The organism is Massilia sp. (assembly GCF_046293535.1).
Classification (GTDB): domain Bacteria; phylum Pseudomonadota; class Gammaproteobacteria; order Burkholderiales; family Burkholderiaceae_D; genus Telluria.
Genome location: NZ_JBKBOV010000019.1, coordinates 1 through 81,477, shown reverse-complemented (window position 1 = coordinate 81,477; position 81,477 = coordinate 1). Strand labels below are relative to the sequence as shown.

Annotated in this window: 61 protein-coding genes, 1 tRNA gene and 1 pseudogene; 35 read left to right on the top strand and 28 right to left on the bottom strand. The window is 66.0% G+C overall.

From position 1 onward, the window contains the following. Positions 1–433, bottom strand: a pseudogene (locus ACK4S9_RS12270) (hypothetical protein); the annotation flags it as partial. Between the two features lie 444 nt (positions 434–877). On the opposite strand from ACK4S9_RS12270, the gene ACK4S9_RS12265 reads away from it, so the two are divergent. Continuing rightward, on the top strand, positions 878–2,044 hold the full coding sequence (locus ACK4S9_RS12265) for a DUF2325 domain-containing protein (protein WP_409725937.1): 1,167 nt from the start codon (positions 878–880) through the stop codon (positions 2,042–2,044). Positions 2,045–2,165: 121 nt separating this feature from the next. Here ACK4S9_RS12265 and ACK4S9_RS12260 read toward each other — a convergent pair. From ACK4S9_RS12260 to pepN, 3 genes are all read right to left on the bottom strand, one after another. Further along, positions 2,166–2,241, bottom strand: a tRNA-Thr gene (locus tag ACK4S9_RS12260). Between the two features lie 95 nt (positions 2,242–2,336). Further along, positions 2,337–3,338 (bottom strand): class 1 fructose-bisphosphatase, encoded by a 1,002-nt coding sequence (locus ACK4S9_RS12255; RefSeq protein ID WP_409725935.1) that lies wholly within the window; start codon positions 3,336–3,338, stop codon positions 2,337–2,339. Positions 3,339–3,367: 29 nt separating this feature from the next. After that, complete coding sequence (gene pepN / locus ACK4S9_RS12250; protein WP_409725933.1) at positions 3,368–6,013, bottom strand: aminopeptidase N; 2,646 nt, start codon at positions 6,011–6,013, stop codon at positions 3,368–3,370. 195 nt (positions 6,014–6,208) lie between these two features. Between pepN and ACK4S9_RS12245 the strand changes: the two genes are divergently transcribed. Continuing rightward, the gene (locus ACK4S9_RS12245) at positions 6,209–6,871 is read left to right on the top strand and encodes a DUF4136 domain-containing protein (RefSeq protein WP_409725931.1); all 663 of its coding nucleotides are present in this window, start codon (positions 6,209–6,211) and stop codon (positions 6,869–6,871) included. Positions 6,872–7,040: 169 nt separating this feature from the next. Here ACK4S9_RS12245 and ACK4S9_RS12240 read toward each other — a convergent pair whose 3' ends face one another. The 4 genes from ACK4S9_RS12240 to ACK4S9_RS12225 are packed head-to-tail and all read right to left on the bottom strand — an operon-like array spanning position 7,041 to position 9,481. After that, positions 7,041–7,163 (bottom strand): hypothetical protein, encoded by a 123-nt coding sequence (locus ACK4S9_RS12240; protein ID WP_409725929.1) that lies wholly within the window; start codon positions 7,161–7,163, stop codon positions 7,041–7,043. Continuing rightward, a complete protein-coding gene (locus ACK4S9_RS12235; protein ID WP_409725939.1) occupies positions 7,160–8,134 on the bottom strand; it encodes a quinone oxidoreductase family protein in 975 nt (324 codons plus the stop codon). Before ACK4S9_RS12235 ends, ACK4S9_RS12240 begins: the two co-directional genes overlap by 4 nt. Before the next feature lie 25 nt (positions 8,135–8,159). Beyond that, positions 8,160–8,552 carry a methylglyoxal synthase gene (locus tag ACK4S9_RS12230; RefSeq protein ID WP_409725927.1) on the bottom strand — a complete coding sequence of 131 codons (393 nt, stop codon included), beginning with the start codon at positions 8,550–8,552 and terminating at the stop codon, positions 8,160–8,162. After that, the gene (locus tag ACK4S9_RS12225; RefSeq protein WP_409725925.1) at positions 8,549–9,481 is read right to left on the bottom strand and encodes a DMT family transporter; all 933 of its coding nucleotides are present in this window, start codon (positions 9,479–9,481) and stop codon (positions 8,549–8,551) included. The genes ACK4S9_RS12230 and ACK4S9_RS12225 overlap by 4 nt, the downstream gene beginning before the upstream one ends. Before the next feature lie 213 nt (positions 9,482–9,694). On the opposite strand from ACK4S9_RS12225, the gene ACK4S9_RS12220 reads away from it, so the two are divergent. The 13 genes from ACK4S9_RS12220 (at position 9,695) to ACK4S9_RS12160 (ending at position 24,096) form a co-directional block, all read left to right on the top strand. After that, positions 9,695–10,465: a DUF2182 domain-containing protein gene (locus ACK4S9_RS12220; protein ID WP_409725923.1), complete on the top strand. Its 771-nt coding sequence runs from the start codon at positions 9,695–9,697 to the stop codon at positions 10,463–10,465. Between the two features lie 144 nt (positions 10,466–10,609). Next, positions 10,610–11,335: a YebC/PmpR family DNA-binding transcriptional regulator gene (locus tag ACK4S9_RS12215; protein ID WP_409725921.1), complete on the top strand. Its 726-nt coding sequence runs from the start codon at positions 10,610–10,612 to the stop codon at positions 11,333–11,335. 79 nt (positions 11,336–11,414) lie between these two features. Beyond that, positions 11,415–12,680 (top strand): phosphoribosylamine--glycine ligase, encoded by a 1,266-nt coding sequence (gene purD, locus ACK4S9_RS12210; RefSeq protein ID WP_409725919.1) that lies wholly within the window; start codon positions 11,415–11,417, stop codon positions 12,678–12,680. 208 nt (positions 12,681–12,888) lie between these two features. Further along, on the top strand, positions 12,889–13,812 hold the full coding sequence (gene hemF / locus ACK4S9_RS12205; RefSeq protein ID WP_409725917.1) for an oxygen-dependent coproporphyrinogen oxidase: 924 nt from the start codon (positions 12,889–12,891) through the stop codon (positions 13,810–13,812). Then, positions 13,809–14,468: a nicotinate (nicotinamide) nucleotide adenylyltransferase gene (gene nadD, locus ACK4S9_RS12200; protein ID WP_409725915.1), complete on the top strand. Its 660-nt coding sequence runs from the start codon at positions 13,809–13,811 to the stop codon at positions 14,466–14,468. Before hemF ends, nadD begins: the two co-directional genes overlap by 4 nt. Further along, positions 14,468–15,151 (top strand): ribosome silencing factor, encoded by a 684-nt coding sequence (gene rsfS / locus ACK4S9_RS12195; protein ID WP_409725913.1) that lies wholly within the window; start codon positions 14,468–14,470, stop codon positions 15,149–15,151. The genes nadD and rsfS overlap by 1 nt, the downstream gene beginning before the upstream one ends. A gap of 18 nt (positions 15,152–15,169) precedes the next feature. Next, positions 15,170–15,640: a 23S rRNA (pseudouridine(1915)-N(3))-methyltransferase RlmH gene (gene rlmH, locus ACK4S9_RS12190; RefSeq protein WP_409725911.1), complete on the top strand. Its 471-nt coding sequence runs from the start codon at positions 15,170–15,172 to the stop codon at positions 15,638–15,640. Between the two features lie 123 nt (positions 15,641–15,763). Beyond that, positions 15,764–16,381: a Maf family protein gene (locus ACK4S9_RS12185; RefSeq protein ID WP_409725909.1), complete on the top strand. Its 618-nt coding sequence runs from the start codon at positions 15,764–15,766 to the stop codon at positions 16,379–16,381. A gap of 182 nt (positions 16,382–16,563) precedes the next feature. Beyond that, positions 16,564–18,036, top strand: a complete 1,473-nt coding sequence (gene rng, locus ACK4S9_RS12180) for a ribonuclease G (RefSeq protein ID WP_409725907.1) — start codon at positions 16,564–16,566, stop codon at positions 18,034–18,036. Between the two features lie 135 nt (positions 18,037–18,171). Further along, positions 18,172–19,335 carry an acyl-CoA dehydrogenase family protein gene (locus ACK4S9_RS12175; protein ID WP_409725905.1) on the top strand — a complete coding sequence of 388 codons (1,164 nt, stop codon included), beginning with the start codon at positions 18,172–18,174 and terminating at the stop codon, positions 19,333–19,335. Positions 19,336–19,342: 7 nt separating this feature from the next. After that, the gene (locus tag ACK4S9_RS12170) at positions 19,343–21,814 is read left to right on the top strand and encodes a response regulator (RefSeq protein WP_409725903.1); all 2,472 of its coding nucleotides are present in this window, start codon (positions 19,343–19,345) and stop codon (positions 21,812–21,814) included. A gap of 89 nt (positions 21,815–21,903) precedes the next feature. Then, positions 21,904–23,412, top strand: coding sequence for a CHAD domain-containing protein (locus tag ACK4S9_RS12165; protein WP_409725901.1), 1,509 nt, complete (start codon positions 21,904–21,906; stop codon positions 23,410–23,412). A 45-nt stretch (positions 23,413–23,457) separates the two neighbouring features. Then, positions 23,458–24,096, top strand: a complete 639-nt coding sequence (locus tag ACK4S9_RS12160; protein WP_409725899.1) for a DsbA family protein — start codon at positions 23,458–23,460, stop codon at positions 24,094–24,096. Here ACK4S9_RS12160 and ACK4S9_RS12155 read toward each other — a convergent pair. The 7 genes from ACK4S9_RS12155 to ACK4S9_RS12125 all read right to left on the bottom strand — a co-directional run bounded on the left by ACK4S9_RS12155 (position 24,085) and on the right by ACK4S9_RS12125 (position 33,383). Continuing rightward, positions 24,085–24,894 (bottom strand): extracellular solute-binding protein, encoded by an 810-nt coding sequence (locus ACK4S9_RS12155; protein WP_409725897.1) that lies wholly within the window; start codon positions 24,892–24,894, stop codon positions 24,085–24,087. The genes ACK4S9_RS12160 and ACK4S9_RS12155 overlap by 12 nt on opposite strands. 22 nt (positions 24,895–24,916) lie before the next feature. Continuing rightward, positions 24,917–25,570: an energy-coupling factor ABC transporter ATP-binding protein gene (locus ACK4S9_RS12150; protein WP_409725895.1), complete on the bottom strand. Its 654-nt coding sequence runs from the start codon at positions 25,568–25,570 to the stop codon at positions 24,917–24,919. Further along, positions 25,567–26,274 (bottom strand): ABC transporter permease, encoded by a 708-nt coding sequence (locus tag ACK4S9_RS12145; RefSeq protein ID WP_409725893.1) that lies wholly within the window; start codon positions 26,272–26,274, stop codon positions 25,567–25,569. The genes ACK4S9_RS12150 and ACK4S9_RS12145 overlap by 4 nt, the downstream gene beginning before the upstream one ends. Next, positions 26,274–27,164 carry a formate dehydrogenase accessory sulfurtransferase FdhD gene (locus ACK4S9_RS12140; RefSeq protein WP_409725891.1) on the bottom strand — a complete coding sequence of 297 codons (891 nt, stop codon included), beginning with the start codon at positions 27,162–27,164 and terminating at the stop codon, positions 26,274–26,276. The genes ACK4S9_RS12145 and ACK4S9_RS12140 overlap by 1 nt, the downstream gene beginning before the upstream one ends. Then, positions 27,161–29,962 carry a formate dehydrogenase subunit alpha gene (fdhF, locus tag ACK4S9_RS12135; RefSeq protein ID WP_409725889.1) on the bottom strand — a complete coding sequence of 934 codons (2,802 nt, stop codon included), beginning with the start codon at positions 29,960–29,962 and terminating at the stop codon, positions 27,161–27,163. The genes ACK4S9_RS12140 and fdhF overlap by 4 nt, the downstream gene beginning before the upstream one ends. Further along, on the bottom strand, positions 29,959–31,662 hold the full coding sequence (locus ACK4S9_RS12130; RefSeq protein WP_409725887.1) for an NAD(P)H-dependent oxidoreductase subunit E: 1,704 nt from the start codon (positions 31,660–31,662) through the stop codon (positions 29,959–29,961). Before ACK4S9_RS12130 ends, fdhF begins: the two co-directional genes overlap by 4 nt. 83 nt (positions 31,663–31,745) lie before the next feature. Next, positions 31,746–33,383 carry an OFA family MFS transporter gene (locus tag ACK4S9_RS12125; RefSeq protein ID WP_409725885.1) on the bottom strand — a complete coding sequence of 546 codons (1,638 nt, stop codon included), beginning with the start codon at positions 33,381–33,383 and terminating at the stop codon, positions 31,746–31,748. Positions 33,384–33,505: 122 nt separating this feature from the next. On the opposite strand from ACK4S9_RS12125, the gene ACK4S9_RS12120 reads away from it, so the two are divergent. Further along, entirely contained in the window at positions 33,506–34,582 is a 1,077-nt protein-coding gene (locus tag ACK4S9_RS12120; RefSeq protein WP_409725883.1) for a substrate-binding domain-containing protein, read from the top strand. Positions 34,583–34,637: 55 nt separating this feature from the next. Beyond that, positions 34,638–36,044 (top strand): class I adenylate-forming enzyme family protein, encoded by a 1,407-nt coding sequence (locus tag ACK4S9_RS12115; protein WP_409725881.1) that lies wholly within the window; start codon positions 34,638–34,640, stop codon positions 36,042–36,044. Positions 36,045–36,050: 6 nt separating this feature from the next. Here ACK4S9_RS12115 and ACK4S9_RS12110 read toward each other — a convergent pair whose 3' ends face one another. After that, entirely contained in the window at positions 36,051–36,281 is a 231-nt protein-coding gene (locus ACK4S9_RS12110) for a hypothetical protein (protein WP_409725879.1), read from the bottom strand. A 244-nt stretch (positions 36,282–36,525) separates the two neighbouring features. On the opposite strand from ACK4S9_RS12110, the gene ACK4S9_RS12105 reads away from it, so the two are divergent. After that, on the top strand, positions 36,526–38,790 hold the full coding sequence (locus ACK4S9_RS12105; protein ID WP_409725877.1) for a family 1 glycosylhydrolase: 2,265 nt from the start codon (positions 36,526–36,528) through the stop codon (positions 38,788–38,790). Positions 38,791–38,914: 124 nt separating this feature from the next. On the opposite strand, the gene msbA is transcribed toward ACK4S9_RS12105, so the two are convergent. Together msbA and ACK4S9_RS12095 are read right to left on the bottom strand one after the other, a co-directional pair. Further along, complete coding sequence (gene msbA / locus ACK4S9_RS12100) at positions 38,915–40,666, bottom strand: lipid A export permease/ATP-binding protein MsbA (RefSeq protein ID WP_409725875.1); 1,752 nt, start codon at positions 40,664–40,666, stop codon at positions 38,915–38,917. 1 nt (position 40,667) lies between these two features. Continuing rightward, the gene (locus ACK4S9_RS12095) at positions 40,668–41,960 is read right to left on the bottom strand and encodes an O-antigen ligase family protein (RefSeq protein ID WP_409725873.1); all 1,293 of its coding nucleotides are present in this window, start codon (positions 41,958–41,960) and stop codon (positions 40,668–40,670) included. Between the two features lie 57 nt (positions 41,961–42,017). On the opposite strand from ACK4S9_RS12095, the gene ACK4S9_RS12090 reads away from it, so the two are divergent. After that, positions 42,018–42,869, top strand: a complete 852-nt coding sequence (locus ACK4S9_RS12090; RefSeq protein WP_409725871.1) for a glycosyltransferase family 2 protein — start codon at positions 42,018–42,020, stop codon at positions 42,867–42,869. Between the two features lie 208 nt (positions 42,870–43,077). Here ACK4S9_RS12090 and dnaE read toward each other — a convergent pair whose 3' ends face one another. Beyond that, a complete protein-coding gene (dnaE, locus tag ACK4S9_RS12085) occupies positions 43,078–46,575 on the bottom strand; it encodes a DNA polymerase III subunit alpha (RefSeq protein WP_409725869.1) in 3,498 nt (1,165 codons plus the stop codon). Positions 46,576–46,728: 153 nt separating this feature from the next. Further along, on the bottom strand, positions 46,729–47,847 hold the full coding sequence (locus tag ACK4S9_RS12080) for an acyltransferase family protein (protein ID WP_409725867.1): 1,119 nt from the start codon (positions 47,845–47,847) through the stop codon (positions 46,729–46,731). Positions 47,848–47,995: 148 nt separating this feature from the next. Between ACK4S9_RS12080 and ACK4S9_RS12075 the strand changes: the two genes are divergently transcribed. Beyond that, positions 47,996–48,871, top strand: a complete 876-nt coding sequence (locus ACK4S9_RS12075) for a sulfurtransferase (protein ID WP_409725865.1) — start codon at positions 47,996–47,998, stop codon at positions 48,869–48,871. 73 nt (positions 48,872–48,944) lie between these two features. Here ACK4S9_RS12075 and ACK4S9_RS12070 read toward each other — a convergent pair whose 3' ends face one another. From ACK4S9_RS12070 to ACK4S9_RS12045, 6 genes are all read right to left on the bottom strand, one after another. Continuing rightward, positions 48,945–49,523 carry a DUF4214 domain-containing protein gene (locus tag ACK4S9_RS12070; RefSeq protein WP_409725863.1) on the bottom strand — a complete coding sequence of 193 codons (579 nt, stop codon included), beginning with the start codon at positions 49,521–49,523 and terminating at the stop codon, positions 48,945–48,947. A gap of 173 nt (positions 49,524–49,696) precedes the next feature. Further along, the gene (locus ACK4S9_RS12065) at positions 49,697–51,055 is read right to left on the bottom strand and encodes a TolC family outer membrane protein (protein ID WP_409725861.1); all 1,359 of its coding nucleotides are present in this window, start codon (positions 51,053–51,055) and stop codon (positions 49,697–49,699) included. A gap of 1 nt (position 51,056) precedes the next feature. Beyond that, on the bottom strand, positions 51,057–52,409 hold the full coding sequence (locus ACK4S9_RS12060) for an HlyD family type I secretion periplasmic adaptor subunit (protein WP_409725859.1): 1,353 nt from the start codon (positions 52,407–52,409) through the stop codon (positions 51,057–51,059). After that, positions 52,409–54,211 carry a type I secretion system permease/ATPase gene (locus ACK4S9_RS12055; RefSeq protein ID WP_409725857.1) on the bottom strand — a complete coding sequence of 601 codons (1,803 nt, stop codon included), beginning with the start codon at positions 54,209–54,211 and terminating at the stop codon, positions 52,409–52,411. The genes ACK4S9_RS12060 and ACK4S9_RS12055 overlap by 1 nt, the downstream gene beginning before the upstream one ends. A 227-nt stretch (positions 54,212–54,438) precedes the next feature. Beyond that, positions 54,439–56,439, bottom strand: coding sequence for a DUF4214 domain-containing protein (locus ACK4S9_RS12050; RefSeq protein ID WP_409725855.1), 2,001 nt, complete (start codon positions 56,437–56,439; stop codon positions 54,439–54,441). 353 nt (positions 56,440–56,792) lie between these two features. After that, on the bottom strand, positions 56,793–58,142 hold the full coding sequence (locus tag ACK4S9_RS12045) for a FecR domain-containing protein (protein WP_409725853.1): 1,350 nt from the start codon (positions 58,140–58,142) through the stop codon (positions 56,793–56,795). Between the two features lie 197 nt (positions 58,143–58,339). Here ACK4S9_RS12045 and ACK4S9_RS12040 point away from each other — a divergent pair, with 197 nt between their 5' ends. The 15 genes from ACK4S9_RS12040 (at position 58,340) to ACK4S9_RS11970 (ending at position 78,898) form a co-directional block, all read left to right on the top strand. Continuing rightward, positions 58,340–60,271 (top strand): CHASE2 domain-containing protein, encoded by a 1,932-nt coding sequence (locus tag ACK4S9_RS12040; protein WP_409725851.1) that lies wholly within the window; start codon positions 58,340–58,342, stop codon positions 60,269–60,271. Next, a complete protein-coding gene (locus ACK4S9_RS12035) occupies positions 60,268–61,524 on the top strand; it encodes a tetratricopeptide repeat protein (RefSeq protein ID WP_409725849.1) in 1,257 nt (418 codons plus the stop codon). The genes ACK4S9_RS12040 and ACK4S9_RS12035 overlap by 4 nt, the downstream gene beginning before the upstream one ends. 44 nt (positions 61,525–61,568) lie before the next feature. Then, positions 61,569–61,913, top strand: coding sequence for a VanZ family protein (locus ACK4S9_RS12030; RefSeq protein ID WP_409725847.1), 345 nt, complete (start codon positions 61,569–61,571; stop codon positions 61,911–61,913). Further along, positions 61,910–62,662 carry a Crp/Fnr family transcriptional regulator gene (locus tag ACK4S9_RS12025; RefSeq protein ID WP_409725845.1) on the top strand — a complete coding sequence of 251 codons (753 nt, stop codon included), beginning with the start codon at positions 61,910–61,912 and terminating at the stop codon, positions 62,660–62,662. Before ACK4S9_RS12030 ends, ACK4S9_RS12025 begins: the two co-directional genes overlap by 4 nt. A 114-nt stretch (positions 62,663–62,776) precedes the next feature. Then, positions 62,777–63,091, top strand: a complete 315-nt coding sequence (locus ACK4S9_RS12020) for a hypothetical protein (RefSeq protein ID WP_409725844.1) — start codon at positions 62,777–62,779, stop codon at positions 63,089–63,091. A 169-nt stretch (positions 63,092–63,260) separates the two neighbouring features. Then, complete coding sequence (locus ACK4S9_RS12015) at positions 63,261–64,061, top strand: ABC transporter permease (RefSeq protein ID WP_409725842.1); 801 nt, start codon at positions 63,261–63,263, stop codon at positions 64,059–64,061. Continuing rightward, a complete protein-coding gene (locus tag ACK4S9_RS12010; RefSeq protein WP_409725840.1) occupies positions 64,061–65,296 on the top strand; it encodes an ABC transporter ATP-binding protein in 1,236 nt (411 codons plus the stop codon). The genes ACK4S9_RS12015 and ACK4S9_RS12010 overlap by 1 nt, the downstream gene beginning before the upstream one ends. Continuing rightward, the gene (locus ACK4S9_RS12005; protein WP_409725838.1) at positions 65,293–66,591 is read left to right on the top strand and encodes an FkbM family methyltransferase; all 1,299 of its coding nucleotides are present in this window, start codon (positions 65,293–65,295) and stop codon (positions 66,589–66,591) included. Before ACK4S9_RS12010 ends, ACK4S9_RS12005 begins: the two co-directional genes overlap by 4 nt. 5 nt (positions 66,592–66,596) lie before the next feature. Further along, a complete protein-coding gene (locus ACK4S9_RS12000; RefSeq protein ID WP_409725836.1) occupies positions 66,597–69,506 on the top strand; it encodes a glycosyltransferase in 2,910 nt (969 codons plus the stop codon). Then, positions 69,499–71,415 (top strand): hypothetical protein, encoded by a 1,917-nt coding sequence (locus ACK4S9_RS11995; RefSeq protein ID WP_409725834.1) that lies wholly within the window; start codon positions 69,499–69,501, stop codon positions 71,413–71,415. The genes ACK4S9_RS12000 and ACK4S9_RS11995 overlap by 8 nt, the downstream gene beginning before the upstream one ends. Further along, positions 71,412–72,452 (top strand): glycosyltransferase family 2 protein, encoded by a 1,041-nt coding sequence (locus tag ACK4S9_RS11990; protein WP_409725832.1) that lies wholly within the window; start codon positions 71,412–71,414, stop codon positions 72,450–72,452. Before ACK4S9_RS11995 ends, ACK4S9_RS11990 begins: the two co-directional genes overlap by 4 nt. Then, positions 72,449–72,838: a GtrA family protein gene (locus ACK4S9_RS11985; RefSeq protein ID WP_409725830.1), complete on the top strand. Its 390-nt coding sequence runs from the start codon at positions 72,449–72,451 to the stop codon at positions 72,836–72,838. Before ACK4S9_RS11990 ends, ACK4S9_RS11985 begins: the two co-directional genes overlap by 4 nt. Beyond that, positions 72,835–74,928: a DUF7024 domain-containing protein gene (locus tag ACK4S9_RS11980; protein ID WP_409725828.1), complete on the top strand. Its 2,094-nt coding sequence runs from the start codon at positions 72,835–72,837 to the stop codon at positions 74,926–74,928. Before ACK4S9_RS11985 ends, ACK4S9_RS11980 begins: the two co-directional genes overlap by 4 nt. A 23-nt stretch (positions 74,929–74,951) precedes the next feature. Then, positions 74,952–77,063, top strand: coding sequence for a DUF7024 domain-containing protein (locus tag ACK4S9_RS11975; RefSeq protein ID WP_409725826.1), 2,112 nt, complete (start codon positions 74,952–74,954; stop codon positions 77,061–77,063). A gap of 143 nt (positions 77,064–77,206) precedes the next feature. Then, on the top strand, positions 77,207–78,898 hold the full coding sequence (locus ACK4S9_RS11970; protein ID WP_409725824.1) for a histidine kinase famiy protein: 1,692 nt from the start codon (positions 77,207–77,209) through the stop codon (positions 78,896–78,898). Between the two features lie 147 nt (positions 78,899–79,045). Here ACK4S9_RS11970 and ACK4S9_RS11965 read toward each other — a convergent pair whose 3' ends face one another. Continuing rightward, positions 79,046–80,545: a DEAD/DEAH box helicase gene (locus ACK4S9_RS11965; protein WP_409725822.1), complete on the bottom strand. Its 1,500-nt coding sequence runs from the start codon at positions 80,543–80,545 to the stop codon at positions 79,046–79,048. 390 nt (positions 80,546–80,935) lie between these two features. Next, positions 80,936–81,477 (bottom strand): hypothetical protein (locus ACK4S9_RS11960; protein ID WP_409725820.1); only part of this gene is annotated, 542 nt, incomplete at its 5' end.

The window sequence follows — 81,477 nt, the reverse complement described above, 5'->3', positions numbered from 1 at the left end:
CGGCGCTGCTGCCGGTGGTGCTGCCCGAGGTGCTGCCCGAGGTGCTGCCATTCGAGCCCAGCGCGCTGTTGCCGCCGGTCGAGCTGCCCAAGCTGCCGCTGCTGCCAGCTGCGCTCGAACCCTGCGAACCGCTCTGCTGGCTGCTGGAGCTGAGGCTGGAGCTGCCCAGGTTGCCCGAGCTCTGCGAGCCGCTTTGCATGCTGCCCGCGTTGCTGGTGCCGCCCACGGCGCCGCTGCTGCTGCCGGTAGCCGGCTTGGCGCTGCTTGGCGAGGCGTTGGTGCTGCCGAGGCTGCCCGACGAGCCGCTCTGGCTGCTGCCCGAAGCGCTGCTACCCTGGTTCAGGCCGGAAGTCTGGCTTTTACCAATGCTCGAACCTGCACCCTCGCGGCTTGCGTCGCTGCCTTTTCCCTCGGTAGATTTCTGATTATCCATGATGTATCCCTCGTAAAAATGTAGACCAACGCGATTAGACCGATACCGACTATCACCACATTCTTCCTCGATTCCGCCTCCAACGGCGCGAGGGACGACGATTGACTGCGCTATCTCAAGACAGAACTTTGTTTCTTGCTCCAGGCCCATTCTCATGAAGCGAGACCTGAAGCCGACGCAAAAGTTCCGCCGTTAGAGCAGACGTCCTCGTCGCTGCGTGAGCGGTCGCCTGTGGCGGTCCGAAAACGCGCGCAGTATCGGACACTGCGTCGCGATACAAAAAATACAACGGCCGCGCTTCCGGGACCGTGCGCTGACTAACAGAGCCGTGCCATCCATCACGACGATGCCCCGGCGGCTGTCCTGCCCAAGCGAATCCGCTTGCCTTCCATGGCATCAGTATCATACTATGAATGATAATCATTCTCATTTAAAGGAGAGCGCATGTGCGACAAACACGCTTCGCCGGCCACCGCGGGACCGCAGGGAGGATCGCGCCGCCGGCGCCTCTGGGAACTCAGCCAGGCCAGCCACTGCCCGCTGGTCGGCGTCGCCCTGCCGCTGCCCGCCCTGCGCAAACTGGTGGAACGGGTCACGGGCGGCCGCCTGCTGCACGACGACTACGACGTCCACGTCGGCGCGGTCGGCGAATGCGCCCTGCGTAATCCCCTGTCGGAGGCGCTGCAGAAGGAATTGGAGCGGCGCTACGCCGCCGACGTCGCGCGCTTCCGCGCGGCCCGGACCACCGAGGAAGTGGGCGCGCTATGGGCCCGGGCGGTCGATGCCGGCGACGTCCCGGGCGCGTTCTGGGCCGCCCTGACCCATGCGCGCTGCACGCCCGGACTGGAGCAGCAGATGTGCCGCGACATCCACATGGTCCAGCACCAGGCCGGCGCCTGCGTGCGGGCCGACATCGACAAGCACAAGGCCCTGCTCGCCGAGCACGCCCGCCTGCTGCGCGAGCTGGCCAGGGCGCAGGGCCGTTGCCAGGCGCTGGTGCAGGAAAAGACCGTCCAGGCCGAACGCTGCGAGCGGCAGCTGATGGCGGCCCGCGCCGCGCTGATCGCTAAGGATACCGACATCCACCAGCTGCGCGCCGAACTGGCGCAGCTGCAGGCCGAAGTGCCGGAGCTGGCGACGCGCAAGCGGCTCGCAAACCGCCTGGCGCAGATGGAAGAGCGCGAAGCGGCGCTGCGCGCCCAGGTGGCGGCATTGAAGGCGGCGCGCAGCACGGCCCCGGATGCGCCGGCAGCGGCGCGTGAAACGCCTGCGGACATGCCGGCCGTGCCGGTGGAAATTCCGGTGCGGCTGGTGAACCGCAGCGTGCTGTGCGTGGGCGGGCGCAGCGGCAGCGTGCCGGTCTACCGCAACGTCGTCGAGCGCGTCGGCGCGCAGTTCGCGCACCATGACGGCGGCCTGGAAGACAGCGCCGGCCAGCTCGACGCCAGCCTGGCGGCGGCCGACCTGGTGATCTGCCAGACCGGCTGCATCAGCCACCATGCCTACTGGCGCGTGAAGGATCACTGCAAGCGCACCGGCAAGCGCTGCATCTTCGTGGACAATCCCAGCGTGTCGAGCCTGGTGCGCGGGCTGCAGGAAGCGAGCCTCTGAGAGAGCGTCTCTGGAGGCGGCGATTCAATCGCGCCTGCACGCATGTCGCCCCGATCCGCCGGGAACACGGAAGACGCCAATGCAAAAAGGGCCACCCTGTTGGGTGGCCCTTTTCATGTCCTGGTGCCGCTGACCGGAATCGAACTGGTGACCTTCGCATTACGAATGCGCTGCTCTACCGACTGAGCTACAGCGGCTCTACGCGGGCAATCCCGACGAAGAGCCGTATTCTAGCAAACAACTCCTGAAACTTGCTAGTCCGGCTCGGCACTCAGGCAAAAATTAATAAAAATCACTCCGCATGATAGCGGGTGACCAGTTCCACCTCGCTCTTCGAGCCCAGGAAGACCGGCACGCGCTGGTGCAGCTTGGTCGGCTGGATCTCCATGATGCGTCCCTTGCCGTCGGTGGCCATGCCGCCGGCCTGTTCGACGATCATGGCCATCGGGTTGGCTTCGTACATCAGGCGCAGCTTGCCCGGCGAGGTCGGATCGCGCATGTCGGCCGGGTACATGAAGATGCCGCCGCGGTTCAGGATGCGGTGCACGTCGGCCACCATCGAGGCGATCCAGCGCATGTTGAAGTCCTTGCCGCGCGGGCCGGTGGCGCCTGCCAGCATCTCGTCCACGTAGCGCTGCACCGGCGGGTGCCAATGGCGCTTGTTGGACATGTTGATCGCGAATTCCTTGGTGGTTTCCGGGATCTGCATGTCGCTCTGGGTGAGCACCCAGGAGCCCATCTCGCGGTCCAGGGTGAAGCACTGCACGCCGTTGCCGGTGGTGAGCACCAGCATGGTTTGCGGGCCGTAGACGGCGTAGCCGGCGGCGACCTGCTGGGTGCCCGGCTGCAGGAAGTCCTGCTCGGTCGGGTCCTTCATGCCTTCCGGGGCTTTCAGCACCGAGAAGATGGTGCCGATCGAGACGTTGACGTCGATGTTGGAGGAGCCGTCGAGCGGATCGTACATCAGCAGGAATTCGCCCTTCGGGTAGCGGCTGGGAATCTGGCGGATGGTCTCCATTTCTTCGGATGCCATCGCCGCCAGGTGGCCGCCCCACTCGTTCGCCTCGAGCAGGATCTCGTTCGAGATCACGTCGAGCTTCTTCTGCACTTCGCCCTGGATGTTCTCGGTTTCGGCGCTGCCCAGCACTTCGCCGAGCGCACCCTTGCTGACCGAATAGCTGATGCGCTTGCAGGCGCGCGCCACGACCTCGATCAGGAGGCGCAGTTCGGCATTGATGTTCTGGTGGAGGCGCTGTTCCTCGACCAGGTACTGCGTGAGACTTACGCGTTTCATGGACTTCCTTTGGTTTGGTTTGGATTCTTTTAATTAGCGAGCGCCTTGGTCACGATCTCGCGCACGTCGTTCGACAGGCGCTGCTGCCCCGCCACCTGCTGCAGCGCCGTCTTCATGTGCTGCTGCAGTTCCGGCGTGTAGCGGCGCCAGCGGTCCATGGCGCGGGCCAGGCGCGCGGCGACCTGCGGGTTGAGCGCGTCGAGCAGGGTCACGTGCTCGGCCCAGAACAGGTAGCCGCTGCCGTTCGGCGCGTGGAACTCGACCGGGTTGTTCATGCAATAGGTCGCGACCAGGCTGCGCGCGCGGTTCGGGTTGCGCAGGTTGAAGGCCGGGTGGCGCATCAGCTCGCGCACCTTGGCGATGTCGGTGGTGGGCGCCGCGGCCTGCATCGCGAACCACTTGTCGACCACCAGCGCCTCGTCCTTGAATTCCTCGTAGAAGCGCGCCAGCTCGGCCTCGGCCTGCGGCGCTCGGGCATGGATCAGGGCGCCGAGTGCGGCGGCGCGGTCGGTCATGTTGTCGGCCTGCTGGCACTGGCGCAGCGCCAGCGCGATGCTGTCCTCGTCCGGCGCCGCGTTCAGGTAGGACAGCGCCAGGTTCTTGAGGGCGCGCTTGCCGGCCGATTGGGCATCCGGGCTGTAGGGGCCCGGGGTCTGGTTGGCCTCGTACTGGGCCAGCAGTTCGGCGCGCAGGCGGGCGCCGATATTGGCGCGCATGAACTGGCGCGCCATGTGCACGGCCAGCGGATCGACGGTATCGAGCTGCTCGGCGATCATGGTTTCGGTCGGCAGCAGCAGCGCCTGCTCGCGGAAGGCCGGGTCGAGCGACTCGTCGATCAGCATCCTTCGCATCGCGTCGATGAAGGTATCGTCCAGGCTCAGGCGGCTGGACACCGGCGCCTCGCCGGTGAGCTTGAGCAGGCGGCCCATCGCCAGGCGCTGTCCCGCCTCCCAGCGGTTGACCGGGTCGGAGTCGAAGCTGAACAGGTGCAGCAGGTCGCTGTCGCTGTAGCCGTGCTGCAGGATCACCGGCGCCGAGAAGCCGCGCAGGACCGAGGGCGTCGGTTGCTCCTTCACGCCCGTGAACACGAAGGTCTGCTGCGCTTGCGTCAGTTCGAGCACGGTGGTGGTGCCCAGCTCCTTGCCGTCCAGGACCAGGGGCATGTCCTTGCCCTCCGGGTCGAGCAGGCCGATGGCCACCGGGATGTGGAAGGGACGCTTCTCCGGCTGCCCCGGGGTCGGCGGACAGGACTGGAACAGCGTGATGCCGTAGGTCTGCGCGGCTTCGTCGTAGCGCGCCTCGAAACGCAGCACCGGGGTGCCGGCCTGGTCGTACCAGCGCTCGAACTGGCTCAGGTCGCGGCCGTTGGCGTCGGCCATGGCGCGGCGGAAGTCGTCGCAGGTGACGGCCTGCTCGTCGTGGCGTTCGAAATACAGGTCCATGCCCTTGCGGAAGCCTTCGACGCCCAGCAGGGTCTGGTACATGCGCACCACCTCCGCGCCTTTCTCGTACACGGTGACGGTGTAGAAGTTGTTGATCTCAACGAAGGAGTCGGGACGCACCGGGTGGGCCATCGGGCCGGCGTCTTCCGGGAACTGGGCCTGGCGCAGGGTGCGCACCTGATCGATGCGGGTGACGGCGCGGCCGCTCTCGGTGCCGATCATGTCGGCGGTGAATTCCTGGTCGCGGAACACCGTCAGGCCTTCCTTGAGCGAGAGCTGGAACCAATCGCGGCAGGTGACGCGGTTGCCGGTCCAGTTGTGGAAGTACTCGTGCGCCACCACCGCCTCGATGCCCTGGAAGTCGATGTCGGTGGCCACGCGCGGGTTGGCCAGCACGAACTTGGTGTTGAAGATGTTCAGGCCCTTGTTTTCCATCGCGCCCATGTTGAAGTCGCTAGTTGCGACGATCATGAAGCGGTCGAGGTCGAGTTCGAGTCCGTAGCGCTCCTCGTCCCAGCGGATGCTGTGCTTGAGCGACTGCATCGCGTAGTCGGTCTTGTCGAGGTTGCCCTCTTCCACCCACACCTGCAGCAGGGCGTCGCGGCCGTCCGCCAGGCGGAACGTCTCTTCCTGGCAGACCAGGCGCGCGGCGACCAGCGCGAACAGGTAGGACGGCTTCTTGAACGGGTCTTCCCACTTGGCATAGTGGCGGCCATCGCCCAGTTCGCCTTCTTCGAGCAGGTTGCCGTTGGAGAGCAGCACCGGATAGCGCTCCCTGTCGGCGCGCAGCATGACGGTGTACTTGGCCATCACGTCCGGGCGGTCCGGGAAATAGGTGATGCGGCGGAAGCCTTCGGCCTCGCACTGGGTGAAGAAATTGCCGTTCGAGGTGTACAGGCCGCTCAGGGTGGTGTTCTGCTCCGGTACGCACACGGTCTCGATCTCGAGGGTGGCCTCTTCCGGCGCGTTCGGGATGGTGAGCAGGTTGCCGTTGATGGCGTAGTCGCGGTCTTCCAGCTGGCGGCCGTTCAGGCGCAGCGCCACCAGTTCGATGTCTTCTCCGTAGAGCTCGATCTCGCGCTGGGCGCTGTCGGGGTTGCGGCGCACCGTCATGCGGTTGGCGACGACGGTACGGGCAGGGTCGAGGTCGAAGCCAAGCTCAACAGTTTCCACCAGGTAGCTCGGCGGGGTGTAGTCACTCCGGTAAATCGTCTGGGGCGTATCGGTGCGCATAGGAAGTCCGCAAAAGGCAAGGGTTGTGGATCGTACTGAAGTGCTTATTCTACCAACAAGATTTCGCCGCCCCCGCACCGTTTCCCGTGTGTCGAAATGTGCATGCCGTAACCGCATGTAAATTCATTGTCGGACTTGCCGAACAGAAGGTAATCTAGAGGGTAGGAAAAGTCCGTATTCACGAGGGAGAAAGCAATGAAACGCCTGATGATCGCTGCCGGAGCCGCGCTCACGATGCTGCTGACCGGGTGCGCCACCACGATCCGCAGCGATGTCACCACCTTCCACCAGTGGCCTGCGCAGATCGAGGACAAGAGCTACGTGTTCGAGGCGCCGCCGGCCGTGGACGACACGCTGGAATACCGCGCCTACCAGGACCTGGTGCGCGGCCAGCTGGCGCGCCTGGGTTTCCGCGATGCCGCGGGCGGCAAGCCGGCATTGGCGGTGTCGATGCGCTTTTCCACCACCGAAGTGCCGGTGCGCGTGGTCGAGCCGATCACGCCCTTCGCCCACCCGTTCGCCTCGCCGTTCTACCGCCCCTACTACCACCCGGCGCGGCGTTTCGGCCATCGCGGCCTGCACCGTCCCTACTGGGGCGGCTTCTACAGCAGCCCGTTCTACGATCCGTTCTGGAGCCCGGCCTACCAGGTCTCGATCGAGCACCGCTACCGCCGCGAACTGCAGGTCGGGATCAAGTCGGCCAGCGACGGCAAGCGCCTGTTCGACGTCACCGTGCACAACACCAGCCGCGAGCTGTCGACGCCGGCGCTGATGCCGGCAATGGTGCAGAGCGCCTTCGAAGGCTTCCCGGGGCCGTCGGGCGTGGCGCGCAGGGTGGAGCTGAAGCAGCAGAACTGATCCGCCAGCCGCAACGAGAAGGGGCCGCAAGGCGCTGATAATGTCATTCCGGCGAAGGCCGGAATCCAAGTTCTGCGTGCGCTATCGAAGCGCTTGCCTTGGGCTCCGGCCTTCGCCGGAGCGACGTTCTTTCTGCTAACTGAACGCCATTACCGCAAGACCCCTTTTTTTACGAGAAATACGCCTCCGAGCCGACCGTGATCGCCACGATCAGCACCAGCGCGAAGGCCAGCACGACCAGGAGCCGCCCGAATTTCGGCGACCCGCTCTCTTTCTTGTCCGCGTCCCTCATGGCAGCAGCACCGTCGAGCCGGTCGTGCGGCGCCCTTCCAGCGCCCGGTGGGCCTCGGCCGCGTCGCGCAGCGGGAAGCGCTGCTTGACCTCGATTCTCACCTTGCCGCTTTCCACCATCTCGAACAGCTCGGCCGCCATCGCTTCGAGTTCCGGACGGGTGCCGGCATAGGCGAACAGGGTCGGGCGCGTGATGTACAGCGAGCCGCGCGAGGCCAGTTCGCCCAAGGCGAAGGGCGGCACCGGCCCCGAGGCGTTGCCGAAGCTGACCATCAGGCCGCGCGGCTGCAGGCAGTCGAGCGAGCGGACGAAGGTGTCCTTGCCGACCGAGTCGTACACCACCGGTACTTTGGCGCCATTCGTGATCTCCAGCACGCGCTGCACCACGTCTTCAAGGTTGTAGTTGATGACGTGGGCCGCCCCGTGGGCGCGCGCCAGTTCCGCCTTTTCCTCCGAACCCACGGTGCCGATCAGGTTCACCCCGAGCGCCTTAGCCCACTGGCAGGCGATCAGCCCGACGCCGCCCGCCGCCGCGTGGAACAGGATGGTCTGCCCCGGCTGCAAGCGGTAGGTCTGGCGGAACAGGTACTGCACCGTCAGGCCCTGCAGCATCATGGCGGCGCCCGTTTCGAAGGAAATGGCATCCGGCAGGCGCACCAGCATGTCGGCCGGCATGACGCGCGCCTCGCTGTAGGCGCCGGCCGGGCCGCCGGCATAGGCGACGCGGTCGCCCGGCGCCACGTGGGTGACGCCCTCGCCCACCGCCTCGACCACGCCGGCGCCTTCCTGGCCCAGGCCGGACGGCAGCGCCGTCTTGTACAGGCCGGTGCGGTAATAGGTGTCGATGTAGTTCAGGCCGATCGCGTGGTGGCGCACGCGCGCCTCGCCCGGTCCAGGTTCGCCGACCTCGACGTCCAGGTACTCGAGCACTTCAGGACCGCCCGTGGCGGCGATACGGATGGCTTTGACCAGCATGGGATTCTCCAAGTGCGGCTCCCTAGGCGCGCGTGCGCATCAGCTGAGACAGCACCAGGCGCGCGGTCGAAACATTGGTGGCGCAGGCGATGTCGTGCACGTCGCAGGCGCGCACCAGGGCGTTGATGTCGGGTTCGTGCGGCTGCGGCGTCATCGGGTCGCGCAGGAAGATCACGCAATCGATCTCGCCCTGCACCAGCTGGGCGCCGATCTGCAGGTCGCCGCCGACCGGGCCGGAATGCTTGCGCTCGACCGTGAGCCCGAGCTCGTTGGCCAGGCGCCCGCCGGTGGTGCCGGTGGCCGAGAGCGTGCAGCCCTTGAGGAAGTCAAGGTACTCGCCCGCGAGGGCGATCATGTCGTCCTTCTTCTTGTCGTGTGCGATCAGTGCAATGCGTGGCTTGGTCATTGTCGTCATTTTTTCAGCGAGAGGGAATAGATCCCCGCGAGCACGAGCCCGGTGCCGGCCAGTTGCACGCCCGTCACCGGCTCGCCGAGGATCAGCGCGCCGAGGAACAGCGTCGATACCGGACCGATCATCCCGGCCTGCGAGGCGGTCGCGGCGCCGATGCGCTGGACCGCGGCCATGGTCATGAACACGGGGAAGATCGTACAGAATACCCCATTCACCAGCGAGAGCCAGTAAACCTCGGCCGGCTGCACCAGCATGCTCGCCGGGCGCAGCAGGAAGAACTGGGCGATGCAGGCCACGCTCGACACGCACATCGCGTAGGCCACCAGGCGCAGCGAGCCGATGCGCGTGACCATCTCGCCGGTGCCGAGCAGGTAGACGGCGTACGAGATGGCCGAGCCCAGCACCAGCAGCGAGCCGAGGAAGGTGCCGCCCCAGGTGCTGCCGGTCGCGCCCGCCAGGTCGTGCACGAACACCAGCACGATGCCGCAATAGGCCAGCCCCAGCGCCGCCCATTGGGTGCCCCTGACGCGCCGCTTGAAGATCATCACGTTCGCCAGCAGCACGAAGGTGGGCGTCAGGAACAGGATCAGGCGCTCGAGCCCGACCGAGATGTGCTGCAGGCCGAGGAAGTCGAGGTAGCTCGACAGGTAGTAGCCGAGCAGGCCCAGCACGACGATGCGCCAGCGGTCCTGCTTCGACAGCGGCGGCTGGGTTCGCATCTTCCAGAGCGCCACTGCAGCAAACACCGGAAGCGAGAACAGCATTCTGAAGGCGATCAAAGTGACTGCATCGATGTGGTAGCGATACAGCAGTTTGGCGACGATGGCTTTCGTGGAAAACAGGACGGCGCCGGCGACGGCGATCGACAGGCCGGCGACGAGGGCCGCGCGTGGTAAAGGAGCAGCAGGGTTGGCGGGGACGCTTTCGTTCATCCGACGATTGTACGAGCCTTCGGCGGCCTTCGCTGGAGGCGAGCCGGACGGCGCCCCAGAACGCGGCCGCTGCGGCGCTGTCGAACAGCGCACATCAACCATACCGAGGAGAGACCGAATGACGAACTCGTCAAACCATCGCACGGGGCGGCCCCGCGCGAACGCAAGATTCGTGCGCGCCACACCAACGCAGGCCCGGCGCGGGAGCCCCCAATGAGCCTGTCCGGCATCGATGAACGCCTCGGGCGCCCGGTCGCGCTGGCCCTGGCCTGGATGCTCCTGCTCGCCTGCGCCTGCCTTGCCCCGTTCGTCTTCCAGGGCGGGGCCATGCCCCTGTCCCTGGCCGGGGCTCCTTCCCCGCCGCCGCCGGCCCCGCTGCGCGCCACCGAGCTGATGCTGCTGTTCGCCATGTGGACCGGCCTGTGCATGGCCCTGATGCTGCCGGCCGCGGCGGGCGCGCTGTTCGTCTACCTGCGCATTGCGCGCCGCCGCGCCGGCGTGCGCTGGCCGCGCCTGGCGACCGCCCTGTTCGCGAGCGGCTGCCTGCTGGCCTGGACCGGCTTCGCGGCCCTGATCACCCTGCTGCACTGGGCGCTGCACGACGCCGGCTGGCTCGACGCCAGCCTGGGGGCGCCCCAGCCGGCCCTGGGCCTGGCGCTGGTCGCCGCCGGGGCCTGGCAATGGACGCCGGCCAAGCACGCCTGCCTGCAGCACTGCCGCGTGCCGCTGGCCGGGGTGCTGGTCGACTGGCGCGGCGGCGCGCTGGGCGCGCTGTGGCAGGGGGCCGAACACGGGCGCGTCTGCCTCGGCTGCTGCTGGCTGCTGGTCCTGCTGCTGCTGGGCGGCGGCCCGGGCAACCCGGCCCTGGTCGCGCTGGCGGGGCTGCTGGTGCTGGCCGAACTGCAGCTCGAGGACGGTCCCCTGGCCGGCGGCGTGGCCGGGGTGGCGATGGTGGCCGGCGGTACCTGGCTGTTGTTTCCATGACAGTTTGCTCAGGAACTTGGGCGATTTTGCAAGGGGGGCCTATGCTAAAATGTCGGCCACTCTTGCATACAGGAAGTCCGAAAACTGCCCATTCAAAGAGCAGCGGGTGTTCGGATTTCCCATACCGTCTAAGGAATTCTCGACATGGCTGGACACAGCAAATGGGCCAACATCAAGCATAAGAAAGCAGCCACCGATGCCAAGCGCGGCAAGATCTGGACGCGCCTGATCAAGGAAATCACCGTGGCCGCACGCATGGGCGGCAGCGACGTCAACTCGAACCCGCGCCTGCGCCTGGCAGTCGAAAAAGCGGCCGACGCCAATATGCCGAAGGATAACGTCACCCGCGCGATCCAGCGCGGCGCCGGCGAACTCGAAGGCGTGAACTACGAAGAGATCCGCTACGAAGGCTACGGCATCGGCGGCGCGGCGATCATCGTCGACTGCCTGACCGACAACCGCGTGCGTACCGTGGCCGAAGTGCGCCATGCCTTCAACAAGTACGGCGGCAACATGGGCACCGAGGGTTCGGTGGCCTTCATGTTCAAGCACGTCGGCCAGTTCCAGTTCGCGCCGGGCGTGGACGAGGACAAGCTGGTGGAAGCCGCGCTGGAAGCCGGCGCCGACGACGTGGTCGCCGACGACGAAGGCGGTTTCGAAGTGCTGTGCGACCCGTTCGCCTACGCCGGCGTGAAGGAAGCGCTGGAAAAGGCCGGCTTCAAGGCCGAAGTCTCGGAAGTCATCATGAAGCCGGACAACGAGACCGTGCTGACCGGCGAAGACGCCGTCAAGATGCAGAAGATCCTCGACGCGCTGGAAAACCTGGACGACGTCCAGGACGTCTACACCAACGCCGTCATCGAAGAGTAAGCAGCAGCCTGTAGGCTGTCGACAAGCGGCTGGTTCGCCAGCCGGAATCCCTGTAGCAACCAAGTAGGAACGCGCCCGTATGAAAATCCTCGTAGTCGGCTCTGGCGGCCGTGAACACGCCCTGTCCTGGAAACTGGCTCAATCGGAGCGCGTCCAGACCGTCTTCGTCGCCCCGGGCAACGGCGGCACCGCGCTCGACGACCGCCTGGTGAACATCGAGATCACCGATCCGGCGCTTCTCGCCGACTTCGTCGTGGCCGAAGGCGTCGCCCTGACCCTGGTGGGCCCGGAAGCGCCGCTGGCCGCCGGCATCGTCAACCTGTTCCGCTCGCGCGGCCTGAAGATCTTCGGGCCGACCAGGGAGGCGGCGCAACTGGAAAGCTCGAAGGACTTCGCCAAGGCCTTCATGCAGCGCCACGGCATCCCGACCGCGAAGTACCAGAGCTTCTCGGATGCGGCCGAGGCGCACGCCTACGTCGACGCCAACGGCGCACCGATCGTCATCAAGGCCGACGGCCTGGCGGCCGGCAAGGGCGTGGTGGTGGCGATGAGCCTGGAAGAGGCGCATGCCGCGGTCGACCACATGCTGTCCGACAACGCCTTCGGCGATGCCGGCGCGCGCATCGTGATCGAGGAATTCCTGGCCGGCGAGGAAGCCAGCTTCATCGTCATGTGCGACGGCAAGAACGTGCTGGCGCTGGCGACCAGCCAGGACCACAAGCGCCTGAAGGACGCCGACGAAGGCCCGAACACCGGCGGCATGGGCGCCTATTCCCCTGCCCCGATCGTGAGCCCGTCGATGCATGCGCGCGTGATGCGCGAGATCATCAACCCGACCATCCAGGGCATGGCCAAGGACGGCATCGTCTTTACCGGCTTCCTGTACGCCGGCCTGATGATCGATGCCGAAGGCAACCCGCGCACGCTGGAATTCAACTGCCGCATGGGCGACCCGGAAACCCAGCCGATCATGGCGCGCCTGAAGAGCGATTTCGCCACCGTGCTCGACCACGCCTGCAGCGGCACCCTGGATGCGGTCGAACTGGAATGGGACCGCCGCACCGCGGTGGGCGTCGTCATGGCCGCCGCGGGCTATCCGGACAGCCCGCGCAAGGGCGACGTCATCGACGGCGTTCCGGCCGAGACGCCGGAATGCGTCACCTTCCACGCGGGCACCCAGCTGGTCGGCGGAACGCTGCAGACCAGCGGCGGACGTGTGCTGTGCGTCGTGGGCCTGGGCGACAGCGTCAAGATGGCGCAGAAGCAGGCCTACGAGACGGTGGAGAAGATCCACTTCAACGGCGCGCAATACCGTCGCGACATCGGCTGGCGCGGCCTGAAATAAGTTATTTAGGTTTGCACAAGAAATTGGGTTCCCGCCGTCGCGGGAACGACGCTGTTGATGTTGTGCCGCCAACGCCAAAACCGTCGTTCCCGCGCAGGCGGGAATCCAGTTCCGTAGCACATCGCTAGCCCCACACTCACCACAAGAATCAGTACACCGCCCAGCGCAGGTGTACAATCTGCGCATTTTCGCCGCCGCCCCTGAACGCATGACCATCCCCGACCCGTCCGCCATCAAGACCTGGCTGCTCGACCTCCAGTCCCGTATCGTCGGCGCCCTGGAAGACATCGACGGCAAACCCTTCCTGGCCGATACCTGGGAGCGCCCGGAAGGCGGCGGCGGCATCTCGCGCCTGATCGAGGAAGGCAATGTGTTCGAGCGCGGCGGCTGTAACTTCTCGCACGTGACCGGCGCCAGCCTGCCGCCGTCGGCCATGGCCGCGCGACCGGAACTGGCGGGCCGGGCCTGGGAAGCGATGGGCGTGTCGCTGGTGCTGCACCCGCGCAACCCCTACGCCCCGACCGTGCACATGAACGTGCGCTTCTTCGAAGCCACGGCGGAAGGAAAAGACCCGGTCTGGTGGTTCGGCGGCGGCATGGACCTGACGCCCTACTACGGCAACGTGGACGATGCCCGCCACTTCCACCAGGTCTGCCACGATGCGCTGGCGCCCTACGGAGACGACCTGCACCCGCGCTTCAAGAAGTGGTGCGACGAGTACTTCTACCTGAAGCACCGCAAGGAGCCGCGCGGCGTGGGCGGCATCTTCTTCGACGACTTCAACGAGACCGGTTTCGACGATGCGTTCGAAATGGTGCGCAAGGTCGGCGACGGCTTCCTGGACGCCTACCTGCCGATCCTGCAGCGCCGCAAGGATACGCCCTACGGCGAGCGCGAACGCGACTTCCAGGCCTACCGCCGCGGACGCTACGTCGAGTTCAACCTCGTGTGGGACCGCGGCACCCTGTTCGGCCTGCAGTCGGGCGGGCGTACCGAGGCGATCCTGATGTCGATGCCGCCGATCGTGAAATGGCGCTACGACTGGCACCCTGAACCGGGCAGCCCGGAAGCGGCGCTGTACACCGACTTTCTCGTCCACCGCGACTGGCTGGAAGCGGGACCAGCTTCGTGAGCCAATGCATTGCCTTGCTGGGTGGCAGCTTCGACCCGGTGCACCACGGCCACGTCGCGCTGGCCGCGCTGTTTGCCGAACTGCTGCAACCCGAGCAGCTGCGCATCCTGCCTGCGCGGCCATGGCAGAAGAGCAGCCTGCAAGCCAGCGACGCCGAGCGCGTCGAGATGCTGGAACTGGCCTTCGGCGGCCAGTCCTTCGATGTCACGATCGACCTGCAGGAAATCGAACGCGGCAGCGCCACCTACACCGTCGAGACCCTGCGCGCTCTGCGTGCGGAACTGGGTAGCGCCGCCTCGCTCGTCTTCGTGATGGGCGCCGACCAGCTGCAAAAACTCGACACCTGGCGCGACTGGAAGGAATTGTTCACGCTGGCGAACCTGGGCGTGGCGGCACGTCCCGGCTACGCACTGGACCAGGACAAGCTGCCGCAGGCGGTGGCTGCTGAACTCGCGGGACGGCTGGCGACGCCCGCGGAAGTGCGCGCCACGCCGCACGGCAAGGTGTGCCTGGCCCACACCCTGGCGGTAGATATTTCCGCTACTCAAGTCCGAAACGCCTTGCATGGCGGCGCGGACCCTGGCACGGACCTAGGCGCGCTCGTTCCGCCGCAAGTGCTAGACTATATTCAACAACACAACTTATACAAAAGCTAATGGATATCAAGAAACTGCAAACGCTCGTCGTCGACGCCCTCGAAGACGTCAAGGGCCAGGAAATCGCCCTGTTCGACACGACGCACCTGACCAGCCTGTTCGACCGCATCGCGGTCGTCTCGGGCACCTCGAACCGCCAGACCAAGGCACTGGCTGCCTCGGTGCGCGACAAGGTCAAGGAAGCAGGCGGCGACGTGGTCGGCATGGAAGGCGAAGACACCGGCGAATGGGTGCTGGTCGACCTGGGCGACATGATCGTCCACATCATGCAGCCGGCGATCCGCCAGTATTACCGCCTGGAGGAAATCTGGGGCGAGAAGCCGGTCAAGCTGGGCGCAGCCAAGCGCAAGTCGACGCCGGAAGCGCTCGAAGCCGCCGAGCCGAAGACCAAGTCCAAGCACCTGGCCGCCAACAAGGACGAGCCGGAAGCCCAGCCGGTCAAGGAACGCAAGCCTGCCGCGCGCAAGGCTGCCGCCACCAAGACCACCGCCGCCGCCAAGAAGCCGGCCGCCAAGAAGGTTCCGACCGGCAAGACCGTGAAGGTCGCACCGAGCAAGAGCGAAGTCGCCGCCGTCGAAGCCACCAAGGCCAAGCCGCCGAAGCGTACCCCGAAGGCCGCTGCTCCTGCCGATGCAGAGCCGGTGAAGAAAGTGATCCGCCGCGTCAAGAAGGCCGCCGAGTAAGCGCAGTTCCTTCATCTTATGCAGCTGATCATTGCCGCGGTCGGGCACAAGATGCCGGCCTGGATCGAATCCGGGTTCGGCGAATACACGAAGCGCATGCCGCCCGAGCTGCGCATCGTGCTCAAGGAAATCAAGCCGGTCGAGCGCTCCGGCAGCAAGACCGCCGCCACGGCGATGGCGCTCGAGCGCGAGCGCATCGAGGCCGTGCTGCCGAAAGGCGCGCGCATCATCGCGCTGGACGAGCGCGGCAAGGACCTGACCAGCGTCGGGCTGTCGCAGATGCTGGAGAACTGGCAGCAGGACGGACGCGATACCGTCTTCCTGATCGGCGGCGCCGACGGACTCGACCCCGCACTGAAGGCGCGCGCCGAAGGCATGATCCGCATCTCCAGCATGACGCTGCCGCACGGCATCGTGCGCGTCATGCTGGCGGAACAGCTGTACCGTGCCTGGTCGATCACCCAGAACCACCCGTACCATCGCGTGTGAGAGCACCTGACAAATCCCCATGGCTGCGTTGCATCGTCTTGCCGTACTAGCGTACTGTCTGCGACGATGCGCCTTGCCCTGGGGCTTTGTCAGGCGCTCTGAACCTACAACTATCGCCGACCCATGAAACCCACCGACAAGAAAATCTACCTCGCCTCGAAGAGCCCGCGCAGGCGTGAACTGCTGCGCCAGGTCGGCGTGGAATTCGAACTGCTGATGCTGCGCAGCGACCCGGCCCGCGGCGTGGACGTCAGCGAAGACGTGCTGCCGGGCGAAGATCCGCATGCCTACGTGGCGCGGGTGGCCAAGGAAAAAGGCGCGTTCGCCTGGAACATCCTGCAGCAGCGCCGCCAGCCGCTGCGTCCCGTCCTCACCGCCGACACCACCGTCACCATCGACGGCGAGATCCTCGGCAAGCCGGCCGACAACAAGGAAGCCATCGCCATGCTCGAGCGCCTGTCCGGCCGCACCCACCAGGTGCTGACCTCGGTGGCGGTGCATTCCGAACGCATCACCGAGCAGGTTACGCAGGTGTCGAACGTGCGCTTCGCCACCCTCACCCCGGCCCAGATCCAGGCCTATTGCGCCACCCCGGAACCCTACGACAAGGCGGGCGGCTACGGCATTCAGGGCCTGGCCGCGCTGTTCGTCGAGCATATCGAGGGCAGCCATTCGGGGATCATGGGCCTGCCGATCTTCGAGACGGCCCGGCTTCTGCGCAAAGCCGGCTATCAAGTGTAGGGTGGACGACTTCGCCGTCCGCGCGTGCAACCGGTTCCAATGTCGTCGCGGCGCGTCAATTCATCGGTGATTTGAACGCGCGGACGGCATAGCCGTCCACCCTACGAAAACCTTCCGCCTGTCATCCGTGGACTCGGGCCACCGTGTATCATGTCGCTCTGAACAATACTGCGCGGCCGGCCATGAACGAAGACATTCTCATCAACATCACCCCGCAGGAAACGCGCGTGGCGCTGATCCTGCAGGGCGCTGTGCAGGAACTGCACATCGAGCGCACCCTCACGCGCGGGTTGGCGGGGAACGTCTATCTCGGCAAGGTCGTGCGCGTGCTGCCGGGCATGCAGTCGGCCTTCATCGACATCGGCCTGGAGCGCGCGGCCTTCCTGCACGTCGCAGATATCTGGGAAGCCCGCAACCATGAGGGTCCCAACGGCGCCCTGGCCGCGCCCACGCCCATCGAAAAGCTGCTGTTCGACGGCCAGGTGCTGACCGTGCAGGTCATCAAGGACCCGATCGGCACCAAGGGCGCGCGCCTGTCGACCCAGATCTCGATCGCCGGCCGCATGCTGGTCTACCTGCCGCAAGACCACCACATCGGCATCTCGCAGAAGATCGAGAAGGAAGCCGACCGCGAGCACCTGCGCACCCGCCTGTCGGGCCTGCTGCCGAAGGAAGAGAAAGGCGGCTACATCGTGCGTACCCAGGCCGAGGAAGCCTCGGACGCCGACCTGGCCGCAGACGTCGACTACCTGCGCAAGACCTGGGCCGCGGTCCAGCAGGGCGCGCGCACCCGGCCGCCGACTTCCCTGCTCTACCAGGACCTGAACCTGGCCCAGCGCGTGCTGCGCGACTTCGTGCACGAGGAGACCGCCACCATCCAGGTCGACTCGCGCGAGAACTACAATATGCTGGTCGAATTCGCGCAGGTCTACACCCCGAGCGTGCTGTCGCGCCTGACCCACTACACCGGCGAGCGCCCGCTGTTCGACCTGTACGGCGTCGAGGAGGAAATCCTGCGCGCGCTGGGCCGCCGCGTCGACCTCAAGAGCGGCGGCTACCTGATCGTCGACCAGACCGAGGCGATGACTACCATCGACGTCAACACCGGCGGCTATGTCGGCGGGCGCAACTTTGCCGACACCATCTTCAAGACCAACCTGGAAGCGGCCCACGCCATCGCGCGCCAGCTGCGCCTGCGCAACCTGGGCGGCATCATCATCCTCGACTTCATCGACATGGAGAACAACGAGCACCGCAACGCCGTGCTCGCGGAACTCAAGAAGACCCTGGCGCGCGACCGCACCAAGGTGTCGGTGAGCGGCTTTTCGGCCCTAGGACTGGTCGAGATGACGAGGAAGCGCACGCGCGAATCGCTGGCCCACATCCTGTGCGAACCCTGCCCGGCCTGCGCCGGCAAAGGGCAAGTGAAAACCTCGCGCACGATCTGCTACGAGATCCTGCGCGAACTGCTGCGCGAAGCCAAGCAGTTCAACCCGCGCGAGTTCCGCATCGTCGCCTCGCAGGAAGTGATCGATTTGTTCCTGGAAGAGGAATCGCAGCACCTGGCCATGCTGGGCGACTTCATCGGCAAGCGTATCTCGCTGCAGGTGGAGAAGGGTTATCACCAGGAACAGTACGACGTGATCCTGATGTAGGTGCCTGCTTGGTGGGACCCATTGCCTGACGAGTGTGCGCCGATACCATGCCGGCCGCTATAATCGGCTTGTTTTCTTTTTTACATCAGCTGTTTCTCCCGCTTCCAGCAAGAAGCCCGCTGCCATTCCCGCCCCATGGATCATTCCCTGCCCCCCAAATTACTTGCACTGAGAAGCATCGTCGAGGACCTCAGCGCGCGCGTAATTGCGCCGAACGCCGAGAAGGTCGACCGTGACTACGTATGGCCCGCGCATTCGATGGCAGCCATGGCAAAGGCCGGGCTGATGGGCTTGCAGGTACCGGAGCATCTCGGCGGACACGGGCAGGGCCTGCTGGCACTGACCGTCATCGCCGAGACGATCGGCAAGGCCTGCCCGTCTTCCGCGCTATGCTTCGGCATGCACTGCGTCGGCAGCGCCGTCATTGCGGCGAAAGCGACGGTCCACCAGCAGGAAAAATATCTGCGCGCCATCGCACGGGGCGAGCACATCACCACGCTGGCCTTGTCCGAGAGCGGCACGGGCGCGCATTTCTACCTGCCGGAAACGACCCTGACACTGGATGGGGAGCACTACCGGATCAATGGGAGCAAGCAATTCATCACGAACGGCGGCTTCGCCGATTCGTATGTGGTTTCCGCGGTAGCCGACGATGGCATGGCCCAGAAAGGCGACTTCAGCTGCGTCGTGGTCGACAAGGGCACGCGCGGCATGGAATGGCTGCAGCCCTGGCGTGGTTTCGGCATGCACGGCAATTCATCGCGCGGATTGCGGCTGCAGGATGCGCCCGTGCCCTGCTCCCAGCTTCTCGGGGAGGAAGGCGACCAGGTATGGTATGTGTTCGAGGTCGTCGCACCATTCTTCCTGATGGCGATGGCCGGCACCTATCTGGGAATCGCGCAGGCTGCGCTGGATGCGGCCGGGGAGCACCTGCGCTCACGAAAGTTCAGCCATTCCGGCGAAGCGCTGCGTGACATCGAGACCCTCCAGACACGCTATGCGGAGATGTGGATGAATGTCGAGAAGACCCGCAGCCTGGTGCACGAGGCCGCGCGCCGGGGCGACATGGGCGATCCCGAGGCGCTCCCGTTCATCCTCGCTTGCAAGGCCGACGCGGGGGATGCCGCCGTCAGGCTGGCAAACGACGCGATGACGATCTGTGGCGGCATGGCATACGGCGAAAACAGCCGCGTGAGCCAGATGCTGCGCGACGCGCGCGCCAGCCACGTCATGTCGCCGACCACGGACATCCTCAAGATCTGGACCGGACGGGCCTTGCTGGGCCTTCCGCTCCTGTGAACGCATTGTGAATCGTCCAATCCTGCTGGTGAGCGGCGACGCTTCTGCTGCGCACCTGGGCCAGCTGCGCAAGCGCATCCTCTCTGCCGGCTTTCATCTCGAATCGGTGGTTTCCGCGCAAGCGGTCGACCGGGTGCGCGAAAATGCCGGACTGGGCCAGGCACCGGACGTCATCCTGATCGATACTGCCGTGGGCCGCGTCGGCATGCTGGCGCGCATGCTGCGCGGGGTTTACCCTGCCGGACACCTGATATTCCTATGCAGTAACGAGCAAGTTTCCTCGCTGCGGACGGAACTGCAGCGAACGCCCATGATCGGGTCTTACTGGTCGATCGCTGCCGTCGACGACCCTGCATTGGACCGGGAAATCGCCGAGGCTGCGCACGGCACGCAACGGCGCCTGAAACTGCGCACCACCCTGGACAAGGCAAATACTCTGCTCCAGGCGCCTCGTCCAGCGGATGGCCTCGAGTACCGGCGCCTGCTGATGTCGCAACGCTATCTCGAGAGCTTCCTGTCCCAAAGCAGCGATGCCATCGTCGCACTCGATCATCGCGCCACCATCCTGTATTCCAACGCCAGCGCTGCAAGCTTGTTCGCCATGGAAGCAGCGGCCATGCCGGGACTGCACGGCTCGGCGCTTCCGTGCTGGACGCCGGTATTCGGACAAACCCTGGACCTGCTTGCCAGGGGCGAGCGATTCCGGACCGCGGAATTCGATTGCGACATCGGCGGACGCCCTCTTCCCATCGAAGTCGTGTTCTCGCGCGTTGCCGATGAGAGCGGAGCCTTCCTCGGAACCACACTCGTCATTCGGGATATTTCCGCCAGACGTATTGCACAAGACCAGCTCCTCGCCCATCAGATTGAGCTTGAGAAATTGGTCAACGAGCGTACCGAAGCGCTGCGCAGTACCGAAGTGGCGCTGCGCCAGTCGCAGAAACTGGAAGCGATCGGCAAGCTGACCGGCGGCGTGGCGCATGATTTCAATAATATTTTGCAAGTCATCGGAAGCAACCTCGAAATGCTGATGGCGGAAGCGCGCGACAACCCGGTCACGCTGGCAAGGCTGCAGAAGGCGATCGGCTCGGTCGACCGTGGCGCGAAGCTGTCGTCGCAGCTCCTGTCCTTCGCACGGCGCCAGCCATTGCAGCCGGTGCCGACGAACCTGGGCCGGATCGTACGCGACATGGACGACCTGCTCAGGCGTGCTCTGGGAGAATCGATCGAGGTCGAGACCATCGTCGGCGGCGGATTGTGGACAGCCATGGTCGACCGTAACCAGCTCGAGAACGTCATCCTGAACATGGCGATCAATGCACGCGATGCCATGCGGTCCGAAGGAAGCCTGACCATCGAGCTGGGCAATGCAATGCTCGACGACATCTATGTCGCCTCGCTTACCGACGTTCCGGCAGGACAATATGTCATGCTGGCCATATCGGACACCGGCTCGGGGATGTCCCCCGAAACGATGGAACGGGTATTCGAGCCTTTCTTCACGACAAAACCCGAAGGCGAGGGCACCGGACTTGGCCTGAGCATGGTATATGGTTTCGTCAAACAGAGTGGTGGTCATATCCGCATCTACAGTGAGCTCGGGCACGGGACGACATTCAAGATTTACCTGCCCCGGATCCATGCAAGCGAAGCGCTCATCGAAGATGTCCGTCGCATTCCCGCCAGCGGCGGGAGTGAAACGATCCTGGTTGTCGAAGACGACCTCGCGCTGCAGGGAACCGTGGTCGAGATGCTCAACGGACTCGGGTACAGGACGCTGAAAGCCAGTGACGGCGCAAGCGCCCTGACGGTTCTGAAAAGCGGAATCCACGTCGACCTGCTGTTCACCGATGTCGTCATGCCCGGCAACGTGAAAAGCCCCGACCTGGCGCGACAGGCAAAGGCGCTCCAACCTGGCATCGAGGTCTTGTTCACCTCGGGTTACACGCAAAACGCGATCGTTCACGGGGGACGGCTGGACCCGGGCGTCGAGCTCATCAGCAAACCCTACCGGCGCGACGACCTCGCACGCAAGATCGCACATTTGCTGGCGAATAAACGGCAAGCCCTCAATCTGCTGACGGCGCTGGACAAGCGGGGGTCCCAGCCCGAAGAAGCGCCCGCGGCCCAGCCCCGCCGTATCCTGGTGGTCGAAGACAATGCCGATGCGCTGGACATGCTCTGCGAGCTGCTTCGGATGCTCGGACAGGCTCCCCGGGGAGTCCTCAGTGGAGAGGAAGCCATGCGACTAGTGGGCGAACAGGAATTCGATGTTTTGCTGACCGACATCGGTTTGCCTGGCATGTCCGGCGTCGACCTGGCCATCCAGGCAAAGCATCGCCGGCCCACCCTCCAGATCGTATTTGCTTCAGGATATGGAGCAGTTGAAGATCTCGACTTCGAAGCAGCTTCCCTTCCGAAACCCTACGATCTGAAGGACCTGCAGCGCGTGCTCGGCATTGGCGGAAAACCCGCCTGAACCACGATGTCATCGCGGTGTCACAATCGCGCGTCCCGCTGGCTTGGCGCCGGTATGATGGGCTCGACAGAGCACTTCAAGGACATCCGATGCAAACCGAACTCAAGCTCAAGCTCGCAACAGCCGATGTGGCGCGCATGCGCGAACATCCGCTGCTGGCCAAGCTGGCGACCGCCGAACCGCGCGAGCACGACCTGATCGATACCTATTACGACACACCGGCCCTGGATTTCTGGCGCGTCGGCATGACGCTGCGCGTACGGCGCGACGGTGATGCCTGGACCCAGACAGTCAAGACCGTATCAAGCGGATCGACCATGCTGCGCGAGCGCGGCGAATGGGAGTCGCGCCTGGAGGGTGAACTTCCTGATCCGGCGGACGTCGCGCGTCAGGTCAAGCCGCAGCGCCTGCGCGCGATCCTGCTCGATTCCAGCATCACCGGACAGCTGCAGCCGATGTTCACCAACACGACCCACCGCGCCAGCTGGGACATCATCCTGCCCGGTGGCCAGCTGGTCGAATGCGCGCTCGACAGCGGCAGCATCGCCGCCAATGGCAATGGCCGCAGCGCGCAGATCGGCGAGCTGGAACTGGAGCTCAAGCGCGGCAACCCCACCCGCTTGTTCGAGCTGGCGCTCCAGCTGCACCAGGACATCCCACTGGAAGTAGCGAATGACAGCAAGGCCGCGCGCGGCTATGCCCTGCTGCAGGACGAAGCGCCGGCGCCGGTCAAGGCAAGGGCGGTGCGCCTCACGCGCAAGATGCGCATGGAAGACGCGCTGCAGTGCATCGGCCTGCATTGCCTGGCGCAGATCGAATCCAACGTTCCCGGCGTGCTGGTACGGAGCGCCGAGAGCCTGCACCAGATGCGTGTCGGCCTGCGTCGCCTGCGCGCCCTGCTCGGCATGTTCCGTGACCTCGCGCCGCTGCCGTTGGAACTGAAGGAAAGCCTCGACTGGCTCTCCGGCGAACTGGGCGCCACGCGCGACTGGGACGTGCTGGCCGACACTACCCTCCCCACGGTCGGCGGCATCGCTACCTACGCCCTGCAGGCGGCCGCGAAGGAACATGCCCGCAGCCTGCACAAGAACATGCTGCCCACCCTGCATTCGCCGCGCTATACCCAGCTGATGCTGGAAATGAACGGCTGGCTGCGCGGCCGCCAGTGGCGCGCTGGCGCCGGCTTGCCGCAGGACGACCCGCTGGCCCAGCCTGCCCTGGACGGCCTGGTGCCGCTCGTTCGCAAGGCGCAGAAACGCCTGCGCAAGCGCATCGGGGCGCTGGTTGAAACCGATGCGCCGTCCCGGCACCGGGTGCGCATCGCGGCCAAGAAGGCGCGTTATGCGGCCGAGTTCTTCCGCGACCTGCTGCCGAAGAAGGAGGTCAAAGCCTATATCAAGTGCCTCTCCAGCGTGCAGGACCGGCTCGGACACCTGAACGACCTGGCGGTGGCGAGCCGGCTGCTGCCGGAGCTCGAAAACCATGGACACGCGCACGACGGTGCTTATGCGCGCGGCTGGGTGGGCGGAAACGCGCAAGCCTCGGCCGAGGGCCTGCGCGCGGCGCTCGACAAGGTGGCGCGCATCAAGCTTGCGTAGGCGTGGCGCGCGCGGCTCATGGCGCTCGCGGTGTAGCATGGGTTCATGAAGCCACCTGCCCCCATCCGCATCGACGTCTGGAGCGATTACGTCTGCCCGTTCTGCTACCTCGAGCTGCCGCCGATCCAGCGCCTGCAGGAGCAGTATGCCGGCCAGGTCGAGGTGGCCTGGCGCGCTTTTGAATTGCGCCCCGAGCCGAAGCCGACACTCGACCCGGACGGCGAATACCTGCACACGACCTGGAACCGCTCCGTGTATCCGATGGCGGCCGAGCGCGGCATGCGGCTCAAGCTGCCGCCGGTGCAGCCGCGCAGCCGCCTGGCCTTCGAAGCCGTCGCCCACGCCCGCGAGCAGGGCCGCTTCGATGCCATGCACGAGGCGCTGTTCCGCGCCTTCTTCGAGGACGGACGCGACATCGGCGATCCCGCCGTGCTGGCCGACATCGGCGCCGAAAGCGGTGTCGACCGGCAGGGCCTGCTCGAGGCCCTCGAGAGCGGCCGCCATACCAGCGCGGTGCATGCCGACCAGCAGTTGGCCTACTCGCTCGGCGTGTCCGGCGTGCCGTTCATGGTGTTCCGGCAGGCGGGCGCCGGCTGGGAGCACGCTTTCGGCCTCAGCGGCGCGGTGCCCTACGAGACGATGGAATCCGCTCTCAGGCAGGCATTGGGCGAATCAGCGCGCTGACGGGAAGAACAGCTGCTCCCCTTGCGGCTTGAAGGCCGCGATCCTGGCCTGTCCCTCCTTCGAGGTGAGCCACTCGATCAGCTGCCTGGCGCCCCGGTAGTTCACGCCCTTGTGTTTGGCCGGATTGACCGCGATGATCCCGTAGGGGTTGAACATGCGCTTGTCGCCTTCGACCAGCACGGCCAGGCCGGTCTTGGCGCGGTAGGCCCCATAGGTGGCGCGGTCGGTCAGCGTATAGGCGCGCATCTCGGCCGCCATGTTCAGCACCTCGCCCATGCCCAGGCCCGCCGACACGTAATTGGCGCCCGCCGGCCTGGTGCCGGCCTGCTGCCAGTAGCCCTTCTCCATCACGTCGGTGCCGGAATTGTCGCCGCGCGAGATGAACCTGATGCCGCTCGCGGCGATCTTCCGGAAGGCCGCGATCACGTCCTTGCCGCCCTTGATGCCGGCCGGGTCGCCCGTCGGGCCGACCACGATGAAGTCGTTGTACATCACGTCGCGCCGGTCCACGCCCCAGCCCTCCGCCACGAACTTGTCTTCCAGCGTGCGCGCATGCACCAGGGTCACGTCGACGTCGCCGTTCTTGCCCAGTTCGAGCGCCTTGCCGGTGCCGACCGAGATCACGTGGACCTTGATGCCGGTTTTCGCCTCGAAGGCCGGCAGCAGCACCTTGAGCAGGCCGGAATTGTCGGTGCTGGTGGTGGTGGACAAGCGAATGGAATCTTGCGACTGTGCCTGCGCCAGCGGCGCGGCCAGGACGGCGCTCAACAGCAGGGTCGTGAACGTACGGCGTTGCATGGTGCTCCCTTTGGTGTGGATGTCAGCGGACTTCGAGGCGCCCGTCGCGCAGCTTCAGGCGGTGGATGCCGGGCAGCCCGATCAGGTCGCGGTCGTGGCAGGCCATCACCACGCTGCTGCCCTGCTCGAGCAGGGTCGGAATCAGGCTGATGACCTGCTCGCGCGCCGGGCCGTCGAGGTTGGCCGTGGGTTCGTCGAGCAGCAGCAGGCGCGGCTGCAGCACCCGGGCCCGGGCCAGGGCCACGCGCTGCTTCTCGCCGCCGGACAGGCGGCTCGGGTCGGTGTCGCGCAGGTGGGCCACGCCGGCCCAGGCCATCGCTTCCTCGACCAGCGGCGCCGCGCTGCGCCGGCTCGCGCCGCGCGCCAGCAGGCCGTAGGCGATGTTGTGGGCCACGCTGGTGGAGAACATGATCGGGTGCTGGTGCACGAACACGATGGCGCGCCGCAGCGCTTGCGGATAAGGGTGCAGCGGCATGTCGCGGCCGTCGAACTCCACCGTGCAGGCATCGCAGCGTTCCAGGCCGGCGAGCGTGCGCAGCAGCGTCGACTTGCCGGCCCCGTTCACGCCGGTCAGCACGTAGGCCGTCGCCGCTTCGATGGCCAGGGTGTCGATCTCGAACAGGGTGCGCTCGCCGTGACGCTTGCGCAGCCCGTGCAAGCTGAGCAGCGTGGTCACCAGCGTCCTCCCGCCGTATGGGCCTCGCCCTGCAGCAGCACCAGCGCGCCGTTCATCAGGAGCGCCAGCGACACCAGCACGATGCCCAGCGCAATGCCTTGCGCGAACTCGCCCTTGCTGGTCTCGAGCGCGATGGCGGTGGTGATGGTGCGGGTCTGCCCTTCGATGTTCCCGCCCACCATCAGGGCGCAGCCGACTTCCGAGATCACGCGGCCGAAGCCGCTGATGACGGCGGCCATGACGCCGTAGCGCGCCTCGTGCAGCACGGTGAGCATCACGCGCCAGCGCGAGGCCCCGTGCGCGATCGCGGTTTCGGCATAGCGCGGATCCGCCGCCTGCACCGCCGCCAGCGTAAAGGCCAGCAGCACCGGCAGCCCGATCACCATCTGGCCGAGGATCACGCCTTCCTGGGTGAACAGCCATTCAAGGCCGCCCATTGGGCCGCGCCGCGACAGCAGCAGGTAGAGCAGCAGGCCGATCAGGACGGTGGGCAGCGACAGCGCGGCCTGGGCCAGCCAGATGGCGATGCGCCGTCCCGGGAAGCGGTGCATGGCGATGACGTAGCCGAGGAAGACCGCCGGCGGCGCCGCCAGCAGCAGCCCGAGCAGGCTGGTCTTGAGCGAGACCCAGACGATGCGCCACAGCGCTTCGTCGCCGCTGAACAGCAGGGCAAAAGCGTGCGTTGTTGCGTCCAGCAGGGACATCAGGCCGGCCGTGGGCTATGGAAGGGGGCGTTCAGCGGTTCCAGCAGGTCGGGCTCGAACACCAGGCGCTCGTGCCCGGCCAGCAGCAGGAAGTGCTTGCCGGAGCAGCGCGCCAGCAGCGACATGCCGACCTGCTCGGCCACCATATGGCCCATCTGGGTGGTGCCGGAACGCGACAGCAGGAAGGGAATGCCCATCTGGGCGCCCTTGATCACCATCTCGGAGGTCAGGCGCCCGGTGGTATAGAACACCTTGTCGCCGCCCTCCAGGCCGTCGAGCCACATCAGGCCGGCGATGGCGTCCACCGCATTGTGGCGGCCGACGTCCTCGACGAAGTACAGCAGTTCGCCCTCGCGCGAGAACAGCGCGCAGCCGTGCACCGAGCCGGCCTGCTTGTAGACCGACTGCTGGGTGCGGATGGTCTCGACGATGCGGTAGACGACCGACTGCGGCAGGCGCGCGTCGGGCGGCAGCGCGATTTGATCGACCTCGTCCATCAGCCCGCCGAACACCGAGCCCTGTCCGCAGCCGGTGGTGACGACCTTCTTCGCGGTGCGCTCCTCGATATCAAGAATGCCGTTGCGGGTGACGACCGCCACCGCATCGACCGACCAGTCGACCTGGATCGAGACGATGTCTTCCAGCGCGCGCACCAGGCGCTGGTTGCGCAGGTAGCCGAGCGTGAGCGCTTCGGGCGCCCCGCCCAGGGTCATCAGGGTGACGATCTCGCGCTTGTCCACGTACACGGTGAGCGGGCGCTCGGCGGGAATGTGGATGTTCGAAGCGCGGCCGCGTTCGTCCAGGGCCGTGACCTCGTGCGTCAGGCTGGCGCGCGCCTCGGATAGCTCGGGACGGTAGCGCGCGGCCGGGAATGGGTCTGGGCAGTTCATGTTGCCAATTGTGCCATGCCTTCGAGGATTTGGCCGCCACCGTAGCTTCCCTGCGGCGCGACTTCCCCGCCGGGCGTGACCCTGATGGCACAATACTTGAACTCCGGAATCTTTCCGAAGGGGTCGAGTGCTGCGTTCGTCAAGCGGTTGATCGCCGCTTCGTAATAACAGAAGGGCACGAAGATCGCCCCTACCGGCGAACTGTCGTCGGCCCGCGCGTACAACACCACTTCGCCGCGGCGCGAGGCGATCGTGATGGCCTGGCCCGGCTGGAGTCCCATGCGTTCGAGGTCGAGCGGATGCACCAGCGCCACCGGATCGGGCTCGATCGCGTCCAGCACCGTGGCGCGCCGCGTCATGCTGCCGGTATGCCAGTGCTCGAGCTGGCGGCCCGTGATCAGGACCATCGGGTAGTCGGCATCGGGGCGCTCGTCGGCCGGGATGATGTCGGCGGGCACGAAGCGCGCCCTGCCGCCCTCGCGCGGGAACAGTTCGGTGAACACCACCGGCTGGCCGACGTCGCCCTCGTTCATGCAGGGGTAGACCACCGCGCCGTTGCGCTCCAGGCGCTCCCAGGTGATGCCGCCGATGCTGGCCATGGTGCGGCGCATCTCGTCGAACACGTCCGCCACGCTTCCGTAGTTCCAGTCCAGGCCGAGCTGCTGTGCCATCTGCTGGATGATCCAGAGGTCCTGCTTCGCCTGCCCCGGCGGATCGATCGCCTGGCGGCCCAGCTGGACCAGGCGGTCGGTATTGGTGAAGGTGCCGGTCTTTTCCGGGAAGGCGGAGGCTGGGAGGATCACGTCGGCGAGATAGGCGGTCTCGGTCAGGAAGATGTCCTGCACCACCAGGTGTTCCAGGGCCGCCAGCGCGGCGCGCGCATGGTTCGCATCCGGGTCGGACATGGCCGGGTTCTCGCCCATGATGTACATGCCGCGGATCTGGCCGCTTTGAATTGCGTCCATGATCTCGACCACGGTCAGGCCCGGCTTGGGGTCGAGCGTGGCGCCCCAGGCCTGCTCGAACTTCGCGCGCGCGGCCGGGTTGTCCACGCGCTGGTAGTCCGGCAGCATCATCGGGATGAGACCGGCGTCGGAAGCGCCCTGCACGTTGTTCTGGCCGCGCAGCGGATGCAGGCCGGTGCCGGGCCGGCCGATCTGGCCCGTCATCAGGGACAGCGCAATCAGGCAGCGCGCGTTGTCCGTGCCGTGCACGTGCTGCGACACGCCCATGCCCCACAGGATCATCGAGCCTCGCGAAGTGGCGTACAGGCGCGCTACGTAGCGGATGGTGTCGGCATCGATGCCGCAGATCGGCGCCATCGCTTCCGGGCTGTATTCGGCCACGTTGGCTTCCAGCTCGGCGTAGCCGATGGTGCGGCTCTCGATGAAGCCTGTGTCGACCAGGCCTTCGGTGACGATCACGTGCATCATCGCGTTGAGCAGCGCGACGTCGGTATCCGGCTTGAACTGCAGGTAGCGGTGCGCATGGCGCGCCAGCTCCGAACGGCGCGGGTCCATCACGACGAGCTTGGCGCCGGCCTTGACCGCGTTCTTGATCCAGGTCGCGGCCACCGGGTGGTTCACGGTCGGGTTGGCGCCGATGACGACGATGACTTCGGCACGCGTCACGTCCATCACCGGGTTCGACACCGCGCCCGAACCGATGCCTTCCAGCAGGGCCGACACCGAGGAGGCATGGCACAGGCGGGTGCAATGGTCGACGTTGTTCGTGCCAAAGCCGGTGCGCACCAGCTTCTGGAACAGATAGGCTTCCTCGTTGCTGCCCTTGGCCGAACCGAAGCCGGCCAGGGCTGCGCCGCCGCGGGCATCCCGGATGCCGGCCAGCTTGCCGCCGGCAAGCTGGAGGGCCTCTTCCCAGCTCGCCTCGCGGAACACGTCCATGACGCGGTCCGGGTCCATCGTGAAGTCGCCCGACTTGGGCACGCCTTGGCGGCGGATCAGGGGGGTGGTCAGGCGGTGCGGATGGTGCGCGTAGTCGAAACCGTAGCGCCCCTTGACGCACAGGCGCCCCTGGTTGGCCGGCCCCTGGCGTCCTTCGACGTAGAGAATCTTGTTGTCCTTGACGTTGTAGGTCAGCTGGCATCCGACGCCGCAATACGGGCAGACCGAATCGACCTGCTTGTCGGGGATGTGCAGGGCCGCTTCGCGCGCCGGCATCAGCGCGCCGGTCGGGCAGGCCTGCACGCACTCGCCGCAGGCCACGCAGGTGGACGCGCCCATCGGGTCGTCCTGGTCGAACACGATCTTGCTGTCCTGGCCGCGGAAGGCCAGGCCGATCACGTCGTTGACCTGCTCGTCGCGGCAGGCGCGCACGCAGCGCGTGCACTGGATGCACGCGTCCAGGTTGACGCTGATCGCGGCGTGGGTCCGGTCGGCCTGCGGCTGGCGGCGCGTCGGTGCGAAGCGCGGCTTGCCGACGCCGAGCTTGCCGGCCCAGACATCGACTTCGTTCTTGCGGGTGTACTCGGCCTCGGGCATGTCGGCCTGCAGCAATTCCAGCACCATTTTCTGGGCGGCCAGCGCACGCGGGCTGTCGGTGCTCACCTTCATGCCGGGCGCCGGGTTGCGGCAGCACGACGGCGCCAGCACGCGCTCGCCGTCGATCTCGACCATGCAGGAACGGCAGTTGCCGACGGACGCCAATCCTTCCTTGTAGCACAGGCGCGGCACCTCGATGCCCTCGCGGGCGGCGACCTCGATCAGGGTCTCGTGCGGCAACGCCTGGACCGGGCGGCCGTTGAGTTCGAAGGAAACGGTAGGGATGGGAGCGTTCATGATGGGGCCAGCTCGTGGGGGAAGTAGTTGATCACGCAGTCGATCGGGTTCGGCGCCGCCTGGCCCAGGCCGCAGATGGAGGCGTCGCGCATCACTTGCGACAGTTCGCCCAGCAGCCCGGTATCCCATTGCGGCTGGCGGATCAGCTCGAGGGCCTTGGCGGTGCCGTTGCGGCAGGGCGTGCACTGGCCGCAGGACTCGTCCTTGAAGAAGGCCAGGGTATTGCGCGCGGCGCTTACTGCGCTGTCCCGGTTCGACAGCACCACCACCGCGGCCGATCCGATGAAGCAGCCGTAGGGCTGCAGGGTGTCGAAGTCGAGCGGGATGTCGCCCATGGAAGCCGGCAGGATGCCGCCCGAGGCGCCGCCCGGCAGGTAGGCATAGAAGCTGTGGCCGTCCTGCATGCCGCCGCAGTATTCGTCGATGAGTTCCCTGATCGTGATGCCGGCCGGCGCCAGCTTCACGCCCGGTTCGCGCACCCGGCCCGAGACCGAGAAGGAGCGCAAGCCGCGCCGGCCATTGCGGCCGTGGCCGGCGAACCACTCGCCGCCGCGCTCGAGGATCTCGCGTACCCAGTGCAGCGACTCGAAATTGTGTTCCAGCGTCGGGCGCCCGAACAGGCCGACCTGGGCCACGTAGGGCGGGCGCAGGCGCGGCATGCCGCGCTTGCCTTCGATCGATTCGATCATCGCCGATTCTTCGCCGCAGATATAGGCGCCGGCGCCGCGGCGCAGGAAGATGGACGGCATGCCCGGCACCGGCGGATCGAGACGCAGCTTGTCCAGCTCCGCCTCCAGCATGGCGCGGCAGCCGTGGTATTCGTCGCGCAGGTAGATGTAGATGGCTTCGATGCCGACCGCCCAGGCGGCGACCAGGGCGCCTTCCAGGAAGCGGTGCGGGTCGCGTTCGAGGTAGACGCGGTCCTTGAAGGTGCCGGGCTCGCCTTCATCGATGTTGATGGCCATCAGGCGCGGGCCAGGCTCGGAACGTACGATGCGCCACTTGCGGCCCAGCGGGAAGCCGGCGCCGCCCAGACCGCGCAGGCCGGACGCTTCCAACGTCTGGATGACCTGTTCCACATCGTGCTGGCCGGCCACGCAATTGCGCAGCAGCGCGTAACCGCCGGCTTCGCGATAGGCTGCGTAATCGAGGTAGGCACCGATCGTCTCGACCGTTTCACCCGCACTGACCCTGGCCAGCACGGTTTCAAGGCTTGCATGCGGCACCGCGCGTTGCCCTACCACCGCCACCGGCGCCTGCTCGCAGCGGCCCACGCACGGCGCCTCGAGCACCCGCACTTCCCGCCCCAGCAGCGCCGGCATCCTGTCCAGCAGTTCGCGCGCCCCCGCCATCTCGCAGGACAGCCCCGCGCAGACGCGTACCGTCAGCGCGGCGGGCGCCTCCTGGCCCTCCTTTACCACGTCGAAATGGTGATAGAAGGTGGCAACCTCATAGACCTCGGCCTGCGCCAGGCGCATCTCCTGCGCCAGCGCGGCCAGGTGATGACTGCCCAGGCAGCCGAAATGGTCCTGGATCTTGTGCAGGTGCTCGATGAGCAGGTCGCGCTGGCGCGACTCGCTGCCCAGCAGCGCCTGGACCTCGGCCAGCGCCTGTGGGTCGACGCGGCGGCCCTTGGGCGCTTCGCGCTTGCGCTGGCGGCTGGCGCCTGCTACGGCGATCGGGATGACAGGATGGTTCATGATGGGTCCCAGTGGGGATTCGTTGGGTGATAGGTAAATGGTACTGCAAGGCGTGGACGGCACGGCCGTCCACGCCCGCCGGCTTACTGGAACAGCACCACCGCCTTCTGCAGCGTGATCCACACGCCGATCAGGAGCGGAATGCCGACCGCCGCCCAGGCGAAGGTGGCCAGCGCCGGGTTGGTGGCGCCGACGGCGATCGCGCCGCCGCGTACGCCGCTCGACGCGTTCAGGTCGCGTTCCTGCGCCAGCTTCTTCTCCGCCGCCAGCTCGGCATCGGTCATGAAGTGCTTGTCGTCCAGCGGGCGGATCATCGAGTTCAGCACGATGCCGACGACCACCAGGCCAGCGAGCACATACATGGTCACGTCGTAGGCCTGGGCCTTGGGCACGCCATGGGCGATCTGGTACTCGCGGATGTAGTTGATCAGGATCGGACCGAGCACGCCCGCGGCAGCCCAGGCCGTGAGCAGGCGGCCGTGGATGGCGCCGACCATCTGGGTGCCGAACAGGTCGGCCAGGTAGGCCGGCACGGTCGCGAACCCGCCGCCGTACATCGACAGGATGATGCAGATGAAGCCGACGAACAGCGCCAGCTGGCCGTTATGCGCCATCGAAGGAATCGAGGCGTACAGGACGAAGCCGAGGATCAGGAACACGAAATAGGTCGCCTTGCGCCCGATGTAGTCGGAGCACGATGCCCAGGCGAAGCGGCCGCCGATGTTAAACAGGGACAGCAGGCCGGTAAAGCCGGCGGCGATGGCCGCGATCTGGCCTTTCTGCGCGGCGTCGAGCTCGTTGAAGCCGGCGTCGACGCCGATCAGGCGCCCACCGAACACCTCCTGCAAGAGTGGCGAAGCCATGCCCAGGATCCCGATGCCCGCCGAGACGTTCAGGAACAGCACGCCCCAGATCAGCCAGAATTGCGGGATGCCCCAGACGCGGCTGGCGTGCACGTGGCGCGCCGTGATCATCGTCGTGGCGGCTTTCGCCGGCGGGGTCCAGCCCTCCGGTTTCCAGCCGTTGGCAGGCACGCGGTAGGTCAGCGCGCCGGCGACCATGAACACGAAATAGATCGCGGCGAGGGCCAGGAAGGTCTCCCACACGCCGACCGAGGTCGGGGTGGCGAAGTACTTCATCAGCTTGTCGGCCAGCGGCGCGCCGATCATGGCGCCGCCGCCGAAGCCCATGATCGCCATGCCGGTCGCCATGCCGCGCCGGTCGGGGAACCACTTGATCAGGGTCGAGACCGGCGAGATGTAGCCGAGGCCCAGCCCGATGCCGCCGATGACGCCCGAGCCGATCCACATCAGCCAGATCTGGTGCGTGTAGACGCCGATGCTTGATATCACCAGGCCGCCGCACCAGCACAGCGCCGACACCAGGCCCGCCTTGCGCGGCCCCGCATGCTCGAGCCAGCCGCCGAACAGCCATGCAGCCAGGCCGAGGAACACGAAGAACAGGGTGTACATCCAGCCCAGCATCGAGATCTGCCAGTCGCAGGTGGTGGCGAAGATCTGCTGCATGAAGCTCATCTCGGCCGGGCAGACGACCGATTCGGTGATGCCGATCGCTTTCGACAGCGGCAGCCAGAACACCGAAAAGCCATAGGCCATGCCGATGCACAGGTGAATCGCGAGCGCCGCCGGCGGTACCAGCCAGCGGTTGAAACCCGGCCCTGCGATGGTGTGTTCCTTGTCAAGAAAACCTAGTCCAGCCATGTCCCCTCCAATTGTTTTAAGTATTGAAATATGCTTTAAAAAGCATATTAATCTGTCATTTTTTATTGTTTTGTGGAGCGTATCATGATGTTTTTAGGCAAGAAATAGGCTATTTTTAGCATATGCTTACCGTTCACATCCGCCCGCACTGGGAGATCAGCGTCAAGGGCGAACCGCCGCTCGACACCGCCGACCTGCTCGGCCTGCTGTTGTCGATCCAGGACACCGGTTCGATCGCCCAGGCCGCCAAATCAGTCAAGCTGTCCTACCGCTATGCCTGGGGTTTGCTGCGCACGGCCGAGACCCTGTTCGGCGAACAGCTGCTGCAGACCGGGCGCGGACGCGGTACCCAGCTCACGCCGCTGGCGCAGAAACTGGTGTGGGCCGACCGCCGTATCGCCGCGCGCCTGTCGCCCACGCTGCAAAGCCTGGCCTCGGAACTGGAAGCGGAACTGGTGCGCATCACCGCCAGCCGCACCCGGGCGCTGCGCATGGACGCCAGCCACGGCTTCGCGGTAGCGGCGCTGCTGGGCTGCATCGACCGCGGCGCCCTGCCACTCGACTCGCGCTACCGCACCAGCACCGATGCGGTGGTGGCGCTGGCGCGGCGCGAGTGCGACCTGGCCGGTTTCCACGTCCCGCTCGGGCGCTTCCAGGCGCCGACGGCAAGCTGGTACCTGCGCTGGCTCGATCCGGAACAGCATTGCCTGGTGCGCGTCGCGGGCCGCCACCCGGGCCTTAGCGCGGCCCGCGGCAATCCGCTCGGCCTGCGCACGCTGGCCGACCTGGCGCGCCCCGGCGTGCGCTTCGTGAACCGCCAGGCCGGTTCCGGCACCCGCATGCTGCTCGAGATGATGCTGGCCGCCGACGGTCCGCCCCCCGATGCCATCCAGGGTTTCAACAACGCCGAGTTCACCCATTCCGCGGTGGCGGCCTACATCGCCAGCGGCATGGCCGATGCGGGCATCGGCATGCGCGCCGCCAGCGCCCAGTTCAAGCTCGACTTCACGCCGCTGGTGAACGAGGTGTATTACTTCGCGGTGCGCCGCGACGCCCTCGAGGAGCCTGCCATGCGCCAGTTGCTGGAGCTGATGCGTACGCCGGCCTACCACAAGCTGGTGGCCGCCCTGCCCGGCTACGATGCGCGCGGCACGGGTGAAATGGTGGAGATCGCGGACGCCTTCGCGCTGCCGGCCTGAATGGCGGTATCGCCGGCTTGCCCTTGCATGCGCGAGCAGGTATAAAGCAGGCCGCATGATCGATCCTTCCCTCCTCCCTGCGCGCATCGGCGACATCCTGCGGCGCCACCCTGCCGGCGCACCCGCCCTGGTCGAGAACGGCCGTGCCTGGACCTATGGAGAGCTGCGGCTTGAAGTCGAGCGCCACGCCGCCCGGCTGCGCGAACTGGGCGTGCGCCCGGGCGACCGTGTCATGCTGGTCAGCGAGAACAGCGTGGCGCAGGTGGCCCTGATCTTCGCGATCGCGAGCATCGACGCCTGGAGCGTGACGGTCAACGCGCGCCTGAGCGAAGGCGAGCTGGCCGCGATCCGCGCGCATTGCAGCCCGCGCTGCGTGCTCAGCGCCACGGACCAGGGCGTGACGGCGGGCGTGCCGGATACGGCTGCCGTTCCGGAAGCCGTACGGCGCGATGGCGCCCAGGTGGCGGCGCTGGTCTACACCACCGGCACCACCGGCCGGCCCAAGGGCGTCATGCTGACCCATGCCAACCTGCTGTTCGTCGCCGCCACCTCGAGCGCCCTGCGCGGCCTGCTCCCGAGCGACCAGGCCAGCGGCGTGCTGCCGATCTCGCACGTGTACGGCCTCAGTTCGGTGATGCTGGGCACCCTGTACGCCGGCGCCTGCCTGCGCCTGATGCCGCGTTTCTCAAGCGAGGCGCTGCTGGCGCAGATCCGGGCAGGCGAGCTCAGCATCGTGCAGGGCGTCCCGGCGATGTACGCACGCCTGCTGGCGCTCACGGGGGGCGAGCCGGCCGAATTTCCTCTGCATTCGCGCCTGCGCTTCTGCTACGCCGGCGGCGCGCCGCTCGACCCGGCGCTCAAGCGCGAGGTCGAGCGCGTGTTCGGGCTGCCCCTGCACAACGGTTATGGCCTCACCGAAAGCGGCCCGACCGTCTCCCAGACCCGCCTGGACGCTCCGCGCGGCGACACCTCGGTGGGTCACCCGATCCCCGGAGTCGACGTGCGCATCGACGCGGCGACGGGCGAACTGTGGGTGCGCGGACCGAACGTGATGGCGGGCTACTACCGCGACCCGCAGCAAACGGCGGCCACCCTGCGTCCCGGCGGCTGGCTGGCCACCGGCGACCTCGCCACGCTGGGCGAAGACGGCGCGCTGTTCATCGCCGGGCGCCTGAAGGAACTCATCATCCGCTCCGGGTTCAATGTCTATCCGCTGGAAGTGGAAACGGCGCTCAACAGCCATCCGGAGGTGCTGCAGTCGGCGGTGGTCGGCCGGCCGCTTGCCGGCGGCGAGGAAGAGGTGGTGGCGTTTGTCGAAGCGTCGGGCATGGTCGACGCGGCCGCGCTGCAGGACTGGCTCCGAAGCCGCCTGGCGCCCTACAAGCGTCCCGCGCGCATCGTGTTCATGGATGCGCTGCCGGCCGCGCCGAGCGGCAAGATACTGAAGAGCAGGCTTGCGTAGGAAGCTTCAGCGGCGCCGCTTCTTCCAGTTATAGTCCGGCCCCGTCACGTCCACGCCCGGATGGCCGACCAGGTCCGGATGCTCCGAGGACATCGTGATGAAGCGCACGCCTTCCCCTTCGCGCTGGCGCTTGCGCAGCAGCTCCATGTGCTGCATCGCCTCCACCATGTCCGCGGTTGCGAACAGCTGCTGGTGCGGCGTGCACCTGTCTCCTTCGACGATTGTCCAGTACACCATGTACATCGCGGTCTCCTTGTATAGCCATATTGTCGCCGCTCCAGGCCGCGTGCGGCGCACCGGTCGGCATCATTTCGATGCCCTCAGAAATTTCTAGTTAGCAGAAGTTAGGCTTAGAAAATAGGAATTTGCATGCAAATGTAGGACTGGTCCGAAATGTCCTTTTTATGTGGGCTACTTCACACAACTCGTCGCACGTGGCAATTAGGCTGGAGCCTGTCTTCACAAAATAGCGGGTCAGAACATGAACACACCCATGCATCACCAGCCGGAACACGTCCCCGAGCTCGAGCTCTGGGGTGGACTCGAATGCACGGTCAACCGTGTGCGCGACAACTACTTCAGCCAGATGGAGCGCAACGGCCACGCAGAACGCCTGCAGGACATCGACCGCTTCGCCTCCCTCGGCATCAAGGCCATCCGCTATCCGGTGCTGTGGGAACGCACCGCGCCCGACGGCATCGAGTCCGCCGACTGGTCATGGTCCGACGAACGCCTGCCGGCCCTGCAGCAGCTGGGCGTCACCCCCATCGTCGGCCTGCTTCACCATGGCAGCGGACCACGCGACACCAGCCTGGTCGATCCCGCCTTCCCCGAAAAGCTCGCCGAGTACGCCGGCGCGGTAGCCCGCCGCTACCCCTGGGCCGAATACTACACCCCGGTCAACGAACCCTTGACCACGGCGCGCTTTTCCGGTCTGGCAGGCGTGTGGTACCCACACGGCAGCGACGAATCCACCTTCATCCGCGCCCTGATCCACGAGTGCCGCGCCACCGTGCTGGCGATGCGCGCGATCCGCGCGGTCAACCCGGAGGCCAAGCTGGTCGCCACCGACGACCTGTCGAAGACCTACGGCACGCCCGAGATGCAGGAAGTGGTCAGCTTCTTCAACGACCGCCGCTGGCTCGGCTGGGACCTGCTGTGCGGCATGGTGGACCAGAACCACGCGCTGTGGAACTACCTGCTCGAGTCCAACGCCAGCGAGGAAGAACTGCTCTGGTTCCGCGACAACCCCTGCCCGCCCGACATCATCGGCGTCAACTATTACGCGACCAGCGAGCGCTGGCTCGACCACCGTCCGGAGCGCTACCCGGAGGACCGGCGCCACGTCTACCGCGGCATCCCGCACGCCGACATCGAGACGCCGCGCGCGCTGGCCACCCCCACGCCCGGCATCGCGCCGCTGCTCATGGAGACCTGGGAGCGCTACGGCCTGCCGATCGCCATCACCGAGGCGCACATCGACGCCAACCGCGAAGACCAGATGCGCTGGCTGCTCGAGATCTGGAACGCGGCGCGCAGCGCCCGCCAGCAGGGCGCCGACGTGCGCGCGGTGACGGTCTGGGCCCTGCTCGGGTCCTACGACTGGAACTGCCTGGTCACCGAGTGCCGCGGCTACTACGAGCCGGGCCCGTTCGACGTGCGCGGCGGCGAGCCGCGCCCGACGGCGGTGGCCACCCTGATGCGCGAGCTGTCCAGCGGACGTCCGCTGACCAACCCGGTGCTGCAGGGCGAAGGCTGGTGGCGCCGCCCGGGCCGCTTCTTCTGCAAGCCGGTGGCGACCCGCACCGCGGTGGCCGACATCGCGGTCCGCAGCCAGTTCAAGTCGAGCGTGGTGCAGCCGATCCTGATCACCGGCGCCACCGGCACCCTGGGCTCGGCCTATGCCCGCATCTGCAAGAACCGCAACCTCGCCTTCCACGTGCTGACGCGCCAGGAGATGGACATCACCGATCCGGCCTCGGTGGAAGCCGCGATTGGGCGCTACAAGCCGTGGGCGATCATCAATGCGGGCGGCTACGTGCGCGTGGACGAGGCCGAGGGCGATCTTGAACGCTGCATGCGCGAGAACACGCTGGGGCCGACCATCCTGGCGCTGGCCTGCATCCGCCACCAGCTGCGCTTCATGACCTTCTCGACCGACCTGGTCTTCGACGGCACCAAGGGCGCGCCCTACGTCGAATCGGACGCCCTCAATCCGCTCGGCGTGTACGGCCGCAGCAAGATGGAGGCCGAGCAGCGCGTGCTGGACGCCGACCCGCAGGCCCTGGTGATCCGCACCAGCGCCTTCTTCGGGCCCTGGGACCGGCACAACTTCGTCACGCTGGCGCTCAATGCGCTGGAGGCCGGCCAGCCCTTCCAGGCGGCGGGCGACATGGTGGTCTCGCCGACCTACGTGCCGGACCTGGTCAACGTCTCGCTCGACCTGCTGATCGACCGCGAACGCGGCGTCTGGCACCTGACCAATGCCGAGGCGCTCAGCTGGGCCGAGCTGGCCAAGCGCGCCTGCGAGGCGGCGGGAGTCGATCACGGCAGACTGGAAGTCGTGTCGAGCGAGAGCTGCGGCCACCTCGCGCGCCGGCCCGAATACAGCGCGCTGTCGAGCGAGCGGGCGCTGATGCTGCCGTCGCTGGACGACGCGCTGCGCCGCTATGTGGAAGCGATGCAGGACCGGGCGCATGGCCGCGATGCGGAAGTGCCGGGGGAAGCGGCGCATTACGCCAGCTGACTTCAAAAAACAACTTGGGTCCCGGCCTTTGCCGGGACGACGGTCTTCAGGCAGCAGGTCGAAACAATGTTATGGCCTGCATCTTCAGCACGTCGTCCCGGCGCAGGCCGGGACCCAATGTTTGTCAGGGCAGCCGTGATGACGCGCTCGCCCCATCATCCGCCGCCACGAACTGCAGCCGGTACAGGTTCGCATACATCCCGTTCGCATCGAGCAGCTCCGCGTGCGTGCCCTGCTCGACGATGCGCCCGTGCTCCATCACCACGATCCGGTCGGCCCGCTCGATGGTCGACAGGCGGTGCGCGATCACGATGGTGGTGCGGCCCGACATCAGGGCCTCCAGCGCCGCCTGCACCGCGCGTTCGGACTCGTTGTCGAGCGCCGAGGTGGCTTCGTCCAGGATCAGGATCGGCGCATCCTTGTAGATCGCGCGGGCGATCGCCACGCGCTGGCGCTGGCCGCCCGAGAGGCGCATGCCGTTCTCGCCGATGCGCGTCTCGACGCCGTCTTCCAGCTTGGCTACCACGCTGGTCAAGTGCGCGGCCCTGACCGCCGCCGCCAGGCGCTCGTAGTCGATCTTCTCCGCGCCGTAGGCGATGTTGGCGGCCAGCGTGTCGTCGAACAGCACCACGTTCTGGCTCACCATCGCCAGCTGCGCGCGCAGGCTGGCCAGCTTGATGTCCTGGTAGGGCACGCCGTCGAGCAGCACGCGGCCGCCTTCCGGATCGTAGAAGCGGGTCACCAGGTTGACAAAAGTCGACTTGCCGCCGCCCGACACGCCCACCAGCGCCACCGTCTGGCCCGGCTGCACGTCGAGGGTGACGTCGTTCAGGGCGAGGCTGGCCGCGCCGGGATAGCGGAACGAAACGTTCTCCAGGCGCAGGTGCCCCTTGGCGCGGCCCAGTTCGCGCGTACCGGTGTCGTTCTCGGCCGGCGAGTCGATCAGGCCGAACACCGTTTCGGCCGCGGCGATCCCGCGCTGCATCGGTCCGTTCACTTCGGCCAGCGACTTGAGCGGCGTGAGCAGCATCAGCATCATGGTGACGAACTGGACGAACTCGCCCTGGGTCATGTCGGCCTGGATCGCCAGCACCACCACCAGCGACAAGGCCATCGAGGTGGCGATCTGGGTCACGGGCGTGGTGGCCGCAAACGCGACCGTCATGCGCTGCGAGAAGCCGCGCAGCGCTTCGCTGCGGGCGTGGAAACGCGCGCGCTCGTAGCGCTCGCCCGAGAACACGCGGATCACCTGGTGGCCGCGCGTGGCTTCTTCCACCACCTGGGTCAGCTCGGCCGTCACGCGCAGGTTCTCGCGGTTCAGGCGGCGCAGGCGGCCGGTGGTGGTGCGCACGATCACGGCGGTCAGCGGGATCACGACGATGGCGACCAGGGTCAGCTTCCAGTTCAGGTACAGCAGCGTGGCGAGCAGGCCGATCACCACCAGGGTGTCGCGCACGCAGGCCACGAACACCGACTGCAGCATGTCCACCACCTGGCGCACCTCGTTCACCACGACGTTGATGATCTTGCCGGTCGACTCTTCGTGGAAGCGTCCTACCGGCAGCTTGAGCACGCGGTCGAACACCATCGCGCGCAGGTCGTTCAGCACGCGGCTGGTGACCCAGTTGTTCAGGTAGGCGGTGGAGAAGGTGCCGATGCCGCGCAGGATGAAGATCGAGACCAGCACGCCGGGAATCCACCACAGGCTGAACGGTACCTTCTCTTCGAAGCCGAGGTCGATCAGCAGTTGCAGGGCCTTGCCCAGCAGCGGCTGGGTCGCGGCGGTGAGCGCCATCGACAGCAGCGCCAGCCAGGCGCGCGTCTGGTAGGGCTTGACTACCGCCAGCAGGCGTTTGACGACAAGCTTGTTTTCCACGTTATTGTCCACTTTTCGTTTCGATACGGGTCTGCGCGTCCGCTTTCGCGGTCAGGCAGAAGCCCATCAGGAGTGCCACCATGAGCACATAGAACATGGCGCCCTTCAATGACCAGAAGATGACTTCGGTGAGGCCGAAGCCGAAATAGCCGAGCACCACCAGCATGCCGGCCAGGGCCGGCGCGAACTGGGGCATGCCGCGGCGGCGCCCGTCGCCTTCCCGGCTCCCGACCGCGCGCGCGAAAAAGGCGAAAGGCGCCGCCAGGATGCCGATGTACGCCAGCAGCCCGAACACCCCGCCGGCTGCCAGCGCCTGCAGGATATCGTTGTGCAGGTGGTCGCTGAACTCGAGGATCACCTCCTGCACCTTGCCCTGCTGCGCCAGTTCGCGCAGCCCGGCGCGTACCCCTTCGGGGCCGCGCCCGAACCAGGGTTCCTCCGCGATCAGGTGGCGGGCCCCCTGCCACAGTTCCAGGCGGATGCCGACGTTCGAGAAGGCGCTGCCGCCGTCGAGCCAGGTCTGGACGTCGTGCATGCCCTGCCCCACCCGCTCCTGCACGCCGAAGGCGGGAATGAAGAAGGTCGAGGCGAACAGCGCGAAGCTGCCGACCAGCAGCAGGCGCACCCGGCGGCTCTGCAGCAGGCGCGCGTAGGTCAGGAACAGGATCGCCGCCAGCACCAGCGCGATCCAGCCGCCGCGCGTGCCGCTGATGACCGTCGCCCCCAGGCCCGCCAGCGCGCCGAGCGCCGGGAAGATCGCCTTGCGGGTGCTGTGGCGGTAGTCGACGGCGGCCGCCAGCGCCACCAGCGCCAGGCACAGCGCGATGTCGCCGAAGGTGATCGCATTGAGCCAGCCGCCGGGACGTTGGATGTCCAGCACGAAGCGCTGCCAGGCGATGAAGGGCAGCGCACCCAGGGCGCCCAGGATCACGCCCCACCACAGCCAGGCGCGCGCTGGACGCGCCAGCACCACCAGCATCAGGGCGCTCAAACCGAGCAGCATGCGCGAGGGCTTGTCGAGGTCGCTCCAGTCGCCCCCGGGACGCGCCAGCACGAAGGCCAGCGCCAGCAGGAAGCAATAGCCGAAGGCCGCCAGCACCCAGCGAATCTCGCGCAAGTGGGGAGCCGTCGCCGCCCAGGCCTTGCGCGGCACGCACAGCAACGCGAGCACGAAGACGAGGCTGGAAAAGCCGATGCCGGACGGGGTGATGAGGCTGAGGAAAGGGAACAGGAAAACCAGGAAGCCGATCCAACGCTGCATCGGCACCCCGATTTTCGTCTGATTATTGTTCATTCATGTTCTTGTGGGATACTCTTGCCAAGCTTGAACGCGCGTTTTCATTGGACTTTCATGCAGCAAACCCCGACCATCTCTGTCGTGATCACCACATACAACCGTCCGGATGCACTCGCAGCGGTCGTGGAAGCCTGTTTCATGCAGGATGACAAGAATTTTGAAATCATTATCGCTGATGACGGCTCGACTGCCAACACGCGGGACACCGTCGCCGCCCTGGCGGCGCGCGCGCCGATGCCGCTCAAGCACGTGTGGCAGCCGGACCAAGGCTTCCGCGCCGCGATGGCGCGCAACCGCGGCACGCTGGCGGCAACCGGCGACTATATCATCTTCCTGGACGGCGACTGCGTGCCGCAGCGCGACTTCGTCAAGCGGCATCGCGCGTTGGCGCGGCCGGGCTTCCTGGTCGCCGGCAGCCGCATCCTCCTGAGCCAGGCGCTGACCGAACGCGTCCTGCGCGACCGGATCGACGTCGCCGGCATGACGCTGGCCGAGCGCCTGCGCTGCCGCCTGCGCGGCGACATGAACAAGGTGCTGCAGACGATGCTGCGCTGGCCCGACCTGGGACGGGTACGGCGCACCTTCAGCTGGCGCCGCATCAAGAGCTGCAACCTGGCCGTCTGGCGCGCCGACCTGGAGAAGGTCAACGGCTTCGACGAGAGTTTCGTGGGCTGGGGCCACGAGGATGCCGACCTGGTGCTGCGCCTGTTCCATGCCGGCGTGCTGCGCAAGGACGGCGCCCTGGCCACCGAGGTGCTGCACCTGTGGCACCGCGAAGCGACGCGCGACGAGGAATCGAGCAACCGCAAGGTGGTGCTGGAACGCGCGGCGGACAAGACCGTCCAGGCGACTCGCGGGCTGCGCGAGCACGCCGGCGAACATCCCTTCACGGCTCCCGAGTCCTGAGACCTCTCGCGACCGGGTGGCGGATGTCGGGCCGCTGCTGCGGTGATGCGTTCGCAAGGCGCCACGAACTTGGGTTCCCGCCTTTGCGGGAACGACGTGCTGATGCCAACACAGTCAATACTACTAACGCCGTTTGCTCACATAGCCTAAAAACCGTCATCCCTGCGAAGGCGGGGAGCCAAGTCTGCATGCGAACCGCCAGCGCGGATCAGTACTCCACCGCCACGTCCTTCGCCCCCAGCGTCAGCTCCAGCTGCTGCTTGAGCGTATCCGACGGCGCCACGCGCCAGTCGTCGCCCAGCTGCAGGATGGCCTCCACGCCCTGCGGCTTGATGCGCAGGCTGACCGGCATGCCGTCCTGCATGCGGTGCGGCTGCAGGACCTCGGCCAGCTTGGCGGGATTGAGGTCGCAGGGCACGTCCATCTCCAGCTTGAAGCCGTACTGGATGCGCGCCGCGGCGATGTCGAACACCTTCTCGGCCGTGATGCGCAGGCCGCCGTTGAAGCGGTCTTCCGAGACCTTGCCGACCACCAGCAGGAATTCGTCTTCCTTGAAGATGTTCTTGTTCTGCTCCAGCAGCTCGCTGTAGATGGTCACCTCGACCACGCCGGTCTTGTCGTCCAGCGCCACGATCAGGATCTTGCCGCGCTGGGTCATCTGGGTGCGCACGCCGGTGATCACGCCGCACAGCATGCGCGGATCGCGCGAGGGTTCCAGGTCCTTCAGCTTGGTCTTGGCGAAGCGCCGCACCTCTTGCGCGTACGAGTCGAACATGTGGCCCGACAGGTAGTAGCCGAGCGCGATCTTTTCTTCGGCCAGCTTCTGGCGGTCGGTCCACGGGGTCGCCTTGACGTACTCCGGCGGAGCGACGAGATCGGAATCAATGCCGCCGAACAGGCTGACCTGGTTGGCGCTGGCGGCGGCCTGGCCGGCCGCTTCCATGGCGAAGCCGACCGAAGCCAGCAGCACGGCGCGGTCGACGCCGAAGCAGTCCATGGCGCCGGCGCGGATCAGCGATTCGATGGTGCGGCGGTTGATCTGCTTGCGGTCCACCCGCATGCAGAAGTCGAACAGGTCCTTGAACTTGCCGCCTTCGGTGCGGGCGGCGATGATCGCCTCGATCGCGCCCTGCCCCGCGCCCTTCACGCCGCCCAGGCCGTAGCGGATGTTCGAGACCTGCTTGCCGGTCACGGAACGCGGCTGGCCTTCCGGCGTGAAGCGGAAGTGCGATTCGTTGACGTCCGGCGGCAGGATGGTGAGCTTGCAGACGTCGATCGCATCCTCGACCAGGATCTTGATCTTCTCGGTGTCTTCCATCGCCAGCGACATGTTGGCTGCCATGAACGCGGCGGTGTGGTGCACCTTCAGGTAGGCCGTGTGGTAGGACAGCAGCGCGTAGGCGGCCGCGTGCGACTTGTTGAAGCCGTAGCCCGCGAACTTCTCCATCAGGTCGAAGATCTCGTCGGCCTTTTCCTGGGAGAGGCCGTCCTTGGCGGCGCCGGCGCGGAAGATCGCGCGGTGCTCGGCCATCTCTTCGGCCTTCTTCTTGCCCATCGCGCGGCGCAGCATGTCCGCGCCGCCCAGCGAGTAGCCGCCGACGATCTGCGCCATCTGCATCACCTGCTCCTGGTAGACCATGATGCCGTAGGTCTCGGACAGAATCGATTCGGTGCGCGGGTCCGGATAGTCGAACTTCTCGCCGTGCTTGCGCTTGCAGAAGTCGGGAATCAGGTCCATCGGGCCCGGACGGTACAGGGCGACGAGCGCGATGATGTCCTCGAAGCGGTCGGGACGCGCGTCCTTCAGCATGCCCTGCATGCCGCGCGATTCAAGCTGGAAGATCGCGACGGTCTTCGCTTCGGACAGCAGCTTGTACGAAGGCCGGTCGGTCAGCGGCAGGGACTCGAGGTTGAAGTCGGCGTCTTGCGGGTCGAGCGCGCGGATGTAGTTCACCGCGCGGTCCAGGATGGTGAGCGTGGTCAGGCCCAGGAAGTCGAACTTGACCAGGCCGACGGCTTCCACGTCGTCCTTGTCGTACTGCGACACCACACCGGCGTCGCCGCCCTGGGTGTACAGCGGGCAGAAGTCGGTGAGCTTGCCGGGCGCGATCAGCACGCCCCCGGCGTGCATGCCGATGCCGCGGGTGATGCCTTCGACCTGCTGGGCGAGATCCAGCAGCTGCTTGACCTCTTCCTCGTTCTCGAGGCGCTCCTTGAGCAGCGGTTCCTCTTCGATCGCCTCGGCGATCGAGACCGGTTTGCCCGGCTTGAAGGGGATCAGCTTGGAGATGCCGTCGCAGAAGTTGTAGCCGAAATCGAGCACGCGGCCGACGTCGCGGATCGCGCCCTTGGCCGCCATGGTGCCGAAGGTGGCGATCTGCGACACCGCATCACGGCCGTACAAGTCCTTCACGTGCTGGATCACCAGTTCGCGCTTTTCCTGGCAGAAGTCGATGTCGAAGTCGGGCATCGAGACGCGTTCCGGGTTCAGGAAGCGCTCGAACAGCAGGTTGTACTTCAGCGGATCCAGATCCGTAATCTTGAGCGCATACGCGACCAGCGAGCCGGCGCCCGAGCCGCGGCCCGGGCCGATCGGCACGCCGTTGTTCTTGCCCCACTGGATGAACTCCGCCACGATCAGGAAGTAGCCCGGGAACTTCATCTTGATGATGGTCTGGTTCTCGAATTCCAGGCGCGCCTCGTAGCGCGGACGCTCCTTCTCGCGCTGCTCTTCGTTCGGATACAGCTGCACCAGGCGCTCTTCCAGGCCCTTCTTGGTCTCCGAAACCAGGAAGTCGTCGATGCTCATGCCGTCGGGCGTCGGGAAATCCGGCAGCTGCGGTTTGCCCAGCGTCAGGGTGACGTTGCAGCGCTTGGCGATTTCGACCGAGTTGGCGAGCGCGCCCGGCAGGTCGGCGAACAGCTCCGCCATCTCGGCCTGCGTCTTGAAGCACATCTCTTCGTTGAAGCGGCGCACGCGCTTGGCGTTGGCCAGCATCTCGCCCTCGGCGATGCAGACGCGCGCTTCGTGGGCGATGAATTCGTCCTTGTTCAGGAACTGCACCGGGTGGGTCGCCACCACCGGCAAGCCCAGGCGCCCGGCCAGGGCCACCGAGTGGCGCACGCCCTGCTCCTGGTTCGGCTGGCCCGCGCGCTGGATCTCGATGTAGAAGTGGCCCGGGAACATGCGCGCCCAGCGCGCAGCAAGCCGCTCGGCACGCTCGATGTCGCCGTTGTCGATGGCCTGGCCGACGTCGCCGAAACAGGCGCCCGACAGCACGATCAGGGCATTGGCCTGGTCGACGTCCGGCTCCAGCGTGGACTTCGACGTCGCCAGCGCTTCCAGCCACTCGACGCGGATCTCGGCGCGGCCCTTGTATTGATTGGTGAGCCAGGCTTTCGACAACAGGTCGCACAGCTGCAGGTAGCCGGTGCGGTTCTTGGCCAGGATGAGCAGGCGCGAGGGCTTGTCGCGGTTCTCGTCGTTGGTGATCCAGGCGTCGACGCCGACGATCGGCTTGATCCCCTTCCCGCGCGCCGCTTTATAAAAGCGCACCAGGCAGAACATGTTGGCCAGGTCGGTCACGGCCAGCGCCGGCTGCTGGTCCTTCGCGCACGCCCCCACGATGTCGTCGATGCGCACGAGGCCATCGACGATCGAGTATTCGGAGTGGACGCGGAGGTGGGTGAAAGTCGGGGAAGTCATCCCGTCATTTTACTCCGGCTGGGCAGTGGCTTGAAGTTGCATGACTAATCAGTCGTTGCGTTTGAGCATCGTAGGGTGGGCGTAGCGGCTCCGCTCTCGCGCCGGATGATCTCGCTGTTAACGATCACCGCGTGGGCGGGGGACCCGCCCACCCTACGAAACTTGCGCCGGTTGCGGCTGGCTGCTCCCGTAATGACGCCGCATGCGCAGGAACGGCTCCTCGACGATGTGGTAGCTCAGGGTCGACAGCGCCCAGGTGGCGCCGTAGGCCACCGCCAGCATGATGAGGCCATCCACCCAGGGCGTGCCGGTGGGCGCCACCAGCCCGATGCGGGCGGCGAAGATGTGCAGCAGGCCCATGTGCAGCAGGTAGAACGAGAAGCTGATCTTGCCGCCCTGGCTCAGCGCGCGCTCGACGACGCCCGGCAGGCGCGGCGCGAACGAGACCCAGCCCAGGATCAGCGCGGCCCAGCCGAAGCTTTCCAGGGTCGGCCAGATGATCCAGAAGGCCGAGCGCGGCGTGGCGCCGAAGGGGGCGACGCGGTGCATCAGGGCGGTATCCCACAGGACCAGGGCCGCGCTGGCCAGCAGCAGCAGCGGCGCCCAGCGGGTCAGCGGCACGCGCCAGCGGGCGTACAGCATGGCCGCCGCCATGCCGATCAGGAACTGGTCGAAGCGGCCGACCCAGGTGCTGAAATACATCAGCGTGCTGTTCTCGTTGACCGTGTACGCGGCCACCTTGAAGAAGGCCATCAGCACCAGCCAGCCGCCCAGGTAGGCCACGCCGCGCTCGATGGTGAAGCGCGCCAGGAAGGGAAAGACCATGTAGAACAGGAATTCCAGCGAGATGGTCCAGGCCGCGCCCGTGATCACCGTCCCCGAGGTCGGCGCCAGGCCAAGGTTGGAGACGAACAGGTAGAGCAGGTCCTGGGGCGCGAACTTGTCGCGCCCGATCGAGGTGGCGACCAGGTAGATGACGAGGTAGAGCGGCACGATGCGCAGCACGCGGTTGCGCAGGAAGTCGCGGTAGACGATCTCGCGCCCGGCGCCATGCTGGTGCAGGGCGATCTGCATGAACAGGAAGCCCGACAGCGTGAAGAACAGGCCGACGCCGGTGTGCCCTTCGGTGATCAGGGCCGTCCACGGACCGCTGAGACGCACGCCGCCGTTGCCGGCGTATTCGAGGTGGAAATGGAACAGGAAAACCAGGGTGGCGGCAAGCCAGCGCAACTGGTCGATGCGCGGGTTGTACTGGATGTTCAGGGAATGCATGGAGGACCGGCGCAGGCGTGCGGGTTGTTGTTCTAATTCATCTATTCTAATGCGAAAACCCTAGTCAATCCCTCTGGAATTGCCGCGCCCCGCGGCGGCTGCCTTATAATAGCCGGCTGTCTTCACCAGCCTCCACGCGTCAGCAGCCATGTACGTCAATATCGCCGCCTACAAATTCGTCACCCTCGACAATCTCGAAGCGTTGCGCCCGCAGTACCAGGCGCTGTGCAACGAACTCGGCCTGAAAGGCACCGTCCTGCTGACGCCCGAGGGCATCAACATGTTCCTGTCGGGTACCCGCGAGCACATTGACCAGTACCTGGCCTGGGTGCGCAGCGACGCCCGCCTGGCCGATCTGGAGTGGAAGGAAAGCCTGTCGAGCGAGCAGTCGCACAAGCGCATGCTGGTGAAGATCAAGAAGGAAATCATCACGATGCGCATGCCGCTCATCAAGCCGGAACTCGGCCGCGCGCCAATGGTCGATCCGAAGACGCTCAAGCGCTGGCTCGACCAGGGCCACGACGACGAGGGCGTGCCGGTAGTGATGATGGAAACCCGCAATGCCTTCGAGGTGGACGTCGGCACCTTCCAGAACACGCTGGACTACCGCATCGAGAAGTTCACGGAGTTTCCTGAAGTGGCGGCGCAGCACAAGGACGAGCTGGCCGGCAAGACGGTCGTGACCTTCTGCACCGGCGGCATCCGCTGCGAAAAGGCCGCGATCCACATGAAGAACATCGGCTACGAGCGCGTTTACCAGCTCGACGGCGGCATCCTCAAGTATTTCGAGGAAGTCGGTGGCGACCATTACCAGGGCGACTGCTTCGTGTTCGACTACCGCACCGCGCTCAACCCCAAGCTCGAGCCGACCGAGACCACGCAATGCTTCGCCTGCCGCGCCGTGGTGACGCCGCGCCAGCAGCTGTCGCCCGACTATGTACCGGGCGTGTCCTGCCCGCACTGCGCCCCGGCGCCTCGCTCGGAGAGCAAGGAGGAAACCCAGGGCGCGGCTGGCTCAATCTGAAATTTTCTTTCAACGCGGCACTGCGTTTGAAATAATATTTCAGGGTGCGCGGACGCCAGGTCCGCGCATGTTCTCACATATACACACCGATATCGTCGAAGCCCGAGGTGGTGGAACCCACGATGCGTGCGATCACGGTATCGATGACGCCCGGGTCCATCGCCGTCGCAGCCGACTGCAGGTCCTTGATACCGGTAATCCAGTCCACCGCGATCTTGTTGGCAGCAGTACCCGAGTAAGCCGTCCGTTCGTTCGGCAGGTCCAGACGCTCGGTGAACGAGGTCGCCGCCGCGACTTTCGCGTTATAGGCGAACTGGTCGGTACCTTGGGCGCCGGCGGCGATCTGGGTCACCATGTTGTCGATCGTGATCTGCTTATTGTTGAGCAGGTTGGCCCAGTAGTCGATGCCCGCCGCTTCCGCCTGACGGCCGAACAGGTTGTCGTACACTTCGGCGACCTTGCCGCGGGTATCCAGATTGGCATAGGTGTCGAGGTATTCCTTCGAGACGGAGAACTGGCGCGACAACTCTTGTAGCGCATTGGGATTGCTGGCCAATTGGCCTTTCCAGTATTCCAGGCCCGCGAAGTCAGCCGGACGGCTGAAGTACGAAATGTACAGTTTCTGTATCGCGGTGGTGTTTGCATCTGCCATGACGACCTCCATTTAGATTGGTAAATCGATATTAGCCCAATCGAAAAAAACAGGTCGCAAAATACTGAAGAGTGCGCTACTTGGTTACATTTAGAATCAATTTCCTGCAAGATAGAACACGTTAGCAGACGATGATAAAAAGAAAGTTCCGCCTCGGCGGAACTTTCTTGAGGTCATCGGAAGTAGGCGGCAATCTCACGCACCGAGTCGGCCTGCAGGGTGCCGGCGGCGGCACGCAGGCGCATCAGGCCCACGAGGTAGGTATAGCGCGCCTGGGCCAGGTCGCGCTGGCTGGCGAACAACTGCTGCTGGGCATTCAGGAGATCCAGGTTGATACGGACGCCGCCCTTGATGGATTGCTCCGTGGCAGTCATCAAGAGTTTTCCAGCATCGACAGCTTTGATCAGCGCATCTATTTTCCTCGCACTGCTCATTACGAGGCTGTGGGCTTTTCGCAACTCAACCAGGATTTCATTGGTCCGGGCATCCAGGTCCGCCTGGGCGCGACCGTACAAGGCGGCCGCCTGCCGCGTCGACGCATTCACCGCCCCACCCTGGTACAGCGGAATATTGACTTGCACGCCAAGTTGGCGATTGGTGTTCTGCTGGTTCAGGTTGGTAAGGGTTTCGCTGTCGCTTTTGCTGTATACCCCGACAAAATCCACGCGCGGAAGATGTCCTGCCCGGTTGCGGCTGATGTCCAGGCGGGCATTTTCGACCGCCAGGCGGGCCGCTGCCAGCGTGTTGTTGCGCTCGAGCGCCAGCGTGCGCCACTCATCAAAAGAGGCAGGCTTGAGCTCGGGAGGACGGAAATTCTCCCCCAGCCTGTCCAACTGTCCCAGATCCATGCCGATTACGCCTTCCAGCGTGTTGCGAGCGGCAACCAGATTGTCCTGCGACTCGATCAGCTGCGCCTCGGCCAGCTCGAGCCGGGCCTGGGTCTCCAGCATATCGGTCTTGGTGCCTTCGCCTTTCTCGAACAGGCGCTGGTTGACCTTCTGGCTCTCGAGGTGGGCGTCACGCTGGACCCTGGCAAGCTCAAGCTGGTCCTGGGCGAACAGCACGTCCAGGTAGGCGCTGACGACCCGCACCGAGACCTCGTCGATGCCAGCCTCGTAGGCCTGTTCGCTCTGCTCGGTCTGCACCTTACCCTGGCGGTAGCGCACGATCGCTTCCATATTGAACAGCGGCTGGCGCAACTGCACCACGGCCGAGCGACTGGTATAGCGCGGGTGATCGACGGTCGGGATTATCCCCAGCCTCAGGTATTCCTGGTCGGCGACGTTCTTGCCGTAGTTATAGCTTGCCGCGACCTGCGGCAGCAGGCCGGCCCGGCCGAGGATGCGATTTTCCTTGCCCGACTGGTTCTCGTAGAAGCGCATGCGGAAGGTCGGATCATTCTTGATGGCCGCCTCGTAGGCCTGCGTCAGCGACACTGCGGAAGCGCCGCCGCCCGTCAGGGCCAGCAGCACACCGAGCGTCCCAGCGCGCAGAAGCGCCCCGCCCTTACGGATCTTTTTACTCGCCCGCATGTCAGTCCTCGCTCATCGATGATTGCGCGCGGTCTACGAGCGGCTTGAGCAGGTAGTTCATCATCGTGCGCTCGCCGGTCTTCACGAACAACTCGACCGGCATGCCCGGACGAATGTCCATCTTGTGCGCGGCAATCTTCTTGGCTCCCGCCGGCGTCACCTTCACGTGCACGATGTAGTACGGCATGCCGGTGCGTTCGTCGACATTGCGGTCGGCGGCCACGTTGGTGACTTCACCCTCGATATGTGGCGTGCGGTTGGTATTGAATGCCGAGAACATCAGCTCGACCTTCAGGCCCGCATGCACCTTGTCCACCAGGTTGGTCGGCAGATGGCCTTCGACGATGAGCGGATCGTCGGTCGGCACGATGTCCATCATCTTGAAGCCGGGCGGCACCACGCCGCCATTGGTAAAGACCGCCAGGCCGACCACGGTGCCGCCTGCCGGCGCCTTGACTTCGACGTTGGACAACTCGAAACGCTGCGCCTCCAGACGCGCGGCCTGGCTTTGCGCCTCGCGCTGCACTTCCGACAACTGGGTGCGCACTTCCTTCTGGTAATCCTGCGTGCGCTGCGATTTGCGCAGACTCAGTTCAGTCACCTGACGCTGGGCCCGGCCGATGTTGCCGATGTCTTCGGAAATCGCCCCGCCAAGCTGGGCGTAGGTACGCTCCAGGTCGAGCAGGCGGTTGCGTGCAACATAGCCTTCCTTGGCCAGGTCGCGCATGCCGCCCAGTTGCTCCTTCAGGAAGGCAACCTGCTCCTTCTTGCTGTCACGCGACTCTTCCAGGCCGCGAATCTGCAGCTTCAGGCCGGCGATGTTTTCGTCAATGGCACCCAATTCATTCTGCAACGAAGTTTGGCGCGACATCAGCAATGCGTTCTGCAGGCTGATCAGGTCGGCCACATGCGGCTCGTTACGGCGCTTCTCCAGTTCAGCTGGGAACACGATCCGCTTGAGACCATCACGCTCGGCAGCCAGGCGCGCCTCGGTTGCAAGCGCCGACAGGTATTGGCTGTCTGTTGCCTGTACGCCAGCCTGAGCCAGTACCGCGTTCATACGCACCAGCACCTGGCCGGCCTTTACCACGTCGCCATTACGCACCAGGATCTCCTGGACCGTACCACCGGACTGGTGCTGCACTGCCTGGCGGTTCGATTCCTTGGCCACGGTGCCACTCAGCGGCACGCCCTTGTCCAGCGGGGCCAGCAGCGCCCACAGCAAGAAGCCGCCTACGCCGAGCAGCACGATGATCCAGCCGAGGCGGCTGTAGGCGCGGGCATCGGTGTTCACTTCCAGCGGCGTGGCATCGTGGGCGATGACTTCCGTTGTCTCGTTCTTCAACAACTTCATTATTTGGTCTCTCCGCTAGTCACATGAGCCTGGCCTTCCGGGGCAGACGCAGTCTGCTGAGCCCGCGCGGCCGCGGCTGCCTGGGCCTGAGCGGCCTGTGCAGCCTGAAGGGCCTTGGTGTTTGCTTCCTGCAAGGCCGCCAGCACTTGCGCCGTCGGGCCGAACATGTGCACTGCACCTTCGCGCATCAGCAGGAGCTTGGTGGTGGCGCCGATCACGCTGGTACGGTGGGTGATCAAGACAATCGTCTTGCCCCGCTGGCGCAGGTCATTGATTGCCGCCACCAGGGCTTGCTCACCCGTATCGTCCAGGTTCGAATTCGGCTCGTCGAGCACGATCAGCGACGGGTCGCCGTACATCGCGCGCGCCAGGCCGATGCGCTGTTTCTGGCCCCCGGACAGCCCGGCCCCGCCGTCGCCCAGCTTGGTATCGTAGCCTTCGGGGAAATGCAGGATCATGTCGTGCACGCCGGCGCGCTTGGCCGCCTGTACCACCTTTTCAGGATCGACTTCACCAAAACGGGCAATATTCTCGCTCACCGTTCCGCTGAACAGTTCGATGTCCTGCGGTAAGTAGCCCAGATACGGGCCCAGCTCAGCCTTGTTCCAGCTGTAGATGTCGGCGCCGTCCAGGCGCACCTTGCCCATCATTGCCGGCCACACGCCAACCAGCAGGCGCGCCAGGGTCGATTTGCCGGAGCCGCTCGGGCCGAGCACACCCAATATGTCGCCTGGAACGATGCCGAAGGAAACGTTTTTGACAATCGGGTTGCGCATTCCCGGCGGAGCGGCGGTGACGCCTTCCAGGGTCAGCATGCCTTTCGGCGCCGGCAAGGCCATGCCGGCAGGACGCGTCGGATTTGCCTCGAGCAGCTTGGTCAGACGATCATAGGCGCTGCGCGTGCTCGACCAGCTCTTCCAGACACCGATCACCTGCTGCACCGGCGCCAGCGTGCGGCCGACCAGGATCGAAGCGGCAATCATCATGCCGGGCGTGATCTTGTTTTCGAGTACCAGCAAGGCGCCCAAACCGAGGACCAGCGACTGTAGCGAGGTCTGGACAAATTTGGTGGCTGCGCCGATCGTGCCTGCCTTCTGGCTGGCGTCGGCTTGCAGGTTCAGGAACTTGCCATGCATTTTGAACCAGCGCCCGATCAGATTGGGCAGCATGCCCATCGACTCGATGACTTCGGCATTGCGCAGGTTGTTGGTCGCCAGCGTGCTGGCCGAGATCGCCATGGTGTTCGCTTCGGTCAGCGGATTCTTGGTGACCCGCTCGTTCACGTAGGCCAGCACCACCAGCACCATCGTGCCGCACAGGGCGAACAGGCCGAGCCAGGGATCGAACATGAAGATCACGATCAAGTAGATCGGGAACCATGGTGCGTCAAAGAAAGCGAACAGCGCGTTCCCGGTCAGGAACTGGCGCAGGTTGGTCAGGTCGTTCAGGGCCTGACCCGCATTGCCGCCTGCCTGTTTCAGGTTTTGCTCGAACGACGCCGTATAGACGCGCTTGTTGAGCATCATGTCGAATCGGGCGCCAACGCGCACCAGCACGAAGGAACGGATCACTTCCAATCCGCCCATGAACAGATAGGCGCCCAGCATCAGCAAGGTCAGCATCAGCAGCGTGATTTCGTTGCGGCTCGCCAGTACCCGGTCGTACACCTGCAGCATGTACAGTGAGGGTACGAGCATCAGCAGGTTGATGATCGCGCTGAACACGCCAACCGTCCAGAAAGTGCGCTTGAAGGCTAGTAGGGCACGGCCAATTTCAGTATTGTCGTCTAAGAGTTTGCTCATGTATGAGAGTCATCGCGTTGAAATGCGCCTATGGGAGTTTCCATAGAGATTTTGCACCGTCGCGTATTATGAACGATATTGATCAATATTTGTGACGCACATCACATTTAATTGTCATCAAAGCAATTTAGTGTCGTCAACCTGCACCGTAACGAAAAAACCCCGCTTCCTTTCGGAAGCGGGGTCTTGGTCGTCAGACGTCGGCCCGGTTGCTCGGGCTTTGGTATTTAGACGGTCGGGGTGGAGACGGTGATGATGCCGTTGTTCAGGACAACATCGGTCGACGCCACGCCGGTCAGGGTGATGGTGATGACTTCCGGAGTCGACGCGTTCGAGCCGAATGCCGAGGTTTCCAGAACGATGTCGGTACCACCAGTCGCGTTAGCGATGATGAACGCTTCCAGCACAGCGTTGTTACCGGCGGTCAGCTTACCGGTGTTCAGGGTGTACTGGTTACCGATGTACAGCGAGTCAGTGCCAATCAGGCCGAACAGGCTGATCGATGCGTCTGCGTCACCAGCCAGGAAGATGTCCGATGCGCCGGTTGCCAGCATCGAGCCGCTTGCTTCCATCGGCAGAGTCATCTTGTTGTCGGTGAATGCCTTCTCAGCAGCAGCGATGGTGGCGTTCAGGGCGGCCTTCTGGTCTTGCACAGCCACTGCCTTCTGCATGTCGCTGACCAGCTTGGCCAGGTCGGTGATCGCCTTGTTAGCGGCGGTCAACTCATTGGTGGCAGCGGTCAGTTCCGCAACACGGGTATTCACCTGGTCGATGCCTTCGTACGTGGTGATCAGGCCGTTGAACTCATCCAGCACTGCCTGGGTGGTGGTGCCTGCCTTGACTTCGGCTTCAAGGATTGACTTCTGGGTGGTGATCTGCGCCCAGGTCGGCAGCGCGTTTTCACCGACGGTCACGTCGGTCATTTTGGCCTTGATGTTCGACAGAGCGGTGATCTCTGCGGCGGTCATGTCCAGGTAGTTGACGTTCAAGGTTGCGGCAGCCGAAGCAGCGTTTGCCTTGGTTGCGGCAGTGTCAGCAGCTTCCTTGGCGGTGGTCGAAGCCAACAGAGCGGTCACGCCCGGAGTGTTAGCTTCGGTCACGCCGCTAGCCAGTGCCAGCTTGCCATCCACCAGTTCGATGACTTTCTTGGTGGTGACGGTGGTGGTTGCATCAGCGTTGGTCACGGTCGTTTCGATGGTGACTTCGCCGTTGGTGTCGTTGACGCTAACAGCCACTGCCTTGGTTGCGGTGGTGTTCAGGACGTCGAGCGATGCAACCTTAGCAGCCAGGTCAGCAGCTGCATTGGTCACGGCCTTGGCAGCATTCGATGCAGCGGTCTTGGCAGCGGTTTCGGTGGCGACGGCAGCCGACAGACCAGCGACTTCAGCGATCTTGGTGTTGGCGGCGGCAACCTTAGTCTGTGCAGCGGTCACGGCAGCAGCGTTGGCGGCCTGCTGGTCAGCCAGCAGAGCGGCGCGCACGCCAGCCGTGGCGTTAGCGTAGTCGCCAGCGACTTTAGCGTCGACAGCGGCAGCGGCGGTGGTCACGGCGGTGTCAATCGCGGTATCGTCGGTGCTGGTCTTGGCATCGTCGTCGCCGTCAGCAGCAGCCAGGAACGAGGTCTTCGCTGCGGTAGCGGCTTGCAGGGTAGCCAGACCCGAGGTCAGGGTGAACGGGGTGCCTGCAGCGACGACCTTGGCAACGCTGGTAGCCAGGGCTGCCGGTGCGGTTGCGGTTTGCAGGGTTGCGTCGGTGGTGATGCTCGACATGAAGGTCTTGGCAGCGGTGTTAGCAGCTGCGCCCTTGTAGCCGTCTTGCTCCAGCTTGGTGTCCAGGGCGTTGGTGAAGGCGGTTGCGCCGATCACTTTGTTGGCATATGCACGTGCGTCGGTGCTCTGTGCGCCGCTGGCGATTGCAGCCACGACCTTGTCGATGGTGATTGCTTTGGTGTCCAGCAGGTTGGCCCAGTATGCCTTGCCTGCGTCTTCAGCAGCGCGGCCGAACAGGTTCAGGTAAACCTTGTTCACGACGTCGGCGTTCGACATATTGGCGTATTCAGTCTTGTATTCAGCTTCAGCTGCGAACGCGGCCGACACGGCTGCGGTGCTGCCGTTTTGAGCTTGCACAACGTTGGTCCAGTAGTCGAGACCAGCGGTATCTGCCGGGCGGTTGAAATAAGCGACGTAGAGTTTCTGAACTGCTTCAACGTGTGCGTTGACGATTGCCATGTAATGCTCCAATGAAAGAAAGATCGATCGATCGAATGTTGAATCAAGATTGCAAGAGTGCCGAAGCACACCTGTAAGCCCAACGGACCGCATCATGACAGATGGCATTGGCGGCCCGATGTGACAGCCGTCACAAAACTGACAAAGTTTTCAAGAAAACCGACAAAATTTATACAAACTGGCGCATCGCATACCCAAAGCGAATAATCTGTTGAAGAAGTTGCACGAAAGGATGAAATCCTTCCGTCTCCATATTGATACAAACTCTAACCAGATGTATGTATGAGATTCTCTCTGCCATCAGCAGAAAATAAAAAACCCGGCATCGCCGGGTTCTAAACTATTCAGTTAACTTAACGCCAGGTGGTGGCGCCGTTGACCGTTCTCCTGTCGTCGATGCGACCGTCAAAGATATACGCCGCACCTCCTTCTTGCGCTTTTGACAGTACCCCCTGCACATTCATGATGCCAGAGCGCCCTCCCGTAGCATTGCCATAAAGCCGCCCGTCGTTGGACACACTGCCATCGGCACTCAGGCGTACAACATCGGTATTCGTGGTCAAGTCCATTCCCGTCTGAAATGTTTTGACACCAAAGTCCACTGTGAGGGTTCCATTCGACAGTGCTGCGGGGCTGACAACGTTATTTCCGAAACCGTATTCAGTCGTGACATAAGCCTCGCTATCACGCAAGGCAAAGCCAATCGTCCCGTTATTCGGCGCGACATAATCCTTGCCCGCGGTACGAAATAGCGCGAAATAACCTGCCATGCCGAGCAATTCCTTCGAGTCGCGCTCCGCACCTAGGTCAATTGCTGCATAGCGCTCGCCAACGGCCTGCCAACGGCCCCATATTACGTTGCGCTCAGGAAGTTCAGGTGAAACATCGATCACCGGCGGTACGGTGACAGGCGCAGGATCGGGCCAAGGTCTTGGCACCGATCCACTCGGCGGAGGATTGGTAATCACAAGCTTTTCAATGACCGTAGTCAGGCCAGCGTTTTTCATGGCCTCGACACTGGCGGTCTGGGCCGGCACCGTGGCAGTTCCGCTCTTGGCCAGCGGCTCGTCGCTACGGGGTGGCGACACCTGGTCCGGGGACAGCGGGCTGCTCTGCAATACCTGGGCAGCCTGGCCGCGCCGCACCTGCACCAACTGGCCGCGCTGGGCTGCGCTCAGCTCGCGGCTGGTCTCGCCTTCGCAGGGGCCGGCGCCATCGGGCCGGCAGGCGCCACCGAAGCCGCTGACAACGACGCCGCCGGAGATCACTGCGACGCGCGACGTTTCCTCGTCGGTGAACACGGTGAAGTCGGTGCCGCGCACGCCGATCGCCGCCACCGGCGTATTGAAACGGAAATTCTGGCGCGCCAGCTTGACCGCCTCGCCCGACTTGCTGCGGGCGACGCCGCTGAGCAGTTCGAGTTTGATGCGGGTATTGGCCGGATTCTTCTGATCGATATGGTAGGTGACGATGCGCGCCCTGGTGTTCGGGCGCAGGATGAACAGGCCGTTGTCGACGGTTTTCACGTAGATGAAGCCATCGCTGCCGGTGCTCAGCATCTGCCCTTCCTGGACTGCCGCGCCCTCACGGGCAACCGCTTCGCCGGCCTTGGCGCTGCCGGCGACGAAGATGATCTTGCCTGCATCGGCATGGGCAGCGTGCGCAGCACATGCAAGCAGTGCAGTCAGTAACAGTTTTCGCAAGATAGTCTCCTTTTCCTTCCAATGTACCGTCCCGGCCATGTCGGGTTCAGTGACAGGCATCACATTCTATCGAAAAGGATGGGTGCGCTTCCAGGAATTACATTTTGTAGTATTTCAATAAAGGCAATGCACAGCAGCAACTGCGCACGTTATACTGCGTCTTTGTTAACTGAGAGTACATCCGTACGCTGCTGCGCGTGGCTGAAACAACATTACAAGCCCGACCTGGAGGACGCTGGGTCATCGCTGCGCTGGCCTTCGCGGTGACCTTATGGTCGCAGTACGGGCATCTGGCGCCGTTGTCGTTGTTACGCCAAGCGCCCGATGGCTTGTTGTTTTTGTCCAACGAACGCTTGCGCGACAGCTTCATTCGCATGCAAGCCACGGATGCGCCGGATTCGCGCATCCTCGTGGTTGACATCGATGAAGCATCGCTGACCGAACTCGGCCCCTGGCCATGGCCGCGCGAGCGTCTTGCCCACCTCGTCGAAATCCTGTTGAGCACCTATGACGCGCGCGGTGTCGCCCTCGACATCGTCCTGCCTTCGCCCAGCGGCACGCCGGCCGATATCCGCCTGGCCATTCTGGCGCGCCACGGCCCGGTAGTGCCGGCTCAGGCATTCAGCTTTGCTCCGCCCGGTCCCGAACCCTTGCGTACCGGCCATATTGGCGGCGCAAGCCCGCTGTACGAGACAGGTATCGCCGCCACCGGCTATGTCGGTAACTATGCGGAACTGGCCGGGTCGCCGCACATCGGTGCGATCGGATTCATCCCCGATCCGGATGGCGCCTTGCGGCGCGTCCCGCTGGTGACCGAGTTCGGCGGGCGGCATTATCCGGCACTGGCACTGGCACTGGTCAACTGCTGTTCGGGCAAGGGAGCGCTCGACCTGGAAAACGAAGCGATGATGCGCTTGCCTTTCCGGCGCGACTGGTCTGCCTTCACCGTGGTGAACGCCGCCGATATCCTGGCGCAGCGAATCGTCGCATCGAGCGCCAGCGGGCGCCTGGTGGTGGTCGGCTCGTCCTCGCTCGGCCTGGGCGACCGGGTGGAAACCCCCTTTGCCGCCAGCCGCCCTGGCCTGGGCGTGCAGGCCAGCGTCCTGTCGGCACTGCTCGACCGCCAGGAGGGCAGGACACCAGCGCCATGGCCCGGGCGTCTCATCGCATGCCTGTATGCGCTGGCCTCGGCGGTCGGGTGCATGCTGCTGTTCCCGCGCCTGTCGGCCACCGCCGGCGTTGCCGTGCTCGCCGCCAGCTCCGGCCTCTGGCTGGTGCTGGCCTATGTGGCGAGCCCGCACGATCCGGATTTCGCTCCCGCCGGCCCGCTTGCGAGCAACCTGTTCATGCTGGCCGTCGGCGTGCCCTACCAGTGGCAGGCGGCCCAGCGCCGCTCGCGCCATCTGCTGCAGACCTTGCGCCAGTACGTCGCCCCCACGGTCGTGGAAGAACTGTTGCGCAGCAAAGAGGAAGATCCCTTGCGTCCGCGCCAACGCGACGTGACGACCCTCGTGGCCGACATGGAAGGCTATACCGGGCAGGTCGAGACGCTGCCAGTGGCGGACGCGGCGCAGCTGACACGCGACTTCCTCGACTGTCTGACCGGCCCGGTCATCGAGCACCAGGGTACCCTCGACAAGTACACCGGTGACGGCATGATGGCCTTCTGGGGGGCGCCGTTGCCGCTTGAACAACACGCCGACCTCGCGCTCGACGCCGCCCGTGAAATCACCCGCCGCGTTGCCGCACTCAGCGCGAGACGCGAACGCAACGGATTCCCGCCGCTGCGCGTGCGGATCGGTGTGGAAAGCGGCGTCGCCATGGCTGGAGATTTTGGCACTTCCTTCCGCAGCATTTATACTGCGGTCGGAGACAGCGTCAACACGGCAGCTCGCCTGGAGCAGGTGGCCCGCGATTTCCCCCATAACATCATCATCGGCCCCGGCACAGTGGAACGGGCACGGCGTCATCGCTTCCTGGCTTTGGGCGAGCGCCTACTGCGCGGTAAAGAAAAAGCAACCTCTTTGTACACACTCGATACCAGCAAGAGCCAGGCAACCGCCCTGGACCCGGCGCTCGCCAAGCAAACAGCTTCATCGGTTAACAGCGTCACGGGGACGCCTTCATGAGCACGCGCATCGCGCCGGCCATGCTGGCGGCTATCCTGCTGGCCTGGGCAGCGTCGCCGGCGGCGGCCCAGGCCGTCGACGGGGCTGCCGCGCCCCCATCCGGACCGGAAGCCCTCTACCAGGAAGCGCTGCAGTCGCTTTCCGAAGGACGCAAGAACGACGCGTCCGCCGCGCTGACGCGACTGATCGAACAGGTGCCCCAGCACGCCGGAGCCGTGATCGACCTGGCCCTGATCCAATGCAGCCTCGGCAATGCCGACCAGGCCGAACGGCTGTTCGCCATCGTCGAAACCCGTTTCGATCCGTCGCGCGACATCCTCGAACTGATCGCACAGGCGCGCGACAGCGGCTGCAAGCAGGCGGCTCCGGCCAGTTCGGCCAGCATGAGCATCGGCCGCGGGATCGACGACAACGTCAACCAGGGCGCCAGCAATTCGACCTTCGTTGTCAGCGGCCCGGACGGCCAGCTCGAACTGCCCCTGCTGGACGACTTTCTGCCCCAGCGCGACGGTTATACCGCGCTCAACGCGGACTATGTGCGCGGGATCGGCAGCAATGGCAGCCTGGGTTTCATGCAATTCCAGGCGCGCCGCTATGACAGCATGCGTGCTTACAACACCGGGGCGCTGTATGGCGGCATCGAATCGCCCTGGCGTTTCGGCGCCTGGACCATGCGCAGCACCGCTTCGCTCGGCATGACGACGATGGCCGGCCGGCTCTACCAGAAACAGGCGCAGGCGCAACTACGGGTGGGCGTGCCGCTGCCGCTGCCGGCGAACACCCAGTTCTACCTGAGCGGCAGCGCCACGCATACCAAATACGCGACGTTGCGCAACTTCGACTCGGAGGTGCTGGAAGCGCGCGCCTTGTTGTCATACAGGACAGGAGCCTTGGCCGCCAACGCCGCATTCGGGGTGCTGAGCGACCGCGCACGCGGCAGCCGGCCGGGCGGCAACCGCCATGGCAATTTCCTCACGCTGTCGATGCGCAAAGCGCTCGGTTGGGATACCCATGGCGAAGTCGCGTGGACGCGCCAGCGCTGGGACAGCGCGGCCCCCTACTCGCCCGAACTATTGATCGACGAGGTGCGGGCCCAGCGTACCCAGGTGGTACGCGCGACCCTGTCTCACCAGGTCGCGAAAAACCAGACTGTTGCGCTGGAAGCAAGAATGGTGCGCAACCACGAGAACATTAGTATCTTCCAGTACACGAATCGGCAACTACAGTTGAGCTGGCAATGGCAATTCCCTTGAGGCAGGCGGTACAATCGCCGCGTTCAATATAAAGAGCATTGCCGATGCCGCCTGAAGTACTGTTGTTTGTCTGCGCTGCCACTGCGGTGCTTGCTGCTTGCCTGGTACCCAACCGCTGGCTTCCGCCCTTGCCTAACGATAAGTTGCTGCACTTCGTCGCCTTTGCCGTGTTGACCGTACTGGCCTTGCGAGTAGCCCAGGGCAGGGTCGAAGCAGGCTGGTGGCTGGTCGGCCTGCTGGTCGGCGGCTGGCTGATCGAATGCCTGCAATCGCTGGTGCCCGATCGCCGCTTTTGCTGGCGCGACCTGGCGGCGAATGCGGCGGGCATCGCTGCCGTTGCGCTCCCTGCCTATGCTCTGGAAAATTTTAACGTCCTGATCCATCGATGAGTTCCTCCGCCAAGCTTTCGCAAGATGCCGAGCAGCACGGGCAAGCCGCCGTTCCCGCAGTGCAGGAGCGTCAACTCCAGGTCCACCTGCGCAAGATTCCCCTGCTGTCCGACCTGACGGACGAGGAACTCCTGCAAGTCAGGAGCGAATTACGCTTCCGTCACTACCCAAAGCGCTCGGTCGTGCTGCACAAGGGCGGCAGCGGCGATGGCCTGCTGTTCCTGCTGTCGGGCCACCTGCAGGTGGTCGACGTGACCGAGGACGGCCGCTCGGTCGGGCTGCGGATGCTGTCGGCGGGCGACTTCTTCGGCGAGATTGCCCTGATCAACGATTCGACACGCTCGGCTTCGGTGGTCGCCACCACCGAAGTGCTGGTTGCTTTCCTGCCGGCAGGGCTGGCGCTGCATCTGTTCTCGCATTCGCCCTCGGTGGCCCGCAAGATGCTCGGTCACCTGGCGCTGAAGATCCAGCGCGATTCGGAGTTTCGCGCCCTGCTCAGTATTAACAACACGACGCGCCGCATCTTCACCTATATCGCGCTCATGCAGCAGACCGCCAATCCCGACGGCAGCCGCGTGATCGAAAACCTGCCGACACACCAGGACATCGCCAACATGATCAACACCAGTCGCGAGACGGTTACTCGTGCACTGCTGACCCTGGTACAGCAAGGCATCGCGCAAAAAGACACGCACCGGCTGATCATCCTCGATCCCGAAGGCCTGCAACGCCTGGCACAGGGGAACTGAGCGCTGCCGATGTCCGCCTGACGCGGTAGCGGCGGCAACGCGGGCGTGATACATTTCTGGCATGCCCCGCATCCCGTTGGGCGCTATCCGCATCCATGTGACGGAGAATGATTCATGAGCACCTTGAGCGGCAGTGAACTCGTCAAACCCACCCTGGGCAGGAGCCTGCTGACCGTGGCGGCGGTGACGGCGGCCATCCTGTCGATCCCCCTGGTCGCCATGCAGTTCACGAACGAAGTGAACTGGACCGGTTCCGACTTCATCGCCGCCGGCCTCCTGCTGGCATCTGCCGGCCTGGTCCTGACCCTTGCACTGCGCCGGTTCCGCAGCACGAAGCAGCGCCTGATTGCCGCCGCCGTGGTCGGCCTGGGCTTCTTGTATTGCTGGGCGGAGATGGCGGTCGGAATCTTTACCAACTTAGGTAGTTGAACACGCGACAGTTCGTGACACATTAAGTTGTTTTTTGACAAGGTGTTACAACTGCAACAATGGATTGGTGCATGGATGAAGTATAATTTTCGGCTCATCCGGCTCAGCCAATCCTTATGCCATTCACATTGACGTACCCGATCAGGGCGCTGCCAACGCGGTTCGCCCCATGATTTCTCCACTGATGCTGCGCGGCCTGTGGGCCTACCGCGGTTTCGTGCTGGGCAGCGTCAAACGCGAATTCCAGTCGAAATACGTGAACGCGATGCTGGGCGCCGTCTGGTCAGTGCTCAGCCCGCTCGCCATGATCCTCGTATACACGGTGATCTTTTCCGAGGTCATGCGCGCCAAACTGCCGGGCAATGCTTCCGGCGCCGCCTATTCCATCTACCTGTGCGCCGGCATCCTGACCTGGGGCCTGTTCGCCGAGATCGTCGCGCGTGGGCAGAACATGTTCCTCGAGCAGGCCAACCTGATCAAGAAGATCAGTTTCCCGCGCATCTGCCTGCCCATCATCGTCGTCCTGAACGGGCTGGTGAACTTCGCTATTATCTTTGGCTTATTTCTGGTCTACCTCGTCGCTTCCGGCAATTTCCCGGGTGCGGTGTTCTTCGCCATCATTCCGGTGCTGCTGCTGCAGGTCCTGCTGGCCATCGGCCTGGGGATGGTCAGCGGCATCCTGAACGTGTTCTTCCGCGACGTCGGCCAGTTCGTCACCATCGCGATGCAGTTCTGGTTCTGGCTTACGCCGATCGTCTATCCGGCCTCGATCCTGCCCGAGGCCGCGCAGCCGATCCTGACCTATAACCCGATGGCGGCCGTGGTGGGGGCGCACCAGGCGATCCTGGTCGAAGGCCGGCTGCCCGACTGGAACGCGCTGATCCCGGCCTTCCTATTGGCCCTGCTGCTGTGCATCCTGGGCCTGCGCCTGTTCCGCAAGCGCGCCGGCGAAATGGTGGATGAACTCTGATGGGCAGCATCGTCGTCACGAACCTGGGCAAGGCCTACAAGCAGTACCCGACGCGCTGGTCGCGCCTGGGCGAATGGCTGCTGCCGCTGCGCGGTCCGCGCCACAAGCTCAAGTGGGTGCTCAACGACATCAACTTCCAGGTGTCGCCGGGCGAAGCCGTGGGCCTGATCGGCATCAACGGCGCGGGCAAGAGCACGCTATTGAAGCTCATCACCGGCACCACCCAGCCGACCACCGGCAGCGTCTGGATGGAAGGCCGCGTGGCCGCCCTGCTGGAACTGGGCATGGGCTTCCACCCGGACTTCACCGGGCGCCAGAACGTCTACATGGCCGGCCAGCTGCTGGGCATGAGCGTGGACGAGATCACGGCGCTCATGCCGCAGATCGAGGCCTTCGCCGACATCGGCGACTACATGGACCAGCCGGTGCGCGTGTACTCGAGCGGCATGCAGATGCGCGTGGCCTTCTCGGTCGCCACGGCGCGCCGCCCCGACATCCTGATCGTCGACGAAGCGCTGTCGGTGGGCGACGCCTACTTCCAGCACAAGTCGTTCGACCGCATCCGCCAGTTCCGCCAGCAGGGCACCACCCTGCTGCTGGTCTCGCACGACAAGCAGGCGATCCAGTCGGTGTGCGACCGCGCCATCCTGTTAGACGCCGGGCGCCTGGCGAAACAGGGCAAGCCGGAAGAGATCATGGACTACTACAATGCCATGATCGCGGAACGCGAGAACGAAACGGTACGCCTGAACGAGACCGGCGACGGCAAGGTCCAGACCATCTCGGGCACCGGCGAAGCCACCGTCGGCGACATCGCCCTGCTCGACGAGGACGGCCAGCGCGTCGAGGTGGTCGACGTGGGCGCGGCGGTCACGCTGGAAGTGAAAGTGCGGGTCAAGGCCCCGATCCCGCGCATGGTGCTCGGCTACATGATCAAGGACCGCCTCGGCCAGCCGATGTACGGCACCAACACCCACCTCAAGGGCCTGCCGCTCGAGGACGTCGCGCCAGGGGAGGAAGTGAGCTACCGCTTCGCCTTCCCGATGAACCTCGGCCCCGGCACCTATTCGGTGGCGACCGCGATCGTCAGCACCGAGACCCACCTGGTGAACAACTACGAATGGCGCGACCTGGCCCTGGTGTTCACCGTGATGAACATGCGCCGCCCCCACTTCGAGGGGTCGGCCTGGCTCGACCCGGCCATCGATATCCAACGCTCCCCGTCAAGCACATGAGTTTCATTTCCTACTCCCAGAACGCCGAGGACGTGCTGCTGTGGCGCGCGCTCGGCCACGTCGCGAACGGCTTCTACATCGACGTCGGCGCCAACGACCCCGAAGAGCATTCGGTCACCAAGGCCTTCTACGACGCCGGCTGGCGCGGCATCAGCATCGAGCCGCTGCCTTCCTTCCACCAGGCCTTCCTCGACCAGCGCCCGCGCGACGTCAACCTGGCGGTCGCCGCCGGCAGCGAGAACGGCGAACTGACCCTGTACGACACGCCCCAGGTGCGCGGCTGGGCCTCGCCCGAACAATCGGTGGCGCAACTGCACCGTTCCGAGGGCCACGAGGTCGTCGAGCTGCGCGTGCCGGTGCGCACCCTGGCGTCGGTGTGCGAAGAACACGTGCGGGACCAGCAGATCCACTTCCTGAAGATCGACGTCGAAGGCTTCGAGGGCGAAGTGATCAAGGGCATGGATTTCGCACGCTGGCGTCCCTGGGTGCTGGTGATCGAGGCCACGCTGCCGAACAGCCGCGAAACCAACCACTCTTCCTGGGAGCACCTGGTCACGGGCCAGCGCTACCGCTTCGCCTGGTTCGATGGCCTGAACCGCTACTACGTGGCGGAAGAACACGCCGAGCTGCTGCCCCACTTCGGCATCCAGCCGAACGTGTTCGACGACTACATCTCGCACCACCTCGACAAGTCCTGGACCGCCGCCAAGCGGCTGTCCAAGTCGCTCAAGGAATCCGAGCAGGCGGCGCGCGAGAACGCGGAACGCGCGGCGCGCTCGATCGAACAGGCGCACCAGGCCGCGATGCTGGCGCAGCAGGCGCTGCAGAAGGCCGAGCAGCAGAAGCTGGAAGCCGACGCCCAGATCCTGGCGCTGCAGGACACGCTGGCCGCGGCGCAGCTGAGCAGCCACCACCTGACCGTGTGGGCGCAGGACATGGAAGCGCGCCTCACCGCCACCTATGCCAGTACCTCGTGGAAGGTCACGAAACCCCTGCGCGCGGCGGGCCGCGTGCTGCGGGCGCTGCGCCGTCCCGGACTGGCGCGCCGCCTCGTCACCCGCGTGACGAAGAACGAACGCATGCGCCGCCTCCTGATTCCGGTGCTGCTGCGCTACCCCGCGCTGGGCCAGAAGGTCAGCACCTCGCTGGCCGCCATCAAGGCCGCACCTGAGCCGGCAACGCATGCCGCGGTGGCGGTTCCCGAAGAACTCAAGGGCTTGCCGGCCTCGGTGCGCGCGGTGCTGGGAGACCTGCAGCGCGCCCGCGGCCAGGCTGGAAACCGGGCAGGACACTAATAGATATGCGTATCGTCATCGACTTCCTCCACGCGCAGGACCGCCTCGACCCGGCCATGTCGACCATGGCACAGGCCCTTGCGGCTGCCGCCGGCACGCGCGAATTGTGGATCGCCGCGCCCCTGGGCAATCCCGACCTGCTCGAAGACCTGCGCCTGGCCTTCCCCGGCCGCGTGCGCGCGGTCGACCTGGGCAGCGCTGCGCTGGGCGGCAACGAGCGCCTGCAGCAGGCCCTGCGCGAACATGCGCTGGCCAGCCTGTCGCCCGACGTGGTCCTGGTGCCGCGCGCGGCCGACCGGGGCGCCGCCGCCCTGCCCTTCCCGGTGCTCCATCGTGCGCCGCAAGGACTCGATGCGGCCGCGCTGCTGGTGGAACTGGACGCCACCGCTGCCGAGCGCTGCGCCGGCGCGCCGGCGGCCCGCCCGAAGCTCGCCTACGTCTCGCCGCTGCCGCCGGTCAAGTCCGGCATCGCCGACTACAGCGCCGAACTGGTGCCGATCCTGGCCAGGTACTACGACATCGTGCTGGTGGTCGACCAGGACACGGTGGCGGACGCCCGCCTGGAAGGCTTCCCGCTGCACGGCCCCGACTGGCTGCGCGCCCATGCGCATACCTTCGAGCGCGTCGTCTACCACATCGGCAACTCGCACGCGCACCAGCACATGTTCGAACTGATCCGCGACGTGCCGGGCATCGTGGTGCTGCACGACTTCTTCCTGTCGGGCGTGCTCGACAACCTGGAACGCGAAGCCTACCTGCCGCAGGGCTTCGTCAAGGCGCTGTACGAATCGCACGGCTACACCGGCCTGCTCGGCCACCGCAAGGAAGGACGCAACCCCGCCATCTGGAAATACCCGCTCAACAAGGGCGTGCTCGACAAGGCCACCGGCGTGATCGTCCATTCCGACTTCTCGAAAGAGTTGGCGACCGACTGGTACGGCCCCGGCGCGGCCGACGGCTGGCGCACCATTCCGCTGCTGCGCGGCCGTCCCGAGGGTTCGGCCACGCCGGCGGCGCGCGCGGCGGCGCGTGCGCGCCTGGGCGTCCAGGACGGCGACTACCTCGTCACCACTTTCGGCATGCTGGGCCGCACCAAGCTCAACGAAGAACTGCTCGACGCTTACCTGGCTTCGCCCCTGGCGCACGACCCGCGCTGCCGCCTGGTCTTCGTCGGCGAGAACGACCCCGGCCTGTACGGGGCGAACCTGCTGCGCAAGATCGCCGCCAGCGAAGCCGCCGGCCGCATCCGGATCGCCGGCTTCGTCGATGCGGCCACCTATGCCGACTATCTCGCCGCCAGCGACTGCGCGGTGCAGCTGCGCGCCTCGACCCGCGGCGAGACCTCGGCCTCGGTGCTCGACTGCCTGCTGTACGGCATCCCGACCATCGTCAACGCCCACGGCTCGACCGCCTCGATGGGCGACGCGCTGCTGCTGAAGCTGCCGGATGGCTTCAAGACATCAGAGCTGGCCGATGCGCTGGCACGCCTGCACGGCGACGCGGACCTGCGCGCCGGCCTGTCGCAGCGGGCGCTGGCCCACATGGAAAGCGAGCATGCGCCGGCCCACGTCGGCAAGCTGTACGTCGAGGCGATCGAAACGCTCGCCCAGCGCAGCCCGCACGCCGCCTACCGCAAGCTGGTGCGCGCCAGCGCACCCCAGTGCCCGGACGCCGAACTGCCGGCGCTGGCCGCGGCGATCGCCTTCAACCACGCGCCCACGGCGCCGCGCCAGTTGCTGGTGGACGTCTCCGCCGTGGTGCAGTCCGACCTCAAGACCGGCATCCAGCGCGTGGTGCGCAGCATCCTGCTGTCGATGATCGCCGATCCGCCGCCGGGCTTCCGGATCGAGCCGGTGTATTCGCACGGCGGCAACCGCAGCTACCAGTACGCGCGCCAGTTCGGCCTGGGCATGGTTGGCGAGACCGGCCTGCTGCTGGAAGACGCCCCGGTCGACCTGCGCCCGGGCGACATCTTCTTCGGCCTCGACCTGTTCACCAACGGCACCTCGCAAAACGAAGCGCTGCTGCAGTCGATGCGCGCGCGCGGCGTCGGCATCTACTTCGTGGTGTTCGACATCCTGCCGATGCTGCGTCCGGACGTCTTCCCCTTCGGCACCGAGCAGTACTTCGGCGACTTCCTGCGCACCGTGCACAAGGTGTCGGACGGCGTGCTGTGCATCTCGCGCGCCGTGGCCGACGAACTGGCCGCCTGGATCGAGCGCCAGGGCCTGGCCCGCCGCGCGCCTTTAAAACTCGGCCACTTCCACCTGGGCGCGGACATCGACGCCAGCGCGCCCAGCTTCGGCCTGCCGCCGGACGCCGCGCAGGTGCTCGATGCGCTGGCGCAGCGCCACAGCTTCATCATGGTCGGCACCGTCGAGCCGCGCAAGGGCCACACCCAGGCGCTGGACGCCTTCGAACTGCTGTGGGAGCGCGGCGAGGACGTCAACCTGGTCGTGGTCGGCAAGCAGGGCTGGATGATGGAAAAGCTGTGCGAACGCATGGCCGCGCATCCGGAAAAATCGAAGCGCCTGTTCTGGATGAACGGCATCTCGGACGAGATGCTGCTCAAGCTCTACGCCGCCTCGTCCGCCCTGCTGTCGCCGTCCGAGGGCGAAGGCTTCGGCCTGCCGCTGATCGAGGCGGCCCAGCACGGCATCCCGATCATCGCGCGCAGCCTGCCGGTGTTCCGCGAAGTGGCGGGAGAGCACGCTTACTACTTCGACGGCCTGGCGCCCTCGGCCCTGGCCGACGCGATCCAGGCATGGCTGCTGCTCCAGCGCGAGGGCAAGGCGCCGCAGTCGACCGGCATGCCCTGGCTGACCTGGGACCAGAGCGCCCGGCAAGTGCTCGACGGCCTGGTGCGCCAGCAGTGGTACCGCGTGCTCCCCGGCACGGATCGCGACCATGCTTGAGCGCTGGCGCTTCCCGCTGCTGGTCGCGTTGGCCCTGTGCGGCCTGCTCGCGATGTACAAGCCTTATTACGGCGGCGACGTGGTCGAGTACACGGTCGCCACCGTGGCGATCGCCGACCACGGCTCGCCGGACATCCGCCTGGAAGACATCGCCCGCGTGCGCACCCTGCTGCCCGGCATGTTCATCGTCCCCTTCGACCTGCTCGAGCGCGGCATGCGCGAAGGCGACCAGCAGCTGTACGCGGCCTTCGTGCGCGGGCGCGACGGCGACGTGTTCCCGGTGCACTACTTCGGCTATTCGCTGCTGGCGGCCGCCCCCTTCAAGCTGTTCGAGGCGCTCGGCATTCCACCCTTCAAGGCCTTCCAGGCGGTCAACATGGCGGCGGTGTTCGTGCTGGGGCTGGCGCTGCGGCGCTTCTTCGGGTCCGAACCCAAGGCCTGGCTCGGCCTCGGGCTGTTCATGCTGTGCGGCGGCGCCCTCTACCTGCACTGGACCAGCCCGGAATGCGTGAGTGCGGCCCTCCTGCTGGCCGGCCTGCTGTTCTATACGAGCGGCGCCCCGCTGGCCGGCAGCGTGCTGGCCGGGCTGGCCGGGCAGCAGAACCCCACCATCGTGTTCTTCTTCGTGTTCGCGCCGCTGTTCAAGCTGTGGCTCGAGTATGAGCGCCAGCAAGGCTTCGTCGCCAACCTGCGCGCCCAGCTCACGCGCAGCAACATCCTCGGCCTGGCCGGCGGCATGGCGGTGTTCGCGCTGCCGCCGCTGTTCAACCTGTGGCAGTTCGGCGTCCCCAACATCATCGCCAAGCTGTTCTCGGACCCGGGCCTGGTCGGCGCGACGCGCCTGCTGTCCTTCTACTTCGACCTGAACCAGGGCATGATCGTCGGCGTTCCCGCCCTGCTGCTGCTTCTGCTCCTGCTGCTGCCGCGCATGGATGGCCGCGCGCGCGGCGTGCTGCTGCTTAGCGCGCTGCTCACGCTGGCGCTGGCCCTGCCCGCGCTGGCCGTGCTGAACTGGAACTCGGGCGCCGTGGGGCCCATGCGCTACGCCTTCTGGGCCGCGATGCCGCTGGTCTTCGCCCTGCTGGTGCTGCTGCGCCGCCTGCCGCGCTGGCCGCAGACGGCCCTGGTACTGCTGGCGGCCGGCCAGGCGGCGGCCGTGGACCACGCATCCGAATACGACTACGTCCACTTCAGCCCCACCGCCGAACTGGTCCTGGCGCGCGCGCCGCAGTATTACCATCCGGAGCCCGAAATCTTCGCCGAGCGCGCGGGCCACCACGACGACTATATCCAGTCCGACAAGGTTTACGTGCTGCGCGGCGCCGACGGCAGGGAGCTGAAAACCCTGGTGCATTCGTCCAACGCCCACCTGGACGAGCAGCTGTGCGGCCGCGGCGCCAGCCTGGCGCCCGACCTGCCGCAGGTGGCGAGCACGCGCGGCTGGCGCTACATCGACGGGCCGCTGCGCTGTGTCGCAGGGAGCTACGCCCAGCGCAGCTTCGGGTTCGACGCGCTGCGCGCCGGCGAGGCCGTGGCCCTGGTTTCGGGCTGGAGCAACCTGGAAGCGAACGGTCCCGGCTGGGACGGCGCCTGGTCGCTCGGCGCGCGCTCGCGCCTGCGCGTGGAAGTCGACGGCGGCCCCGTCCAGGCCCTGCTCATCAGCGGCAACTACCTGGCGCCGAACCGCCAGACCCGCGTCATCGTCAACGGGCAGGATCTGGGCTGGCACGCGCTCGACCAGGCCGGTCCGCTGGCCCTGCCGGCGCAATTGACAGACGCTGCCCGCGCCACCGCCCTCGATATCGAACTCGAACATGCCTCGCCCACCTCCCCCGGTCCGGGCGACCCGCGCCTCCTCGCCTTCTTCCTGCGCGAGGTCAGCGTACGCCAACACCCCAGCAAGCCATGAACGCTCTTGACGCCAGCACCACGAAGCTCTCTCCCGCCACCCCGCAAGCCATTGCGCCGATCGGCGTGCCCGACGCGGTCGCGGTCGTGATCCCCAGCTACAAGGTCACCCGCCACATCCTGGACGTGATCGCGGGCATCGGGCCTGAAGTCAGCCGCATCTACGTAGTGGACGACAAGTGCCCGGACGGCAGCGGCGCGTTTGTGCGCGAACACTGCCGCGACCCGCGCGTCGTGGTGCTGGAACACGCCGAGAACCAGGGCGTGGGCGGCGCCGTCATGACCGGCTACCGCGCCGCCATCGCCGACGGCGCCAAGGTGATGGTCAAGATCGACGGCGACGGCCAGATGGACGGCGCCCTGATCCCGAGCTTCATCGCGCCGATCCTGGCGGGCGAAGCCGACTACACCAAGGGCAACCGCTTCTTCAACCTGGAACGCCTGGGCGCGATGCCGCCGATGCGCCTGTTCGGCAATGCGATGCTGTCCCTTATCACCAAGCTGTCCTCGGGCTACTGGGACCTGTTCGACCCGACCAACGGCTACACCGCGATCCACGCCGACTGCGCGCGCTACCTTCCCTTCGACAAGATCAGCAAGCGCTACTTCTTCGAGTCGGACATGCTGTTCCGCCTGAACATCCTGGGCGCGGTGGTGGCCGACGTGCCGATGGACGCCGTCTATGGCGACGAGGTCAGCAACCTGAGAATCTCGCGGGTCGTCACCGAATTCTTCACCAAGCACGTGCGCAACTTCGGCAAGCGCATCTTCTACAATTACTACCTGCGCAACATGTCGGTGGCCTCGATCGAGCTGCCGCTCGGGATCCTGCTCACCCTGTTCGGCGCCATCTATGGCGTCACGCACTGGATCGCCTCGGCCCAGGACGGCGTCGCGACCCCGGCCGGCACCGTGATGCTGGCCGCGCTGCCGGTGATCATGGGCGTGCAGCTGATCCTCGCCTTCATCGCCCACGACGTCGCCTCGGTGCCGCGCCGGCCGCTGCACAAGAAGACCCTGTACCGCAGCAAGCAATGAGTCCCGTCAGGATCGCTTCCAAGCTGGCCTCGCGCCAGTTCGCCGTCTACGTCGCCGGGGGCGTGCTGTGCGCGCTGGTCGACATCGGCCTGATGCAGCTGCTGCTGGGGGCCGGCGTGCATCACGCGGCGGCCGCCAGCGCCGGCTTCGCGGCCGGGCTGCTGGTCAACTTCGCCTTCCACTCGGGCGTCACCTTCAACGCCTCGGCCAATCCGGCGCGCTTCGCGCGCTACCTGTGCCTGGTCGGCATCAACTACGGCCTGACCCTGGGCTGCGTGGCGCTGACCCAGGCGCTCTGGGCCGATCCCCTGCTCGGCAAGATCCTGTCGCTGCCGCTGGTGGCGGTGAACGGCTTCCTGCTCGGTAAATACTGGATCTTCAAGTGAACACTGCCGCAAGCACGCGCAACCCGCGCCTTCCTTCCCTGGTCCTGGCCGCCGGCATGGCGCTGGTCGGCTGGTACCTGCTGCAGCGCACGCTCGGCCTGTCGCCCGGCGTCTTCGCCGACGAGTGGTACTACAGCAAGATGGCGCGCCTGATGCCCTTGTCCGAGGCCACGCTGCCGTCCTGGCTCTACCTGCTGGTGTTCGGCGCCACGAGCGGCTGCGGTCCCGGCTTCCTCGACTGCGCCCGCATCGGCAACGTGGTGTTCCACGTCGGCGCCGCCCCCTTCCTCTACCTGGTCGCGCGGCGCCTGGTAGCGGCGCCCCTGGCCTGCGCCATCGCCCTGCTGTCCCTGCTGCTGCCGCTGAACCTGTACACCAGCTTCTTCATGCCGGAGTCGATGTACTTCTTCGGCTTCGCGCTGCTGGCCTGGGTCGCGCTGAATGGACTGGCATGGCGCGCCCCGCTGCATGCGCTGGCGGCCGGCGCCGTGCTGGGTCTCATGAGCCTGGTGAAGGTGCACGCCGTCTTCCTGCTGCCGGCGCTGTGCCTCTACCTCGTGTACGCCAGCCGTGTGCGCGCGGCCGGCGGTCCGTGGATCGCCCGCGGGCTGGGCGCGGCGGCGCTGGCCCTGGCAAGCGCCGTGCTGGTGAAACTGCTGCTCGGCTGGCTGCTGGCGGGCGAAGCCGGCCTGACCCTGTTCGGCGCCTTCTATGGTGCAGGGGCCAGCTCGGCCTCGCAGCACAGCCTGCTGTCGCGTCTCTACCCGATGTCGGTCAGCGCACGCGGCCATGCGACGGCCTTGACGGCGCTGCTGGCCATCCCCCTGGCGATCCTGCTGCATGCCGTGTTCAGCCGCGACACCTGGCGCGCCGACAATCCGCGCGGCCCGCTGGTCGTCTTCACCGTGCTCGCACTCGGCTCCGCGCTCGGCCTGGCCGTCCTGTACACGGCCTCGATCGCCCACGAGGGCCCGATGGAGGGCCTGCGCCTGCATTCGCGCTATTACAGCTTCGCGCTGCCCCTGCTGCTGGTCGCCGCTGCCGCTACCGCGGCCGCCGGCAAGGAGGCCAGCCCGCCGGCAGGCGGTCGCGCCCTGGCGCCGGGACTGATCGTGCTGGTGCTGGCCGCCCTGCTGGCGGCAGCCTGGGTCGGCCTGCCCGCTTTCGACCCGCGCCTCACCGACAGCCCGGAATACACGGCGCTGGCCAGGCATGGCGTCGCGGTCACCGCCCTGTTCATCGTCCAGGCCCTGCTGCTGGCGCTGTGGCTGCGCTCGCGCCGCGCCGCGGCCTGGGGCGCGCTTGCACTGGCCTTGCCGCTGGCGCTGCTCATCACCAACCGCGACGTGCACCAGCATTACCTCGTGCACCTGAAGGCCGCGCCGCCTGCCGACCGCGCCGGCATGGCCGCGCGCGCGCTGATTCCGCCAGAGGAGCGCAGCGCCACCATGATCGTCGCCAACGGCGCCGACCTGTTCCGCACCCAGTTCCACATCGACCATCCGCAGATGATCCTGCTCGACATGCCCGACGGCGCCCCGATCGAGGCCTATCGCATCGGCTCGCAGACGCGCTGGCTGGTCGCGGTGGGACGCCATTCGCTGCCGGAAGGGATGGTTCCGGCCATCGCCGACGAGGATTTCACGATCGTCAAGCTGCCCCGCCCCGAGCGCAGCCTGGTGGGCGAATACGCCTTCAATGTCGCGCCCGGCCCCGGCCGGCTGGTGGTGGGGGCCGACGGCGTGGCGAATGTGGAAGCCTGGGGCCGCTGGTCGGATGGCAAGCGTGTCGAGCTGCGCTTCGACCGCCCCTTGCCGGCGCGCCTGACGGTGGTGCTCACCGCAGGCGCCTTCGGCGCCAACATCGACGCGCCCTTCGTCCTGCGCGCGGGGGATGCGGCTCTCGCGTTCCGCCTGCCCTGGGAAGCGCGCGAAGTCGTGCTCGACCTCGACACCGACGGACGCCAGCAGACACTGGTGATCGAGGTGCCGCAGCCGCAGCGCCCGAGCGAGCTGGGCAATTCGACGGATACGCGTTTGCTGGGGATTTCGCTGACACGCTTGCGGATTGAAGAGAGAACCTCTCCCTAGACCTACAAAAACAAGAACGAGACATGACGCCAAACGATACCCGAACCAAACACCTCGCCTGGCCCCTGGTCCTGACTGTCGCCCTTGCCGGCATCGCCTGCCTCCTGTTCCAGCGCAATACCGGCCTGCAGCCGAGCGTCTTCGCTGACGAATGGTATTACAGCAAGTTCGCGCGCCTGATGCCGCTGGCCGATTCGATGCTGCCCTCGTATCTGTACTTGTGGCTGTTCGGCGCCAGCAATGCCTGCGGCGACGGCTTCCTCGACTGCGTCCGGATCGGCAACCTGGCTTTCTTCGTGGGCGGCGCGCCTTTCATCTACCTGATCGCGCGCCGCTACACGGGCGCCCCGGCGGCGGCCGGCGTCGCGCTGCTGAGCGCGCTCGCGCCGCTGAACTCCTTTACCGTCTACTTCATGCCGGAGTCGATGTACTACTTCGGTTTCTGCGTGCTGAGCTGGGTGGCGCTGAAAGGCGGCGACTGGCGGCCGGCCGTGCACGCGCTGGCAAGCGGCGCCGTGCTGGGCCTGATGAGCCAGGTGAAAGTCCATGCGATCTTCCTGCTGCCGGCCCTGGTCCCCTTCCTGCTGGCGGCCAGCTGGCTCCGCGGCGGCCCCTGGTTCCTGCGCGGCGTTGCCATGGCGGCGGCCGCGACCCTGTGCACCTTCGCCGTCAAACTCGGCCTCGGCTGGCTGTTCGCCGGCGATGCCGGCCTCAGCATATTCGGCGCTTTCTACGAGTCGACCAGGCTCGGCACCGACAGGATGACCCTGCTGGTGGCGGCCCTGGTCAGCGCGCGCGGCCACCTGATGACGCTGGCCCTGGTCTACGGCCTGCCGCTGGCCATGCTGGCCTATGCACTGTGCACGCAGGTACTGCGCCCGCGCGCCACCGGCGCGGACCCGGCGGACGCCGACCGCCGCCTGCTGCACCTGTACACCCTGCTCATGCTCGGCGCCGCCGCCGGCCTGACGGTCATGTACACCGCCGGCCTGCACGTCGAGGGCAGCCGCGAAGGCCTGCGCCTGCATTTGCGCTACTACAGCTTCGTGTTCCCGCTGCTGCTCGTCGTGGCCGCGGCGGCGCTGCCCCGGGAAGCACGGCTGCCGGAACAGCGCGAGCGTCCGTGGCTGCGCTGGACGCTGGTCGCGGCGCTGGGGGCGGCCCTGGTCGCTGCGCTGTTCCTGCTGCAGGGTTACCCAACGAACGTGGTCGACAGCCCCGACATCCATCGCCTCAACGTGGCGGACAAGTACCTGCGCATCCTCGTCGGCTTGCAGTCGCTCGTCCTGCTCGCCTGGGCGATGCGCCTGCGCGCGGCGCCGCTGCTGTTCCTGTGCCTGGCCCTGCCGGCAGCCTATGCGGCCAGCAACCGGGCCGTCCACAATCACTTCGAAAACCTGCGCCCGCCGAGCCAGACCGACCTGGCGGCCAAATGGGTCCACGACCATGTACCGGCGGCCGAACGCGGCCAGGTGGTGGTCACGGGTGTCGACCTGAGCCTGATCCTGCGCGCGCAGTTCCATATCGACCACCCGGACACCACCACCACCATGATCGACTTCGGCGAGGTTGCCGAATACCAGTTGCCATTGAATAAGAAATGGATGCTCCTGCTGGGCGAATACCAGGTCCCCGCCCACATCGCCACCACCGTCCGGCACACGCCCTGGTATACGGTGCTGCGCCTGCCGGAACCCGAGCCGAAGCTCAGCCATGTGAAACTGTCGGACCCGCCGGACCCGCGCGTGGTGACCAGCGTCGAAGGCCTGTCGAAGCTCGAACCCTGGGGACGCTGGTCGAATGCGAAACGGGTCGTGATCGAGTTCGCGCAGCCCCTGCCGCGCCGCGCCGGCGTGGTGCTGACGGCGCGCGCCTACGACGTGAATGCCCACCTGCCCTTCAAGATGCACCTCGGCGGCCAGACCAGGGAATTCAAGGTCGGCTGGCACCAACAGGAAATCGGCCTGCATTTCGACACCGACGGCACTGCCCGCACCCTGGTGATCGACGTGCCGCAGCCGGTGTCGCCGGAGGAGCGCGGCCAGCCGGGCGACTCGCGCAAGCTCGGGATCGGCATCGGCGAGATCGTCATCACCGACGGCACCAGGCAGGTCCAGGCCCAGGCCGGGCCTTGATCTGGCGCAGACCGGCTCGCCCTTGCCGGTGCTGTGTGCGCTCACGTACGGAATACCCTTCCCGCCCCCGCTAAAGTGGAATGGAGCAGCCGCCTCCGTGCGGCTGCTTGCGTCGCGGCATGCTGCCGCACACCGGGACACACATGGCGACAGGATCGGACAAGCAGGAACACCTCTCGAAACCCCTGGACCTGCAGGGTGGCGGCCAGAGCATGGGCGTGCAGGCCGTCGGCGAGGTCGAGGGCAATGCCGTCACGCCGACCGGCGGTCCGGGCGTGAATCACTGGCAGGCCGGCTACATCGGCCACCGCGGGCTGGACGAACGCGGCAACATCTTCTTCGCCGCCGTCGAAATGACGCGCATGCCCATGATCGTCACCGACCCCAACCAGGAAGACGATCCGATCGTGTTCGCCAACGGCGCCTTCTATGACCTGACCGGCTACGAAGAAAAGGACGTGATGGGCCGCAACTGCCGCTTCCTGCAGGGGCCGGACACCGATCGCAGCACGGTCGCCGAAGTGCGCAAGGCCCTGCGCGAGGAGCGCGCGGTGGCGGTCGACATCCTCAACTACAAGGCCGACGGCGAACCGTTCTGGAACGCCCTGTTCATCGGCCCGATCTTCGGCCAGGACGGCAAGCTCCTGTACTTCTTCGCTTCGCAGATGGACATCACCGAGCGCCGCAGCATGCTCGAGTCGAACCTGCAGGCCCAGAAGATGGAGGCCATCGGGCAATTGTCGGCCGGGATGGCGCACGATTTCAACAACCTGCTGCAGGTCATCAACGGCAATCTCGAACTGGCCCTGCTCACCGCCGGCAAGATTCCCGCCGCAACCGAGCCGATCCGGCGTGCCCAGCGCGCCACCATGCAGGCCGGCAAGCTCACCCAGCAACTGCTGAGCTTTGCGCGCAAGCAGCGCCTCGAGCACAAGCGCGTCAGCCTGAACGCGCTGGTGGTCGATTTTTCCGACATGCTGGTGCGCACCCTCGGCGACAAGGTCGAGCTGCGCCTCGACCTGCGCCCCGGCCTGCCGTCCTGCTCGATCGACCCGACCTACCTGGAAATGGCGCTGCTCAACGTCGTCATCAATGCGCGCGACGCCATGCCGCGCGGCGGCGTGGTGACGGTGGGCACGGCGGTGGTCGAGGAAGCACGGCGCATCGCCAACCGCCTGCCGCCGGGCGAATACGTGAGCATCTGCGTCCAGGACGAGGGCGAAGGCATGCCGCCGGACGTGCTCAAGCGCGCCACCGAACCCTTCTTCACCACCAAGGGCCTGGGCACGGGCCTGGGCCTGGCGATGGTGCACGGCTTCGTGCAGCAGTCGCTTGGCCGGCTCGACATCGAAAGCGAGGCGGGACGCGGCACCCAGGTGCGCATGATCTTCCCGGTAGCGCAGCAGTCGCGCCACGAGGATGGCGGAGTCGACGCCGGCTCGGCCGCCCACGAAGCGGGCCGCAAGTGCCGCATCCTGGTGGTGGAAGACAACGAGGACGTGCGCGAACTGGCCGAAGCCATGCTGGAGGCGGCCGACTACGACGTGCTGTCGGCGCCGAGCGGAGAGCGCGCGCTCGAGCTGCTGGCCACGGAAAAGGTGGACCTGCTGTTCACCGACGTGATCATGCCGGGCGGGATGAACGGCTTGCAGCTGATCGAGCAGGTGCAGGCCAGCAAGCCGGGCATGCCGGTCCTGGTCACCACCGGCTACATGGACGAACTGCCGGCGCGCAGCGTGCGCGACAAGTCGCTGGATGTGCTGGCCAAGCCCTACCAGCACCAGGATTTACTGGACCGGGTGCATGCGGCGCTGCGGGCGCGCCGCGCGGCTTAGAAGTCGCCGCACATCGTAGGGTGGGCGGCTCGTAATCCTGGCCACTGGCCAGGATTACCCCACGCGTTCAACTAGCGCCAGCACGGCCGCGATATATCATCGTGAGGCTATCGCCGCGTGGGCAGGAAACCTGCCCACCCTACAAGATCAATTCGAACGCGGTCCGCCGCCCAGCAGGAAGGCCAGCTTCTGCTTGCCCGGCTTGGACTGCGGCGCCGGCGTCACGACTTCCTTGCGCGCCGCGCTGGACGGCTCGTAGGGCTTGAGGAACCACGGATCGACCTTGTCGCGGCGCGGCGTCGGGCTGTAGCCGCCGCTGCGCGCCGGACGTTCGCCGCGTTCGCCGCCACGCGCTGCGCCTTCGTCGCGGCGTCCACGGCGTTCGCCGTCGCGGGCGAATTCGGGGCGTCCGCCTTCGCGCGAACGGCTCGACGGCGCCACGAAGCCCGGCAGCTCGCCGCGCGGGACGGTCTGCTTGATCAGCTTCTCGATGTCGGCCAGCAGGCGCTCGTCCTTGTCCGAGTACACCGACAGCGCGTCGCCCGAGGCGCCGGCGCGGCCGGTACGGCCGATGCGGTGCACGTAGTCCTCGGCGTTGTATGGCAGGTCGTAGTTGATCACGCAGGGCAGGTCCGAGATGTCGAGGCCGCGCGCGGCCACGTCGGTCGCCACCAGCACCTCCACCGAGCCCGCCTTGAAGGCGTCGAGGGCGGCCATGCGCTCCTGCTGGGTCTTGTCGCCGTGGATCGCCGAAGCCTTGATGCCCTTCTGCTCCAGGTGGCGCGACAGGCGCGAGGCGCCGATCTTGGTGTTCGAAAACACGATCACCTGCTTCAGGTTGCGCTCGCGGATGATATGCTCGACCACGTCGCGCTTGAGCTCCTCGTCGACCTTGTAGACGATCTGCGTCACCTTGTCGGCGGTGGCGTTGCTGCGCGCGACTTCGATCAGCACCGGGCTGTTCAGGAAGCTGTTGGCCAGCTTCTTGATCTCCGGCGAGAAGGTGGCCGAGAACATCAGGTTCTGGCGCTGCTTCGGCAGCAGGTTGATGATGCGCTGCAGGTCGGGCAGGAAGCCCATGTCGAGCATGCGGTCGGCCTCGTCCATGACGAGCATCTGCACCTGGCCCAGGCTGACGTTCTTCTGCTCGATGTGGTCGAGCAGGCGGCCCGGGGTGGCGATGACGATCTCGACGCCGCCCTTCAGGATGGTGGTCTGGCCCTTCATGTCCATGCCGCCGAACACGACGGTGGAACGCAGCGGCGTATGCTTGGCGTAGGCCTTGACGTTGTCGGCCACCTGCACCGCCAGTTCGCGGGTCGGGGTCAGCACCAGGGCGCGCACCGGGTGGCGCGCCGGCGACATGCTGCTGTTGGCATGCGCCATCAGCAGCTGGATGATCGGCAGCGAGAAGCCGGCGGTCTTGCCGGTGCCGGTCTGGGCGGCGCCCATGACGTCGCGGCCCTGCAGGACCAGCGGGATCGCCTTGGCCTGGATCGGGGTCGGATGCTCGTAGCCCTGGTCGGTCAGCGCGCGCAGGATTTCCGGCGCCAGGCCGAGGTCGGTGAAGCGCACGGTCGGCGCCTCGTCGGCCTTGACCTGTTCGACCGGTGCGGCCAGGGTCAGGTCGGACGGGTCGGCGCTCATGGGAGTATTCTGGATATCAGACATATTCTTGTTGGACAGTATTTCGTTAGCTCTACGGCTGCGCCTGCGGGCAAGAATCGGCCTGCGCGGGTAGCTTCCAGAGGGGCGGCGGGCCGGCAAACCGGTCCGCATGGGCCGCGAAGCGCCCAGGCAACAAGCCTGGACTGGGCGGACGTAGAGGCACTTTAGCGGGCTACACGATACCTCAAATCCACTCCACTGTATATAAGAGCCTGATTTGTAGGGTGGGCGGGGCAATTTCGGGCAATGCCCGGAATTGCAAAGCCCACGCGGTGATAACGATCGGCTCCGTTCGCGCGCCGGATGATCTCGCAGCAAACTATCACCGCGTGGGCGGCATAGCCGCCCACCCTACGAACTCCGTCCACGTCAAGGCGTCCAGCCGCGCTGCTGGGCCGCGCGTTCGGCCGCCGGGTCGAGGGTGCTGCCGACGATGCGGGCGTCGATGGCGGCCTGCACCGACGGCGGCAGGGTGCTGCCGTCGAGCCAGGCGGTGCCCGGCTGCGGCTGGGCCAGCACCGGGATGGTCCAGCGCCCGTTGCCGCGGCAGGCCAGGCCGGCGGTGGTGTCGACCACGAAGCTGCGGCAGTAACTGCCATCCTTCGAAACGAAGGTGACGCCGATGCGGACCCCGGTTTCCGACGGGCCGGGACTGGCCAGTTGGCCGCCGAGGGCCTCGACCAGGCGGCCGCGCGCCACCAGGGCGCCATCGCTGGCTTCGAGCAGCACCAGCCCGGGATCGGGCCGCAGCTCCTGCCAGCCGAGGGCGCCGCCGACGGCGCCGGCCACGAGCGCGGCGCCGACGGCCAGCCAGTGGCGCGGCGTCCAGTCGCCACGGTCCGGCTGGGGCGCCGCCGCCGGGGGCACGCCGCGTCCGGGGCGGATGGCGTCGAGGTGGACCACCTTGGCCG

Bases quoted from the DNA above. Each gene is read 5' to 3' on its own strand.
- ACK4S9_RS12005 (WP_409725838.1), top strand. From the start codon at position 65,293: ATGAGTTTCATTTCCTACTCCCAGAACGCCGAGGACGTGCTGCTGTGG.
- ACK4S9_RS12115 (WP_409725881.1), top strand. From the start codon at position 34,638: ATGATCGATCCTTCCCTCCTCCCTGCGCGCATCGGCGACATCCTGCGG.
- ACK4S9_RS12220 (WP_409725923.1), top strand. From the start codon at position 9,695: ATGAGCCTGTCCGGCATCGATGAACGCCTCGGGCGCCCGGTCGCGCTG.
- ACK4S9_RS12160 (WP_409725899.1), top strand. From the start codon at position 23,458: ATGAAGCCACCTGCCCCCATCCGCATCGACGTCTGGAGCGATTACGTC.
- ACK4S9_RS11995 (WP_409725834.1), top strand. From the start codon at position 69,499: ATGCTTGAGCGCTGGCGCTTCCCGCTGCTGGTCGCGTTGGCCCTGTGC.
- ACK4S9_RS12185 (WP_409725909.1), top strand. From the start codon at position 15,764: ATGAAACCCACCGACAAGAAAATCTACCTCGCCTCGAAGAGCCCGCGC.
- ACK4S9_RS12255 (WP_409725935.1), bottom strand. From the start codon at position 3,338: ATGAAACGCGTAAGTCTCACGCAGTACCTGGTCGAGGAACAGCGCCTC.
- dnaE (WP_409725869.1), bottom strand. From the start codon at position 46,575: ATGACTTCCCCGACTTTCACCCACCTCCGCGTCCACTCCGAATACTCG.
- ACK4S9_RS12230 (WP_409725927.1), bottom strand. From the start codon at position 8,552: ATGACGACAATGACCAAGCCACGCATTGCACTGATCGCACACGACAAG.
- ACK4S9_RS12075 (WP_409725865.1), top strand. From the start codon at position 47,996: ATGTACGTCAATATCGCCGCCTACAAATTCGTCACCCTCGACAATCTC.
- ACK4S9_RS12155 (WP_409725897.1), bottom strand. From the start codon at position 24,894: ATGCAACGCCGTACGTTCACGACCCTGCTGTTGAGCGCCGTCCTGGCC.
- ACK4S9_RS11965 (WP_409725822.1), bottom strand. From the start codon at position 80,545: ATGAGCGCCGACCCGTCCGACCTGACCCTGGCCGCACCGGTCGAACAG.
- rng (WP_409725907.1), top strand. From the start codon at position 16,564: ATGAACGAAGACATTCTCATCAACATCACCCCGCAGGAAACGCGCGTG.
- ACK4S9_RS12095 (WP_409725873.1), bottom strand. From the start codon at position 41,960: ATGAACAATAATCAGACGAAAATCGGGGTGCCGATGCAGCGTTGGATC.
- ACK4S9_RS12215 (WP_409725921.1), top strand. From the start codon at position 10,610: ATGGCTGGACACAGCAAATGGGCCAACATCAAGCATAAGAAAGCAGCC.
- ACK4S9_RS12130 (WP_409725887.1), bottom strand. From the start codon at position 31,662: ATGAACCATCCTGTCATCCCGATCGCCGTAGCAGGCGCCAGCCGCCAG.
- ACK4S9_RS12060 (WP_409725859.1), bottom strand. From the start codon at position 52,409: ATGAAGTTGTTGAAGAACGAGACAACGGAAGTCATCGCCCACGATGCC.
- ACK4S9_RS12140 (WP_409725891.1), bottom strand. From the start codon at position 27,164: ATGAACTGCCCAGACCCATTCCCGGCCGCGCGCTACCGTCCCGAGCTA.
- ACK4S9_RS12080 (WP_409725867.1), bottom strand. From the start codon at position 47,847: ATGCATTCCCTGAACATCCAGTACAACCCGCGCATCGACCAGTTGCGC.
- ACK4S9_RS11990 (WP_409725832.1), top strand. From the start codon at position 71,412: ATGAACGCTCTTGACGCCAGCACCACGAAGCTCTCTCCCGCCACCCCG.
- ACK4S9_RS12035 (WP_409725849.1), top strand. From the start codon at position 60,268: ATGAGCACGCGCATCGCGCCGGCCATGCTGGCGGCTATCCTGCTGGCC.
- ACK4S9_RS12020 (WP_409725844.1), top strand. From the start codon at position 62,777: ATGAGCACCTTGAGCGGCAGTGAACTCGTCAAACCCACCCTGGGCAGG.
- ACK4S9_RS12025 (WP_409725845.1), top strand. From the start codon at position 61,910: ATGAGTTCCTCCGCCAAGCTTTCGCAAGATGCCGAGCAGCACGGGCAA.
- ACK4S9_RS12070 (WP_409725863.1), bottom strand. From the start codon at position 49,523: ATGGCAGATGCAAACACCACCGCGATACAGAAACTGTACATTTCGTAC.
- ACK4S9_RS12055 (WP_409725857.1), bottom strand. From the start codon at position 54,211: ATGAGCAAACTCTTAGACGACAATACTGAAATTGGCCGTGCCCTACTA.
- ACK4S9_RS12030 (WP_409725847.1), top strand. From the start codon at position 61,569: ATGCCGCCTGAAGTACTGTTGTTTGTCTGCGCTGCCACTGCGGTGCTT.
- ACK4S9_RS12050 (WP_409725855.1), bottom strand. From the start codon at position 56,439: ATGGCAATCGTCAACGCACACGTTGAAGCAGTTCAGAAACTCTACGTC.
- ACK4S9_RS11970 (WP_409725824.1), top strand. From the start codon at position 77,207: ATGGCGACAGGATCGGACAAGCAGGAACACCTCTCGAAACCCCTGGAC.
- ACK4S9_RS12175 (WP_409725905.1), top strand. From the start codon at position 18,172: ATGGATCATTCCCTGCCCCCCAAATTACTTGCACTGAGAAGCATCGTC.
- ACK4S9_RS12165 (WP_409725901.1), top strand. From the start codon at position 21,904: ATGCAAACCGAACTCAAGCTCAAGCTCGCAACAGCCGATGTGGCGCGC.
- ACK4S9_RS12265 (WP_409725937.1), top strand. From the start codon at position 878: ATGTGCGACAAACACGCTTCGCCGGCCACCGCGGGACCGCAGGGAGGA.
- ACK4S9_RS12245 (WP_409725931.1), top strand. From the start codon at position 6,209: ATGAAACGCCTGATGATCGCTGCCGGAGCCGCGCTCACGATGCTGCTG.
- ACK4S9_RS12225 (WP_409725925.1), bottom strand. From the start codon at position 9,481: ATGAACGAAAGCGTCCCCGCCAACCCTGCTGCTCCTTTACCACGCGCG.
- ACK4S9_RS12120 (WP_409725883.1), top strand. From the start codon at position 33,506: ATGCTTACCGTTCACATCCGCCCGCACTGGGAGATCAGCGTCAAGGGC.
- ACK4S9_RS12000 (WP_409725836.1), top strand. From the start codon at position 66,597: ATGCGTATCGTCATCGACTTCCTCCACGCGCAGGACCGCCTCGACCCG.
- hemF (WP_409725917.1), top strand. From the start codon at position 12,889: ATGACCATCCCCGACCCGTCCGCCATCAAGACCTGGCTGCTCGACCTC.
- rlmH (WP_409725911.1), top strand. From the start codon at position 15,170: ATGCAGCTGATCATTGCCGCGGTCGGGCACAAGATGCCGGCCTGGATC.
- ACK4S9_RS12110 (WP_409725879.1), bottom strand. From the start codon at position 36,281: ATGGTGTACTGGACAATCGTCGAAGGAGACAGGTGCACGCCGCACCAG.
- ACK4S9_RS12090 (WP_409725871.1), top strand. From the start codon at position 42,018: ATGCAGCAAACCCCGACCATCTCTGTCGTGATCACCACATACAACCGT.
- ACK4S9_RS12010 (WP_409725840.1), top strand. From the start codon at position 64,061: ATGGGCAGCATCGTCGTCACGAACCTGGGCAAGGCCTACAAGCAGTAC.
- ACK4S9_RS11975 (WP_409725826.1), top strand. From the start codon at position 74,952: ATGACGCCAAACGATACCCGAACCAAACACCTCGCCTGGCCCCTGGTC.
- ACK4S9_RS12145 (WP_409725893.1), bottom strand. From the start codon at position 26,274: ATGTCCCTGCTGGACGCAACAACGCACGCTTTTGCCCTGCTGTTCAGC.
- fdhF (WP_409725889.1), bottom strand. From the start codon at position 29,962: ATGAACGCTCCCATCCCTACCGTTTCCTTCGAACTCAACGGCCGCCCG.
- ACK4S9_RS12105 (WP_409725877.1), top strand. From the start codon at position 36,526: ATGAACACACCCATGCATCACCAGCCGGAACACGTCCCCGAGCTCGAG.
- ACK4S9_RS12125 (WP_409725885.1), bottom strand. From the start codon at position 33,383: ATGGCTGGACTAGGTTTTCTTGACAAGGAACACACCATCGCAGGGCCG.
- ACK4S9_RS12015 (WP_409725842.1), top strand. From the start codon at position 63,261: ATGATTTCTCCACTGATGCTGCGCGGCCTGTGGGCCTACCGCGGTTTC.
- pepN (WP_409725933.1), bottom strand. From the start codon at position 6,013: ATGCGCACCGATACGCCCCAGACGATTTACCGGAGTGACTACACCCCG.
- ACK4S9_RS11985 (WP_409725830.1), top strand. From the start codon at position 72,449: ATGAGTCCCGTCAGGATCGCTTCCAAGCTGGCCTCGCGCCAGTTCGCC.
- rsfS (WP_409725913.1), top strand. From the start codon at position 14,468: ATGGATATCAAGAAACTGCAAACGCTCGTCGTCGACGCCCTCGAAGAC.
- ACK4S9_RS12240 (WP_409725929.1), bottom strand. From the start codon at position 7,163: ATGAGGGACGCGGACAAGAAAGAGAGCGGGTCGCCGAAATTCGGGCGG.
- purD (WP_409725919.1), top strand. From the start codon at position 11,415: ATGAAAATCCTCGTAGTCGGCTCTGGCGGCCGTGAACACGCCCTGTCC.
- ACK4S9_RS12065 (WP_409725861.1), bottom strand. From the start codon at position 51,055: ATGCGGGCGAGTAAAAAGATCCGTAAGGGCGGGGCGCTTCTGCGCGCT.